At 50.3% G+C, this 115343-nt stretch carries 104 protein-coding genes (2 of these 104 cut by a window edge); 56 read left to right on the top strand and 48 right to left on the bottom strand.

Translation table 11 applies throughout. The annotated features are described in order from the left end of the window. A protein-coding gene (locus KK083_RS10510; RefSeq protein ID WP_254163180.1) for an ATP-binding protein crosses the window boundary here: on the bottom strand, positions 1-1238 show its 5' end (the start). It extends 2776 nt beyond the left edge of the window; 1238 of the gene's 4014 nt are visible here — the first part of the coding sequence; the start codon lies at positions 1236-1238; its stop codon lies beyond the left edge, outside the window. 205 nt (positions 1239-1443) lie between these two features. On the opposite strand from KK083_RS10510, the gene KK083_RS10505 reads away from it, so the two are divergent. Then, positions 1444-2031, top strand: a complete 588-nt coding sequence (locus tag KK083_RS10505; RefSeq protein WP_254163179.1) for an RNA polymerase sigma factor — start codon at positions 1444-1446, stop codon at positions 2029-2031. Between the two features lies 1 nt (position 2032). Then, on the top strand, positions 2033-2761 hold the full coding sequence (locus KK083_RS10500) for a tetratricopeptide repeat protein (RefSeq protein WP_254163178.1): 729 nt from the start codon (positions 2033-2035) through the stop codon (positions 2759-2761). 72 nt (positions 2762-2833) lie between these two features. Here KK083_RS10500 and KK083_RS10495 read toward each other — a convergent pair whose 3' ends face one another. The 5 genes from KK083_RS10495 to KK083_RS10475 all read right to left on the bottom strand — a co-directional run bounded on the left by KK083_RS10495 (position 2834) and on the right by KK083_RS10475 (position 11160). Then, a complete protein-coding gene (locus KK083_RS10495) occupies positions 2834-5599 on the bottom strand; it encodes a CHAT domain-containing protein (protein ID WP_254163177.1) in 2766 nt (921 codons plus the stop codon). Beyond that, entirely contained in the window at positions 5569-7566 is a 1998-nt protein-coding gene (locus KK083_RS10490; protein WP_254163176.1) for a DUF7849 domain-containing protein, read from the bottom strand. The genes KK083_RS10495 and KK083_RS10490 overlap by 31 nt, the downstream gene beginning before the upstream one ends. Positions 7567-7666: 100 nt before the next feature. Next, complete coding sequence (locus KK083_RS10485; RefSeq protein ID WP_254163175.1) at positions 7667-8659, bottom strand: hypothetical protein; 993 nt, start codon at positions 8657-8659, stop codon at positions 7667-7669. Positions 8660-8887: 228 nt separating this feature from the next. Continuing rightward, positions 8888-10348, bottom strand: coding sequence for a sensor histidine kinase (locus KK083_RS10480; RefSeq protein ID WP_254163174.1), 1461 nt, complete (start codon positions 10346-10348; stop codon positions 8888-8890). A 164-nt stretch (positions 10349-10512) separates the two neighbouring features. Beyond that, positions 10513-11160: a DUF998 domain-containing protein gene (locus KK083_RS10475; protein WP_254163173.1), complete on the bottom strand. Its 648-nt coding sequence runs from the start codon at positions 11158-11160 to the stop codon at positions 10513-10515. 257 nt (positions 11161-11417) lie between these two features. Between KK083_RS10475 and KK083_RS10470 the strand changes: the two genes are divergently transcribed. The 3 genes from KK083_RS10470 (at position 11418) to KK083_RS10460 (ending at position 15425) form a co-directional block, all read left to right on the top strand. Continuing rightward, positions 11418-14003, top strand: a complete 2586-nt coding sequence (locus KK083_RS10470) for a phosphatidylglycerol lysyltransferase domain-containing protein (RefSeq protein ID WP_254163172.1) — start codon at positions 11418-11420, stop codon at positions 14001-14003. Between the two features lie 234 nt (positions 14004-14237). After that, a complete protein-coding gene (locus KK083_RS10465) occupies positions 14238-14774 on the top strand; it encodes a hypothetical protein (RefSeq protein WP_254163171.1) in 537 nt (178 codons plus the stop codon). A 114-nt stretch (positions 14775-14888) separates the two neighbouring features. Further along, positions 14889-15425, top strand: a complete 537-nt coding sequence (locus tag KK083_RS10460) for a hypothetical protein (RefSeq protein WP_254163170.1) — start codon at positions 14889-14891, stop codon at positions 15423-15425. Positions 15426-15485: 60 nt separating this feature from the next. Here the strand turns inward: KK083_RS10460 and KK083_RS10455 are convergent, their stop codons facing one another. Both KK083_RS10455 and KK083_RS10450 read right to left on the bottom strand, forming a co-directional pair. After that, on the bottom strand, positions 15486-16079 hold the full coding sequence (locus tag KK083_RS10455) for an RNA polymerase sigma factor (protein ID WP_254163169.1): 594 nt from the start codon (positions 16077-16079) through the stop codon (positions 15486-15488). Between the two features lie 134 nt (positions 16080-16213). Then, positions 16214-16864 carry a response regulator gene (locus KK083_RS10450; protein WP_254163168.1) on the bottom strand — a complete coding sequence of 217 codons (651 nt, stop codon included), beginning with the start codon at positions 16862-16864 and terminating at the stop codon, positions 16214-16216. A gap of 93 nt (positions 16865-16957) precedes the next feature. Here KK083_RS10450 and KK083_RS10445 point away from each other — a divergent pair, with 93 nt between their 5' ends. From KK083_RS10445 to KK083_RS10435, 3 genes are read left to right on the top strand one after another with little or no spacing between them, the layout of a single operon-like run. Further along, positions 16958-17623, top strand: coding sequence for a hypothetical protein (locus KK083_RS10445; protein ID WP_254163167.1), 666 nt, complete (start codon positions 16958-16960; stop codon positions 17621-17623). A 4-nt stretch (positions 17624-17627) separates the two neighbouring features. After that, the gene (locus tag KK083_RS10440; protein ID WP_254163166.1) at positions 17628-18182 is read left to right on the top strand and encodes a hypothetical protein; all 555 of its coding nucleotides are present in this window, start codon (positions 17628-17630) and stop codon (positions 18180-18182) included. 23 nt (positions 18183-18205) lie between these two features. Next, positions 18206-18763, top strand: coding sequence for a DUF4136 domain-containing protein (locus tag KK083_RS10435; RefSeq protein ID WP_254163165.1), 558 nt, complete (start codon positions 18206-18208; stop codon positions 18761-18763). Positions 18764-18985: 222 nt separating this feature from the next. On the opposite strand, the gene KK083_RS10430 is transcribed toward KK083_RS10435, so the two are convergent. Beyond that, positions 18986-20170, bottom strand: a complete 1185-nt coding sequence (locus tag KK083_RS10430) for an OmpA family protein (RefSeq protein WP_254163164.1) — start codon at positions 20168-20170, stop codon at positions 18986-18988. Positions 20171-20360: 190 nt separating this feature from the next. Here KK083_RS10430 and KK083_RS10425 point away from each other — a divergent pair, with 190 nt between their 5' ends. From KK083_RS10425 to KK083_RS10415, 3 genes are read left to right on the top strand one after another with little or no spacing between them, the layout of a single operon-like run. Continuing rightward, complete coding sequence (locus tag KK083_RS10425; RefSeq protein ID WP_254163163.1) at positions 20361-20918, top strand: RNA polymerase sigma factor; 558 nt, start codon at positions 20361-20363, stop codon at positions 20916-20918. Beyond that, positions 20899-21171, top strand: a complete 273-nt coding sequence (locus KK083_RS10420; protein ID WP_254163162.1) for a hypothetical protein — start codon at positions 20899-20901, stop codon at positions 21169-21171. Before KK083_RS10425 ends, KK083_RS10420 begins: the two co-directional genes overlap by 20 nt. 6 nt (positions 21172-21177) lie before the next feature. Then, positions 21178-21912 (top strand): ClpP family protease, encoded by a 735-nt coding sequence (locus tag KK083_RS10415; protein WP_254163161.1) that lies wholly within the window; start codon positions 21178-21180, stop codon positions 21910-21912. An 18-nt stretch (positions 21913-21930) separates the two neighbouring features. On the opposite strand, the gene KK083_RS10410 is transcribed toward KK083_RS10415, so the two are convergent. Beyond that, positions 21931-24768 (bottom strand): sensor histidine kinase, encoded by a 2838-nt coding sequence (locus tag KK083_RS10410; RefSeq protein WP_254163160.1) that lies wholly within the window; start codon positions 24766-24768, stop codon positions 21931-21933. Positions 24769-24911: 143 nt separating this feature from the next. Between KK083_RS10410 and KK083_RS10405 the strand changes: the two genes are divergently transcribed. Continuing rightward, the gene (locus tag KK083_RS10405) at positions 24912-26915 is read left to right on the top strand and encodes a glucosidase family protein (RefSeq protein WP_254163159.1); all 2004 of its coding nucleotides are present in this window, start codon (positions 24912-24914) and stop codon (positions 26913-26915) included. Between the two features lie 65 nt (positions 26916-26980). Here KK083_RS10405 and KK083_RS10400 read toward each other — a convergent pair whose 3' ends face one another. Continuing rightward, positions 26981-27388: a tetratricopeptide repeat protein gene (locus tag KK083_RS10400; protein ID WP_254163158.1), complete on the bottom strand. Its 408-nt coding sequence runs from the start codon at positions 27386-27388 to the stop codon at positions 26981-26983. Positions 27389-27906: 518 nt separating this feature from the next. On the opposite strand from KK083_RS10400, the gene KK083_RS10395 reads away from it, so the two are divergent. Further along, positions 27907-29040: an MBL fold metallo-hydrolase gene (locus tag KK083_RS10395; protein WP_254163157.1), complete on the top strand. Its 1134-nt coding sequence runs from the start codon at positions 27907-27909 to the stop codon at positions 29038-29040. 181 nt (positions 29041-29221) lie between these two features. On the opposite strand, the gene KK083_RS10390 is transcribed toward KK083_RS10395, so the two are convergent. Further along, positions 29222-29800 (bottom strand): DNA-3-methyladenine glycosylase I, encoded by a 579-nt coding sequence (locus KK083_RS10390; RefSeq protein WP_254163156.1) that lies wholly within the window; start codon positions 29798-29800, stop codon positions 29222-29224. A gap of 238 nt (positions 29801-30038) precedes the next feature. Here KK083_RS10390 and KK083_RS10385 point away from each other — a divergent pair, with 238 nt between their 5' ends. Beyond that, positions 30039-30257, top strand: a complete 219-nt coding sequence (locus KK083_RS10385; RefSeq protein ID WP_254163155.1) for a hypothetical protein — start codon at positions 30039-30041, stop codon at positions 30255-30257. 99 nt (positions 30258-30356) lie between these two features. Here the strand turns inward: KK083_RS10385 and KK083_RS10380 are convergent, their stop codons facing one another. After that, the gene (locus KK083_RS10380) at positions 30357-30806 is read right to left on the bottom strand and encodes a GNAT family N-acetyltransferase (RefSeq protein ID WP_254163154.1); all 450 of its coding nucleotides are present in this window, start codon (positions 30804-30806) and stop codon (positions 30357-30359) included. Next, the gene (locus tag KK083_RS10375) at positions 30806-31948 is read right to left on the bottom strand and encodes a trans-sulfuration enzyme family protein (protein WP_254163153.1); all 1143 of its coding nucleotides are present in this window, start codon (positions 31946-31948) and stop codon (positions 30806-30808) included. The genes KK083_RS10380 and KK083_RS10375 overlap by 1 nt, the downstream gene beginning before the upstream one ends. A 205-nt stretch (positions 31949-32153) precedes the next feature. Between KK083_RS10375 and KK083_RS10370 the strand changes: the two genes are divergently transcribed. The 6 genes from KK083_RS10370 (at position 32154) to KK083_RS10345 (ending at position 35936) form a co-directional block, all read left to right on the top strand. Beyond that, the gene (locus KK083_RS10370; RefSeq protein ID WP_254163152.1) at positions 32154-32537 is read left to right on the top strand and encodes a hypothetical protein; all 384 of its coding nucleotides are present in this window, start codon (positions 32154-32156) and stop codon (positions 32535-32537) included. 296 nt (positions 32538-32833) lie between these two features. Next, positions 32834-33241 (top strand): hypothetical protein, encoded by a 408-nt coding sequence (locus KK083_RS10365; RefSeq protein WP_254163151.1) that lies wholly within the window; start codon positions 32834-32836, stop codon positions 33239-33241. A 134-nt stretch (positions 33242-33375) separates the two neighbouring features. Continuing rightward, on the top strand, positions 33376-34185 hold the full coding sequence (locus KK083_RS10360) for a sensor histidine kinase (RefSeq protein ID WP_254163150.1): 810 nt from the start codon (positions 33376-33378) through the stop codon (positions 34183-34185). Beyond that, on the top strand, positions 34169-34822 hold the full coding sequence (locus tag KK083_RS10355; protein WP_254163149.1) for a response regulator transcription factor: 654 nt from the start codon (positions 34169-34171) through the stop codon (positions 34820-34822). The genes KK083_RS10360 and KK083_RS10355 overlap by 17 nt, the downstream gene beginning before the upstream one ends. Before the next feature lie 242 nt (positions 34823-35064). Then, on the top strand, positions 35065-35475 hold the full coding sequence (locus KK083_RS10350; RefSeq protein ID WP_254163148.1) for a response regulator: 411 nt from the start codon (positions 35065-35067) through the stop codon (positions 35473-35475). Between the two features lie 254 nt (positions 35476-35729). Next, positions 35730-35936, top strand: coding sequence for a hypothetical protein (locus KK083_RS10345; protein WP_254163147.1), 207 nt, complete (start codon positions 35730-35732; stop codon positions 35934-35936). A gap of 97 nt (positions 35937-36033) precedes the next feature. Here KK083_RS10345 and KK083_RS10340 read toward each other — a convergent pair whose 3' ends face one another. Then, entirely contained in the window at positions 36034-37065 is a 1032-nt protein-coding gene (locus tag KK083_RS10340) for an RluA family pseudouridine synthase (protein ID WP_254163146.1), read from the bottom strand. A 173-nt stretch (positions 37066-37238) separates the two neighbouring features. On the opposite strand from KK083_RS10340, the gene KK083_RS10335 reads away from it, so the two are divergent. Next, positions 37239-38099 (top strand): hypothetical protein, encoded by an 861-nt coding sequence (locus KK083_RS10335; protein WP_254163145.1) that lies wholly within the window; start codon positions 37239-37241, stop codon positions 38097-38099. 172 nt (positions 38100-38271) lie between these two features. Here KK083_RS10335 and KK083_RS10330 read toward each other — a convergent pair whose 3' ends face one another. The 4 genes from KK083_RS10330 to KK083_RS10315 form a co-directional block, all read right to left on the bottom strand. Next, complete coding sequence (locus KK083_RS10330) at positions 38272-39612, bottom strand: MATE family efflux transporter (protein WP_254163144.1); 1341 nt, start codon at positions 39610-39612, stop codon at positions 38272-38274. A 213-nt stretch (positions 39613-39825) separates the two neighbouring features. Continuing rightward, entirely contained in the window at positions 39826-41181 is a 1356-nt protein-coding gene (gene gdhA / locus KK083_RS10325) for an NADP-specific glutamate dehydrogenase (protein ID WP_254163143.1), read from the bottom strand. 216 nt (positions 41182-41397) lie between these two features. After that, complete coding sequence (locus KK083_RS10320) at positions 41398-41808, bottom strand: DUF6691 family protein (protein ID WP_254163142.1); 411 nt, start codon at positions 41806-41808, stop codon at positions 41398-41400. Next, complete coding sequence (locus KK083_RS10315) at positions 41805-42365, bottom strand: YeeE/YedE family protein (protein WP_254163141.1); 561 nt, start codon at positions 42363-42365, stop codon at positions 41805-41807. Before KK083_RS10315 ends, KK083_RS10320 begins: the two co-directional genes overlap by 4 nt. 82 nt (positions 42366-42447) lie before the next feature. Here KK083_RS10315 and proC point away from each other — a divergent pair, with 82 nt between their 5' ends. Next, on the top strand, positions 42448-43245 hold the full coding sequence (proC, locus tag KK083_RS10310) for a pyrroline-5-carboxylate reductase (protein ID WP_254163140.1): 798 nt from the start codon (positions 42448-42450) through the stop codon (positions 43243-43245). A 91-nt stretch (positions 43246-43336) separates the two neighbouring features. Here the strand turns inward: proC and uvrA are convergent, their stop codons facing one another. Together uvrA and KK083_RS10300 are read right to left on the bottom strand one after the other, a co-directional pair. Next, positions 43337-46174, bottom strand: a complete 2838-nt coding sequence (uvrA, locus tag KK083_RS10305) for an excinuclease ABC subunit UvrA (protein WP_438834719.1) — start codon at positions 46172-46174, stop codon at positions 43337-43339. A gap of 109 nt (positions 46175-46283) precedes the next feature. Continuing rightward, positions 46284-46676 carry a hypothetical protein gene (locus KK083_RS10300; protein WP_254163138.1) on the bottom strand — a complete coding sequence of 131 codons (393 nt, stop codon included), beginning with the start codon at positions 46674-46676 and terminating at the stop codon, positions 46284-46286. A 175-nt stretch (positions 46677-46851) separates the two neighbouring features. Between KK083_RS10300 and KK083_RS10295 the strand changes: the two genes are divergently transcribed. Together KK083_RS10295 and KK083_RS10290 are read left to right on the top strand one after the other, a co-directional pair. Further along, complete coding sequence (locus tag KK083_RS10295) at positions 46852-47502, top strand: RNA polymerase sigma factor (protein WP_254163137.1); 651 nt, start codon at positions 46852-46854, stop codon at positions 47500-47502. A gap of 7 nt (positions 47503-47509) precedes the next feature. Further along, positions 47510-47656 (top strand): hypothetical protein, encoded by a 147-nt coding sequence (locus tag KK083_RS10290; RefSeq protein WP_254163136.1) that lies wholly within the window; start codon positions 47510-47512, stop codon positions 47654-47656. Positions 47657-47659: 3 nt separating this feature from the next. On the opposite strand, the gene KK083_RS10285 is transcribed toward KK083_RS10290, so the two are convergent. Further along, positions 47660-48220, bottom strand: coding sequence for a 3-keto-disaccharide hydrolase (locus KK083_RS10285; RefSeq protein WP_438834720.1), 561 nt, complete (start codon positions 48218-48220; stop codon positions 47660-47662). 238 nt (positions 48221-48458) lie between these two features. On the opposite strand from KK083_RS10285, the gene KK083_RS10280 reads away from it, so the two are divergent. Continuing rightward, complete coding sequence (locus tag KK083_RS10280; protein WP_254163132.1) at positions 48459-49640, top strand: glycosyltransferase family 4 protein; 1182 nt, start codon at positions 48459-48461, stop codon at positions 49638-49640. On the opposite strand, the gene KK083_RS10275 is transcribed toward KK083_RS10280, so the two are convergent. Together KK083_RS10275 and KK083_RS10270 are read right to left on the bottom strand one after the other, a co-directional pair. Further along, positions 49641-50369, bottom strand: coding sequence for a LytR/AlgR family response regulator transcription factor (locus tag KK083_RS10275; protein ID WP_254163130.1), 729 nt, complete (start codon positions 50367-50369; stop codon positions 49641-49643). Continuing rightward, positions 50366-51400: a sensor histidine kinase gene (locus KK083_RS10270; RefSeq protein ID WP_254163128.1), complete on the bottom strand. Its 1035-nt coding sequence runs from the start codon at positions 51398-51400 to the stop codon at positions 50366-50368. Before KK083_RS10270 ends, KK083_RS10275 begins: the two co-directional genes overlap by 4 nt. 200 nt (positions 51401-51600) lie before the next feature. Between KK083_RS10270 and KK083_RS10265 the strand changes: the two genes are divergently transcribed. Further along, positions 51601-52368, top strand: coding sequence for a DUF3108 domain-containing protein (locus KK083_RS10265; RefSeq protein ID WP_254163126.1), 768 nt, complete (start codon positions 51601-51603; stop codon positions 52366-52368). Positions 52369-52496: 128 nt separating this feature from the next. Here the strand turns inward: KK083_RS10265 and KK083_RS10260 are convergent, their stop codons facing one another. The 11 genes from KK083_RS10260 to KK083_RS10210 all read right to left on the bottom strand — a co-directional run bounded on the left by KK083_RS10260 (position 52497) and on the right by KK083_RS10210 (position 63217). Next, positions 52497-53690 carry a Gfo/Idh/MocA family protein gene (locus tag KK083_RS10260; protein WP_254163251.1) on the bottom strand — a complete coding sequence of 398 codons (1194 nt, stop codon included), beginning with the start codon at positions 53688-53690 and terminating at the stop codon, positions 52497-52499. Between the two features lie 43 nt (positions 53691-53733). Beyond that, on the bottom strand, positions 53734-54969 hold the full coding sequence (locus tag KK083_RS10255; RefSeq protein ID WP_254163124.1) for an MFS transporter: 1236 nt from the start codon (positions 54967-54969) through the stop codon (positions 53734-53736). A 128-nt stretch (positions 54970-55097) separates the two neighbouring features. Next, a complete protein-coding gene (locus tag KK083_RS10250) occupies positions 55098-55946 on the bottom strand; it encodes a phytanoyl-CoA dioxygenase family protein (protein ID WP_254163122.1) in 849 nt (282 codons plus the stop codon). Between the two features lie 136 nt (positions 55947-56082). Beyond that, positions 56083-57057 carry a polyprenyl synthetase family protein gene (locus KK083_RS10245; RefSeq protein ID WP_254163120.1) on the bottom strand — a complete coding sequence of 325 codons (975 nt, stop codon included), beginning with the start codon at positions 57055-57057 and terminating at the stop codon, positions 56083-56085. A 5-nt stretch (positions 57058-57062) separates the two neighbouring features. Further along, positions 57063-59243 (bottom strand): ribonuclease R, encoded by a 2181-nt coding sequence (rnr, locus tag KK083_RS10240; protein WP_254163118.1) that lies wholly within the window; start codon positions 59241-59243, stop codon positions 57063-57065. A gap of 8 nt (positions 59244-59251) precedes the next feature. After that, a complete protein-coding gene (locus KK083_RS10235; RefSeq protein WP_254163116.1) occupies positions 59252-59968 on the bottom strand; it encodes a 3'-5' exonuclease in 717 nt (238 codons plus the stop codon). Positions 59969-60071: 103 nt separating this feature from the next. Further along, a complete protein-coding gene (locus KK083_RS10230) occupies positions 60072-60476 on the bottom strand; it encodes a hypothetical protein (RefSeq protein ID WP_254163114.1) in 405 nt (134 codons plus the stop codon). Continuing rightward, complete coding sequence (lipB, locus tag KK083_RS10225; RefSeq protein ID WP_254163112.1) at positions 60473-61186, bottom strand: lipoyl(octanoyl) transferase LipB; 714 nt, start codon at positions 61184-61186, stop codon at positions 60473-60475. Before lipB ends, KK083_RS10230 begins: the two co-directional genes overlap by 4 nt. After that, positions 61167-61958, bottom strand: coding sequence for a hypothetical protein (locus KK083_RS10220; protein WP_254163110.1), 792 nt, complete (start codon positions 61956-61958; stop codon positions 61167-61169). Before KK083_RS10220 ends, lipB begins: the two co-directional genes overlap by 20 nt. 18 nt (positions 61959-61976) lie before the next feature. Next, positions 61977-62153: a hypothetical protein gene (locus tag KK083_RS10215; protein ID WP_254163108.1), complete on the bottom strand. Its 177-nt coding sequence runs from the start codon at positions 62151-62153 to the stop codon at positions 61977-61979. Positions 62154-62209: 56 nt separating this feature from the next. Next, the gene (locus KK083_RS10210; RefSeq protein WP_254163106.1) at positions 62210-63217 is read right to left on the bottom strand and encodes a bifunctional phosphoglucose/phosphomannose isomerase; all 1008 of its coding nucleotides are present in this window, start codon (positions 63215-63217) and stop codon (positions 62210-62212) included. Positions 63218-63254: 37 nt separating this feature from the next. Here KK083_RS10210 and KK083_RS10205 point away from each other — a divergent pair, with 37 nt between their 5' ends. Further along, on the top strand, positions 63255-63608 hold the full coding sequence (locus KK083_RS10205; RefSeq protein ID WP_254163104.1) for a YraN family protein: 354 nt from the start codon (positions 63255-63257) through the stop codon (positions 63606-63608). A gap of 220 nt (positions 63609-63828) precedes the next feature. Here the strand turns inward: KK083_RS10205 and KK083_RS10200 are convergent, their stop codons facing one another. Both KK083_RS10200 and htpG read right to left on the bottom strand, forming a co-directional pair. Next, a complete protein-coding gene (locus KK083_RS10200) occupies positions 63829-64656 on the bottom strand; it encodes a toxin-antitoxin system YwqK family antitoxin (RefSeq protein ID WP_254163102.1) in 828 nt (275 codons plus the stop codon). Positions 64657-64882: 226 nt separating this feature from the next. Next, entirely contained in the window at positions 64883-66787 is a 1905-nt protein-coding gene (htpG, locus tag KK083_RS10195; RefSeq protein ID WP_254163100.1) for a molecular chaperone HtpG, read from the bottom strand. Between the two features lie 199 nt (positions 66788-66986). Here htpG and KK083_RS10190 point away from each other — a divergent pair, with 199 nt between their 5' ends. Both KK083_RS10190 and KK083_RS10185 read left to right on the top strand, forming a co-directional pair. Further along, entirely contained in the window at positions 66987-68123 is a 1137-nt protein-coding gene (locus KK083_RS10190) for a cytochrome-c peroxidase (protein WP_254163098.1), read from the top strand. Between the two features lie 3 nt (positions 68124-68126). Continuing rightward, entirely contained in the window at positions 68127-68783 is a 657-nt protein-coding gene (locus KK083_RS10185) for a hypothetical protein (RefSeq protein ID WP_254163096.1), read from the top strand. 220 nt (positions 68784-69003) lie between these two features. Here KK083_RS10185 and KK083_RS10180 read toward each other — a convergent pair whose 3' ends face one another. Then, positions 69004-70200: an acetyl-CoA C-acyltransferase gene (locus KK083_RS10180; protein WP_254163094.1), complete on the bottom strand. Its 1197-nt coding sequence runs from the start codon at positions 70198-70200 to the stop codon at positions 69004-69006. 150 nt (positions 70201-70350) lie between these two features. Between KK083_RS10180 and KK083_RS10175 the strand changes: the two genes are divergently transcribed. The 6 genes from KK083_RS10175 (at position 70351) to KK083_RS10150 (ending at position 75494) form a co-directional block, all read left to right on the top strand. Then, positions 70351-70815 (top strand): DUF4293 domain-containing protein, encoded by a 465-nt coding sequence (locus KK083_RS10175; protein ID WP_254163092.1) that lies wholly within the window; start codon positions 70351-70353, stop codon positions 70813-70815. 116 nt (positions 70816-70931) lie between these two features. Further along, the gene (locus KK083_RS10170; RefSeq protein WP_254163090.1) at positions 70932-71297 is read left to right on the top strand and encodes a four helix bundle protein; all 366 of its coding nucleotides are present in this window, start codon (positions 70932-70934) and stop codon (positions 71295-71297) included. Between the two features lie 67 nt (positions 71298-71364). Next, on the top strand, positions 71365-72111 hold the full coding sequence (gene truA / locus KK083_RS10165) for a tRNA pseudouridine(38-40) synthase TruA (protein ID WP_254163088.1): 747 nt from the start codon (positions 71365-71367) through the stop codon (positions 72109-72111). A 67-nt stretch (positions 72112-72178) separates the two neighbouring features. Beyond that, positions 72179-73894: an ABC transporter ATP-binding protein gene (locus KK083_RS10160; RefSeq protein ID WP_254163250.1), complete on the top strand. Its 1716-nt coding sequence runs from the start codon at positions 72179-72181 to the stop codon at positions 73892-73894. A 173-nt stretch (positions 73895-74067) separates the two neighbouring features. Further along, positions 74068-74688, top strand: a complete 621-nt coding sequence (locus KK083_RS10155; protein WP_254163087.1) for a hypothetical protein — start codon at positions 74068-74070, stop codon at positions 74686-74688. A 233-nt stretch (positions 74689-74921) separates the two neighbouring features. Further along, positions 74922-75494, top strand: coding sequence for a hypothetical protein (locus KK083_RS10150; protein ID WP_254163085.1), 573 nt, complete (start codon positions 74922-74924; stop codon positions 75492-75494). 176 nt (positions 75495-75670) lie between these two features. Here the strand turns inward: KK083_RS10150 and KK083_RS10145 are convergent, their stop codons facing one another. After that, positions 75671-77467, bottom strand: a complete 1797-nt coding sequence (locus tag KK083_RS10145) for an ABC transporter ATP-binding protein (RefSeq protein ID WP_254163083.1) — start codon at positions 77465-77467, stop codon at positions 75671-75673. A 243-nt stretch (positions 77468-77710) separates the two neighbouring features. On the opposite strand from KK083_RS10145, the gene KK083_RS10140 reads away from it, so the two are divergent. The 13 genes from KK083_RS10140 to KK083_RS10080 all read left to right on the top strand — a co-directional run bounded on the left by KK083_RS10140 (position 77711) and on the right by KK083_RS10080 (position 93985). After that, entirely contained in the window at positions 77711-78811 is a 1101-nt protein-coding gene (locus tag KK083_RS10140; RefSeq protein ID WP_254163081.1) for a Glu/Leu/Phe/Val dehydrogenase dimerization domain-containing protein, read from the top strand. 307 nt (positions 78812-79118) lie between these two features. Beyond that, positions 79119-80225, top strand: coding sequence for a transcription antitermination factor NusB (nusB, locus tag KK083_RS10135; RefSeq protein WP_254163080.1), 1107 nt, complete (start codon positions 79119-79121; stop codon positions 80223-80225). A 91-nt stretch (positions 80226-80316) separates the two neighbouring features. Further along, on the top strand, positions 80317-80628 hold the full coding sequence (locus tag KK083_RS10130; RefSeq protein WP_254163078.1) for a YtxH domain-containing protein: 312 nt from the start codon (positions 80317-80319) through the stop codon (positions 80626-80628). 16 nt (positions 80629-80644) lie between these two features. Then, on the top strand, positions 80645-81187 hold the full coding sequence (locus tag KK083_RS10125; protein WP_254163076.1) for a DUF1573 domain-containing protein: 543 nt from the start codon (positions 80645-80647) through the stop codon (positions 81185-81187). 115 nt (positions 81188-81302) lie between these two features. Continuing rightward, a complete protein-coding gene (yajC, locus tag KK083_RS10120) occupies positions 81303-81614 on the top strand; it encodes a preprotein translocase subunit YajC (RefSeq protein ID WP_254163074.1) in 312 nt (103 codons plus the stop codon). A gap of 88 nt (positions 81615-81702) precedes the next feature. Then, positions 81703-82644 (top strand): YbbR-like domain-containing protein, encoded by a 942-nt coding sequence (locus KK083_RS10115; RefSeq protein ID WP_254163072.1) that lies wholly within the window; start codon positions 81703-81705, stop codon positions 82642-82644. Next, the gene (coaE, locus tag KK083_RS10110) at positions 82641-83246 is read left to right on the top strand and encodes a dephospho-CoA kinase (RefSeq protein WP_254163070.1); all 606 of its coding nucleotides are present in this window, start codon (positions 82641-82643) and stop codon (positions 83244-83246) included. The genes KK083_RS10115 and coaE overlap by 4 nt, the downstream gene beginning before the upstream one ends. Positions 83247-83297: 51 nt before the next feature. Further along, positions 83298-84359 carry an efflux RND transporter periplasmic adaptor subunit gene (locus tag KK083_RS10105; RefSeq protein ID WP_254163068.1) on the top strand — a complete coding sequence of 354 codons (1062 nt, stop codon included), beginning with the start codon at positions 83298-83300 and terminating at the stop codon, positions 84357-84359. Positions 84360-84392: 33 nt separating this feature from the next. Continuing rightward, the gene (locus KK083_RS10100) at positions 84393-87503 is read left to right on the top strand and encodes an efflux RND transporter permease subunit (protein ID WP_254163066.1); all 3111 of its coding nucleotides are present in this window, start codon (positions 84393-84395) and stop codon (positions 87501-87503) included. Continuing rightward, positions 87493-88812, top strand: a complete 1320-nt coding sequence (locus KK083_RS10095; protein WP_254163065.1) for a TolC family protein — start codon at positions 87493-87495, stop codon at positions 88810-88812. The genes KK083_RS10100 and KK083_RS10095 overlap by 11 nt, the downstream gene beginning before the upstream one ends. Before the next feature lie 225 nt (positions 88813-89037). Continuing rightward, positions 89038-89853, top strand: a complete 816-nt coding sequence (locus KK083_RS10090) for a purine-nucleoside phosphorylase (RefSeq protein ID WP_254163063.1) — start codon at positions 89038-89040, stop codon at positions 89851-89853. A gap of 196 nt (positions 89854-90049) precedes the next feature. Then, a complete protein-coding gene (locus KK083_RS10085; RefSeq protein ID WP_254163061.1) occupies positions 90050-91204 on the top strand; it encodes a glycoside hydrolase family 172 protein in 1155 nt (384 codons plus the stop codon). Positions 91205-91258: 54 nt separating this feature from the next. After that, complete coding sequence (locus KK083_RS10080; protein ID WP_254163059.1) at positions 91259-93985, top strand: family 78 glycoside hydrolase catalytic domain; 2727 nt, start codon at positions 91259-91261, stop codon at positions 93983-93985. Positions 93986-93987: 2 nt separating this feature from the next. Here KK083_RS10080 and KK083_RS10075 read toward each other — a convergent pair whose 3' ends face one another. The 9 genes from KK083_RS10075 to mltG all read right to left on the bottom strand — a co-directional run bounded on the left by KK083_RS10075 (position 93988) and on the right by mltG (position 104230). Beyond that, complete coding sequence (locus tag KK083_RS10075) at positions 93988-95211, bottom strand: cation:proton antiporter domain-containing protein (RefSeq protein ID WP_254163057.1); 1224 nt, start codon at positions 95209-95211, stop codon at positions 93988-93990. Between the two features lie 62 nt (positions 95212-95273). Then, a complete protein-coding gene (locus KK083_RS10070) occupies positions 95274-95732 on the bottom strand; it encodes an Hsp20/alpha crystallin family protein (protein WP_254163055.1) in 459 nt (152 codons plus the stop codon). Between the two features lie 82 nt (positions 95733-95814). Continuing rightward, complete coding sequence (locus tag KK083_RS10065; RefSeq protein WP_254163053.1) at positions 95815-96405, bottom strand: hypothetical protein; 591 nt, start codon at positions 96403-96405, stop codon at positions 95815-95817. Positions 96406-96960: 555 nt separating this feature from the next. Continuing rightward, positions 96961-98802, bottom strand: a complete 1842-nt coding sequence (locus tag KK083_RS10060; RefSeq protein ID WP_254163051.1) for a glycoside hydrolase family 2 protein — start codon at positions 98800-98802, stop codon at positions 96961-96963. Between the two features lie 480 nt (positions 98803-99282). Next, on the bottom strand, positions 99283-100458 hold the full coding sequence (locus KK083_RS10055) for an aldose epimerase family protein (protein ID WP_254163049.1): 1176 nt from the start codon (positions 100456-100458) through the stop codon (positions 99283-99285). Between the two features lie 18 nt (positions 100459-100476). Continuing rightward, a complete protein-coding gene (gene galK / locus KK083_RS10050) occupies positions 100477-101658 on the bottom strand; it encodes a galactokinase (protein ID WP_254163047.1) in 1182 nt (393 codons plus the stop codon). Between the two features lie 104 nt (positions 101659-101762). Then, positions 101763-102704, bottom strand: a complete 942-nt coding sequence (locus tag KK083_RS10045) for a YihY/virulence factor BrkB family protein (protein WP_254163045.1) — start codon at positions 102702-102704, stop codon at positions 101763-101765. A 59-nt stretch (positions 102705-102763) separates the two neighbouring features. Further along, on the bottom strand, positions 102764-103171 hold the full coding sequence (locus tag KK083_RS10040) for an acyl-CoA thioesterase (RefSeq protein WP_254163043.1): 408 nt from the start codon (positions 103169-103171) through the stop codon (positions 102764-102766). 9 nt (positions 103172-103180) lie between these two features. After that, entirely contained in the window at positions 103181-104230 is a 1050-nt protein-coding gene (mltG, locus tag KK083_RS10035; protein ID WP_254163041.1) for an endolytic transglycosylase MltG, read from the bottom strand. 174 nt (positions 104231-104404) lie between these two features. Between mltG and KK083_RS10030 the strand changes: the two genes are divergently transcribed. The 8 genes from KK083_RS10030 to KK083_RS09995 all read left to right on the top strand — a co-directional run. Further along, positions 104405-105034: an L-threonylcarbamoyladenylate synthase gene (locus KK083_RS10030; protein WP_254163039.1), complete on the top strand. Its 630-nt coding sequence runs from the start codon at positions 104405-104407 to the stop codon at positions 105032-105034. Between the two features lie 78 nt (positions 105035-105112). Then, on the top strand, positions 105113-105742 hold the full coding sequence (locus KK083_RS10025) for a WbqC family protein (RefSeq protein ID WP_254163037.1): 630 nt from the start codon (positions 105113-105115) through the stop codon (positions 105740-105742). A gap of 108 nt (positions 105743-105850) precedes the next feature. Beyond that, a complete protein-coding gene (locus KK083_RS10020) occupies positions 105851-108397 on the top strand; it encodes an ATP-dependent Clp protease ATP-binding subunit (RefSeq protein WP_254163035.1) in 2547 nt (848 codons plus the stop codon). A 395-nt stretch (positions 108398-108792) separates the two neighbouring features. Next, on the top strand, positions 108793-109635 hold the full coding sequence (locus tag KK083_RS10015; RefSeq protein ID WP_254163033.1) for a hypothetical protein: 843 nt from the start codon (positions 108793-108795) through the stop codon (positions 109633-109635). A 440-nt stretch (positions 109636-110075) separates the two neighbouring features. Next, positions 110076-111686 carry an Ig-like domain-containing protein gene (locus KK083_RS10010; RefSeq protein ID WP_254163031.1) on the top strand — a complete coding sequence of 537 codons (1611 nt, stop codon included), beginning with the start codon at positions 110076-110078 and terminating at the stop codon, positions 111684-111686. Between the two features lie 365 nt (positions 111687-112051). Further along, complete coding sequence (locus tag KK083_RS10005) at positions 112052-113563, top strand: Gfo/Idh/MocA family protein (RefSeq protein WP_254163029.1); 1512 nt, start codon at positions 112052-112054, stop codon at positions 113561-113563. 239 nt (positions 113564-113802) lie between these two features. Further along, the gene (locus KK083_RS10000; RefSeq protein ID WP_254163027.1) at positions 113803-114660 is read left to right on the top strand and encodes a sugar phosphate isomerase/epimerase family protein; all 858 of its coding nucleotides are present in this window, start codon (positions 113803-113805) and stop codon (positions 114658-114660) included. 346 nt (positions 114661-115006) lie between these two features. Continuing rightward, on the top strand, positions 115007-115343 hold the start of the coding sequence (locus KK083_RS09995; protein WP_254163025.1) for an alpha/beta hydrolase. 476 nt of this gene lie beyond the right edge of the window; the window shows 337 of its 813 coding nt (coding positions 1-337); it begins with the start codon at positions 115007-115009; its stop codon lies beyond the right edge, outside the window.

Genomic DNA, 115343 nt, shown 5'->3' with positions numbered 1-115343 from the left:
GTGAAATAAAAGGCGGGATCATTGCCTTCCAGTAATGGCAACTCCGTAAATGTTTTTGTGCGAAGGTCAGCTACGGCCGCGTGTGCACCGGAAACCATCCACAGCGCACCCTTGCTGTTGTAATCGCAGCGGGTTTGTATATCGCGTGCGTATTGTTGTGTGTGCGGATGCGGGACCCACCTGGCCTTGTCGAACTTTAAGTCGAGCTGTTGGAGCAGGTCAACAAAAAAACCGGATGTGTAAGTGTACGACTGGAACGGCAACGATCTCAGGTTGAGCATCTGCAGGCCACTGGCGCTGTTGCCAAACCACGCCACACCGGAGCGATCGATGAGGAACGATTGTGCCTGCTCCAGCACTCCGCCCCAGACCTTGGTGGCCTTTTTTTCTTTTGGATCGTACTGATAAAGATCACTCATGACTTCAACATACAGGTTGCCGCCAGGCTCCCGTTGTGGCTGCGTGGTGGGCGGGATCTCGGCAGGTGATTTTTCATCAACCGGTATTTCACGAACCGAAAATTGTTTTGTGTCGAATAAAAAAAGCCCGTTCATCTCACGGATCAGGATAGTGTTGTCATCGACCATGGCAAGCCCCTCGGCAAAGTTCCGGTTGATGTTGACATCTTTCGCCACAGGAAAACCGAACGGTATCGAATGGACCACTTGATTTTGCCGATCGAGCCGTTGCACACCTTTCTGCATGAAGACCCAGTAATTTTTGTCGGGCGCTTCGATGATGCCCCTCACCGTATCGCACAACAAACCGGCTTCGCGTTTCGAGAGGTGATAAACCCGGTGCGCGCTCAGGTCGATCTTCCAAAGTCCGTTTCCCGGATCAATAAGCCAGACGTTGTCTTGCGAATCGACACTGATAAAGTTGGGACTGAAATGTTTGTATACCGCCTGGTAGACGGAGTCGCCGGTGAAAGCTTCGAACCGTTCCTCGCGTGGATACAGCACATCGATGGCTTTCGACTCGTGCAGGATCCAGATCCGGTTTTTGCGATCGCGGTAGAGGCTGGTGATGATGTTGGAAGAAATGTTGGTGGCACGCCTGTCGTTGGAATAAAAGACCTTGAACTCATGGCCGTCATACCGGGCGAGTCCGTCGCGGGTACCCAGCCAGATGAAGCCATCATCATCTTGAACGATGCCCGAAACGAAACCCTGGGGGAGGCCATCATTGACAGTGATGTGTTTTGAAATAAATGTTTTCTGCGCCGGCGATGACAACACCAGCAGGTGTAAAAAGGCGATTGTTACCGCAAGTTTAATGGCGGACCGATCAATGCAGTGAAATAACGAACACGGTAAGCGCTTCGTGGGGGCATCTTTCGTCATAACGTATTCTGCGCCAGGGTTGGGGGTTTATGGCAGAGGCTTAAATATTCTAATTTATTGGAATGAAAAAAAGGCGTGGCTGAAGTAAATTAAGACCTGAATGAAAATCAATAAGGAACCAGCACCCCATGCCGACCAACGCTACATTCAGGCGCTGCTCACCAACGATGGGGCCGTGCTGACGGAGATCTACCGGAAATTTTCGGGCAAAGTGGTCTCGTACATTAAAAAGAACAACGGCGATCACGAAGATGCCCGCGACGTGATCCAGGAGACCCTGATCACCCTGTATCAGCAGGCGCGTGATAAAAAACTGGTGCTCACCTGCCCTTTTGACGCGTATTTTTTCCTGTTATGCAAACGCAGGTGGCTCAATAAATTAAAAACGAAAAAAGGGGTAACAATAGACGAAACCGCCTCATCTATACCTGACGAAAGCACCAACCTGGTACTGGAAACCGAATTGTTCGAATCCAAAAACAGGCTTTTTGAATCAAAGCTCCGGGAGCTCGGCGACAAATGCCAGGAAGTGCTGCGATGGTCGTTCAAGTTGCCCTCCATGGAAGAAGTGGCTGCCAAGCTGAACGTCACCTATGCCTACGTCAGGAAGAAGAAGTCGCTCTGCCTCGGGCAACTTACCGAGCTGATCAGGCAATCTTCCGAATACAAGAAGTTAAAGGACCAATAAGATGGATGAAGATATCTACATACTCATAGACCGGTACCTGGCGGGTGAGCTCAGCGCGGAAGAAACACAGGATTTTGAGGGCAGGATCAGCACCGATACAGCGTTTGCCGAAAAGGTTCTGCTCTATCGTTCCGTGACCGAAAACCTGCGCTCGAAATTTTCAGGTGAAGAAGAGGAGGCCCGCCTGCGCGCGCGCCTTGCAGCAATAGCACAGGCAGAATTGCGGGAGGAAAAGCAGGCAAAAGTGGTCTCGCTGCGATGGTATCACTGGGCGGCGGCCGCCAGTATTCTGCTGATCGCGGTCGTGTGGTTCTACACCGGCAAGTCAGCGCTGCCCGAGTATACTGAATACGCTTCGCACGGACCGTTGGCGCTGGCGGAACGTGGAACAGATTCATTGCTGCAACAGGCAGAAGAAGCATTCAACACGAAGCAGTATACGCAGGCGATCCGTTACCTCAACCAGTTGCTGGAGACCGATCCTGACAACCGCGAGCTGCAGCTGTACAAAGGTGTAGCGCTGCTGGAAACGGACCGCATCAGCGAGGCTGAAGCCATTTTCAGCGCCATCAGAAACTCAGACACCGCCTATAAGCATAAAGCAACCTGGTACCTGGCACTAAGCGCGCTCAAACAAAAAGACTACGATAAATGTCGCGCACTCCTTGAGCAAATACCCAAAGAGTCGGAGGATTATGCTAAGGCCAGGGAAATCCTGCGCAGGTTATAGTAATCAGTGATCAGTAATCGGTAATCAGTGTACGCTCCACCGATTACCGAATACCCGAATACCGATTACCGTTTACTCACTAAGCGAGGCGTGCCGGTCGCGTCTTCTCAAAAACAGGTACAGCACGAACAGGAACGTCAGCAGCAACAGGCCCATCTCGAACCAGGTGATCTTTGAATGTTGTGGCAGGTGATCGCTGTTGACGTTGATATCGCCATAGTAAATAAAAGATGCCCAGAAATAAGGTGACTTCTGGAAATTGCCGATGCCTTCGTTCGCAAGATAGTCGAGCTTGGCAAGGCGCAGCGCTCCTGGTTTGGACTCGCCATCGAAGTAATGCTCATAAAACGAAGCCATCAGCCGGGCCGTGGAGAGATCGTTCACCTTCCAGAGCGAAAAGACGATGTTATGCGCTCCGGCATATTGAAAACCCCGCGCCAGGCTTAGCGCTCCTTCACCCTTCAGCAGTTTTCCGACACCCGTTTCGCAGGCGCTCAGCACCATGAGGTCCGGATCGATCCGCAGCCCGTATACCTCGGGCAAATACAATGTGCTGTCTACGAACTCGATGGAGGGTGGAGTCAGCCATGATCCCGCATCGGCATGCGTTGAAAGGTGGATGATGTTGTAATGGTGAAGGTTTTCTCCGAAAGCTTTTTTCGTTGCCTGGTTATCGAACAGGAATTTGCCATCCACATACAGTTGCATGCTTTGAGCTTCTGTCTCCGAATGTTTCAGCACGCGGTTGGTGTTCCTGAAAACAGGGAACATGGCCAGGGCGCGACTGCCGTTCAATGAAGTGGCCGGTGTTCTGCTGGTGCCGGCATAGCTCGCGGTAGACGATGCGTAGCTGACCCTGAACTTTTTGATCAGGTACGGCAGCGACGCATAGTCCAGGGCGTTGCTTGCCTGAAATAAAAGCGCCTCGAACGGAACGTAGTTCAGCAAACCATCCGGAACGATCACCAGGTTTTTGGTTACGGCTTCCGTTGGGATCTGAAGGAGATTGTTGAGCTCGAAAGCGATTTTTTTGTAACGCCCGGTTTCATTGTTAATGCCCGCGGGTGAAGCGAACAGGTCGTTCAGGGCGCGGATGTGGTCATAGATGGCCTGTGTCTGCGGCAGCTTATGGAATGAAAGGGAGCCCTTGTCAATTATAAACGCATACAGCACATCCTGCCCGGCTACATAGCTCATCAGCGTGGCATCTTCGCGGCCAAGTTTTTGCTGCAACAACGCCAGGTCAATGGGTACAATGCTTTCGGTGGCGCTGTACTGCGGATATTTTTCGGCGATAGACCTTTGCAGCGACTTGATCTCGATAGACATTTCGGTCTGCCGCGCCGTGAGCGTATTGATGTGGGCAACATCCGCGGCTTCACCTTTCATTTGTTCCATCACCAGCTCACTGGCGAGCTTTGCATTTTTATATGTGAGGTCATGTTCACGTTTCAGCAGGCTGTCGTGCCTGATCCATTGGCTGCGCGCATTCACTTCAACGGCTTCGCGCAGCACCACGGCTTTTGTTCGCTCTGCCAGCTGGAACGCCCGGATCACGAACGTGTGATCTTTTGTTCGTTCGTAAAGGTCATGCAAAATGGTCAGGCATTGCATCGTACGGTTCCTGATCTCCACCTGTTGCTGCAGCCGGTCTGCCTGGTAGTGATAGGTCTGGCGCAGCAGGTCTTCAGTCTCAAAGCTGAGCTCGAAACATTGCAGCGCTTTCGCGGGATCACGTTTCATGTAAAGTCCGGCCAGCCCGTCGAGAATTTCCTTGATCGTATTCTCAGGATAGAGCATCGCCTTGTCCGGAAGATCGGTTTCATTTTCAGGTTTGTAACCCGGCAGCAAGAGCTTCAGTGCCTGCTGATAGTGTTTCAATGCAACGTCATGCTGTTGCTGCAGCGCGCGGATGCTTGCGTATTCGGAGATCAGCTTCGCCAGCTCACGTTTCTGGAACACGGCCGGATTTTCGGTTACGATCTTCCGCGATCTTTCAATGCAACGCAGCGCTTCATCTGTATCTCCTTTCTTCAGGTTGAGCAACGATAATATTTTCCAGGTGTTCACCACTTGCGGCAGCACTTCATTGCCCCTCACATTTTTAAAATGGTTCAAAGCCTGCAATGCGTAACGGGAAGCTTCTGCCTGTTGCCCCAGGTCGAAAAAATTCCGGGCGAGATTGGAGCAGATCGCACCTTTTTTCGATGCGGCAATATCCCTGGTGCCCAGTGCATTTTTTAAAAGCCCGATAGCATCTTCCTGCTTGCCCGTGTCGTGATACACAATGGAGAGGTTGATGATAGCCGACACCAGGTGCTGCGTATTTTTCTCTTGCTCGGCCTTGAACAAGTAGTGTTTAATGATATTGGCGGCGCTCTGGTAATCGCCTAGCATGCTGTAGCTGTTGCCCAGTGGCTTCAGGCAATATTCCGTGATGTCGAACCCGGTAAGGTTGTGCTGGCTGTAGATCTTCCAGGCGTTTTCGTAGGCATCCACTGCCTGATGTATGTCACCGAAGCGTGCGGCGTAATAACCATAATTGCATTGCATGATCACATAGGCTATACGCTCATCGTCTGTTCGCAGCGGCCGCCAGCACATGCGCTCGCAGTTCTTCAGCAGTGAAAGCCGTTCTTCTGTCGGGTTCATTAGAAAAGCATCCACGTAAGTGTAAATAAAATTCGCAAGGTCGTCATGCAGTCTCCGCTGTCGTGCAAGGCTGTCAGGCAACGATCGGGCTTGCTGCGAAAACCCGCTCAGCACAACACAGAAGAAAAGCACTATGGTGGACAGGCATTTCATCATCAGAATTTCCAGGCAGCATAGAACTGCCATTGCGTGTTCGGTTCATTAAAACAATAGTGGTAACGTACGCCCAGTGAAGGCCCTATACGCGACGATCCGAGCACAACATCTGCAAACAGCGCGGTGTTCCACTCCGTGAAGGTGGTTTTGTCTGATGTTGCGGTGGTATAATCCTGGCTTGCGATCCGTTCCTTAAAAGGTTTTTGCCCGTTAGCAGTCTGGCCACCTTGCAGGTAATATTCATGCGTGGCATTTTTCTTCACCGTTTCCGATGCTGCCGTGCTGAGCTGAACACCGGCACCAAGCCCGATGAAGGCGTTGAGGTTGTAACGGTACGATGCTGGCACAATGTAAAGCATGGTGTTGGTGTACCGGCTGCGCTCGTGGATGTCATAAAGGTCATAGTTGCGGTCGGCCCTGAGGTTCATCTGCTCGTAGCTCACCGTATCAGCGTAAGTATGCCGCCCCACCATGATCTCCGCCTGCCAGTATCCCCTGTACGATTTGTAAGGTGAAAGCGTCACACCTGCGAAATAATTTTCGGAGTTCATAAGATCAGCGATCACGTTCGAGCCAACTTTCGCACCGAGTGATAAACCGGGCTTAAAACGTGTGGACGAATAGTTGGTGAGCACGGGCTCATTCTTGTCGAAAATGATAGCCGTGCGACTCACAGAATTGCGCTTCGGTACCTTGTTGTTGAACCGCAGCGCATATTTGACGAAGCCACGGGTTGAATCTTTCTCTCCCACATTTTTCTGATTGCTGCCGGGCAGGTAGATGTTCTTGAAATGAAAGACTATCTTCTGATCCATGAACAGGGTATCCAGGCAACTGTACGTTACTTCTGTGCTGTCAGGACAGATCGGACACTTTGGATACATATCGAGCACCTCGAGGGTTTGCTTATCAAACATGGGCGACGTGTCAACATTCAGCTTGATGGAGCGTGCGGGGCCTTCGCCGTTGTTCTGGAAGCGCACCTTGAACTGCAGCTTTTTATTCTTCACAAACCGGTAATTCAATCGCGCATCCGAAACCGACATTTTGTTCGGGTCGTGCGACGTAACGATCTCCATCTCCAGGTCTTTTACCTTATGCGCATCCTTGCCACGATCGGGTACATACACACCCCGGATGGTGATGATGGCGTTGGTATCTTTCAGCATCTCGGGTGTTGTCTTCAATGAATAGAACACATTGCGCGCCTGCCCTGCTTCCAGGTCGTTGAACTCGAGGATGAGCGAGCTCCGGTATTTGGCCCGCGACTCTTCCAGGTCCTGTTGCAAGGTGTGCCCGTCATTATCATCGTTATACATCGGGAACCAGGTGGGCTTCGGTGAGGCCGATGCCAGCAACCCGTAGGCGTGATGCGGAGGTGTATGCATTGCCACGGTCAGGTTTTCCTGGACCTCCTTCTCACCATAATGGGTCCTTGTTTCGGTGAGCACAAAATTTTCGTTTTTGAACCGGTTCTCATTGTAGAAAAGATACAGCTTGCCGTTGCAGGGGAGCTCGGCAGAATTTCCATAGCTGGCAACCACCACGATCTCTTCATCGGGAACTGGTGCCCGGTTGATCTGCAGGCGCAATCCGTCATGATCTTGAAGGCCTTTTAAATCCCCTTGTGTATCCTCATAGGTGATCTTCTTTACAGGAATTTTTTGTGGCCTGCTGGGCGGAGGTTTGCCGTTGTCATAATTATTGGTGGTCCAGAGCTGCACTTTGTGCTCGCCGGTTTTTTTGTAAACATGCTTCGGCTTCGGATCAACACTGTAGTGGCCATCACCAAACTCCCAATAGAAAGTGTAGAAGGCAGCCGGTGCGCCCTGGATCTGCTGCAAAGGTGGCGTAATGGCAGAGAACTCCGCTTCGTTATCGTTGAGCGAGTAGGTGATCTTCGTCTCCCTGGCCGTAGTATCGCTTTTCAGCGCCTGCGCGATGGCGTGGTGCTGAAGATAACAGCAGATAATCGCTATGAAATAGGGTCGTATCATAGAATGTTGGGCTGGTCAGCAAAAAAAGATCAACTGCAATCCGGAGTTAAATTACCGAATTGCAGTTAAATACTTCAATTAATTATTCGGTCACCGGGCATCAGGGCAGATCGTTGACAAGGGTCTCCAGCAGCGCCTCGGTTACAGGCTGCACATTGCTGATCACCTGCACATGGTTCTGCGTGATGGTGGCTTGCTGGATAGCGTAATTCCACTGGCCATCTACAATAGAGACGAAGATGAAATGTACCTGCAGGCCGATGGGGATCAAACCATAGTGTTCAGTGAATAACCCGGTAGCATCATCGTACACATCGAAAGAAGCAAGGGCTGCGGGCTCACCATCGTACGACAGGTATACGGCACAGTTCGTTTTGTTATAACCTTCGGGCACATCAACATGGATGGTGGTCTTCGGCCTCGGATCGCTGTACCACTTGTCGATGTTGGTCCAGCCGAATTTTGATTGAAACGCCATGTATTCAGTTTGCTGAACTCCACCGGTACCATTGCCCTTCTGGCCAACCTCCACGCGGTTCTGTCCCTGTACCCACTCGAGCTTACAATCGTTGCCGTCACACTTCTCGACACCATTGAAGATGAACATACCTTCGTTGGCTCCGCCGGTGTTATCAACTGGTGCCGTCAGCAGAAATCCGTTGGCCGGTTTCAGCTGTTGTCCGTTCTGCGTGGCGTTGACGAAGAACTCTCCGCCTGAGATGAGGGTGCTCATGGCGCCATCGGCCGTTCTTCCGTTGGTAGGTTTTCTGCCCAACAGCATGTCTGACTTTTTGTAGATCTCCACCAGCTCGATTTTTACATCACCTGTCACGGGCGCACCATCCAGCGTCAAAAAGGAATTTGAATAGAAAGTCACCTTGGTTCCCTGCTCACCGGTTACAATGCCTCCGTCAGCAGCCTTGATCGTAAATTCCTGCTTAAGGTCATCGATATGGTTGCTGAAATTCTCGAGCAATGCTTCGCCATCGATCTTCGGAGATGGTTTCACACCTTTCTCATCGTCACAGCCGGAAGCCGAAAAAAGAATGGCACCAGCCAGCACCATTTTAAAAAATACGCGCATGTTTTTCATAAGTCTGAATTTTTTGGTTTTGTCAGCCTTATATCAACACGTCGCCGGGTTTGTTACCCATCCTCAAAAAGATACTGGGATTGTTTTGATTTTTATGATGTAAGTGATTGATTTTTAGCGTATTAAAAATGATAAAATAGTTTTGTTTCCCGCAGTTCCGATAGCTATCGGGGACCGCGGATGTGCGCAAATAATGAGTAATTGAAAGTTCTGCGTTGATCTGCGTGATCAGCGGGAACTGGATTTCTGCTTCTCTTTTATCGGCGCTGCTTCTTTGACAACGCTACCGATGGTGATAGAAAAAGTAGTTCCCTTTCCAACTTCACTTGTCACACGGATCTCGCCGCCCAGCAGGTCTGCAAGATCTTTCACGATGGAGAGGCCGAGGCCTGTTGAGCCTTCTCCTCCGGTAGGTTTGTTGGTCAGCCTTTGGAATCTTCCAAACAAGAGGGGCAGGTCTTCGTCGGGGATGCCCGGCCCATGGTCTATCACGTCGAACCTGACCTGGTCTTCCATCTCACTTACACGCAAGTAAACTTTTGTTCCGGCAGATGAAAACTTGATCGCATTCGATAACAGGTTTTCGAGGATCCTGGTGAGCGCATCCGCATCGGTATCCAACACCACGTCGGGAGATTCAACCGTTAACGTTATACCTTTGCTTTGCGCGCGATTGACAAAATCCACCCTGAGCTTTTCCAGCATGCTGCCGATGTTTGTATTGCCCGTGCTGATAAAAAATCCTCCCCTGCCGAGTCGATTCACATCCAGGAGATTGGAGATCAACCGCTGCATGTTTATGCACGACTCTTTAATGTAATCCAGGTATTCCTTTTCCTGGGCTGACCGGTTAGCGGGTTGCAGGCTCAATAATTCGATCAGCCCATAGATGCCTGAAATGGGAACTTTCAGATCGTGTGAGGCAATGCTCAGGAAGTGATCTTTTGCACGGTTTGCTTCGATGAGCTCGCGGGTGCGCTCCTGCACTTTGGCTTCGAGGGCTTCGTTGGCATTTTGCAGGTTTTCGATCAGCTGGCGGATGGCGCGTTGTTTCCGGATCAGCGTTACCATGGCGGCCACAGAAGTTAAGCCGATCAGCATAAAGGCCAGGAACCTCACATTATCTTCGATGTTGGTGTTGCGCTCCAGCTTTTCTTCCTGGTCGGCCAGTAATGCCCGTTCACGTTGCACGAGGTCCTGTACAAGAATGCGGAGTGTATCCATGTGCGCCAGGCCGATCTTGGTGGTCACCCTTCTCGAAGCGCTGTCTTTGCCGTAAGCGTTATAGATGTCGATGCCGTTCTCGAGCTCTTCCGATTTATTTTGGAGCACGTCGATGATCTGTCCCGTGAGCAGGTTCGACTGGCGTTCGTTGTCGAGGATCAATTGTTTCAGGGTATCCACCTCGTGATCCATGGCGGTTTTGTTGCCTTCGTAGGGGATCAGAAAATCGCGGTCTCCGGAGATGATGTAACCCCGCTGTCCTGACTCCATATCCTTGACAAGCGAAAGAAGTTTTACAGCTGATTCGATGGACTGATACCGCCGCACGATCATTTCTGTCGATTCTTTTTTTTCGCGGGTGTTGTAATTGGTGATGTAGGCGCTGGCGATGGAGAGAAGAACGGAGAGAACCAATAAAAAATAGAGGCCGGCCAGCTGCAATCTACTTGCCTGAGTTATTTTCATACGTACCGGAACAAGATGTTGAAGAGCTTTGTATCCGCCATTCAATATACAAATGAAGCGCCGGTGTTTTTCAAAAACGGGTAAAAGATATCGTGATGCGCTGATTTCATAAAGCGGCCCTAGAGAAACAGAGGATGGAGCTCCGTAGGAGCCTCCTGACATTGCTACGTACCGGGACTACGCGCTCTTTCAGGTAGATTCCGGCTTATCAACAACGCCATCATCATGATAAAAACATGATAGTTAAAAATGAAGATCCGCTGCAAAAGCCCTTTGTAGGGAATAATTCCCCTGTGCGCAAGCAGAAACAGGATAATGAAGAACAAGCCGTTGAAGAAGGTGAACATACAATAAGCACCGAAGCCCGGATAATTTTTTCGGGGAAAGATCTTCAGGCAGACCAACGGAATGAACACCACCGCCGTGCCCCCAATAGCGCCGGAGATACTATGCAGTGTTCCAGAAGTAGTAAGTGCCCCATTCACGTGATCATAGGGAAAAAGACCGGAGCCGAGACCTTCACCCGCGCCATAAGCAGCAATGAGCCAAACCAGCACACCTTCCCAGAAACCCTGTCGCAGCTTCGTCAACCCCAGGCCTACCGCAAAGAGCAACAGGAACAAGAAGAAAAAGACGCTCCACAGATTCATGAGGTGCGCCACGGGACTGCCCGACGTACCAAGGTAACTCTCCGAATCCCTGATGAGATCATAACCCGGATACATCGCCCCAAGAATAAAGGTCACTACAAAATCGCCGGCGCAAGCAACAATGCAGCAAATAACGGCGAGGCGCAACATCAAATTCCTCATGTCTATTACGGCAATAACCTGTGAGACTTCAGCTCACGGAATTTGGCTTTAGATGCGATTTCTCTCTGAAGTCACATCGGGATTTATAGGATTTATGAGATTTTACTGGATGAATGGAGAATTCTCAGCTCCAATCCTGTAAATCCCATAATCCTATAAATCCTGGTTTTAGATGTGACCTCGCGCTGAAGTCACATCTATAAGATTTAGAATTCTCAACTCCAATCCTGTAAATCCAATAAATCGTGATATCGTTTATGAACCGAACGATCAAGTTTCCACACCGCGGGCTCAACAGCTCGTTCATCCGTGTTGTTATGGCAGGGCTGGGCCTGTCGTTGTTTATCTGTTTTTTAAAAGCGCAGCACCTCGATCTGGTTGCTATTAAAACGATCCTGACCCGGGCCAATCCCTTTGCGCTGATGGTGGGCGTTGTGATCACGGGTCTTTATATAGTACTGCAAGGTATGCTCTACCAGTATTCGTTCAGGAGCATCGGTGCCCGCATTTCCATCAAAGAGGCTGTGAACCTCTTCCTGAAAAGAAATTTTGTGGGCACTTTTCTGCCGGCGGGAACATTTACCTCGCTTGCTTTTTTTGAAGGTGAGCTGCACAGCAAGGTTTCAAAAGCGGAGATCCGGTACGGTTCGTTCCTGTTTGCCCTGGCGTCGCTGGGCTCGGTGCTGCTGGTGAGCATTCCTTCATTGCTGATCCTGCTCACGCGCCACCAGGTGAGGACCGTAGACCTTGTGGCAGCCGTGCTGATGCTGGCATTGACGGGAACAATAGCGTTGTGCGGCTACATCCTTCTGAGGCGGAAGGGTGTGTTGTATCACTGGGTCTGTCAGAAGTTTCCCCGTCTCACGGCGCACCTTCATGAGGTGGGAAGCAAAAGTTTCAGCGCCACCACTTTTGCCAAAGCCTGCCTCATCTCTTGTGTATTGGAGGTCACAGGTGTCGCGCACCTTTACATCGCGCTGGCCGCCATTGGTCTGCAACCCTCGGTTGAAACTTCTGTGATCGGATATGCCATCATGGTGGTGGTGCTGAGCATCTCACCCTTTCTAAAAGGCCTGGGTGCCATCGAGATCTCGCTCAGCTATGTGCAGACATTGTATGGATATCCAGCCATTGGTGCTGCAACGGCGGCGCTGCTGTTCCGGTTCTTCGAGTTCTGGCTGCCGTTACTGGCCAGCGTGGGCGCGTTTGTATTCAAAAAGGGAAGCCTGGTGCTCCGGCTCTTTCCTGCGGCGCTGTTGTTTTCCATGGGTATCGTCAACATTGTTTCAGGCCTCACGCCGGCATTGCCTGAGCGACTTTATTTTCTACGCAACTTTATACCCTTGCCGGTCTCACAACTTTCGACACTGGCGGTGATTCTGGCGGGTGTGCTCATGCTGCTTTCTTCTGCTTTTCTGATGAACGGCGCCAGAAATGCGTGGTGGATGGCACTCGTCATCAGCATCGTTTCTTTTATCGCACACCTCACCAAGGCGCTCGACTACGAAGAAAGTTTGCTGGCGCTGCTCATGTGCGGTATCCTGGTGTATACGCGCAAGGCATACTTTGTGCGGCACGACCGGGTTTTTCAACTGCGATCGTTTCAAAAAGCAGTGATCCTGTATGCGCTCCTGTTCTTCCTTTCCACGGCTGGCTTTTACATAGTGCAGGGTGGAGGCTCGTTGGAACGACACAAAATTTCACACGTCGCGGTCACTGCCGTGGAGAACATGGCATTCATCAATCATGACCTTGCCGGCAAAAATGGTGAGTACTTCCTGATCTGCGTTATCCAGCTCTGCTCGGCTTCCATCATGGTGTACATGCTCGTATCGCTTTATTTTAAATCGATCGAAAAGACCGGCATCACCGCTGATTTTGATGAAGCGAGGCTCCTGGTGCAAAAATATGGAACATCGTCCATGGATTATTTCAAGACCTACCCTGATAAAGAGCTTTTTTTCGATCCGTCGAACGATTCGTTTCTTGCTTACACAGCTTCTGCCCGTTATGCTGTTGTGCTGGAGAATCCGGTGGCGCCGGATATGAAGGCAGGCTCGGCGATCCTTCGTGCATTTGAAGATCACTGCAAAACCATTGGGCGAAGGACCTTCTATTACCGCGTGTCAGAAGAAGACCTGCCGCTCTATACAAGCCTGGAGAAACAATTCATTTTGATCGGGCAGGAGGCCATTGTAGACCTGCGTGGATTTTCGCTTGAGGGCAATGAGAAAAAATCGCTGCGGCACGCCGTTCACAAGCTTGAGAGCACGGGCTACCGGTTCAACGCTTACAGTCCGCCGCTCAGGGAATCATTGATCCAGCAGCTTAGAACGGTTTCAGACGACTGGCTGCACCAGAACGGTCACCACGAAGCCGGGTTTTCGCAAGGCGTCTTTGATGAGGCTATGTTGAAAAACTGTACCATCCTGACCGTAGAAAATCACGATCAAAAAATTTTTGCGTTCCTGAATGTGATCCCGAGCTACCGGTCGGGAGAGTGCACCTACGACCTCATCCGGCACACCGCTGATTCTCCCAATGGTGTGCTGGACTATTTGTTGGTGAAGACGATTGAATTTTTCGGGGACAATGATTTCAAAACCCTTAACCTGGGGCTTGTGCCGATGGCTGCCGGTGCTGCCGCAAAGATCAACGGCCTGATGAAGTTTTACCGCGATCACTTCCGGCAGGCCTCGCGGTTCAACAAGTCATTTGTTTATAAAAATAAATTCGGCCCGGTGTGGGAGAACAGGTACCTCGTTTACCATGACACGCTCGACCTGCTCCGGTTCCCATCGGTGCTGAACGCCATCTCGAAAGCCAGGGTCGGTTCAAAATAGGACCTGGTTGTGGCGGAGCGGTTCAAACGATAAATGCATTTCCCGCAGATAGAATTTTGGAAGTTTAATCTGCGTAAATCAGCGATCCCGATAGCTATCGGGACTGCCGGAACCAAAAAATCTACGCTCTGCTTCGAAGCAAATCCCTGATGATTGACCACTTTCTGAAAAATATTTTGCACATGGTATGTGACTTTGATCCAGGTTGGCCATCTCAACAACAAATCATCGGTTATGAAAAAGTTTGCTGTTATTACCGGATTAGCTTTTGCTTTGTGTGTTTCGGGCTACGGGCAGAGCGCTAAAATACGCATCAAGGTAAAGGAGGCCGAGATCCCGGCAGCCGTTGCACAGTCTTTCAAAAAAGATTTTACCAACGGCCAGGCTGAAGAGTGGACCATTGTGCCGGCAACGCTTGTGGCTGAAGAATATACCATCTCTGGATATGACAATCTGACCGGCGAGAAGCCAACAGCCTACGAAGTAAAAGTGAAAGGATCTAACATGCGGGGAGAAGCCGTGTACAGCCAGGATGGCAAGCTGCTGTTCTCCAAAGAAGTGATCAAAGACACCGCGCTTCCGGCAACGGTGGTTAAGGCCGTGAGCACGAAATATCCCGGCTACAACTTTACGAAGGATGAAGAAACGATACGCCAGGGCAAATCACATTTTATCCACTACCGTGTGATCATCAAAAAAGAAAAAGAGAGCAGGGTGCTGGCGGTGGATTCAGATGGAAAAATACTGAGAGATAAAAGGATTGTTTTGTAGAGGTTAGTTTACGGGGGTTCAAGCCACTCCGCGAGGGGTGGCTTTTTTTATTTTCAGTCCGGTGACTTTTTCCGGAAAGGCCGTCTCAAGATCGAGTTAAAAAAACAGATCGTTATGAAAAAGTTAATGGTATTTGTGATGATGCTGATGACCGCAGTGCTGGCCATGGCACAGACAACCGAGACGCTTACACTGAGACCTGTTAAAAAAGGTGAAGAGCCCAAACAGGTGATGGATGCGATCCGCGCAGATTTTCCGCAGGCCATTGTGAAAGATCTGAGCTTTCTGCCCGGCAAGCTCTACGGCGAAATGTGGTCTGTAACCCTGACAGGCGATCGGGAATCAGATCTGCCCGACGTTTATCAGGTGACCTTGAAAGACGGCCATGAGACCTATCGCGCTGTTTACAACAATCAGGGTAAGCTGGTCTCTTCAAAAACGGTGATCACCAGCGCGCAGCTTCCGGAAGCGGTGGTGAAATCAATTTCTACTGCGTACCCCGGTTGGAAGATCGTGCAAGACCGCGAGAAGATCCAATACAAAAATGGAAACCTGAAAGAAGCGTTTCGTGTGATGCTGCAGGAGAACAAGAAAGTTAAACACGTGTTTGTGGACGGTGGTGGCAACATCCTGAAGGAGAGAGCTGGCTGAGGATGCCAGGTTTAGGTAGACCGTGCCATTCCCGGAGCTGAGGGAATGGCACTTTTGTTTTTAACCGAGCTGTGACAATGCTTCAGCCAAACCCAGCGCGGTGGCGATCATGTAGAGATGATTCAATTTTTCCTTCGTGCGTTTCAGCCGCATTTTTATCGCACTTTGTGAAAGGTTGAACTTTTCCTGCAAGGCTTCTATAGACTCTCCCTGGCTGTATTTCAGCAGCAGCAGTTGTTTTTCATTGCCGGGCAAAACATCGATCAATGTGAGCATCAATGCTTTCGGATCACCTTCGCTGAACGATGCTTCGTTCGTGGGATCCGCCAGCGACCTGACCTCTTCTTCAAGATCATGACTCTCACTCAACCGCTTGTTGTTCTTTCTCAGGGCTTCGAGGCAGTGACGATGTGTGATGGTGAACAGCCACGTAGAAAACGAGGCATCGCCCCGGAAACCGTTCAGGTGACTGAAGGCTTTCAGCAATGCTTCTTCGGCAAGGTCAAAGGCCTCATCGTGGTTATGCACAAACGACAGGCATTTGTGAAATACTTTATTGTAATACCGGTTATACAGTTCTCCCCATGCTTCGCGGTCGTTTTTACGGCAAGCGGCAACAAGGGCCTCGTCCGTGATCATTTCCAGTTTTTTCATGGCTTTGTGCTTTGGTTATGGGCTAAAACTGCAAAACGCCGCGATGCCATGAAACGGTAGAAAAGCGTAATTCTGAAAATCGGAAATTTGCGTAGCCACTGCTGGATTTTCTTAGGCGCTACGAGTTTCTCGTATCAGATCAGGCCCTTGCTGATGGCATATTTTACAAGCCCGGCGGTGTTTTTGATGTCGAGCTTTTCGAGAATGTTTCTGCGGTGGGTGTCAACCGTCCTGATGCTGATAAAAAGTTTGTCTGCGATCTCGCGGTTCGAGTATTCCTGTGCAATGAGCTTCAATACTTCGATCTCCCGTTCGGAAAGAGGAATGTCTTCGCTGGTTTTTGTAACAGATTTATTTTTCTGATGCATCAACGCTTTGAGCAACGCACCGGATACTGAGTGACTGAAATAAGTGTCTCCGTTAAACACCGTTTCGATAGCCCTCACCAGCTCTTCGCGCCCGGCGTTTTTAAGAAGATAGCCCCTGGCGCCTGCCTCCAGCATTTTAATGATATGGGTCTCTTCTTCGTGCATGGTCAGGGCCAGCACATGCGTTTGCGGATAGAGGCCTTTCACTTTTTCTGTTGCTTCGATGCCGCTGCTCTTGCCCATGTCAATGTCCATCAGCACAACATCTGCCGCGGTTGCCTGTAACACTGCCACAACTTCTTTTCCATCTTCTGCTTCACCCACCACTTCCATATTGCTTTCCAACGCCAGCATGCCCCGGAGGCCAACCCGGATGATCTTATGATCGTCTGCAATGAGGATCCTGATTTTATCCATGACGGAAAAAGAAATGAGTTCGAAATAAAAACCGCGGAATCGATGTGACTACACCCTGAAAGTTACATCAAAAAGGGCAAAAATGTGATTGTCATGAAACCAAAAATCGCCCTGGTGCTCACCGCGATCGTTATGATCGGGTGGAGTTGTGAAAGCAGGTATGATCAGAAAGGCCCTGAAACGGAAAAACAACCAGCCTTAAAAGAAGCATCCGTTACCGAGATCGAACCCGACAACGATCTGCTGCAGGCAGAGAACAAATTTATCCAGGGCGATTACACCACCAGCGCCAGCCATCTCGAAGCTGCCGCCGAAGCCATGAGGCAGATCGCGGAATCGCTGAAAGGAAAACATAAGAACCGGATCGAAAGCTCGGCTTCAGACATCGATGCGCTGGCAGATGAAGTTGCGCACAACAAGATCAAGGACCTTGGCAGCCTCAACCCTGTGATCGCAAAAGCCGGGCAGGCCCTTGCAGGCTACCGACTCGAACTGACGGAAAACGAATTCTTTACCGTGTCTGAAGCACAGGCCGGCGCCACCCTTAAAAAAACGATCGAGCAACTTGAAAAATCAGTGGTGTCTCATCACAGAGCGCTTGACCCGGTGGAGAAGACCGTGCTGGATCATGCCACAGACATCGCAAGCCGGCTGCGCAAGGGCGACAAGCTTACAACGGAAGACCTGAAGGCCACGCTGCAAAGTGTTGACCATGAAATTGAAAAATGGCAGCATGAGCTTGACAACGCTAACCGGTGATCTGATGAAAACCGTCACCGCTATAATGCTGATGTGCGTCTGTGTCAGCGCCACTGCCCAGACCGGTCATACCGGTAGCAATGCCTGCCTCATCGAGATCGTGACCACACGCGCAGACTACCGCTTCACAGTTGAGAACATGAGCGCAAGACTCAACAATGCCCTGGGCCGGTTTGAGTTCAGCATCCCTTTGAGTACCGTGCGATCAACACAAGACTCTACCGCTCTGCAATTCCTGAACATTTTAACCACACCGGGCGACGCCATCAGCATCAACGCTGTGCTGCCCGACAGCAAAGACGAAGAATTGAACCTGGCCCTGTTCAAAGGAAACAATTCGGTGTTGCTGCCGGGTGAGATCAGGATGGGGCGATACACTTTTGACAACGGGATCACCTTCAAGGGTATGCTCATGGGCGGAGATCAGAAGATGGCGTTCGACTTCAGGGTGTTCCTCACCACGCCCGCGTCTTTTCTGCCGAAGTACGGAAACGAAGCGATCAGCGAAATAAAGATCTCCGCGCTGGGCGACAAGATCATAGGACTCACATCCAATTGATACAGTACCAAATGTGTGTATATATGAAAAACAGACTAACGATCATCGTTCTCATGCTGGTGGCGTGGGGCGCGCATGCACAGGTCCATGTAGATTTCGACAAAAGCGTGGATTTCAAAAAATATAAAACATTCAAGTTCGAAGCCGGCAAGGTGATCCGGCAGCTGGGCGTCAAGGATACGGCCAATGTTTTTTTGAATCAGTACATCAGTGAAGCGATCACCAAAGACCTTGTCTCAAAAGGATTGTCTCCGTCAGATTCAAATCCTGATCTTATCATCACGTATCTGGCAGGCGCCAAAGAAAAGCAGGAAGTTCAGAATTACCTGGCGAGCCCGGGCTTCTTTTATCCATATTATCGCTTCTACGGACTGAACGGTTGGTGGGGGCCTCAATGGAACAACTTCTGGGTAAGGAATTACGAGGAAGGCACCGTCATCATCGATATCTACGATGCCAAAACAGATCACCTGGTGTGGAGGGCCTACGGCGTTTCTTCGATCAATAATTTCAACGAGCAAAAATTTGTATCGAAAGAGATCGCCAAATCGTTCAGGCATTATCCTCCGGAAAAGGGTTAGAGCACAGTCTTCTTTATAAGCCGATATCCTGAGCGGTGTTACGTGTGTGGGCAAGAGTGAGCGAAGGATCCCCGGATCGACAGTGCGTGCTTAATTGATGTGAATGCACTTTGAATATGCACGTCTTTATCAGGGGATTCTTCGCTTCCCGCATGCCGGTGCACATGCCTGCTCAGAATATCGGTTCGAACGGTGGACGGTGGTCTGTGGACCGTGGACTAATTACTCCTTCACGATCTCCACTTCCACCCTGATGTTCTTCTTCGCGTTGGCGCTGTTCTTATCGTAAAGCGGTCGTTTGCCACCCCAGGCCTTCACTTCAATGCGCGAGCCATCGATGCCCCTGGAAATGAGATAATCGCGGATCACTTCCGCGCGGCTTTCAGAAAGCTCTTTTGCCGAGCCTACGGTGGTTCTGGCATCCTGGGCAACAGAGAAAAAGTCTCCGTCAGGATTTCTGCGGATGATCTTGCCGTGATAGTTGCCGTTGGTATGGCCATGCAGGCGGATGTGAAGTGTAGGGTTGTCTTTCATCATCGTCTCGAGGCCATTCAGCTCGAACCGTGACTCCGGCATCATCACCGCGGCGTCATTATAGAAATAGATGTTATACAACACGCGGATGTCGCCGCGCTGGTAAGGAACAAGCTCGAAGTGCGCGATGATCGAAGTACCCATTTGCTCGATGAATGAGGTATCGGCAAGCGGCTGGTTGAAGTTGATCTCCTTCTGGATCTTCCTGTAGCCAACCACATCGCAGATAAGGCTGATGTTGCCCGTTTTGCTTTTCGGATCGGGCAGAATGAGATAGGTGTTGCCCTTCACTTCGGAGATCAGCCGGCCACGGTCTGTGTCGATGACCTGGATATTACCTTCCGCCACCCGGTCGTTACGGGCGTTGTAAAGGCTTAGAAAGATCTCGGTGTTGCCAAGGGTGACCTTGTCGGGAATGATGATCTGCTGCTCCGGGCCTTCGGGCTCTTCTGCTATCGCGATGGTGGTGGGAGCAACGCTTGCCGTTAACACCGGTGTTGTTTCCGGTGCCGGCGTTGAAGGCTCTTCCACGATCCGGATCTCGGTGGTGTTGGTGGCGTTGACGTCGATGTACTTTACCCAGGTATCCCAGAACTCAGACTTTTTCCGCAGCTCGCGCATCTCCTTCAGGCATACCGAAACATTGGCGTCCTTCAGCGTATACACATAATAGATGTTACGCGAAGTGAGATAACCGCACGCCGAATGAATGCCGCTCTTCTGAAGCGAGGCATTGTATTTTACTGCGTTTTCTTTGATTGCAAAAGCGCCTACGATGGTGTAATAACCCTTTGAGGCTGATGTAAAGGCGGACTGCGAATAGCTGCAGAAAGATACTCCGATCAGGATGACCAGAGAGCAAATGGGTCTCATAGTGGGATACAAGAGTTAAGTTTCAACTATAGCCGCCTAAAGATACAATAAACAATCCGAAAAATCCTTGATTATAAGCGCTTTAGGGACCACTGACAAAAAATTGAGGACGAAGGTGATATTTGATGCGGAATCTGCACTTGATATAGAAGCTACTACGTTAAACTACTGATCAAAATCACTGAAAACCATGATGACACTGACAGCAATGGAACATGACATCAGCACACCGGCAGCGCGGGAGAAGTTCTTCATGTGCCTATATGAGAGCGCGTTTCCTGTTGTGGGAAAATTTGTGAGCAGCCGCGGCGGTACTTTTCAGGATGCCAAAGACATCTTCCAGGATGCCCTGGTGATCTTTTACGAAAAAACACGGGAAGGCAATCTCTCGGTCGAGGTATCAGACGAAGCCTATGTGCTGGGCATCGCCAAACACCTGTGGATTAGAAAATTCAACCACGATAAAAGCACCGTGCCGTTAGATGAACGCGAGGCCGTCACCCTGCCCGACCACTACTTTCCAACGGTTGAGTCCGGCAAGCTGGTGAGCTTCCTGGCCCGTGCCGGCAAGCGGTGTATGGAGCTGCTGCAGGCCTTCTATTATGAAAAACGATCTGCCGATCAGATCAGGAATGCGTTCGGTTATGGCAGCGCACACTCGGCTACCGTTCAAAAGTTCAAGTGCCTTGAAAAGGTCAGGGATATGGTAAGATCAAAATCCGTTACGTATGAGGACTTCACTGAATGAGATAAAAAAGACGGAAGATTTCCTCACCGGCAAACTGTCGGCCCCGGAAGCCGTGCTGATGCAAGCCAGGTTGCTCATCGACCCCGTGCTCAAAATGAATCTTGAGCTCCAGCGGAAGGTGTATGCGCTGGTAACACTGTATGGCCGCAGAAAGCTGAAGGCCGAGATCGAAGATGTTCACGATCGCATCTTCCACGACCCTGCCCGCGCGGCATACCGTGAAGAGATCGCTCAATTGTTTTCAAAACCTTAATCCATCATGCAAAAACACGCCAGTATAATTCCCATGGTCATCGATAGCGACGGCCGTGGCGAAAGAGCCTATGATATTTACAGCCTGCTGCTGAAAGAACGTATCGTTTTTCTGGGCACCCAGGTAAATGATGTGTCGGCAAACCTCATTGTGGCGCAATTGCTCTACCTGAACAGCGTAGACCCGAAACGCGAGATCAACCTGTACATCAACAGTCCCGGCGGAAGTGTCTACGCAGGCCTTGCCATCTATGACGCCATGCAAATGATCCAGGCTCCAGTATCAACGGTAGCGGTAGGTGTTACAGCCAGCATGGGCACGGCACTGCTGTCGTCCGGCCGTAAGGGCAGACGGTATGCATTACCCCACGCTACCATTCACATGCATCCCACAGGCGGAGGCGCGCAAGGTTATACGGAAGACGTGCGCATCGCCACCCGTGAGCAGGAACGGTTGCAGACCCAGCTGTTTCACCTGATGGGCAAACACTGCGGCCGCGGCTGGAAAGAAATAGAGGAACACTTTCTGCGCGACCGCTACATGAATGCCGTGGAAGCCAAAGCATTCGGCCTCATCGACGAAGTGCTCGGCGACGTAAGCGACATCGTGGTGCTGGGCAGTCCCGACTTCCAGGTAAATTTTTTGGGAGCGCAGCCCGCGTTGATTGGCAATGAGAGTCCACAGTCGACGGTCCACAGTCCACAGCCGGGTAGTGTGGCGTCGCCAAATCGTACCTCGTAAATCGTACTTCGTTCTTCCCTACGACCTATGCATCGTACTATTTCCCGTTAACGGGATGTCAATAGTGTACGAGATCCCGAAAGCTCCCGAATCGAAGCGGAGCTGGCCATTGACGGATTGAATGCGTGATTCGATGTTGAAGAGGCCCAGTCCCTTGTTATGCGCTTCGGATGCAAATCCTCTTCCGTTGTCTTCGTAGACGATGTTGAGCAGATCCGCAAAGGCGTTGATGTGGATGGAGATGGTCTTGGCATCGGAGTGTTTCAGTGAGTTGGAGATCAGCTCCTGAAGCACCCTGAATATGGCGATGCTCAGCTTCGGGTCTTTTACCTCGGGGCCGAACGAGTTTACTTCTATTGTCAACGGCACCTTGCCATTCAGCTTCGCCACGTAGTTTTGAACGCCGGCCATAAGACCATACCGTTCCAGGCCCGGGGGCGCGAGACCGTAAATGATACTTTTAACATCCTGTAAGGTATTCTGAAACTGTACTTCCACATCGTCTGTCTGCGGTTCGTTGTGTTTTTTCAGAAGCTGGGTCACCATCATCTTGATCGCCGTGAAGTCAGTGCCCACACTGTCGTGCAGATCTTTGGCGATGCGGCTGCGCTCTTTTTCAATGGCCTCGAGCTCGGATTGTATGAGCTTCTGCTGGTGGCGCCGGTAAGTTTTGACCTGGTCGCGGAAATACCAGTAGATGATACCCATCACCAGCAGCGCCACAACGGTTTGAAAATACCAGGTTTCCCACAACGGAGGGTTTATGATGAATGCCGGCAGATCTGGCGCGTTTGCCCAATGGATGTTGTCAGTGGAGTATTGAAGCTCGAAATCATAGATGCCCGGCGCCAGGGAAGTGAACTGCAGGTTGTTGTACGCCACGGGAGTCCATGCTGGCTGCCCTTTGATCTTATAACGTGTGAAAATATTCTGGTTATTGAACGATTTGTACCCGAAAGCGATGCGGATGTTATTCTCATCGTGGTCGAGTTTTTTATTACCGGTGAGCACCACAGGCTGGCCGTTCACAGTGACGTCCTTGAAATAGAACTGCGGGTTTTCATTGGCATACCGGGAGAGCGATTTCGGTATCCGTGAAAAGCCTTCGTCTGAAAATGCCCATACGGCGTTGTTCCAGAAAATGAGAAAGCTCACCTTGTCGCTGGTGAGTCCGCTTTTCCGGGTGAGGCGGTCAAAAGCCGGATCGCCGCTCAGCAATGATTGCACATCGGTTCGGGCAACGCCTTTGTCAGTAGCGAACCAGAGCACATCATCGTGTTTCAGCGCCGCATACACATCGTCTGCAATAAAATTGTTGCTGGTGTTGAAGTGTCGGTGGCTCCAGTTCCTGGTGTTCAGCAGGATAAAACCGCTGCCAAACGTGGTCACCAGCAGCGTGGAGTCATTGACCTTTAAGAACTCTGAGATCTTCACATTCGAAAAGATCGCAGGTACGTCCATCATTTCCATGCGCCTGTTGCGGATGTGGAGACCCACACGTGTGCCGAGAAAGATCAGCGAATCATCCACATAAATGGAACGGTATCGCTGTCCCAGGTCTATGTTGGATAATTTGTTAAAATCGCCGTCGAATTTTTTGATGGTATTGCTCCCATATGCCCAAATAAACCCCTCATTATCCTGTGAAAAATCGCTGGCATTGGTATGCATGGCTTCGCGTTTTTCCTTCAGCGATTGGTCCATAAAATACAGCCACTCCGTAGACGAGAGCCAGATGGTATTGTTCCGGTCGGTGAACATGGCTAGCACCGCATTTGGAAAGATCTTTTTTTCCGAAAGCGTGCCCCGTGTACTGTCAAAGGCATAAAGAACGCCAGCCTCGTCAGCCACCAGGAAAGAATTTCCGGCCGTCATGATCGCCCGTACTTTTGCTTCTGTTTGCAGCGGCCAGTTCTGTATCTGCTGGTTGGGAACATAAAATGCGCCCTGCTCCAGCGTTGTGAACCACAAGCCTTGTTCATTGTCTTGCAATACCTTTGTAACCGATTTTTTGGCAAGGAACTGGGGAGACCATGGGTCTTTAAAATCAGGTGAACGAAACCGCTGAACACTTTTGTGAAAATATCCAACCCACAGATTGTTGTCCTTATCTTTCGAAAAACCAATGATCTCGCCAGGCCCGGTGAAAACTTTTTTCATCGATACACCATCGAATTCAAAAATGCTTTTGCTGATGGAGATGTAAACCTTGTCATTCCATTGAATCACGTAAGGGGCACGATACACAAAGTGCTCCGGATCCGCTATCGGGAAGGGTTTTCGATTTACCCTGATGTGTTTTGCTGGCAACGCGCCCCGTATCGCCGCCCCTGTGATATAACTGCCCTTGATCTCTTCGTAAAAAACACTGCTGGTGGTTATCTCTGTCTGCGTAACAATACCGCGGGCATCGATCTTACCCGTGATGTTCGAGATAGTGAACCAAAGATCGCCCGTGTCAGCATCGAAAAAAAAATCGGGATACCCCATCGATTTGATGCTGGTAAGTCTGTCATTATACGCGTATTTTTTTATCTCGCCTTTTTCATAGTAACAAAGTTTTCCGCTGAAGGTCCGGAACCAGATTCTACCCTTGCTGTCTTCACGAAAGCCGAAAACAACAGGGTCTGTCAATCCTTGTGTAACACCAAACTTCTGCATCTCAAAACCATCGAACCGCACAACACCATTGTCAGTGGCAAACCACAGAAAGCCTTCGCGGTCTTGATAGACCTGGTATACTTCAGAGCTGGGCAACCCCTCGGGAACCGAATAGTTGATCGTGGTAAAGGATTGCGACAGGCAAGAACCTGTGATCATGCAAGCGAAAAAACCGGCGACTATCTTGAGACCCATGCGGTTTTAAAAGAGATGAACTTCAAAATTACTCCGTTTTCGGCAGCATAAAAAATAAACGTTGCGCATGAAATAATATTCTAACGGAGCATTGGGGGACAATCAAAAATTTGCCGTCATGTCAATGGTATCTATTTTATTTTATGACCTCATTCAAGACTCGTTTCCTTTTCATGATCATTTTGCTGGTCGGAGGCGTTGCCAGGGCGCAACAAGCCGATTCACTCACCCGGTGGCAGATGAATGCTGATGGTTCCATCACCTGGAACATTGACAAGCGGCTGCCGCACAGCGATCACATTGAAATGAGCGGCGAAAAAATTTCCACGGTGCTGCGATACGGCGTAACGGCATCAGGCGCATTCACCCTGGAGCGCACCCTCGTGTGGCCTATGCTCAGAAGCGCTCCCAACAAGACAAGGAATCACCTCTCCCGCATCGTTGACTGGGACATCATCAAAACCATCCATGTCAATGACAAACCGATGACCGATGAGAAAGTGAAAGAGATCAACCTCAATGGTACCATGACGGTGAAGAGTACCCTGAAGCCCGGCCTCGAATGCACCCGCACCTTCTTCCCATCGCACACCCTGCCCGCCTTCCTCGAAACCTACGCGCTTAAAAATACTTCGAACAAGCTGATGTATGTGGAGATCCCGGAGTATCAGAATACTTACTACACAGATTCCGCCAAAGGCATCTACGGGAAATATACGGTTGTTATCAAGTCGCAGGGTGGTGGCTCGTTCAGGCTCGATACGGGCAAAACAGTTTCATTCAGTGCGCTGCTATACGCTTTCAAACAGGGTGAGGATTTTTCGGCGATCGATATTGAGAACGAGCGGAAGACGCGGCTCGGCCATGTGCAGCAGTGGTGGAACAACCTTGTGCTCGAAACCCCTGACCCCATGCTCAACCGCGCCTTTGCCTTCGCCAAGCTGCGCGCGTCTGAAAGTATTTACCGCACCAAGGGAGGACTGATGCACGGGCCGGGCGGAACGGCGTACTATGCGGCCATATGGGCCAACGACCAGGCTGAATACATCGGACCGTTTTTCCCGTTTCTCGGATATGCCACGGGCAACGAGGCGTCACTGAATGCCTACATGCATTTTGCACGTTTCATGAATGCGGACTATAAACCTATTCCAAGCTCCATCATCGCTGAAGGTGACGGCATCTGGCATGGCGCCAAAGACAGGGGTGACGGAGCCATGATCGCCTACGGAGCGGGCCGTTTTGCATTGGCTATGGGAGATAAAAAGATCGCGGAGCAGCTTTGGCCACTGATTGAATGGACGCTTGAATACTGCCGAAGAAAGATCAACAGCAAAGGTGTGGTGGCTTCGGATTCAGACGAGCTCGAGAACAGGTTCCCCGCCGGCGATGCCAACCTCTGCACCTCATCGCTGTATTACGATGCATTGCGCTCTGCGGTTTATCTCGGCAAGGAGCTTGGCAAGCCACGCACGCAGCTCGACACTTATAATAGCCAGGCCGAAAAAATGAAAGCGGCGATCGAGAAACATTTCGGCGCTACCGTGGAGGGATTTCCTACTTATAGATATTATGAAGGCAATGACGTGCTCCGGGCCTGGATCTGCATGCCACTCACCGTAGACATCTTCGATCGCAAAGCCGGCACCATCCGGGCGCTGTTCTCGCCACGACTGTGGACCGCCGATGGACTCGCCACACAGGCAGGTGACAAAACGTTTTGGGATCGTGCCACACTCTATGCGCTGCGTGGTGTATTTGCCGCAGACGAAAAAGAGAAAGCGCTGAAGTTTTTACAGTATTATTCCAACCGGAGATTGCTCGGTCCCCATGTGCCTTATCCCGTAGAGGCTTACCCCGAAGGAGGGCAGCGTCACCTCTCTGCCGAAAGCGGATTATACTGTCGCATTTACACAGAAGGTTTGTTCGGGATGCGCCCCACAGGCCTGCGATCTTTCCGCATCACGCCACACCTGCCCGTGGAGTGGAGCACCATGGCCCTGAACAAAGTGCACGCCTTCGGAAAAAATTTCGACGTGAAAGTAACCCGCGAAAAAGCGAAGATCAGGATCAGCGTGACGGCAGAAGGGAGATCTGTCTACAATAAGATTGTTGGAGAAGGGGAGACTGCAGAAGTGAAACTATGATTGTAAAGGTACGAGGTACGAAATACGAGGTACGATCCCCGTACTTCGTACCTCGTATCTCGTACTTAATTGAGGTATTTCTTTGCTTTCCGCTCTTTCCCTGCCAGGCGATAAGCGAGCCCGAGGTTGATCATGATCTCGTCTGCAGGCTCTTTCGATTTGTATCTGCGGTGCGCACGAAGCGCTTTTTTATGATAACGGATGGATTCGGGATAGTGACCGTTCAGTGCCAGGGAGAGCGCCATGCCCAGATAATTTTCCGGCAACTCTTTTAGCCGGCCCTCGTGCTCGTAAAAATCGATCACCTTTTCAAAAATGTTGAGGGCGAGCTTCGTGTTTCCGATGGTGAGGGATTCGTTTACTTTTTGGTATAGATGGGTGGGCTCGTTGCCCGAATTGTCTGCTACAATCACTTCCTGGCTAATGGCCGCGAATGAAAGGAACAGCAATGCGAAGGTGATCAAAAATTTCATGGAAGACGGAATGATTTATTCATGGTGATCTTTTAACGCCGCACCCTGTCAAATAGTTTTCAGATCGCGTTAAATTGATATTTACTTTTCAAAACTCGCTGTAAAAGCTTGCTGAAATCCTGCGCCTTTCAATTTTATGCTAACCGTTAAATTAGTGTCAACTGCACGTTTACATCCGATCACATTTTTTGAAAGCAACAGAAACCCTGTGCACACTATCAACGATAAAAACCATTCCTTTCGCTCCCTGAAAAAAAGTGTGAAAAAATCTCGACGAAGCATGAACTTTTTGATCGATTACTGAACTCAGATCATGTACGGTTTAACCTACTGCGTCGACTTTCTTTGAAATAAGGATATCGTTGTGTTTTAAACTCCGGCAGGAGTTCCCTGTCTCTACCCTTGAGAAGATGATTTGAAAAAAATGGCTCCGTTAGGGAGCCACCCAAGGCTCGCGGTTCGGCTTCGAATGAGTGTTTTAACTTTTCTCTGACAATGCCTCCGACAATTTTAGTACTTTGAGTACCAGTTACCGTTTTATGTTTCGCATCAGCATCTTATTGAGCTTTCTCATCATACTTTTGCTTGCGTCGTGCTCGCGAAAAAGTATTTCGTCGCTGCAACGCAGGGGAGTTGTGGTCACGCAGAGGCAGGTTACACTCCGCGGTGAGGGTTCATCACTCAACAATGTGCAGATCCAGTATCTTGGCTGCGGCGGTCTTTACATCAGGCACGCGGGCCAGGCCATCATGATCGATCCTTTCTTTTCACACCAGCCCTTCATGACCATTGGCAGGTCTATGATGCTTGGCGGCCGCATCCGCTCTAAACCGAAGCACATCGCGTGGGCGCGGAAACGCCTGTACGACTCGCTTGGTATTTCAGCGGAGGATCTAAGCAAAGAAACGAAGGCCATCTTTGCGGCGCACGGTCACTATGATCATCTCATGGATGTGCCCTACATTCACCGTTACTGGCTGCAGGGCCAGGCGCATGTTTACGCTAACGAATCAGCTGTTAACACCTGTGCTGGCGTAATTTCCAGTGACAAGCTTCATAGTGCAGAGCAACTGGCCGCCATACGCGAGCAGCCCGGCAAAAGTGTCGATCTGCCGGGCGCTGACGGATCGGTGATCAAAGTTTACCCGTTGCTGGCCGCACACAATCCGCATATGCGCAACATCAAGCTGTTCAGCGGAAGCGTGATGAGACCACCAGCGCATTTCAATGATCCACTAGACAAAACCCGGGTCAACGACTGGCTGGAAGGCAGAACCCTGTCGTTTCTCATCGATATCGAGCAGAACAATTCGGTTGTGTTCAGGATCTTTGTGCAGTCATCGAGTTGTGAATTCCCGGATGGTTTGCCTCCGCAAGAACTATTGTCGGCACGACCGGTAGACCTCGCGATACTGGGTGTGGCGTCATATCAATTTTCCGAGACGTCTTACCCCTGTCAGTATCTTGATCGCCTGCAACCCCGGCACCTCATGTTCATTCACTGGGAAGATTTTTTCAGACCCTACACCCGCAAGCCAAAGTCAGTCATGAAAAATGACATCCCCCGTTTCTTCAACGAAGTGCTTGAAAAATGCAAACCCGCAGGCTACATTCTCCCCGTACCGGGTGTAGTGATCAACGCTGAGTTTTAGAAGGTACGAAATACGAGGTACGAAGTACGCACCAACCGCTGTCGGGATAAGAGGTACGATTTGGTAGGGCTTGCCCTTGCCTATTGTTTTGCCTGCTGCTTCGTCCGCCGTGAACTTGGCGAATGAGAGAAGTTATGAGGTTCGATTTGTAGCTGGCAACTTTTGCCTACTGCTCATTTGCCTACTGCCTACTTTTCGAATATCTCCAGCAATCCACCAAATGATCATTGACCAGTCCACACGCTTGCATGTGGGCATAGATCACGGTGCTGCCAACGAACTTGAATCCACGTTTGATCAGGTCTTTGCTGAGGGCATCCGATTCCGGTGTGGTAGGCGGTATCTCTGATAGTGTTTTCCTACGGTTGACAATGGGTTTGTTTCCCACAAACTGCCAGATGTATTTGTCGAAGCTTCCGAACTCTTTCTGCACTTCGAGGAAACGTTTGGCGTTGTTCACGGCCCCGTACACCTTCAGGCGGTTTCTCACAATACCGGGATCCAGCAGGATCTTTTCGATCTTCGCTTCCGTGAACCGCGCCACCTTCACCGGATCAAAATCAGCAAAAGCCTTCCGGTAACCCTCGCGTTTTTTCAGGATGGTAGACCAGCTCAACCCCGCCTGCGCACCTTCCAGCACCAGGAACTCGAAGTGCACGCGGTCGTCATGCACCGGCACGCCCCATTCCTCATCATGGTACCGAACATACTCGTCGAACTTCAGACACCACCCGCAACGTACTTTTTCATGACCTGCCATAGCAATCGCTATAATATTAATATGTTTTGAAATGATCCTGATCTCAGGCACATAAATGTAGAGTTAATTTCACAACAACCGGACAGCTGTAACGTAAAAAGCGGCCAGCCTGCATCAAAAAGCAAACTGGCAGCGGGGAATATTTTACCCGAAAACGGCACAGAATTTTTACCTGGTTAAACGTTTAATGTGCAGTGCGGAGTGTGTGGAGAACGAGTAATCAAAGCCTTCATCCACTATGGAGCAAACAACTTTTCCGGCCACCAAAGCTATACAAGCCTTCACCCATCGGAAGCTGATCCGCATCAAAAAGATCAACGGCAAGCTTCTTGAACCCGGGTATATTATTATCATGTATGGAGACATCGCCTTCAGAATGCAACCGCGACACAGTGGTCACGAGTCACTGTTCATCCGCATGGCAGAAATAAAAGATATCTTATTTGAAGAGAACTGAAGAGTCTACAGTCCACGGTCTACAGTCCACAGCAGATAGTCTGAAAATCGCTAATCGTACCTCGTATCCCGATAGCTATCGGGACGTACCTCGTACCTTCTATTTCATCTTCTCAAATACGGTATAGTGCTCACCGTTCATTCCAAGCGACGCATACACCTGTTGTGCTCTTGCGTTGGTTTTGTCTACATACAACCGCAGGCCCAGAATGGCGGGGTCGTTTTGGATGAGGTTGATAAGGTTATCGTACATGGCGCGGAACACGCCGTTTTTCCGGTGCGACTCTTTTACATAAACAGATTGCAGCCACCACACCATGCCGTTGCGCCACTCACTCCACTCGAAGGTGATCAGGTGGCAGCCCGCAGTCTCGCCGTTGTATTCGGCAACGTAGTAAGTTCCTTTTGAAGGATCGTCGAACAGAGCTTTCAACCCTTTCTCGACGATGGCCCGGTCTAGTTTTACGTTTTCCGTTTCGTGCGCGAGCCGCAGTTGGAAGTCGGCGATCACAGCGATGTCGGCAGCAACAGCTTTTCGGATCGAGATCATCAGTTCAATGCCTGTTTAATATCGCTGATCAGGTCGTCGGCCTCTTCAATGCCCACCGAGAGGCGCACAAGCTGGTCGGTAACACCAATGGCCAGCCTTTCTGCCGGGCTCATTTTAACGTGTGATGTTTTGGCTGGTGAAGTGATGGTTGACTCAACGCCGCCCAGGCTGATGGCCCTGTGGATAAGCTTCAGGTTGCCCATGAATCGTGCAGCGTCATTCTTTACTTCAAACGACAACATGCCGCCGAACCCTCCGGGCATCTGTGCTTTGGCAATCGCATGCCCGGGATGATCCGTCAAGCCGGGATAATATACCTTGCCGATGCGCGAGTCCGATTTCAGGTATTGTGCCAGCGCGAGGGCATTCTGGTTTTGCTGACGTACACGCAGCACCATGGTTTTAAGGCTTCGCTCCACCAGCCAGCAGGTGTGGGCATCGAGCGAGCCGCCGAAGTGGATGGCGCTTTCCCAGATGCGGGTGATCAGCTCGCGTGAAGCCAGGGCCGCCCCGCAGCAGATGTCGCTATGACCGCCGATGTACTTGGTGCCGCTGTGTGTAACGATATCGATGCCCAGGTCTATCGGGTTCTGGTTCACCGGCGATGCAAAGGTGTTGTCGATGATAGAGATCAGGCCATGTTTTTTGGCGATCGCGGCCACGGCGCCGATATCGGTGATCTTCAGCGTGGGGTTGGAAGGAGTCTCGATGTAGATCACCCGGGTCTCCTTGCGGATGGCTTTCTCAAAATTGGCCGGGTCGGCACCATCCACAAAAGTATGGTCGATACCATAACGCGGCATCTCTTTCACAATAGCGTGGTGGGTTCCGCCATACAGGTCGTTCTGGAAGATGGCGTGATCACCCTTTTTCAGCATGGCGAAAATGGAAGTGAGGATGGCAGCCATGCCCGAGCTGAAAACGATTCCGTCTTCGGCATTCTCCAGGGCGGCAAGCTTCTCCGTTACGAATTTGTTGTTGGGCGTGTTGAAGTAACGCGGATACAATGAAACCGAAGTTCCTTCATAGTCATAAGCCGAAGAAGGAAAAACGGGCGACGTGGTGCCTTTGTACTGAGGGTCGCCGTGAGAACCTGCATGGACGCTTTGCGTCAGCTTTGAAAAACCGTTTGAGCTGCTCATCTTTTGCCAAAAGGGCAAAGATAGTTAAAGTCAACAGTCCATCGCCAATTGTCCACAGGTGGAAGCTGGCCGGGATGGAAGGAACCGGGCCTGATCAATGCCGACCCATTGCGTAGACGAAACCCCCGATTCGGAAAGGGCCGCCATTTACAGTTAAAAAAAATGAATATTTTGCCGCCATGTTTAACTAAAACCCCACAAGTATATGGCAGAGCATTTCAAACCCACGGTCGGTGGTCGAATCACAAAAGCACAAGCCCTCGAATGGATCGGTAAGTTCGAGAAGGAACGTAAAAAAGACACTAAGTCGGTCTTCTACGGAAAGGATACACTTCTCAGGATCCTGAAAGATGACAAGATCTCCGGGATCAGCTTTTTCTTCTGCAGAAAGACGGACAAGAATGGCAAGGACTTCGATGATCTCATCCTTGTGCCCACGAAAGAAGACGGCACACTGGTATGGGGCAAAGACCCTGATGAAAAAAAGCAGGCCTCTGCTTTTAGCATCGCCAGCGCCGAGCCCACTTCGGCAGAAGATGATGGGCCTTATGAGAATGGTACCGGATGCCCACCTTATTGCACCCGTTAAAATAGAAAATGGATAGGGACTTCGTAATTCTTGACTCAGTCTTCTATTTGGGATTGATAGTACTGGCTTACCCATTGCTATGGCTGTTGATCTCTGGCTTTAATCGCCAACCATTAGTTTATAAATGGTTGGCGATTGCTCTCGCATTTGGGTTTGCAATCGATGTCGTAGCAAGGCTCTTATGGTATGTCAGGAATTTCGTTCATATTAACCCGAACAGTATAGGTCACTTATACCAGCTGTTTGGTACAGCATTCATTTCCGTTTTCTTTTATCATGCAATTCAGTGGCCCACCTTGAAGCGCACATTTATTTTCATCAATATCCTGTACTTCATATTCAGCCTTGTCAATCTTCTGTTCCTTCAAAAATCGAGTCTGCATTCTTACAGCCAGACCTTGCAATCCATCATCATACTTTTTTTGTGCATTATCTTCTACTTCAAGCTTTTAAAGGAGCTTCCCACGCAACAGATCCAAAAGCTTCCGCTGTTCTGGATCGTCTCAGGCTTCTTCTTCTCTTACGCCGGTAAACTGGTGATCTACGCTATCACGCACTACATGATCGCCATTGGAGATGATTTTATCCTGATCTCCATTTTTCACGTCTCCCTGACCCTCATAGCTTACCTGATCATGGCCGTTGGTGTCTGGCTCAACGATAAGCAAACATCACCCGGGGAGGTACATAAAAGCATCGGCTGACCATCCAACAAAGAACCTTGGTTGACTCCCGTGACGGAGGAACAGCTCACGAACTTTATTTTTTACAAAAGCTGTCGTGATTGTGTTTCTTTTTTCTCATTTCCTTGCCATAATTGCCGATCTTTAAAGATTCCATGGCCGATTCACAGGAAACTCAGATCTATCTCATGATTGCCGTGGCTATCGTGGCCATGCTGCTGATGGCCGGAGCCATCGTTGTGTTTGTGGTCTTTTACCAGAAAAGGATGATCAAAGAACAGCTGAAACGCCAGGCCCTGGAGTTCGATTATCAGCAGAAGATGATGCAGGCAGAGCTGCAGTCGCAGGAAAGCGAGCGAAGAAGACTGGCCGCAGACCTGCACGACAGCATTGGCGGGATGCTCTCTACCATCAGGGTTGGGCTCACTACCATGGCGCGGCAGTTGCCAGACCCGCAGAGCATGGAAGAGACCAAGCTGATGCTGGATGATACCATCACGTCGGTGCGCAGGATCAGCCGCGACCTGATGCCGTCTACCCTTGAAAAATTCGGATTTATCCAGGCTATTAAAGAGCTTTGTGAACGTTTTCAGGCCACCTCAAAAATTTCAATTCTATTCCTGGAGGAAGCGGACATCCAGTCCCTGGAAGCGCAGCGCGAGCTCATGGTATTCCGCATCGTGCAGGAGCTGCTCAATAATGCCGTTAAACATGCACAAGCTACCGAAATCAAGGTAACCATTGGCATTCAGGGGCAGCAGCTCTACCTTTCGGTTGAAGACAACGGTGTTGGCTTTAATGCCGAAGAACAGAAGAACGACAGGCAGACTGGCAAAGGACTCGGATTGTTCAACATCGAGAACCGGGCACGACTGCTGGGCGGCACCCTTGAATTTGAAAAAGACAGACCCAACGGAAGCAAAACAACATTGACATTACCCCCGGTACATGAAAAAGCAACTTAAGGTTTACATGGCAGATGATCATACCCTCTTCAGGAAAGCCATGGTCAATCTGTTGAGGGGCTTTGAGGATGTGGCAGAGGTGAAAGATGCGGAGAACGGAAAAGAGCTGCTCACCCTCATGAAATACCAGGCGCCGGATGTGGCCATTGTAGACCTTCAGATGCCCGTGATGGATGGTGTTGAAACCTGCGAGAACATCCTGTCCAAATATCCTGACGTAAAGATCATCATCCTTACCATGCACGACAGTGAGCGCTATATCCTTCACATGATGGAGATGGGCGTTCATGCCTTCCTGCTCAAGAACACCGAGCCCGAAGAGCTCGAAGAAGCCATTCACGCTGTGATCGAAAAGGATTTTTACCATAACCACCTGGTTGCATCTGTGCTGCGCAAGAATGTAAAAGATCGCCGTGCGGGGCAACGCCCGGTTTTTTCAGCAGCCGAGCTCACAGAACGTGAAAAAGAGATCGTTATCCTGGTATGCCAGGAGCTCACCATCAAAGAGATCGGGCAAAAACTCTCCCTGAGCGAGAACACCGTCAGGAACCATCGCGTCAACATTATGGAAAAAGTTGGCGTCAACAACATGGTAGGATTGGTGAAATATGCCTACGATTCTGGCCTCGTGAAATAAATTCTCCTTTATAGCGGATAGTATTTTTGTACTAATTTGATAGTACTTTTTTACTACTGCGAAGCGGCTTTACCTGCTTCAGAAACCGTCAGGCATTGCTTTTTAGGCTATTTTCTTTCTCACCATACCCCGAGCCGGGTAGGGCCTGTGTTGCGGCCCGCGAAATCATGTTCCGGATTTGAGCGACATTCATATCAGGTTTAGGTTAAGTTATTGTTCAAGGCAAGCGCTTGGCAAATTTTATGAAGATACTTGTGGTTCACAGGCAGAAAATGGTCATTGACCAGGTAAAGTCAGTACTGCAGGACAACTCTCCGGTTGTCATACACACCGACTCGGGTTTGGATGGGCTCCTAACCTCTAGAATCGAATCCTTCGACTTAATTATCTGCGGTACTGACCTGCCTGTAATCACGGGTTTCGAGCTTGTGCGTTCTATCCGCACAAACTCTGTTAACAAAAACGTTCCGGTCATCTTTATTGCCGACCATGTCGATGCCAAAACAGAGCACCTTGGCAATGCGCTCGGCGTAGCAGGCATGATGGCTGTTCAGGATGTAAATATCCGGCTGGCCGACCTCGTGCAGGAACGTGTGAAACCCGAGCCCGATAGAAACTGGGACGACATTGTGCTCAAGTCCCGTTTGAATTAGCATTACGAGAGCAGGTACCTGATCGTAACAGATCATGTGTCTGGAAGGAAGACCCCCTCTCCCTCTCTCTTCTTTTCTTTCCTAACTCATAAAAAAATGGCAGGTCAACTGCCTTTTTTTATTGGTGTACGCCAGGAAATTTTCCCTTCGGCCAGGAAATATTACCTGCGTGTTGTATTTCTGTTAACACCCTTCTTACCCCTTGAACCTCAAGCCTTTAATTTCCGATATTTGTATTGTCAACCACTACGACAATGACAACAACGATCAACCAGAAACACCAGATCCTTGAGTCGCTGGATGCGCTGGATCAGGCTCAGGCGGAAAAAGTAATGGACTACATCAAAGGTCTGTTATACACGCCCCGCGAAGATGCCCGCTACCAGAAGCTGAAACGCGAAGGGATGAAGGAGATCCGCAAGGCGTTGGGCAAAGACAAAAAACTGAACCCGGCCTTCTAAAACGGTCTTTCTTTCATCCGGTCACATGCAAAATGATGCGATCACCGCATCAGAAGGGACCTGTCACCCTGAAATTTTCCCCTCATCCCCCAGGCCCCTAGTTATACTTTACGTAGTGCTCCCACTTCTCGATCACATTTTCAAAATCTTCGGGCAACGCTGACTCGAATCGTAAGAACTTTTTCGTTTCCGGATGAACGAACCCCAGGGTTTTGGCATGAAGCGCCTGGCGGGGAATGATCTTGAAACAATTCTCAACAAACTGTTTGTACTTGGAGAACACAGTGCCCTTCAGCACCTGGTCGCCGCCATACATTGCATCGTTGAACAACGTATGGCCGATGTGTTTCATGTGGGCTCTGATCTGGTGCGTGCGGCCGGTTTCAAGCCTGCACTCCACTACCGATACGTACCGGAGGTCCTGCAGCAGTTTATAATGTGTGATGGCATGCCTGCCAAAGTCGCCTTCCGGGAAAGCTGTTGTAACCCGCCTGTCTTTCAGGCTCCGGCCTACGTGCACATCGATGGTGCCTTCCGGCGGATTGGGTACACCCCACACCAGCGCCCAATAAGTACGCTCGATGCTGTGGTCGAAGAACTGTTTGGCGAGATGCGTCAGCGCACTTTCAGTTTTGGCGATCACCAGCAGACCCGACGTGTCTTTATCGATGCGGTGAACCAGTCCGGGCCTTCCATCGTTGCCGGGCATCTGCGGAAGGTTCTGAAAGTGATAAGCCAGCGCATTCACCAGCGTACCGCTCCAGTTCTGGTAGGCCGGGTGCACCACCATGCCGGCCGGTTTATTGATCACCAGCAGGTGGTTGTCTTCAAACACGATGTTGAGGGGAATGTTCTCAGGCACAACCTCGGTGTCGCGTGGCGGCTGCGGCAGCGAAACCGTGATCACATCGGCAGGATGCACCTTGTAATTGGGTTTTATGGCCTTTTCGTTCACCCGTACAAACCCCAGGTGAATACCGTCCTGGATCTTGGTGCGGGTTACATTAGGTAAACGATCCATCAGGAACTTGTCGATCCGAAGCAGCGTCTGACCCGGGTCGGCGACGATCCTGTGGTGTTCAAACAACTCATCGTCCTGGTCGTCGGGAATAATCTCACTTTCACTCATGGCGCAAAGGTATGAACAACCCACAACATAATTGCCGCTCTCCCCTTCAAACCTCCTTCTGCCGATGATGAAAATCCTGGTATTGGATTTTACTTCCGATTGGTGAAAATAAATTGTTTATTCACCGCCTCAACGATCGTGTTTTGAAAATGCGCTGTATTTTTTTAATGCTCATGCTTGGTGCCACCCTGGCGTGCTCCCAGAAAAAAGCGGAGAAAGCAGATTCCGATATTTTTCTCAATGGCCAATCACTGGCAGAGGTCACCAGCAAGAAGCTCCATGAAGCTTCGGGACTTGCTGCCAGCGTCAACAACCCCGGCATGCTCTGGACTCACAACGACAGCGGAAATGGCGCCGATGTTTTTTTGATCGATCAGAAAATGAACATCAAACTCACCTGCACACTGGCGAAGGTAAAGAACCGGGACTGGGAAGATATCGCTGTCGGCCCAGGACCAGAGCCCGGCAAGAACTATGTGTATGTTGCCGATATCGGCGATAACATGGCGCGGCATCAATATAAAATGGTCTACCGCTTCGAAGAGCCGGTGCTCGATCCGGCACAACAAAAGGTCACCATCACGCAATTCGATACCATCACCTTTCAGCTCGAAGGTGAGGTGAAAGACACCGAAGCCCTCATGGTCAATCCGCGGAACAAGAATATATACATTATCTCCAAGCGTGAGAAACCTGTGTACCTGTACGAGCTGAAATATCCGTATTCCACCAAAGACACTTTGACGGCGACTCAGATCACCGCGCTGCCGTATAGTTACATCGTGGCAGCCGATTTTTCTGCCGATGGCAAAGAGGTGATCATGAAAAATTACAAGAACGTCTATTACTGGAAAGTGGACGACCGCCCCATTGCCGACGTGCTGAAAGGAAAGCCTTACATTCTCATCTACAAAGAAGAGCCCCAGGGCGAAGCCGTCACCTTTGCACACGATGGATCGGGGTACTACACACTCAGCGAAAAAGTGACGGGAGAGAAAAGCTATTTGTATTTCTATCCGAGGAAGAGTAAATAGTCCACGGTCCACAGTCGACTGTCCACAGCAGCGTGGTGTAAAAATGACGATTGTCTATCTAATGCCGATGGGCTACTAACCTCCGGCTATTGACCACTGACCATGGACTGTAGACCAAATCCTGGACGTCACACTGCATTGCTGTGGACTGTGGACCGTCGTCTGTGGACTCTTACATCATCTTCTTACCCTTCCACCTTCCCGACCTCATATAAAAGAACGCCATCGTGAACATCGATAGCCAGTACACCCATTCCGAAGCCCAGCCCCAGACGATGGACATGTTGAAGTACTCGAGCGTGAGGTAAACGTAGAGACAATAGATCACGATGGTGACCAGCTCGATGCCCAGGTTCACAGACGTGTTACCCGTTCCTGTTACGGAGTTGAGCCATATCGTTCCGAAAGACATCATGAGCAGCGCCAGCGATACGATGCGGATCACGGGAATGGCATCGCGGATAAAATCATCGCCCTGCCCGTAAAACGACAGGAACCATTCCGGCCGGTAATTCAGCATCAGGAACAGGATGAGCGAGATCGAAAAGCTGACCGTCACAATCCGCCTGATCAAAGGCAACACCTCGTCTTCTTTTCCCTGGCCGATGATATTGCTCACCATGGTGTTGGCCGCGGAGGCAAACGCCCATGAAAAAATACCGAACAGGCCGAAAATATTCCGCATGGTGTTAGAGATGGCCAGCGCCCTTTCGCCATGATGCTCGATGAGAATGTAAAAATATTCCCAGCTCATGATGCTGATGCCATACTGCACGATCAGCGGCGAAGACTTGACGAGAATGAGCTTCGAAACAGCGGCATCCCATTTAACATCTTCGAAGAATGCGAACGACTTGTGAATACCCTTGAAGTGGATCACAGCGTAGATCACCAGCAGCCCTGTTCCTTCGGCGATAATGGAAGCGTAGGCCGCGCCGTTGAAGCCAAGCTCAGGCAATCCGAGCTTTCCGTAGATCAGCCCGTAATCCAGCACAATGTTGGTCACAGCCTCTGAAAGTGTTCCCCAAACCAGGAACCGGGTTTGATTGGTTCCTACCAGCAGTGCATTGCGCATCGCATACAGGTAGAGCAACGGAAGCCCCCAGATGCGGATCATCAGGAAGTCGATCACCTGCTCGGCAATTCCCTTGTCGTGGATGGTGGCGCGCAAGACACCCGGAGCGGCCGTATAGGTGATCAGGATGCCAAGACCGGCAATGGCAAGGGCGATCCATACGCCGTGAAAGAAAAGTTTACCGATCTCTTTCGGCAGATTCTGACCTGCTCTGCGGGCGATCAGCGCCTGCAGTCCGTTGTTGAGTCCGTTGCCAACAACGGCAAAGATCAGGTAGTAAACACCGGTAATACCCGCGCTGGCCAGCTCCTGCTGCCCGAGACCGCTGAGAAAGATGTTGTTGGTGATAAAGTTGATCTGTGGCACCAGCATCGCCAGCGAAATAGGCAATGCAAGTCCCAAGATCTGACGGTAACCTGTTCCAATCCTGAGCTCCATAAAATCTTTGCGGGAGCAAAGCTAAGAATAGTTACAGGTTGCCGGTTACCAGTTGCCAGTTTAATGAGGTGTAAACTGGTACTTTTCTGCTCCGACTCAAATTAAGACATAAGACTCTGAACGCGATCTTTCATTGCCGTATGTCTCTCGAGTATTGAACTTAAGAAGTAAAAAATTGAAACCCAACCTGAACTGGCAACCGGTAACTGGCAACTAGATCACCCCCTGCGCCTGCATCGCCCTGGCTACCTTCAAAAATCCTGCGATGTTGGCACCCACCATGTAGTTGCCCGGTTTGCCGTATTCTTTGGCGGCGGCGAGACTGGTATCGTGAATGTTTTTCATGATGCCCTGCAGCTTGGCGTCAACAGCCTCGCGTGTCCAGTGGTCGCCCATGAAGTTCTGGGTCATCTCCAGCCCTGACGTTGCAACGCCTCCCGCATTGGCAGCCTTGCCGGGAGAATACATCACACCATTGTCGATCAGGATGTTGATACCCTCGATTGTAGTGGGCATGTTGGCGCCTTCGCCCAGCAGGGTGACACCGTTCTTCACAAGGTTGTTGGCGTCTTTGCCGTTCACTTCGTTTTGGGTTGCGCAAGGGAATGCGCAGTTAGCTTTGATAGCCCACAACGGGTTGTGATCGGCTTTTTCGTCCAGGTCTTTGTAGACAACATTTTTGAAACGTTCGGCGTATTCCTTGATCCTTCCCCTGCGGTTGTTCTTGAGATCTTTCAGGAACTCGAGCTTCTCCATCGAGAAACCGCTTTCGTCATAGATGAATCCCGAAGAGTCGGATGCCGTTACAGCTTTTCCACCGAGCTGAATGATCTTTTCAATGGCATATTGCGCCACGTTACCAGAGCCTGAAACAAGGCAGGTCTTTCCCTTGATCGAATCGTTTTTGGTTTGCAGCATGTTCTCGGCAAAATACACGAGACCATAACCTGTTGCTTCTGTGCGGATGAGGCTTCCTCCCCAGCCAATACCCTTCCCGGTAAGCACGCCGGTGAACTCGTTCTTGATCTTTTTATAAGCACCGAACAGGTAGCCGATCTCCCTTCCGCCCACACCGATATCGCCGGCAGGCACATCAAGGCGATGGTTGATGTGACGCGCAAGCTCGCCCATGAATGCCTGGCAGAATTTCATGATCTCATTTTCTGATTTGCCTTTCGGATCGAAATCGCTTCCGCCCTTACCACCGCCCATGGGTATACCGGTGAGCGCATTTTTGAAGATCTGCTCAAACGCGAGGAACTTCAGAACACTGGGAGTCACTGACGGATGGAACCGCAGCCCTCCCTTGTAAGGACCGATGGCGCTGTTCATCTGCACACGATAGCCGCGGTTCACCTGCACTTCACCTTTGTCGTCGAGCCACGTTACGCGGAACGAGATCATACGTTCCGGCTCGAGCATCCGCTCCAGTAACCTGAGCCGCACAAACTCAGGATTCTTCTCCAGCACGGGAGCAATGGAAAGGATCACTTCTTCTGCGGCCTGGACGAACTCGGGTTCATGCGGATTGCGCGCTTTTACAATGTTGATAATGTCTGCTGGGTTCATAGGGATGTTTAGTGTGGGTACAAGTTAGGAGAAAAAGTAGGCAGTAGGCAATTGACAGTAGGCAAAAAGTCCACGGTCGACGGTCTACAGACCACAGGCGACTGAGTTAAATCGATCTTTCGTTGAGCTACGTCCCGATAACTAATCTCGGTACGAGATACGATGTAGGGAACGATCCGGCCGTGGACCGTCGACTGTGGACCGTGGACTCTTCTCTCAATCAGGAAGGTGGTCTTTCAAATACCCGAACGTCCAGGTTCCGAGGGCGGCCGATAGGAAGACAACGATCACCACAAGATAACCTGAGCCGATCTGTGCATAGAGCGGGCCCGGACACGCGCCCGTGAGCGCCCAGCCAAAGCCGAAGATCAATCCGCCGAACACAACACCGTGATGGTATTTTTTGACAGGCTTTTCGATCAATTCGCCGCTGGTGGTGCGAAGCCTGAGGCGCTGGATGAGGAGGATCGAAAGGGCACCCACAGGTACAGCCGTCATAAAAATGCCATACATGTGAAAGTTCTGGAAGTAAAACATCTCCTGCATGCGATACCACGAGATAGCTTCTCCTTTTGTGAGCGCTAAACCAAAGACCACGCCTACCAGCAGGTATTTGATATTTTTCATAAGGCGAGGATGTAAGGAAGAACAAAGTGACTCACGATGATGCCGCCAATGAAAAAGCAGGCGGTGGCTACGAGCGATGGCCATTGCAGCGCCGACAACCCGAGGATGCCATGACCCGATGTGCAGCCTCCGGCGTAGCGCGTACCGAACCCTACGAGGAATCCGCCGACAACCATCAGCAGAAATCCTTTTGCCGTGATCAGGTTCTCCCAGTTGAACAATTCCTGCGGCAGCAATCCTTCCACATCGTCGAGTCCCCAGCTGAGAAAAAGATTTTTGGTTTCCGCTGTCACCGCTACTGGTTCAGGATTGGCAAACACATATCCACCGAGGAAACCACCCAGCAGGATGCCCGCAGCGAAAAAAAGATTCCAGCTGTCTTTCTTCCAGTCGTAATGGAAGAAGGGAATCTTCGCCGGGTAACAGGCTGCGCAGATCTGTCTGAGTGTAGAAGAGATGCCGAGTTTTTTGTTGCCTAACAAAAGTAAGGTAGGAACTGTGAGACCGATCACAACGCCCGCCACATACCAGGGCCACGGTGCATAGAAGAATTCCATCGTTTACGAAGTTTTAATTGGCACTACGTAAGGTGAAGTACGTGAAAGTATTTTAATTTTCGTATTCTCAATCAGACGCAACATGAAAAACTCGAAGATAGCGATCATTGGCGGCGGCAACCTGGGTGCTGCCATTGCCGAAGGCCTGATCAAAAGCCAGTTTGTAACGCCCGCGCAGATCACCGTAACGCGCAGAAATGTGGAGGTGATCCAGCATTTGAAAACGATGGGCGCGCAGGTCACGTCAGACAATAGTGCAGCCATCCAGGGAAGTGAAGTGATCATTGTGGCGCTGAAGCCTTACAATGTGAAAGAAGTGCTCGAAAGCCTGAAGCAGAACTTCGATCCGAAAAAACACATCGTGATCAGTGTGGTGACCGGTGTATATCTGAGAGAGCTTGCGGCCATTATAGATCAGGGCGTGCCGATCTTCCGCGCCATGCCTAACACTGCCATTGCCATCCAGGAGTCAGTAACGTGTCTTTGTCATCTTGGCGCTTCGGCCGAGCAGGTGAAATATGTTACAGACCTGTTCGATCAGCTCGGCATCACCATTGCCATCGATGAAAAATTGATGGATGCTGCAACGGTACTGGGCGCGTGTGGCATTGCCTATGCCCTGCGTTTTATCCGCGCGGCCACACAAGGTGGGATCGAGATCGGCTTCGATGCAAAAACAGCCAACCTTATTGCCGCTCAAACAGTGAAGGGTTCAGCAGAGCTGCTGCTGAAGCTCAACCGCCATCCGGAAGAAGAGATCGACAAGGTAACAACACCGAAAGGTTGCACCATCGTAGGCCTGAATGAAATGGAACATCAGGGCTTCAGCTCTTCGCTGATCAAAGGCATTTGCGCGTCGTTCGATAAAATAGTGAAGTAAATGCTTGTCTCCCGCAGATTCCGCAGATGAGCGCAGATAATGTATCATTAGAATTCTGCGTTAATCTGCGTGATCAGCGGGAAACTGAATTTTATTTCAGCTTGTCCTTTAGGAATTCAGCTGTATACCCTTTCGCTTTTTTCACCATCTCTTCAGGAGTGCCGGCAAAAAGCAGGTTGCCGCCTTTTTTCTCGCCGCCTTCAGGGCCGAGGTCGATGATCCAGTCGGCGCACTTGATCACTTCAAGGTTGTGCTCGATCACGATCACGGTATGGCCTTCGTCAACCAAGGCATTGATGGCTTTCAGCAGCTTGGAGATATCGTGAAAATGCAGACCGGTAGTAGGCTCGTCGAAGATGAAAAGAATGTTGCCTTCGGCGGAGTTCTTTCCCAGGAAGGAAGCAAGCTTCACACGCTGCGCTTCGCCACCACTCAATGAGTTCGAAGATTGTCCCAGCTTCACGTAGCTCAATCCCACGTCGTTCAGCGGCAGGATCTTGTCGTAGATGCCTTTCTTGTCCTTAAAGAAATCCAGCGCATCTTCCACCGTAAGGTCGAGTATGTCGGCAATGTTCTTGCCGTTCACTTCCACTTCGAGGATCTCCTGCTTGAAACGTTTGCCATTGCAGCTTTCGCAGCGCAGGTAAATGTCGGCCATGAACTGCATCTCTACTTTGATCTCACCTTCACCCTGGCAGGTCTCACAACGGCCGCCCTCTACGTTGAACGAGAAGTGCGACGGTTTGTAACCACGCTGTTGTGACAACGGCTGGTCGGCAAACAGCTGGCGGATAATATCGTATGCTTTTACGTAGCTGATGGGATTGGAACGAGATGATTTACCGATGGGGTTCTGGTCAACGAACTCCACCTGTGTAATGCGCGATACGTCGCCTTCAAGCTTGTCGTATCTTCCCGGTGTCTCGGCCACGGTGCCGTTGATCCTTCCCACGGCAGGGTAGAGGATCTTTTTAATGAGGGTAGATTTGCCCGAGCCGCTCACGCCCGTAACAACGGTGAGCGCACCCAGCGGAAATTTGACAGTAAGATTTTTCAGGTTGTTTTCCCTGGCGCCAACCACGGTAATGGAATCGCTCCATTTTCTTCTCATGGTGGGCACGTCTATCTTTTCACGGCCGCTGAGATAATCGGTGGTGTGTGATTTCACTTTGCCGTTCAGCTCCTTGAGCGTTCCCTGGAAAACCAGGTGGCCGCCGTGGCTTCCGGCATCCGGACCGATGTCGATGATCTGGTCTGCCGCCCGCATGATCTCCTCTTCGTGCTCAACAACAATCACGGTATTGCCCAGGTCACGCAGCGACTTCAATACTTCCACCATGCGCGCGGTATCTTTCGGATGCAACCCGATGCTGGGCTCGTCAAGCACATACATTGAGCCCACCAGCGCACTTCCCAGTGAAGTTGCCAGTTTGATCCGCTGATACTCTCCACCCGACAGAGTTGACGTAATGCGGTTCAGCGTGAGATAACCGAGCCCCACCTTTGCCATATACGCCAGGCGGCTTTTGATCTCCGTGAGGATCCGCTCCGAAACCTTTTGCTCGTACTGCGGCAGCTTCAGTTTTTCAAAGAAAGCCAGCACGTCTTCGATGGGCATCAGCACCAGGTCGGTGATCGAAGTGTCTGCGATCTTCACATACTGCGCATCTTTCCGCAACCGGGTACCCCTGCAATCAGGACAGTTGGTTCTTCCGCGGTAACGCGACAGCATCACACGGTACTGGATCTTGTATGTTTTCGATTCGAGGTGTTTGAAAAAATCGTTGATGCCATCAAAATATTCATTGCCGGTCCAGAGCAGGTTGCGCTGTGCCGGCGTGAGCTCATGATAGGCGCGGTGAATGGGAAAATCGAACTTGATACCGTTCTTCAGCAGCGGCTTCTGCCACTCGCTCATGGCCTCGCTGCGCCAGGGTGCGATGGCTCCTTCGTAAACAGAAAGTGTTTTATCGGGGATGACCAGGTCTTCGTCGATGCCTAACACCTTTCCGAAACCCTCGCAGGTCTGGCAGGCACCATAAGGATTATTGAAGCTGAAGAAGTTTACCGAAGGTTCTGTGAACTTCATGCCATCGAGCTCAAAGCGGTCGGAGAACCGTTGGGTTGCCTGGCCTTCGGCATATACGATACAATCGCCCTCACCTTCAAAGAATGCCGTCTGAACAGAATCTGAAAGGCGGAAGGCGGTATCTTCGTCATCAGGGTTTACCGAAGCCCTGTCGATCAGGATCTCGATGGTGCCCTCGATCTTGGGGGCTTTTTTCTTTTTGCCGTTCTCTTCCGGGTTGATGAGCTCTTCAATGAACTTCATCTCGCCGTCTACCAGGATGCGGGCAAACCCCTTGCTGAGCAACAGGTTGAGCTCGTCGGCTATTTTCCTGCCTTTTTTAAGATGAAGGGGGCAGGCCACCATTACCCGGGTGCCGGCAGGGAGCTTGTTGATGGTGTTCACCACATCGGTCACAGAATCGCGACGTACTTCTTTGCCGCTTATAGGCGAATAGGTTTTACCAACGCGGGCAAAGAGCAGTTTGAGATAATCGTAGATCTCGGTGGTTGTGCCCACGGTAGAGCGCGGGTTGCGGGTATTCACCTTCTGCTCGATGGCAATGGCCGGTGATACGCCCTTGATATAATCGACGTCGGGTTTCTCCATTCTGCCGAGGAACTGGCGGGCATAGGCACTGAGGCTTTCCACATACATGCGCTGGCCTTCGGCAAAGAGGGTGTCAAAAGCCAGTGAAGATTTTCCCGAGCCTGATAACCCTGTGATTACCACCAGCTTATTACGCGGGATGGCCACGCTCAGGTTCTTCAGGTTATTGACCCTTGCTCTCTTGATGATGATGTATTCCCGGGGGTCGAGTTCGTCCAGATGGGTATCGTTCAAAGTAATTGTTTCGCTCACTTGGGTTGTTCTTGATTTTAAAGCCCTTTCGGGGCATACGGTACGGGTAAAACGAGAACACCACCCGGGTGGATGGTGTTCATTTTATTAAAATTTTTTCCAGTCGGTTTTAATTGTCAAAGTCTGGGTCATAGCTGGCTTCCCGGCTTTTGCGCGATCCGCCTTCTTCGTCATAGTCGTCTTCGCCGCCGCTGCTGTAATTGTCGCCAGCGCCAAAGTCATCATCATCCCCCCCTGCTGCGTCAGGTCCGCCGTCAAATTCCTTTTCAGGATTTGATTCCACATCGTATTCTCCTTCACTGTTTTTGGTTGCCGGCACCTTAATAAGGTAGGTGGCATCTTCTGTTTCCAGGGGGAATACGAAAATAGGCTCCTTCTTCGCGTTGGTGATGCGCGTAATGCTGCTTTCGTAGCCGTTTGGATATTGATCCCTCAGCAATTCTTTTAAATCGTCCGACAGGTTCTCAAGGCTTTTAATTACTTTCTTTTTGCTGACTGGCATAGGGTATTTTCACAAAAAATCAGGTGACAAATACCTAAAGAAATTGTATAGAAGGCAAGAATTTTTAAAAATTTTTTTGCACTGTTCCGGAATATTTCTATCTTTTCAATCTCAATTGTAACCAAACCCACGCAATATCGAAGGAAACCTCTACGTTACCTAAATGTGAAGCAGAATGATTGACAAAGGATTCAGCGACAGCCAGCTCGTGTCGCTCTATCAAAACGGTAACGAAGAAGCTTTCGAAATGCTCTTGCACCGACACAAATCCAAAGTCTATACCGCTATATACCTGATTGTAAAAGATCGGTATACAGCTGAAGATTTGTTGCAGGAAACATTCGTCAAAGCAATTAATACCATCCGCGGCGGACGGTATAATGAGGAGGGGAAATTCCTGCCCTGGATCAGCAGAATAGCGCATAACCTCGCTATTGATCACTTCAGAAAAGACAAACGTTACCCCGAGGTAGTATTGGAAGACGGGAGCCGGCTTTTCAACTCTATGGATTTTTCCGAAGATTCAATAGAGGCGAAACAAATGCTGCGCGAAACGCGGACCAAGCTGAGAGATTGTATCAAAGAACTGCCCATAGAACAGAAGCAGGTGCTCATCATGCGGCATTACCTGGATATGAGCTTCCAGGAAATTGCAACCCGCACCGGTGTCAGCATCAACACAGCGTTGGGAAGGATGCGTTATGCCCTCATCAACCTGCGTAAGAAGATGACGAAAAACAGAGCCTATGATAAAAACTTTTACCCAAACGGATTTGATTCGGTATTTATACCGAGAGACTACGGAGGAGGAGAGGACGGAGATTGACAAAGCGTTGATCTGCGACAATGACCTGATGGCGTTATACAACGACCTGTGCTCGATGATGAAGGAGATGGATGAAGCACAGTTGCAGCCTTCCGCTGCCACCGTGCTCAATATCCTCAGCTATTCACGCAATACGCAGCCGAAACGCCAGTAATCATTATAATTTCTGAACCCGGATGTTGCGCCAGCGTACCCTGACGCCACCTCCATCGTGGATCTGCAGGGCAATTTTGCCATTGCTTGAACCGATTTTTTCATCTTTCAGGGTAATCATCTCCTGTCCGTTAAGCCAGGTTGTAACATTATCTCCCTTTACACGGACGGTCATCTTATTCCATTCGCCTTCTTTCAGGTATTTCTCCTTTTCAGCATCGGGTTTGATCAGCCAACCCCGGCCATACGACTCATAAATACCCCCAGTGCTGCGGTTCAGCGGCGCCACCTCTGCCTGCCAGCCGGTGATCTTTGTTCCATCAATAGAGCTGTGGAAAAACACACCGCTGTTGCCGTTCGATTCCTGCTTAAACTCAAGCGTGATCTCAAAGTCTTTGAACTCGGCATCAGTGGCCAGGTAGCCATACTGTTTGTCAGGACCGCTTTCACAAACCAGGTCACCATTCTCCACAAACCACTTTTCAGTTCCGTAAACCTTCCAGCCGGTGAGGTCTTTGCCGTTGAACAATTTTTTTTGTGAAAACCCCACCAACGAGGTCAGCATGAGCGCCAGTGCGCATACGAAGATCCGGATCATATGAGTTAGTTTAAAGTTTAAGATTTAAAGTTTCAAGTTAGAAGTTTAAAGTTCAAAGTTGTGGAGGTGCAATGTCTCCAGGCTTGGAAGTTGTTTACTAGCTATTATAAGAAAAACCTTTATGGTTAAGAAACCCTTTGTCAAAAGTTTCAAATGGCGCCCGCCAGAAAGCTGATTCCTTCCCCTGATTTCTTTTATTTACATCATGAAAGTCCTGCTCCTGCACCAGCATTTTAACACGCCCGCAGAGGGTGGTGCCATCAGGTCGTATTACCTGGCCAAAGCCCTTGTAAGCCAGGGCATGCAGGTGGTGGTGATCACCGGCTATAACGGTCAGGGCTACCGGGTCAGAAACGTTGAAGGTATTGAGGTGCACTATCTGGCGGTGGCTTATGAGAACCGTTATGGATTTTACCGGCGCAGCGTTTCTTTTATCAGGTATCTGCTGGGCGCAGTAAAGCTGGCGGCAAAATTCAGGGACGCAGATGTTTGCTACGCCATGTCTGTTCCGCTCACGATAGGGCTGGCTGCGAAACGCATTCAAAAGCGATTTGGCATCCCGTTCATTTTTGAAGTGGGCGATCTGTGGCCCGACGCGCCGGTGCAGATGGGTTTTATCAGGAACAGGTGGTTCTGTAATATGTTATACCGGCTTGAAAAAAACATCTACCGCTCGGCTGACTCCATCGTGGCTTTATCTCCGGCCATTCAATCGGCCATCGCGCAAAAAGTACCGGGCAAAAAAATCCACCTCATCCCCAACATGGGCGATACGGATTTTTTTAAACCTGTGGATAAAGACCCTTCGCTACAGCGGAAGTTTGGCGTGGAAGGAAAATTTGTAGTGTCTTACACAGGAGCCTTGGGTATCGCTAATGGCCTCGATCGTTTTTTGCAATGCGCGGCGGCAAGCCAGGAGACGAAGCTATCCATTCATTTTCTCTTATGCGGTGCCGGCGCCATGTTGGGTCACCTGCAGCAGGAAGCGGAGCGGCGGAAGCTCAGGAACCTCACCATTTTGCCCTTTACCCATCGTGACGGCGTGCGCGAGATCCTGAGCGTTACCGATGCTTCGTTCATCAGCTATCAGCCCGTGCCGGTGTTGGAGACTGGTTCGCCCAATAAATATTTCGATGGCCTCGCTGCTGGTAAGCTCATCGTTGTGAATTTCGGGGGATGGATCAGAGACGAGATCGAAAACAACTGCGGTATTTACGCGCCAACCCCGCAGGCTTTTGTAACAGGCATTTCGCCGTTCGTGGAATCGCCCGAGCTGCTAAAGGCCTACCAGCAAGCTTCACGAAATCTCGCTGAAAAAAAATACTCACGTGAGCAGCTGAGCAAAGCTTTCGCCACCATTTTTCAGGCGTATGAACGTAAACGGTAACTACTCGCCAAAATCCTTTCCGGGGAAATAAGTTCTGATGCGGTCCAGGAAATTCTTTTTGTAGGTGATGCCGATGGGAATGATCTCGCCTTCGATCTCGAGCTCGTTTTTGCTGATGGTGCCCACGGAAGGAATGAAGACGATGTAAGAGTTATGCACCCGGATGAATTCCGGAGGCAGCTCGGTCTCGAGGTTTTTCAAGGTCTGCAGGCTCATGATCTTTTTGTCGCGGGTATAGATGGTAACATACTCGCGGGTGCCTTTGATGAACAAAATGTTTTTCAGCTCCACCTTCACCAGCTTGCTGCCATCCTTTACGAAAATAAAATCCGGACGGCCCTGCGTTTTTTCCGCGGGATAGACCGGACCACTTTTTTCCAGGCGCAGCGTAAGTTTGTTCACAGCTTTCAGAAAGCGGTTGAAGTCGAAAGGTTTCAGCAGGTAATCCACCACGTCGAGCTCAAAACCTTCGAGGGCGTATTCTGAAAACGCTGTGGTGAAGATCACACACGGTCTTTTATCAAGGGTTTTCAGAAAGTCGATGCCGGAGATATCGGGCATCTGGATGTCCAGGAAAATAACATCCACGGTTTTTTTGCTCAGCGACGGCAACGCACCGAGCGCGCTAGAGTAGGCTCCTTCGAGCTTCAGGTTGGGAAGCTTGGCGATGAACTCGCTCAGGAGCTCGCGCGCATAAGGCTCATCATCTATTACCAGGCAGCGGATCATGCGCGGTTCAGGGTCAAAGAGATGCTGAACAGGTCGTCCTGGTCAGTGATCACCAGCCGGTGTTTTGCCGGGTAGCTCAGCTGCAATCTTTTCTTCACATTGTCGAGGCCGAATCCTGACCTGAGGTTCTTGTTGGCCATCTTCAGCTTTTTGTTTGATACATCATACCGTATGGTGTCGTCAGTGATCACGATCCTTACATCGATCCAGCATTTCTCCTCCTGGTCGCTCACGCCGTGTTTAAAAGCATTCTCCAGGAACGTGAGCATGATCAGCGGGGCCACCTCCACCTGTTGTGGATCGCCTTCCGTATAAAAATTGATCTTGAAGGCCTGGTTCAGCCGGATGCTCTCCAGGTGAATGTAATCATTCATGTATTCTATTTCTTTTTTCAACAGCACTTTTTCTTTGTTGGCATCATAGATCATGTAGCGCATGATGTTCGAGAGCCTGATGATCACATCCGTTGCCCGTGCCGAGCCTGAATACACAAGGTAGTTCAGGTTGTGCAGGGTGTTGAACAGAAAGTGCGGGTTGATCTGTGCCTTCAGGTAATTGAGCTCCGCCACCAGCTTTTCATTTTCAAGCTGATTGCGTTTGTTCTCCAGGTCGAACCAGTTGACGGTGAACCGGATCATGCCGGTAAACAACAGGAACGAGAGCGTATCCCACAACGTGCTCACCACCCGCTCGGGTTTAATGGTCTTGTAGTAGGCTTCATTACGGAAAAGGTCGGCAAACACCAGGTTCTCGGCATGCAACCGCAGCGTGATCACAATGGCGATCAGCGGCAGCAACTTCAGGAAATAAGGCGCGGGCCTTTTGTCTTTCAACCAGTTTGGAAGGATAAAGAAATAATGAAGGTAACAGGCCATGATGTTGAACGCCATCGGAAGGCTCACATAGAGGATGGCCTTCCGATAGCCCAGGTAAGCTTCCATGTCATACACCCTGTAAGAGAAATACAACAGCCAGAAGGAAAGGTGAAGCAGGAGGATCTTCTTTTCGCTCAGGAAGCTTTTAACGCGCATAGTGTTATAAAGTACGGGCTTGCCACGGCAATCGCCGGAATTATTCTACCGATCTGTAAAAATATTCAACGGATCACACAAAATACATCATGGATTAAAATGCTTGACCGGCGGGCCAATTACGCAAGCTGGCTGATGCATTGTATGGATTTTTCAGATCCCAGGTCATGGCATTGCCGTTCTTGCCAAAAACTTAAAACATGAAACGACTTTTATTACAAACACTTCTGCTGATAGTAGCATGCGCTGAAGTATCGGCACAGGCGGACACCATCCGTCTTGCGGATAACGATCTCGACATGTCTTACCTGAAAGAAGGCCTGCACCAGTATCTGGTCTATTTTGAAAATCCTAAAAAACAAAAGATCACCGGCCAATCCCTTTGGAACCGGCAGGTGCGCTTCAAACAACACCAGGGAAACGATGTGATCGAGATCGAGCAGCGATGGTACAGCAGCGATACCACATTTAACCGGTATGTTTACTCGATCAGTCAAAAGCGCAACTTTCAGCCATTGTATCACTACACCAAAAGCACACGGGGTACGGGGGCCTTTAATTTCACCACGAAACAGATCACCGGTGCCGATTCCGTAGAAGTCAATGACAAGAAAGACCTGCGTGTGGAGACGCCCGTTGCCACGTTGAACTGGGAGCTCGACCTGGAGGTATTCAGCACGTTGCCCATCAAAAAAGAAGGACAGCGCTTCCTGATCAATTTCTACCACCCCGGAGGACCCGCACCGAAGTATTACGAGTATAAGATCGTTGGTTCGGAGAAGATCCACGGCTCCGACAATCAGGAGATCGCCTGCTGGAAAATGAAGATCGATTACGGCGAAGGCAACTGGGCCATCTTCTGGATCAGCAAACGCTCAAGAGAGGTGTTAAAGATGCAGGAGTACTTTAAGGGGAACTACCGGTACAAGGTCAGGTTATCGACACCTGTCCCTCTAACGAAACTGTAGGGATAAAAAGGAGCCAGGAGTAAGAAGCAAGGAGTAAGGAGCGCTTGATGTAGCGACTCATGTCCGGGGTACCATCTTGAGTTGTATACATCCTCCCCCTCCTTACTACTTACTTCTTACTCCTTTTCTCATGACAAGACTTTCTCCGAAATCTTGCCCGATTTCTTATTCTTCAAGATCACCTTCTTCGCACCATAATGCGTTACCTCTTCTTTCACCAGGTAATGGTCTTTGTCGTATTCCTGCAGGTGGCTGTCTTTGCTGACGCCGGTCCTTCCACGCCACACTTCGAGCTGCACAGGCTCCCACTGTTTTGTTTTGGCCGATTTATAGGCGGCATCCAGTACCGCGTTTACTACATAACCATCGTAAAAAGTTTCTTTGGGCTGTGTTCCATTCTCCATCGCATTGAACATATCGGCAAACATGTGGTTATAACCGAGCTCGTTCAGCTCATCGCCCACGGGAAACAGCCAGCCCGAATTGCTCTCTGCTTTTTCGGCGATGTAGTCGCCACCTTTGCCGGTGGTAAACATTTCGAAGCCTGTTCTTAAAAAGCTGTTCAACCAGATGGTTCCTTCGGTGCCCATCACTTCATCGCGAAGGTCGAGCCCGCCGCGGAAGGTCCAGCTTACTTCGAACTGACCGATGGCACCGTTCTCATATTTCACAAGGCCGATGGCGTGGTCTTCAGCGTCGATGGGTTTCACCTGTGTATCGGCCCAGCACATCACCTCCACGGGTTTAATGTCTTTGCCGATGTAGCTGCGGGCTATCTCCACGCAATGGCAGCCGAGGTCCAGGATACATCCGCCTCCTGCCTGCTCCAGGTCCCAGAACCAGTCGCTGTGTGGGCCAGGATGTGTCTCGCGCGATTTTGCCCAGAGGATCCTGCCGAGCGCGCCATTCTTCACACTATCGAGCGCCTTCAGGAACTTCGGGGTGTACACAAGGTCTTCCAGGTAGCCGTTGAAGATGCCGGCTTTCTCCACCGCTTCCAGCATCCGTTTGGCTTCGGCTCCGTTTCTTCCCAGCGGCTTGGTGGTGATCACGGCCTTTTTGTGTTTACAGCAAAGCATCACAGCCTCTTCGTGCAGGTTGTTGGGCAGGGAGATACAAACCACCTCCACTTCAGGGCGGTTGATGGCTTCTTCCATGTTGGTGGTGGCGAAGGGCACTTTGTAATCTGTCGCAAATTTCTTCGCGCTTTCTTCTCTGCGGGAGTAAATGGTAACGATCTTGTCTTTGCTTCTGTAACCCTGAAGCGAGTCGGCGTAAAATCTTCCGATGAAGCCGGAACCAAGCATGGCTATTTTCATGATCTGGTAATTATTTAAGTGGTAGAAAGTATCTGGATTCTGGGTTCTAGGTTTTTGAGGTTGAGGTTTTTCCGTTTTCGCGGAAGAACAGGAAGAACAGGATCAGCACAACGGCGGCGATACCGGCAGGAACAAGCCACACGTTGGTCCAGTTGGTGACAACCGGCTTGCCAACGGAATAAAGGTCCTTCACCTTGCCCGCGATCACCGAGCCTATGAACATACCAATGCCATACGTTGCAATGGAGATCAGACCCTGTGCCTGCGACTTGATCTTGTCGCCTGCTTTTAGATCGGTGTAGATCATTCCGGTAACGAAGAAGAAGTCGTAACACACGCCATGCAGCAGAATGGCTGCGTACAACATCCACGCGGAAGTATCGGCCGTTCCATAACCAAAAAAGAGGAAACGGATGATCCAGGCTATCAGGCCGATAATGAGGATCTTCTTCACGCCCAGTTTTCTGAAGGCAAGGGGAAGCAGCAGCATGAAGATCACTTCAGAGGCCTGCCCCAGCGACATCTTGTTCTCGATGTTAAAGCTGTTGGGATCGGCCGCAGGGAACGCCCTGATGTACCCATCCGTCAATGACGAGTTGGCCCATGCGTAATAGAATGACAGCGGAATGCAGATGAGAATAGACGAGAAAAAGAAAACGGTAAACGACCTGTCTTTAAAGAGCACAAACGCATCCTTGCCCACGATCTGCCCGAACGTAACAGGCCCCGTTGACAAGGGCGGTGTATTGGGCAGGGAAAATGCCAGGATGCCTAACAGCGCTGCCGCGATCATGGAGATTTGGAAGATGGTGACCTGATCGCCCACGCCCATAAAGCCAACAATGTTTACCACAACAATCCATGATATGGTACCAAAAACGCGGATGGCCGGAAACTCCTTTTCAGGATTGGTCATTTGCCGCATGGAGATGGAGCTGGTCAGCGCGATGGTAGGCGCAAACGTGAGACAGTAAAGAAGCATTACCACGATGAACACATCCGGATCCTGGATCTGTGTGAGGAAGAAGAGCAGCGCTGCGCCGGAAAGATTCAATATGCCCAGCACTTTCTGTGCGGCAAAGTATCGGTCGGCCAGCATGCCCACAAAGAACGGAGCGGCGATCATGGCAACGGAGAACGCAGCGTACGCAAAGCCCACCTGGTCGCCTGAAGCAGCGAGCTGGTTGGTCAGGTACTTGCCCATCTGTCCGTACCAGGCGCCCCAGACAAAAAATTGTAAAAACATCATGAGTGAGAGCTGAACACGGATCGGTAGTTTCATCGGTATAGGTTATATATTATTGGAGTAATATACAGGGATCGCATTTACAGGAAAAGTCCTCCCGTATAAAATTTGACCCTCCCTACGCAGTAGGGAGGGCGGGGTGGGTCAAGTCGGGTGGGTTGGACTCAATTGACTTGTTTTTCCCAACCGGTCTCCTTCAGCGCAGGATCATTTTCTTTTTTGAGGAAGTCTGCGTTGGAGAGCGACTCGGCTTCCCACTCCAGGATGGCTTCATCGGGTACAATATCAACGGGCACTTTCCATGCGGTGGAAGTCTCGTTGTAAGCAAGGTTGGATTGAGATGTGTAACATGAGATGACAGACCAGCGGGGCCGGTCAGAAAGATTGGCTTCCGAACGGTGCAGCAGATTGCTGTGAAAGATCAGCGCATCGCCAGGTTTGAGCTCACTATATACCAGGGGCATGGTCTTCAGCGCATTGTTCACCATCACCATGTCTGCACCCACCTGTTCTCCGGCAAATCCGTGGTTTACCCTGCCTAGCTTGTGCGAACCTTTGATCACCTGGAGGCAACCATTCTGTTTTGTTGCTTCCGTGAGCGCCACCATCACGCTGATGAGCTGGTCAGGGAACATGAACTGGTTCTTATACCAATAGCCGTAATCCTGGTGCCACTCCCAGGCGCCACCCACCCGTGGCTCTTTCTGCATAAGCTTGGAGTGAAAATGACAGACAGGTGAATCGCTGTCGAGCAGTGGTTTGATGACGCTGATCATCCTTCTGCTCCGGGTCATGTAGCCGAATACGTCGTTGCCGGGTGTGAACCACAACGAAAGTTTTGTCTTCTTGCCCGTCTGATCGTTGAGATCGAGGGCGTTCTTTTTCATGGCATCGTCTTCAAGGGCGGTGCGGTATAACTTGTCAACTTCAGCCTTGAGGAAAAAGCCCTCAAGAATCAGATAGCCATCGCGGTGGTAAGCAGCGATCTGCTGGGTGGTCAAAGACGAGATCATAATTTCCGGCTTGTTTTTATACGGAAATTACAAAAATTGCCCCACAGCTTTCTTCCTCTTTTCCGTCAAAATGCTATACTTTTTTACACCCTCCCTACGTAGTAGGGAGGGTGACGAGCGCAGCGAGTCGGGTGGGTTAAGATTGCCTTTCGATGAGCGCTTGTGTGAAATTCTTCAACAGGTCCTTCGCAGCTTCATTGCCACGCACACCCTCAAGGCTTTTGAATCCTTTCGTGAAAAAATGATCGATCTTTTTTTCGGCGCTTGCTGCAACGCCCAGCTGATCATAGATGGCTTTGACAGCATTTACTTTTTCCTGTTTCCTGAACTTTTGAGCAGCCAGCCAGCGCGTGAGCTCGGCTTTTGTTTTTCCTTTTGCTTTTTGAAGGGCCTGGATGAGCAGAAATGTTTTTTTATTGGCGATGATGTCGCCACCCACCTGCTTGCCGAATTTTTTCGGATCGGCATAGGCGTCGAGCACATCGTCTTTCAGCTGAAACCCGATGCCGATGTTGGTGCCGAACTCGCGCAAGGCCTTGCGGTCTTCTTCGCCAGCGCCAGCAAGAATGGCACCCAGCTCGAGGCTGAAACCGAGCAGCACTGCCGTTTTGAGCCTGATCATGTTAATATATTGCGCCTCAGTTACACGGCTGGTGGTTTCAAAATCCATATCCCACTGTTGCCCTTCGCATACTTCCGCCGCGCACTGATTAAAAGGACCGAGCACGGTCTTCAGGGTTTCGGGCTCCAGCTGCAGGAACATATCGTACACTTTCACGAGCATCACATCGCCCGAAAGGATGGCAGTGTTCACGTTCCATTTTTCGTGTACCGTGGGTTTGCCCCTCCGCAAGGGAGCTTTGTCCATGATGTCGTCATGCATGAGCGTGAAGTTGTGGAAGGCTTCAACGGCTACGGCTACGGGAACGGCCCGTCGCACATCATCTCTGAAAAGTGAATAAGAAAGCAGGGTGAGCATCGGCCTGAGGCGTTTGCCGCCCAGGTGCATCAGGTAACGGATAGGTTCATACAAGGAGGGCGGCTGTTTGCCGTACCGTTGTTTTTTTATTTCAAGCTCGATCCATTGCTGATAGTTCTTCAGTGGGGGCATGGGTTCTAATCTTCGTCAGGTTCCGGGGTGTCATTTTTCGCGAACACGAGGTCGATCAACCTCCTGTCGATATCGGTCTTCTTCACGCGCACCGTTATTTTGTCGCCCAGCGTGTAAACTTTTTTGGCTCTGCGGCCAACAATGCGGTATCGCTTCTCATCGAATTCATAGAAGTCGTCGTTCATGTCAGACATCCTGATCATACCTTCACACTTGGTGTCGATGATCTCCACATAAATGCCCCACTCGGTAACGCCGGAGATCAGCCCTTCATAAACTTTGTTCTCGGCATACGTCATGAACTCCACCTGCTTGTATTTGATGGATGCCCGCTCGGCATCGGCGGCGCGTTTCTCCCGTTCAGACGAGTGTACAGAGCGTTCTTCGTACTCGGTTTTGTTCGCGGGTTTACCGTCGTCCAGGTAATGTTGAAGCAGGCGGTGAACCATCATGTCGGGGTATCGCCTGATGGGTGACGTGAAGTGCGAGTAGTGATTGAAGGCAAGGCCGAAGTGTCCTTTGGCGTCGGTGGAGTATTTCGCTTTCGCCATGGTGCGGATGGCCAGCTGCTCCAGCACGTTCTGCTCGGGTTTGCCTTCGATCTCTTCCATGAGCTTGTTCAGCGAACGGCTGATGCTGGTCTCTTCCACATTCATTCTGTGGCCGAACTGTTTCGCGAACAGCGCAAAGTCTTTCACTTTATCAGGATCGGGGAAATCGTGGATCCGGTAAACGAAGGTATTCTTCTCTTTTCCTTTTTTGTAGTTGTACACAAAGGTGGCCACCTGCTTGTTGGCCAGCAGCATGAACTCTTCGATGAGCTTGTGCGCATCTTTTCTCACCTTGGGGATCACCGCCAGGGGTTTGCCTTTCGGGTCGAGCTTGAACTTCACCTCGGTGGTCTCGAAGTTCACGGCTCCTTTGGAGAACCTTTCCTTGCGCAGCTTTTTGGCAAGATCGTTCAGAATGATCAGCTCTTCCACGAAGGGACCTAAACCGGTTTCGATCACCTGCTGTGCTTCTTCGTAGGTGAACCGTTTGTCGGAGTGGATGATGGTGCGTCCGAACCACTCGTCGTATATCTTTCCTCTTTCGTCCATTTCGAACACGGCGGCGAACGTGAGCTTGTCTTCGTTCGGCCTGAGTGAGCAGAGCTCGTTAGACAATTTTTCAGGCAGCATGGGAATGGTGCGGTCTACGAGGTAAACCGATGTGGCGCGGTCATACGCTTCCCGCTCCAGCGCAGAGTTGGGCTGCACGTAGTGAGTGACATCGGCAATGTGTACGCCGATCTCATAGTGTCCATTGTCAAGCCTGCGGAATGACAGGGCATCGTCAAAATCCTTGGCATCTTCGGGGTCAATGGTGAAGGTGCTGACGTCTCTGAAGTCCCGGCGTTTTTTGATCTCTTCGCGGGTGATGCCTTCTTCGATCTTCTGCGACTCGCGTTCAACGGTTTCCGGGAAACGGAAGGGCAGGTCGAACTCGGCCATGATGGAGTGGATCTCGGCTTCGTTCTCGCCGGCTTTGCCCAGGATCTCCACCACCTTGGCTTCGGGCTTGCGGTCATCTTCAGCCCAGGAGATCACTTCAACGATCACCTTGTCACCGGTCTTCGCGTTGTTGATATGCTCCGGGTAGATGAAAAAGTCCTGGTGGATCTTGCGCGAGTCGGCCACCACGAAGGCGTAGTTTTTCGAGACCTCGATCTTGCCTACGAAACGAGTTCTGTTGCGCTTGACGATCTCTGTCACTTTACCTTCAGGATGCTCGCCGTGACGCGTGGCGAAGATGGCAACTTTTACAGTGTCGCCATCTACGGCAGAGCCGAGGTCGCCCGACTTGATGAATATATCTTCTTCGCTGCCGATGTTCACATAGGCAAAGCGCGAGCTCACATGGTCAACCACGCCGGTATGTTCTTCGGCTGCGCGGGTGCTCACATAATAGCCATTGCTGAGCTGTTTGATCTTTTCTTTTTCGAGCAGGTCGTCTATAAAACTTCCTGCCTTTTTGATATCTTCTTTTTTCTTGATACCGGTCTTCTTAATGATGTGCTTCAGGCTCAGACCGCGGCCTGCGGTTTCTTCTAATAAAGCCAGGATAGCCGAGCGGAGTTTTCCAGCCTGGTCTTTGGTTTTTTTCTTTTTGCTTTTCGAGCGTTGTTCTTTTTTCTTTTTGCTCATACGGTAGGTTAAGCGGTTACAATATGGGTGTCGGCAATGAGCGGGTAACCTTTTAGTTTCAAAAATAATTGTGCCAGTACAACAACATCGCCACGGCAGTATTCGCTGATCCTGTCAAGGCCCTGCTCTTGGTGATAGACGTGGTTTACCTGACTTCCGTCGATGTTGTTCTTGCTGGAGGGGATGTCGAAAATAGCAGCCAGCAGGTCGAGCGAAGTGTAGTTCTTGTGGTCGCCAAACTTCCAGAGCTCGAGCGTATCGAGGTGCTGCACTTCCCACGCTTTTTTTCCGGAGAGGTTCAGCACCGGAGGCAAGGGAATGCCGTTGATGAGCATTCTCCTGCAGAGGTACGGATAATCGAACTCTTTTCCGTTGTGGGCACAGAAGCGTAGTGTGGAAGAATCCATTTTTTCGAGCATGGATTTGAATGTTGTCAGCAACGCCTTTTCGTCGTGCCCGGCATAAATTTTCGTTTTTAGTCCGAGCTCGCCCGATTCATGGTCGAAGAATTTTCCAACAGCAATGCAGATCACTTTGCCGAACTCTGCATAGATGCCTGCTCTCTCGTGAAAGAGCGCTTCATCCGTCTGGCCGGAGTCCCGTTTGAAGAATCCTGCTTTGCGTGCCCACTGCGTTTTGATCCTTTCAGTAAGCGTTCCGTAATCAGGCGTGGAGGCTACAGTTTCAATGTCTACAAAAAGTATATCGCGAAGTTCCTGGATCATCTCTCAATTCAAGAGTTAAAGTACGGATTTGTAAGGCCACATGCCAGCGCCACTAAAGAATTACGTTCGAGACGGGTGGCATCTTTTGAACAAACGTGTGAGTTCATGAATGGAGCACGCCCTCCATTTCAAGCTCCTTGATGAACGAAATGTTCTCTTCGCAGATCGTATCCGGAACAAAGACAAAACGTTTGTCGAAGATCTGACTGCCGATGTAATAGCTCACCCAGTATTCATTGTTAAGGTGGAACACTGCCGGGTCTATGGGCTCGATCAACGCGATGCTGTTGGCGGGCACAGTTTCAAGAAAATGCCTGAGAATAGAAGTCCTTTGTTGCTCGCCGTCTTTCTCCCCGTATCCCTTGCTGGAGACCAGCGTGTTTTCAATGGGGTGGTCGTTGTTGTTGATCAGGTACACCTTCCACTCGTCGCTCTCACCGATATTCTTTTTCCGGGCTACGGCTAGCGTCACATTCTTAACTTCCGGTATTTCGATGTCTTTGATCATATCAGCGCCATTCCAAATAGTTCTGCAATTTTTTGTTTCAGGATGATCTTCACTGCTTCCAGGTCCTGTTTCTGGCCCAGCTCTTTTTCCAACGACGTTACAGCCTTGTCGTTAATGCCGCAGGGAACAATGTAGTCGAAATATCGCAGGTCTGTGTTGATATTAAAAGCGAAACCGTGCATGGTTACCCACCGGCTGGTCTTCACACCCAACGCGCAGATCTTGCGTGCTTTTTTCTCGTCACCGGCATCGATCCAGACGCCGGTAAGGCCTGCAATACGACCGGCATCCACACCGTACTCCCGCAACGTGAGGATCACTGCTTCTTCGAGCAGCCGCAGGTACTTGTGAATGTCCGTGAAGAAATTCTCCAGGTCGATCACGGGGTATCCAACGATCTGCCCAGGGCCGTGATACGTGATATCGCCACCGCGGTTGATGTGATAATAAGACGCCTGAATGGTGTGCAGGTCATCTTTCTGAACGAGCAGGTTGTTCTCATCGCCACTTTTCCCAAGCGTGAACACATGCGGATGCTCGCAGAACAACAGGTAATTATCGGTAGCTTTTTCCTGCCCGGGTGAATTCCGGTTGTATGTTTTTACGGCCAGGATCTTGTCGAAGAGTGCCGCCTGGTAATCCCACCCGGCTTTATAATCGATAGGTCCGAGGTCTATAAAATTCGTTTCTTTATTCAGCACCTGATTCATCCCAATCAAATTTACGCACGGTCTCCTCCAGCGTGATGTAGGTCACGTTGATGTTCACGATCTTGTCGTACGTGACCACGAACAGATCGCCCGGCATGGCATAATAACGTTCATCCTCATAACGCTTCAGGTACCCGACATTGGGTTGGCCAAGGTCGAGGTCGTCTTTCAGGTTCCTTCGGTATACGTTCCTGAGGTAGATCCGGTCCAGGCCATTATCCTTCGACAGGTAGAAATCTTCCAGCGTTCCGCAGTAGATGATATCGCCTTCGCTTGAATTTACCACCACATCGATCTGGATCATGAAGATGGATTCAGGTGCGGTCTTTCTGCCAGGGTAAAGGATCTCGCCGCTGAACAGGTAATGCCATTCGTTGCCCAGTCGCAGGAACCTGAAACGCAGGTCGAGCTTATATTTTCTGACAGCCTCGCGAACCATCACACCCAGCGCAATAGCCACCAGGTTGATCACGATCATGTAGGCCATGAACGCCACCAGGTTCTGTTCTACCAACCTGAAATCGACATCCCCGTTGCCGTTGATCAGCTGATAAACAATATCAAGCCTGATGTGATACGACGTGAGCAGCACGATCAGCTCGATGCCCAGCAGCTGCAGAAAGAAGGCCGGCACCAGCGCCCAAAAGATCTCTTCTACGGCCGATACTTTGAAGGTAAGCTTGGCATACGTGCCCTGGAGATACGAAAAACGGAACAGAAGCCCGGGAGAGATGAGAATAAACAGGAGGAGAGAACCGAAGACCAGACTCATCGGGACCGGAAATGCACTTTACTTGTAAATGGCGGTTGCACGCGTGAGCGTCAGCCTTTTGCCGTCAACGACGATGGTCCTTCCTTCAACGTCATCGGGGTTGCGCCTTTCAGACTGGATGGCGATCATCAGTTTTTTGGACAACTCCCGATCGGCCAGTATCCTGCGCGCCAGTTCACTCATCGGAGCTTTCATAGGCTACAATTTTGTTTTCTTCTTAAAGTTACAACGAAAGAGACCAAAAACAAGTTCTACTTGACCTTCTCGAGCTCTGATTTCAGGTACTGGATAGATTCCACAGGGTCTGGTTCCACGCCGTTCTCTTTGGCGAGGTAGTACGAGATCCAATCGGTGAGGTGTATCAGGTAATAGTACTGCTCGAGCAGGGATGCACCTTCGCCGATCACGTCGATGATGGGGTTAGACCGCTTTTCAAAGATATCGCGGCAGATCTCCATGCGTTTTTCAACCCGTTCGTGGTCGTGGTCGGAGTACAGGTAGATGACCTGCAGCATCGGCATCAGGTTTTCAGGGAATCGCCAGCCCACCAGCTCGTTGTGGTTCATCTCGGGGAACGTGTTCACGTGGGCGATCTGTTTGGCGTTCTCGTTCAGCTGCTGCTGAAAACGCAGCGCCATGGCAAACAACCGGTTATCGCAGTAGATCACGGGCAGCTTTCCCTTCAGTTTTTTGGCGATGAGCTCCGCTTCAGACTGGATGCCCTTTTCACCACGGTCGAGGTATTCGATGGCGTTTTCCGTTTCCTTGATAAAGGCGGCGCCGATCAGGTTGGTATGGTACAGCAACGACATGAGGGCTACCATGTTGTAACCCAGCATGGCCCGTGGACTTTCAGAGCCTGCGGGAAGCTGGATATAGAACAGGTTATACTCGCGGGCGATGTCGAGGATCTTGCCGCCCGAGGCGATCACGATGCATTGGGCACGTTTGAGCAGGGCCTTGTTCAGCGCGGCGATGGTCTCTTCGGTGTTCCCGCTGTACGAGCTGGCTACAAAAAGCGTATGCGGGCTCACAAACTGGGGGATGTTGTAACTTTTGCAGACGGTGATGGGGAAAGGTATTCTTCCGAAGGTGAGCGATTCAACCAGGTTGGCGCCGATGCCCGAGCCACCCATGCCGGCGATCACAACGTTGCGGATGTCGCTGCCAGGTCGCACCAGGTCGAGCGATTGACCTATCTTTAACGCATCCGCCAGTTGCCGGGTAAACCCCTCGATATATTTTTTGGTCGTTGACATAAATTGTAAATTCAATTTCAAAGGTAATCACTTTTGCATGAGCGATACAATTGAAACCGGCAGCAAAGGCGAGAATATGGCCGCAGAATATCTCCTGAAGAAGGGATTCGACATCGTTGCCCGCAACTACCGGCATAAACATGCCGAGATCGACCTGATCGTGAAGCGCGATGACTGGCTCCTGTTCGTGGAGGTGAAAACACGAAGCTCAGCCCACTACGGCGAACCCGAAGACTTCGTGGACGATCTCAAGGTACGCAAGATGTACGAAGCAGCCGGAGAATTCATCTTCAGCACCGATTGGCAGGGCCATGTGCGGTTTGACATCATTTCTATAAAGCTGGGAGTGGAAGTGGAGATAGTCCACTTCGAAGACGCCATCTTTTACTAGGTACGAGCTGTTAGCTTTGCGCTGTGAGGAGGTCCATAGTCAATAGTCCATAGACCATGGCCCTGTAGTGCAATTTGAAATAGTAAACTCCGATTGTGATGTTTTATTCCTCGCTGCCATGGACCATCGACGATGGGCTATGGACCTTTTAAATCGACAGCCAGACAGTGAATTTCAGTCCAAACGTTGTCAACTGCCCATTGTCTACTGCCTACTGATTTCAGTTTGCCATCTTATTATTCCTATAGATCTCCTTGCCTTTGTCGTTCCATTCGGCCCTGATGAAGGGTTTGGCGTCGCTTTCGAATGGCTTTTTAGGGTAGGCGATGATCTTCTTGCGCCTTTTGTTGGGGTAGTACTCCGTCCAGTCGCCGATGCGTTGGTCCCACTGGTATTCGCCTGACACTGCCATCTGGCCATTTTCATAGAAGCGGTAGTAGTAGCCTTCCTTTTCACCGTACTCTATCGGCGTGATCTCCTTCATCTTTTTGCGTTCAGACGGATCGTAATAGCTTACCAGCGATTCTTTGGGCCAGCCCCTGAAGTATTTTTCCTTGTTGGTGAGCACGCTGTCGCGCGAGTAGCTGAGCCAGCGGCCATGTTTAGTGCCCTTGTAATAAATGCCTTCCTGCAGCACCACGTTGCCCTGGGTTTTTTTGTACGGCCCATGCAGCAGCACGCCGTATTTGCTATCGAAAGATTGCGGGCTGGTGACCCTGATCTCTTTGGTCCTGAAGTCGAACCAGTACAGGTCGCGCACAAACGTCTGAGGCATTTCGGGTTTTTTCAGGAAAAAGAAGATCTCGTAGGTAACACGGTCGCCATAACCCTTCCGGGTGAATCCCTTCTTGGTTTTGATGCCGTAGAAAACTTTCTTCTTGGGTTTCTTTTTTTTCTTTTCCGGGGCTTCTTCTTTTTCTTCGAAGTCGAGCACCACGGGCGTGTCAATGGTAAAACGTTCGTCCTGTTGCTCCTCGCCCTGCTCCTGGGCCAGCAGGTGACCCGACCAGACGATCATACCAGCCAGAAAAACTAATTTGAGACGCATAAAAATCCTTCGATGATTCTCCAGAACGAAAATAAATAAAAAAAAGTATAGCCCGCAGGGTTCACGTAAATGCAGGTCCACGCAAAGGAATGCAGGTTCACGCAAAGACCGCCAAGAAGCGCCAAGGCCGCAAAGCTTAGTAGTTAGTGCGAAACGTTACTGCCGCTGGTTCTGGTAGACTGCTTCACAACTTTGCGATTTCTTTGCGTGAACGGTATTCCGTCGTTTACGACACCAGGTCTACGCTGCGTTTGATAAAGTTAGTAAGATCTTGCCCGGTGAGCATGTTCTGCGACAGCAGTGCCAGGTCATAGGCCTGTTTTGCCAGCCTGCTCTTCTGATCTTCATCAGCAGCGCTCAGGATCTTCTGGATGATCGGGTGGTTGCCGTTGATGGAGACGTTGTAAGCGTCAGGCATGTTGCCCATGAATCCATAAGCTCCGCCGCCACCTACTTTTGCCATATCTTTCATCCGGCGCATAAATTCGCTCATGGTGATGAACACCGGCAGGTCTTGCGGCGCCATCGCTTCGATGGAAACGGTCATGCTCTTGTTGTTGATGGCCTTTTCGAAGATAGACTTAACCGCCTGCTCGTCATCCTTGCTCAGCACACTTTCAACCTTCTCGTCCTTTACAATGAGCTTATCTGCTGTGTCGCTGTCAACCCGTTTGAACTGAGTCTTTTCGAGCTTCTGCTCCAGCGTGTTGATGAAATGACTGTCCAGCACACCGTCGAAGAGCAGCACATCATAACTTTTATTTTTAGCGGCCTCGATAAACGCATGCTGCTTGCCTTTGTCCGAGGCGTAGAGATACGTCAGGTTCTCATCCTTGTCGGTCTGGGTGGGTTTTACCTTCTCCTTGTATTCTTCGAAGGTGAAGTGCTGATCGTCTACGTTCCTGAACATCGCAAACTCTTTGGCGCGGTCGTAGAACTTCTCGTCGCTGATCATTCCGTACTTCACGAAGATGCTGATGTCGTTCCACTTCTTCTCGAAGTCTTTGCGGTCTTTTTTGAAAAGCTCCTGCAGCTTGTCGCCTACCTTTTTGGTGATGTGCTGGCTGATCTTTTTCACGTTGGCGTCTGATTGCAGATAACTGCGCGAAACGTTCAGCGGAATGTCAGGAGAATCGAGCACGCCGTGCAGCAGCATGAGGAAATCGGGCACAACATCCTTCACTTCGTCGGTAATGAACACCTGGCGTGAGTAAAGCTGGATCTTGTTCTTATTTACTTCGAAGTCGTTCTTCACTTTCGGGAAGTACAGCACGCCTGTCAAAGTGAAAGGATAGTCCACATTCAGGTGGATCCAGAACAGCGGATCTTCCGAAAAAGGATACAGCTCTTTATAGAATTTGAGGTAATCTTCGTCCTTGAGCTCGTTCGGCGATTTGGTCCAGAGCGGCTCGGGGTTGTTGATGATCCGGTCTTTCTTTTCGGTCTTGAATTTCGGCTTGCCTTCGGCGTCGGTACCATCTTCTACACTTTCGTCTTTTGTTCCGAACTTGATCGGTACCGGCAGGAACTTGCAGTATTTCTCCAGAATACCTTTGATGCGCCACTCGTCCAGAAATTCTTCTGACTCCTGGTTGATATAGAGGATCACGTCTGTGCCACGCGCGGCTTTGGAGGCGGCTGACAATGAAAATTCTGTTGAGCCGTCGCATTCCCAGCGGGCGGCTTCATGTTCTGCCGCTTTGAACGAGCGGGAGATGATCTCTACTTTATCGGCAACCATGAACGAGGAATAGAAGCCCAGTCCAAACTTGCCGATGATATCTTTTCCGTCTGCCTTGTCTTTGAATTTTTCAACAAATTCGGCAGCGCCGGAGAAAGCGATCTGGTTGATGTATTTTTTTACCTCGTCGGCGGTCATGCCGATACCCTTGTCGCTGACGGTGATGGTTTTTTTGTCTTTATCGAAACTCACCTCGATGGTCAGGTCGCCCAGCTCGCCGTTGAACTCGCCCAGGGAAGCCAGCTTTTTGAGCTTCTGTGTGGCATCAACCGCATTGGAGACCAGCTCCCGCAAAAAGATCTCGTGATCGGAATAGAGGAACTTCTTGATGATGGGAAATATGTTCTCGGTGTGGATGGAAATGGTGCCTTTTTCGAGTGTTTCTGCCATAGTTGTCCGGTTTTTTTGATAATAATTCGCCACGGCCGGGTTTCAAATAATATTCCAACAGCAAAAAAATGACAGGTTGACAGATTCTCTCTCCTCCTTTCTTATCGTATCTTTAAAAAACCAACGGTCGCTTCACAACGGTTCCAGCGATTGGAGTGTCTAAAACCTTGAACAGGTCCTAAACCAAGAACCCTCGGATATGAAAATCAGACTTCTTACCCTCCTTTCCGCAGCTGCGCTTGTCATTTTGTGCTATGCCTGCGCCACAGACGATTCACAGCTCAAGACCACTGCTTATCTCGACCTCCCGGAAACTCCTTACACGTACAAGGCCAGCACAAACAATCATATCGCTACACTGGGGCGTGTGCTTTTTTATGACCGGCAGCTGTCGGTGAACAACTCCATGTCATGCAACACCTGTCACAAACAGTCTTTGGCTTTCGCCGATAATGCTGCCTTCAGCAAGGGATTTGAGAACGTGCTTACCAGCCGCAACGCCATGCCTATTCAGAATCTCCAGTCCAATATCTTTACCATCGGTGGCGGGATCATGGAGGGCGATATTTCGCTGCCCAAGATCAACGATAACTCCTTTATAGGTGGTCAGTCCGTTCTGTTCTGGGACGGCCGCGAGAACAACCTGCGCTCCATGGTATTGAAGCCTGTGGTAAACCATGTGGAGATGGGCATTCGTGACATGAACAAGCTCTCACAAAAGTTATCTGACATTCCATACTATAAAGACCTCTTTCAGAAAGCCTATGGAAGTGAAGAGGTCACCACAGAAAAAATCGCAGAAGCGCTCACTAGTTTTCTGATCAACATCACAGCCACCGATACTAAGCTGGACCGGCTTATCAAGGGTAAGGACCGACTTTCAGCACTGGAGCTACAGGGGCAAAACCTGTTTCAAAGTGTTTATGACTGCAATGCCTGTCACCAGGTTCAGAGCACGCATGGGTATGTGTTTGCCGGAACATTTTCAAACATCGGGCTGGATGCCCAATACGCCGACCCGGGCCTTGAAAATGTAACGAGGCGTGCCGCCGATGCCGGTAAGTTCAGGATCCCTTCACTGCGGAATGTTGCGCTCACGGCACCCTACATGCACGATGGAAGATTTGCAACGCTGGATGAGGTGATCAACCACTACAGCCACGGCATAGAGGACCATCCCAACCTCGATCCGCGCCTACGCCAGCAAAATGGTCAGCCGATGCAGATGAATATTCCGGACCAGGATAAAAAAGCTATTATCGCGTTCCTGCATACCCTGACCGACCATGAGATGATCAACGATGTCAGGTTCTCCAATCCATTTAAAGCGCACTAAAGAATGCTCAAAAAGACCTTCGTTAGTTTACTGTTTATCGGTTTTGTTGTTTCTGCTTCCGCCCAGGATACCATTCCAAAGAACTACCACTACGTTGGCGTTCAGATCAACCAGCTGATCAGGCAGATCCTGAATTTCAGCAGCACTTCTACCGCTGTCAACAACCCTTACCTCATCACCTATGCCGTCAACTCCCGAGTCACCGGGTGGGGTGCTAATTTCGGACTGGGCTACACCTACAACGAGTTTAACGATGGCGATGTATTCGTGGAGCGTAACACCAAGATCAACGACTTGTTCTTCAGGGTTGGTTTTGAAAAGAAATCCACCTTCGGAAAGCGATGGATCCTGAGCTCGGGTATCGATGCTGTGATAGACCTGCAGAACAACACCACCAAAACGGTACAGGGAAATGACCCCAATACCACCGTTGAAACCAAGAACAAGAACAACGGCTGGGGCCTGGGTCCACGGGCTTCCTTGAATTATGCTGCCACTGACAGGATCTGGGTGGGCACGGAGATCACGTATTATTTTAAGTCGTTAAAGAATACCATTGAAACTGATTCCAGGAACGGCGTGGATGACAAGACCACTGATAAGACCAAACGGTTTCAATTCGCGGTTCCGGCGGTGATATTTATGGTTCTGAGGTTTTAGATGATCGGTTGCCGGTTGCCAGTTTCCGGTTGCCGGCGTGCGGAGAGACTACCGCGTATGCATTTCAAATCAGCGATAAAGCCGAAGCCATGATGCCTCGGTCCTTTTGATCCTAATCTCGTGTCTCATATCTCACATCTCAAGTCTGTCCTCGACTTGAAACCAAGAAGTATAGTTGCACCCATCCTAAACCGGTAACTGGCAACCGGCAACTGGCAACTTAAAGCCCCTCGTAAATCACCGCCGCTCCCTGTCCCACACCGATGCACATCGTAGCAAGACCAAACTTCACTTTTCGTCTCTTCATTTCATGCAGCAGGGTGGTACTGATGCGTACACCACTGCAGCCGAGTGGATGGCCGATGGCAATAGCGCCGCCGTTGACATTGACAATGGCAGGATCGATGCCCAGATCGCGTATGCAGGCCAGCGACTGCGAAGCGAAGGCTTCATTCAGCTCGGCGAGTCCGATGTCGTTTATTTTAAGACCGGCGCGCTTCAGTACTTTTTGTGTGGCGGGAACGGGGCCAACACCCATGTATGCAGGGTCGACACCAGCAATGGCCACGGACACAACCCTGGCGATAGGCTTTACATTCAGGCGCTTCACCACTTCTTCACTGACGATGAGCGCGGCAGCGGCACCGTCGTTGATGCCCGATGAGTTGCCCGCTGTTACACTTCCACCTTCCTTGAAAGCAGGTTTTAGTGTGGCGAGCTTGTCGGGCGATGTAGCCCTGGGCTGCTCATCTTTGCCGAATGCAATGGGGTCGCCTTTTGACTGGGGCACACTGACAGCAACAATTTCATCGCTGAATCTGCCCTGCTCAAAGGCCTGCTGATATTTTACCTGCGACTGAAACGCAAACTGGTCCTGCTGCTCGCGGCTCACCTTCCATTTTTCCGCCACGTTTTCCGCGGTTTCACCCATGGAATAAGGGTGATACAATTTCGACAGCTTGGAGTTGATGAACCGCCAGCCCAGTGTGGTGTCGTACAGCTCTGTCTTGCGTGAAAAAGCATCTTCGGCTTTGCCCATCACAAAGGGTGCGCGGCTCATGCTCTCCACACCGCCTGCGATGTAAACGTCGCCTTCGCCGCACATTACTGCCCGCGAAGCATCCATGATAGCCTGCAGTCCGGAGGCGCATAACCGGTTCACCGTAACGCCACCCACTTCCACGGGCAGCCCGGCCAGCAGCAGTGCCATGCGGGCCACGTTACGGTTGTCTTCTCCCGCCTGATTGGCAGCGCCGAAAACCACATCTTCAACAGTGTTAGGATCGATGGCCGGATTCCGCTCCATTAATTTTTTGATCACGTGGGCCGCGAGGTCATCGGGCCGTACCGTGGCCAGTGTGCCGCCGTATTTGCCGATGGGTGTTCGCAGGAGATCGAGTATGTATGCTGGTTTCATGTTCGGAAAATTACTACCTGATTTGACCGTTGACCGCGAATTAACGGATAAATGCTTCAACCTATCTCCAAATCGTTTACTTTTGCCAACCTTAAACTTTGAACCTCAAACTTTAAACTTCAAGGAGCAGCAAGTTAAACCAACACCAACATGTGGCAAAGAATTCAAACCGTATTTCTGGCCGTGGCTGTTATCAGCTTAGTGGTCACCATTTTTCTTCCGATCTGGGTTTACCAGGATGCTTCAGGTCAATCGCATCAGCTGTATGCGCTGCACTACACCATTGTACAGAATGGTGAGCGTACCACGCAGTATTTTCCTTATGCGCTTACAGCGATCCTGGCCATTGCATCCATAACACTTGCCGTGATCAGCATCAGGAGCTTTAAGAACAGGTTGCTGCAGATGAAGCTCGGAGCCCTGAACTCGTTGTTCATGGCAGGCACCATTGCTTCTGCTGTTATCTTCTCCAACCAGTTTATTAAAAACTTCCAGGGAGGCCAGTACGGATTGGGTCTCTGGCTTCCTGGCATTGCCGTGATCTGCAATTTGTTGGCGAACCGATTTATTCGGAGGGATGAGAAGTTGGTGAGGGACTCAGACAGATTGCGTTAAAGGCAAGGAGCCAGAAGTCAGGAGCCAGGAGTCAGGAGGAGGTGTGAGGTCGACGATTGGGTTGAGGATTGGATGGGAGCATAAAATTAGTTTTCAACACTTAACCTATAATATTTATGAGACCCTCTAAAAGTTTTAAAGATTTAATTGTGTGGCAGAAAGCCCATCAGTTTGTACTTGGTGTTTATAAGTATACGCGGCGATTTCCGAAGGAAGAGAAGTATGGCCTTACGGCGCAGTTCAGGGATGCGGCAGTATCGGTTGCTGCAAACATTACGGAAGGTTACGCTAAAAGGTCAAAGCTGGACAAGATCCGTCTTATGAACATCGCACAAGGCTCCCTGGAGGAATGCAAGTACTATGTGATTCTCTCAAAGGACTTGGAATACGGCGAAAATCGCACCCTCGAAGACCTCTCCGAAGAAGTGAGCCGCCTCCTAAGCGCCTACATCAGATCCATCGAGGACAATATTCGGAATTGAAACATAACACTTGACCCTACACTAACCCTTCTGACTCCTGACTCCTGGCTCCTGACTTCTAGCACCTATGAGGTACTTCTTCGAAATAGCCTACAACGGCAAAAACTACAACGGCTGGCAATCGCAGAATAATGCTACTGGCGTTCAAGCTGTAGTAGAGCATGCTATGAGCAAACTTTTGCAGGTGGAGGTGAAGATCGTGGGGAGTGGCCGTACTGACACTGGGGTGCATTGTGAGCAGCAATTTTTTCATACCGATATCGATCAAGAGCTGAACAGCGATCAGCTGCTGCTGAAGCTCAATTCATTTTTACCACGTGATATTGCCATCCGTTCGATCCGCCGGGTGAAAGAAACCGCCAGCGCACGGTACGACGCCGTGGAGCGCACTTACCGGTATGAGATCACCCGAAAAAAAAATCCTTTTCTGGAAGGACTGGCCTGGCATTTTTTTAAAGAAACAGATGTTCAAACCATGAACCGGGCGGCTGCGTTATTATTGGGCGAGCATGATTTTGAATGCTTCAGCAAAGTGAAAACCGACGTAAATCATTTTCTTTGCGAGGTTAAGCGGGCGGAATGGAAGGAGGAAGGCGACCGGTTGATCTTTTATATCACCGCCAACCGCTTCCTTCGTGGCATGGTGCGCGCTGTTGTAGGCACATTGCTCGATGTTGGTACCGGGAAGATCTCCGTGCGGGATTTTCAGGCCATCATTCAAAGTAAAGACAGAAAAAAAGCCGGGGCCAACGTACCGGCGCAGGGTTTGTATCTCATGAAGGTGAAATATCCTTCAAACGTATTTTTAAAGTAACTTTTTTGTGGACAAGGAACAGGTAAGCAGTGGTAATATCATCGATTGGTCGGTGCTGAGAAGGCTGATGAGGTTTGTGACCCCGTACCGCGGCAGATTTTATTTGCTGATCTTCCTCACCCTCTCCCTGGGCATTCTCTCGCCGCTCCGGCCCTTGTTGGTACAATGGACCCTCGATGGCGATGTGGCCGAAGGAGATTACAAAGGTATGGTATGGATGATGGTGGTGCTGCTGATCCTGCTGGTGTTGCAATCAGTGGTGCAGTATGCCCATACTTACATTTCAGGGTGGATGGGCCAGCAGGTGATCCGCGATATCCGCACAAAGTTATACCAGCACCTGGTCAATCTTCGCCTGCGCTTCTTCGATAAAACACCCATTGGCAGGCTGGTGACCCGTACCATCTCTGATGTGGAAACACTCTCCGACGTCTTCAGCGAAGGGCTCGCCGCCATGATCAGCGACCTGCTTCAGCTCATCTTCATCCTGGCGCTCATGTTCTATACAGACTGGCGCATGTCGCTGCTTAGCATGTCTACCATTCCGCTGCTGCTCATCAGCACGTACATCTTCAAAGAAAAGATCAAGGTTGCCTTCAACGACGTTCGCAATGCCGTGGCCAACCTCAACACCTTTGTGCAGGAGCACATCACCGGTATGAACATCGTGCAGATCTTTGGCAGCGAGAAGCGTGAATTTGAAAAGTTCACAGCTATCAACGAAGAGCACAAGCAGGCCAACCTCAGGTCAGTACTTTATTATTCGGTTTACTTTCCTGTGGCGGAGATCATCGCGGCAGCGGGCATCGGGTTGCTCGTGTGGTATGGCGCCAAGGGCATTATCCATTATGAAGATACCGGCATCACCATCGGCAAGCTCATTGCGTTCATCATGTACATCAACATGTTCTTCCGGCCCATACGCATGATCGCCGATCGTTACAACACATTGCAGATGGGTATTGTGAGCTCCTCGCGAATCCTCAACCTGCTCGACAATACCGAGCATGTGCAGCAGCAGGGAACATTGAAGCCTGCGCATATCCGAGGTGACGTTGATTTCCAGAATGTGTGGTTTGCCTATAACGAAGAGGAGTATGTGCTGAAAGATGTCAACCTCCACATCAGGCAGGGCGAGACTGCAGCGCTGGTGGGTGCTACAGGTGCGGGTAAGTCGTCGATCATTAATTTACTCAACCGCTTCTACGAGATCAACAAGGGCTCCATCAAAGTAGATGGTATCGACATCCATGAATATGAGCTCGGCACCTTGCGCAGAAATATCGGGGTGGTGCTGCAGGATGTGTTTCTCTTCTCCGATACCATCATGAATAATATTACGCTGGGCAATCCTGATGTTACCGAAGAAATGGTGTGGCATGCGGCAGACCTGGTGGGCGCCCGCAAATTTATTGAAAGGTTGCCTGGTGGCTTGTCATACAATGTGATGGAACGTGGCTCGACTCTTTCTGTGGGGCAGCGCCAGCTGATCTCCTTCATCCGGGCCATGGTGTACGATCCGCGCATCCTTGTGCTCGATGAGGCTACTTCTTCGGTAGACAGCGAAACGGAGGAAATGATCCAGACCGCCATCGGTAAAATGATGCAGGGAAGAACCGCGATCGTGATCGCACACAGGCTCTCAACCATCCAGAAAGCCGATAAGATCATAGTGCTCGACCACGGCCAGGTCAAGGAAATTGGCACGCACGACGACCTCCTGCTGAAGGAGGGATTCTATGCCCAACTCCACAAAATGCAGTATAAAGAGTTTGTCGGATAGATACTCCGCTTAAAAGCGCCTGGGTATCAGTTTGCTAAATGGCAAAACGCTTATATTTGCCACCAATGCGCTTTTTAAAAACGGCTATACTGCTTTCCATTTGCCTTCTTCTCGTTTGTGAATGCGCTATGGCACAGCGGGCGAAGCGGAACAATCGCCGTCATTACAAATCGTTGAAAGTAAAATCTTCGACGAAGAAGATCGATTGCCCTGTTTTTGAAAGCAGTGGATATCCCTACAGTGGATTGGGTTTTAAGCTTGGCGACCCTTTTGCGCTCACCTATAAGTTCTATCCCAACAAACATTTTTCATTTGCTGCCGATATCGGGAAGGGATCCAGCGGACTTTATAACCGCTATTTCCGCGAGAAATTTGCCATGTACACGGCGGAGGCCGACACCCTTTCGCCCGACGCATCGGTGAAGTATTCTTCTCACCAGGTGCGGGCCGACTTCATTGGCGAATTGAAAGTGCTTTACCACGTGGAGGCTTACAAGGTATCGCCAGGGCTTCAGTTCTACCTCGGCGCGGGTTGGGAGTGGAAGAGCACATCACTCAAGTATGGGTATTTCTATAACCGCACGTCTACCGACGGAAGCATTAATATCAACGAGTTCCGTTCGTTTTCCCGCAATCGCACTACCATGGGTCCGCAGGTAGTAGCGGGCATCGAGTACGCCTATTTCCAGATCCCCATCTCCGCTTTTATGGAAGTGGAATATTTCACCGACATCCAGGCCGATCCAGGGTGGAGGAGGTTTGAGGGGGGTGTTGGTCTTAGATTTATCTTTTGAAACCGTTGCCAGTTACCAGTTGCCAGTCCCCAGTTCAGTGAAGGGTACTTTTGCATTTGTGTTTCAGTTAAGTAATAGCAAGATTCGGAGCTTTTCATTAATGCTTTACACCTACCTAACCGGTAACAGGCAACTGGCAACCAGCAACATTGCTCGTTAGCCGGGTACTTCGCCACTCCACAGAAACGGGGTACAAAAATTTTCCCCCCACTCGTTTACTCCAAAACATGATTATGAAAAAAGTGGCGAGCATCGTATTCCTTTCACTACTCTTCATCACGGCCCATGCACAAGACAGGGGTATTGGACTCAGGCTTGGAAACCCAATGGGCATTACATACAAGAAGTACCTGCCGAAGAACAAGGCTGTTGAGCTGGGCGTCGGCACAGGTTACACTTCGTGGTATCATAACTACTACGAGAACTCCTTCCACGATTTCGACAGGTATGAAGGATTCGATTATGTCTCTCACACGGTAAGGACACCGTTGTACCTGCAGGCGCGTTATCAGCTGCACAACGATATCTACATCGAAGGATTGATCGGTAAGCTCGAATGGTATTGGGGCATTGGCGCGCTGATGAAAGTAGCCAACGTCGACTACCGCTACCGCGATAACGGTGTGCTCATCACAGACCGCCGCACCGATTTTGATTTTGGTCCCGAAGGTATGCTCGGCATGGAATACACCTTCGAAGATATCCCCCTCACCATCTTCGGCGAATTCAGCTTAGTGATCGAGTTCGCTGACAGGCCCGGAGCGCTTCGTGGATATAGTGGTGTAGGCGCCCGTTACAATTTTTGACCAGGATTAAACCAGGATTAAAGGATTTACAGGATCAGCAGGATTTAAAACCCCAACACGCCATTCGTAAAAAATGGATCGTTGACCCTACTCCTATCCTTCTGACTCCTGGCTCCTAACTCCTGACTTCTTTTCGCCCCTCCTTACTACTTACTCCTTACTTCTTACTCCTTTTTTTATTCCTGGCTCCTCACTTCTTCTTTCTCCAACATCTGCTTCTCATAAAGATCCCGATAACTGCTCTCCCTTGAAAGCAACTCTTCGTGGGTTCCGGCTTCGGTGATCTTTCCGTCAGTAAGCACAACGATCTTTTGCGCCAGCTTGGCCGATGACACGCGGTGCGAGATGATGATGGTGGTGCGGCCTGACATGATGCGTTTAAGGCTGTTCAGGATGTTGTTCTCGGTTTTGGTATCGACCGCGGAGAGCGCGTCGTCAAGCATGAGTATTTTCGGTTCGCGCACTACGGCCCGTGCAATGGAAACACGTTGTTTTTGTCCACCCGAAAGCGTGATACCTCTTTCGCCCACGCGGGTGTTGAAGCCTTGCGGAAACGCGATGATGTTCTCATATACATCGGCATCTTTGGCGGCCTGAAAGATCTTGTTCTCGTCAGGCGATTTGATGCCGAAGCCGATGTTGTTGAAGATCGTATCGCTGAACAGGAAAACATCCTGCGGCACATAACCGATCTGGCTCCGGAGGCTGGTGAGGTTATAGTGGGTAATGGGAATATCGTCGATGAGGATCTCGCCTTCGCGCACATCGTAGAGTCGTGACACCAGGTTCGAAATGGTGCTTTTGCCTGAACCGGTGGTGCCGATGATGGCCAACGATTCACCCGGGTTCACGGTAAAAGAAATATTCCTCAGTGCCTTGATGCCGGTATCAGGATAAATGAAGCTCACGTTGCGGAATTCGATCTTGCCGCTGATCTCCCGCACAAGCTCCTTTTCTGAGACGATGTTGGTTTTTGTTTTCAGGAACTCGTTGATGCGCTTCTGCGATGCTTCCGCCCGCTGAACAAGACTGCTGGTCCAGCCCAGCGATGTCACGGGCCAGGTAAGCATGTTCACATAAATAATGAATTCGGCGATGTTGCCGAGCGTGAGGTTGCCGTTGATCACTTCCGTGCTGCCGGCGTAAACTGTGAGAATGGTGCTCAGCCCGATCAGTCCCATGATAAGGGGAAAGAACAACGACTGCACTTTGGTAAGCTTCATGGACTGCTTCTTGTAACGGTCGCTCTCTTGCTCGAATTTGGCAATGGACTCATGCTCGCGGTTGAAAGACTTGAGCACGCGGATGCCGCTGAATGCCTCCTGTACAAAAGTTGAAAGCTTCGACTGGCTTTTCTGGATCTCTTCTGACCGCCGCTCCATTTTGTTGTTCACCAGAAAGATGCTGAGCGAGAGCAGGGGAAGCGGGCTTAGCGCATACCAGGTGAGCTTGGCATTGATGGCGAACATAAAGGGGATGAGCATCATGAAGAGTGTGATCAGCGTGAGCCCGTACATGATGGCGGGCCCGAGGTACATGCGCACGCGGCTTACGTCTTCGGAGATGCGGTTCATCAGGTCGCCGGTGTTGTTTCGCCGGTAGAAGCTGAGCGGGAGCGTCTGGTAGTGCTCGAATACTTCATTCTTGAGGTCGAACTCGATCAGCCTCGACATCACGATCAGTGTTTGCCGCACAAAATACAGGAACACACCGCGCAACAGGGCCATGAGCAGGATGAGGCCGGCGTACAGAAGGATGCCGAATGCGAAGACCTTGAAGAAGCTGTTTTGCAGATCGAGACCTTTGAACACCTGGTAAGTGCGGAAGTTGTCAACCACCAGGTCGATGGCGTAACGCACCAGCTGTGCGGGGATGATCTGAAAGATGTTGGAGATGATCACGAAGATCGTTCCGAGAATTAGATGCCACTTGTATTTGAGCAGATACTTGTTGAGGTAGCGCAGTTCTTTCATCTTTCTTTTATCAATGTAAATCGGCTTCCGGTGTCATTTCAGCGCGGGCATGAAGTGCGAAAAATACACCTGATGTTTTTGCTTTCATGTGCACAAAATTTTGCCAACCCCAATTAAAACGAAATATACTTTCAAAGGTTCATGCAAACGTTTGAAAGTACCTAATTTTGCCGTGTTCCTTGAATGGAAAGCCGGCTTTTCTGGGGCGGCTAAACTACAAAATCAAACGTAAATCACATTCGGATGGAAGTTAAAGAAGTAGAAAAAGTAAAGGAGAGCGGCATCTTCGGCACGCTTGCCAGGCTGGGTCATGAACAAGTGGTCTTCTGCCATGATGAGGCCACGGGACTGAAAGCTATCATCGCCATTCACAACACGGTGCTAGGACCGGCCCTGGGTGGTACACGCATGTGGAGCTACGCTACGGAGCAGGAAGCGCTCACCGATGTGCTGCGCCTGTCACGCGGCATGACATTCAAAGCTGCTATCAGCGGCATCAACCTTGGTGGAGGAAAAGCCGTGATCATCGGCGACGCCAAAACCATGAAGACCGAGGCCTTCCTCAGAAGGTTCGGCAAATTTGTGAACAGCCTCAACGGAAAATACATTACCGCGGAAGACGTGAACATGAAAACGTCTGACATGGAATACATCAACATGGAGACGCGCTACGTCACCGGCCTTCCTGAATCCATGGGTGGCGGCGGAGACCCGTCACCGGTAACAGCTTACGGCGTATACCTCGGCATGAAAGCAACCGCTAAAAAAGTGTTTGGTACTGACAGCCTGGCCGGAAAGCGTGTAGCCGTGCAGGGAGTAGGCCAGGTAGGCATGCACCTGGTAGAGCACCTGGTGAAGGAAGAAGCCAAAGTGTGGATCACTGACCTGTTCGAAGACAAGGTGAAGGCCGTGGCCGCCCAGTATGGGGTAAAAGCTGTTGGCCAGGACGAGATCTATGACCTCGATGTTGATATCTACGCTCCCTGCGCACTGGGTGCCACGGTCAACGATGACACTATCCCCAGGCTGAAATGCAGCATTATTGCCGGTGCAGCCAACAATCAGCTGAAAGACGAGCTGAAGCATGGTTATATGCTTATGGATCGCAGCATCACCTACGCCCCTGACTTTCTTATCAATGCCGGCGGACTGATCAACGTCTACAACGAGTACCTGGGCAACTATAGCCGCAACCGCGTGTTTACGCAGGCTGAAAAGATCTACAATACCTGCCTCAGCATTCTCACGCTGGCAGACCAGGAAAAGATCTCCAGCCAGGAAGCTGCCATCAAGCTCGCGGAAAAAAGGATCGCGGATATTGGCCTGGTGAAAGTCAGGCACTAGAGTTTTGTTGCCAGTTGCCAGTTACCGGTTACCGGTTCGTTCGATGTTGAAAATATCTTTTGGGCAATGCACCTTGGAATTTGAAACGGACACCATGTACGCCAGGGTACTTCCTGACCGGCTACCCGGCAACTGGCAACCGGTAACTGACTTGAAACTTTAAACTTTCTAACCTGAAACTAATTAACATCCTGTTAGGTAAAAACCTGGCAGGATGTTTATTTTTGTGGCCGATAATCAATTATTCGTATCAATTTTCCGTTAGTTCTTTAACATGCTGAACAGAAGGAGTCTCAGAATAAAGGTCATGCAAAGTCTTTTCGCTTTGCAGCAGTGTAAGGAAGCCAGCTACGAGTTGTCGCTGGAGAACATTGCCGAGGCGTTTGCACCCGACCTCAATTCCATGGAGGTGCAGGACAAAGCTTTGCTTACCCAGCAGAAGAAAGAAGCGGTGAAAACCTTCGAAGAAGCATTTGCCGCAGCCGAAACAAAAGTTAACCACGAAGACGCGCGCATTAAAAAAGCGGTGAACACTGCCTTCCAGTTCTACGGGGTGCAGGTAAAAAAAGACACCGACTTTTTCCGCAAGAACCTTATTGCCGAAGTAGAGAAGATCTACGACCATTACATTGGCGCGCTTAGCCTCATTGTTGTATTTGCCGATCTGGCCGAAGCCGACAAAAAAGTAAGCCATAAGAACTTCCTGGCAAATTCATGGATCAAGGCCCTGCGCAGCAGCGAGCTCCTGAAAAAGGAAGCGTTGAAGCTCGACCGCCACTGGCAGAACAAGACAGACCAGGTGAGGCTCTGGTTCCGCGACGTTGTGCGCCAGGACAATGAATACCTCGATTACCTCGACAGGAAGAGCCCATCGGTGGAAGACCAGCGCAAGTTCATCAGCCATATTTTTAAGAAGGTCGTATTCGGCAAAACCGTGATCAACGATTTTTATGAGGAGGAAGTGCTTCGCTGGACCGAAGACAAGGAGATCGTAAAGGCGCTGGTGGAGAAGACCATCAAGTCGTACGACCCCGAAAGCGGGCAGCCGATCGCCCTGCACACGTTGTCGCTCAACTGGGATGAGGACAAAGACTTTATCGAAACCTTATTTAATACCGCTACCGATCTCAGCGACAAGCATAAGGAGCTTATTGCCAACAATACCCGCAACTGGGAAGTGGAGCGGTTGCCGCTGACCGACCGTATCATCCTTGAAATGGCCATCTCCGAGCTTATCAGCTTCCCCAATATCCCCGTAAAGGTCACTATTAACGAATATATCGAGCTGGCCAAAAATTACAGCACACCAAAGAGCCGGCAGTTCATCAACGGCATTTTAGACGTAATTGCCAAGGAATTGAAGGATTCCGGCGACATCAAGAAAAGCGGAAGAGGGCTGATCGATAATAAATAAGGCGCTTTCATTGCTCCGGATTTGTTAAAAAATGTTAAAATTTTGAATTTGCGTTTCAACGCAGACTAACGGAGACTAATTTTGAAAGCTTATGAGCAAAAAAGGAGGAAACACACTGCTGGCATTTTTGGTAGGAGCGGCAACCGGCGCCATTCTGGGTATTCTTTATGCGCCTGATAAAGGCTCAAATACCCGTGAAAAGCTGTCATTTCAGCTGGATAAGTACCGGAAAATGCTTCAGGACCTGGTCAATGATTTTGTATCAGGAAGGGAAACGCCGCTGACGTCAGAGGCCAAATCGCAGGGTCAGAAAGTGGTAGATGAAGCCAAAAACAAGGCGGAAAAGCTTTTGGAGGACGTGGATGAACTTTTGGAGCAGATCCGCGGTAAAAAGAGTAACTAGGCAAAAGGGATTGAATATGAAAATTAACGCATTAGCACCATTTGTATTTTTTGCGATGCTTCTGGTGGCAACAGCTTGCAACGACCGCAATGCTGAAAAGAAAATTGCGGAGCTTGAAAGCCGGCTGAAGGAGCTTGAAGGCAAAAAAACCGCCGGAGCCCAGGCACCGACATCTCCGGTTGCACAACCTTTACAGGATCAGAAGCCCGAAGGACCGCTTCCTGTTTTCGAGTTTGCAAACACAGACCATGATTTTGGCACCATCAACGAAGGCCAGGTGGTTGAATACACCTACGCTTTCAAGAACACCGGTGACGCTCCGCTGATAATCCAGAGTGCGCAGGGATCTTGCGGCTGTACCGTGCCCGAGTGGTCTAAAGAGCCTATCCCCGCAGGTGGAACAGGCTTCGTGAAAGCAAAATTCGACAGCAACGGCAAGCCCAACATCCAGAACAAGACAGTAACGGTGACAGCCAACACCTGGCCCAAGCAGACCGTGTTGCGCTTTAAGGCGATGGTTACTCCCAAGGCAAGCGGAGCAGCAGGCCCTGTCAGGTAAGCACATTGTATTACAGGTATATCACGACCCGGGTCTGTTGGCCCGGGTTTTTTATTTTAATTGCGATAGTGTTGGGAAATGCTATAACTTTGAAGGCTTAATTCAATAAAAAAATATGTTAACTATTCTACTTCAGGCCCAGCCACAGCAAAGCAGTTGGTTTTCTTTCGTTTTCTTCGGCGCCATCATTCTGATCTTCTATTTCTTCATGATCCGCCCCCAGCAAAAGAAGGCAAAAGACCAGCGGAAGTTCATCGATGATATCAAGAAAGGCGATTACGTAGTGACCATCGGCGGTGCCCATGGCCATGTTGCTGAGATGGAAGGTGACACGTTCATTCTGGAAGTGGAGAAAGGCGGACGCATCCGTTTCAACAAGTCGGCTATTTCACTCGACGCCACCAAGGCAGCCAACAGCAAGAAATAAAATTGATTGTGCTGATGTGTTAAATGTGCTCATGTGCTGGTGAATCATCCGCATCAGCACATTTACACAACGGCATCGCGGCACATACATGAGTCCATTCAATTCCATACTGAACATTCTGCGTTTTAACAGAAGGAACTGGAAAGCGGTGGTGTTATGTGTTTTTGCTGCCACGGTTTTCTGGTTCTTCAACGCGCTCAACAAGACCTACACCACCAACATCAACTTCCCCCTGCGCTTTGACTACGATCACGAGGAGTTTGTACCGGTCAGGGCGCTTCCGGCGCAGGTACGCATCAACGTAACAGGCAATGGATGGGAACTTTTCAAACGCAGCACCGGGGTCAAAATAGCGCCGCTCGAGATCCCGCTGGAGCGCCCCTCCGAAGTAAAAAAGATCGTCGGCAGCAACCTGCCCATGTTCTTTTCCAACCAGGTTGAAGGCCTCGAGATCAACTTCGTGCTGACAGATACTATTTACATCGACCTTGAACCGAAGGCTGGCCGGTGGGTGAAGCTGGCAATGGATTCGCTGCAGTTCAACCTGAAAGACGGTTACGGTGTTGCCAGCGAAATTTCCATCACACCTGACTCTGTTTACCTCGAAGGTCCCGAGCGCATCGTGTCACGGTTCGATAACCCGGTGCTGCTGAAGCTTCGTCACCGTAACATCGATGAAAATTTTAGCGACGAAGTAGAGCTCGATATTCCATCGTCTGATGTGATCAAACGCGATCCGCCTACCGTTTCCGTCAAGTTCAATGTTGAGCGCATGGTGCAGCTGAAAGATTCATTGCTCATCACCGCAGAGAATGTGCCGTCAACCGTGTCCATCGTTGAGAAACGTCTTATTCCCGTGACGGTTTCTGTGCCCGAAAGCATGGCAGATAAATTCACGCTGGACTCCGCGCGTGCCGTGATCGACCTCCGGGGTTTCAGGCGTGGAGAAGCAAAGCTGCTGCCGAGGGTTGACGGACTTCCGCCCTTTAGTCATGTTGTTAAGATAGACTCCGTACGCATCAGGCTTTGAGCTCAAATCACACTCTTCAGATAGGCATTACCGGTGGCATCGGTTCAGGCAAAAGCCTGGTCTGCCGCATTTTTGCGCAGCTCGGCGTGCCCGTTTATGATGCCGACAGCCATGCGAAAAAACTTATGACCACCGATGGAATACTCATATCGGGGATCAAAAAAGAATTCGGTGATTTGGCGTATCATCCGGATGGTGCCCTTAACCGAAAATACCTGGCCGACCACGTTTTTAACAACGAAAAGAAACTGGCGCTGTTGAATAACCTGGTACATCCGCGTGTAGGAGCTGATTATGAGCAGTGGGTACGGAAGCACAGCACACACCGATACGTGATCAAAGAAGCCGCTTTGTTATTCGAAGCGGGAAGCGCGAAGGTCCTCGACCAGATCATCGTGGTGTATGCACCCGAATCGATGAGGATCAAGCGGGTGCTGAGTCGCGATGCGCACCGAACGGTCGAACAGGTCAGAGAGATCGTCGGAAAACAGATGCCGGAGGATGAAAAGCTGAAACGCGCTGACCATATTATCGTAAACGATGAGACACAGATGATCATTCCTCAGGTTCTGAAATTACATCAGCAGTTTCTGAAAGCGTAGAACCGGATTGCAGCAAGGCTTGTTACTAAATTGTTATTTTGAAAATTGAATATGCATTCTACCACCCGTCTTTACTTTTTTATTGTCCTTTCAACACTTCTCATTTTCTCTTCCTGTAAATCCAAAAAAGCGGATTCAGCGGGAGGCGGAAGACAGCGGCAGCAGGGACCGCTCTCGGTTGATGCGTTCGTCATCAAACCCAGCGCCATCAGCGAAGATGTGGAAGTGCCCGGCTCGCTCATGCCCTTTGAAGAAACGGCGATCCGTGCAGAAGTGGGCGGCAGGATCGTGCAGCTGAACATCCAGGAAGGTACCGTGGTGGCAGAAGGTACACTGCTGGTGAAGATCTTCGACAAAGACCTTCAGGCACAGCTTAAGAAACTGCAGGTTCAGCTTCAGATCAACGAAAAAACAGAAGAGCGCAACCGCGAGCTGCTCAAGATCAACGCCATCAGTCAACAGGATTACGACCTCAGCACACTGAACGTTGAAAATCTCCGGGCTGATATCGAATCGACACAGATCGCCATTTCAAAAACAGAGATCCGCGCGCCTTACAGAGGCACCATCGGCCTTCGCAACGTGAGTCTCGGCTCCTACATCTCTCCCACCGACATTGTCACCACCATCCGCCAGGTAGACAGGCTCAAGCTTGATTTTGCCATTCCAGAAAAATATGCGAAAGAGATCGGCAAAGGTTACACTGTAAGATTTCGTGTAGACGGCGGTGCCCAGGATCATTCAGCAAAAGTGATTGCTACCGAGAACAGTGTCGATCAGAATACGCGCACCTTGAAAGTGAAAGCTGTTGTAACCGAAAATCATAAAGAGCTCGTGCCAGGTGTGTTCGCCAAGATCAACCTGCAGCTCGGCAGGAACAACCGCGCCCTGCTTGTGCCCACGCAGGCAGTGATCCCCAACATCCGTAACAAGCAGGTGATCCTGCTGAGAAAAGACAGTGCCCTGTTTACTGTAGTGGAGACCGGTATCCGCGATTCGGCTTATGTTCAGATCCTTCATGGTGTGAACCCCGGCGATACCGTGATCACTTCAGGTTTAATGGCCATCCGGCCCAACGCAAAAGTTAAAGTCACCAAGGTGAAGACACTGTAACAGTGTCGGGTTGAAAAACAGAAAGGAGTATTTATGAACATTTCGGAATTAAGCTTAAGGCGACCGGTATTGGCCTTCGTGATGAATATTATCATCGTGCTGTTCGGCGTGATCGGCTTCAATTTTCTCGGTGTGCGCGATTATCCGGCCATCGATCCGCCCAACGTGAACGTACGTACCGGCTATCCCGGTGCCAATGCTGACATTATCGAGTCGCAGATCACGGAGCCCCTCGAAAAATCCATCAACGGGATCGCGGGTATCAAGAACATCACATCATCTTCCAGCGTCGGCACCAGCAATATCAACATCGAGTTCGAGCTGAGTGTAGACCTCGAAGCGGCAGCCAACGATGTGCGCGATAAAGTGTCGCAAGCCAGCCGCTCGCTGCCTGACGATCTTCCTAGTCCTCCCGTGGTATCGAAAGCCGATGCCAACTCTGACGCCATCATCTCCATGACCGTGCAGAGCAGTACCAAAAACCCGCTCGAGCTTACCGAATATTGTAACAACGTACTGGTTGAGCGCTTGCAAACCATTCCCGGCGTGAGCAGCGTGCAGGTGTGGGGCGAAAAACGATTCGCCATGCGCATCTGGCTGGACCCTGCCAAGCTGAGCGCCTACAGCCTGACACCGCTCGATGTTCAAACAGCACTGAATCGCGAAAATGTGGAGCTTCCTTCCGGAAAGATCTCCGGAACAGCAACGGAGCTTACCGTGCGCACCTTCGGGAAACTTTACACCGAAGATGATTTCGAGAACGTGATCATCAAGTCTTCACCCACGGGTGACATCCGTCTGAAAGATGTAGGCCAGGCACAGCTGGGACCTGAGAACGAAGAGTCGGTGCTCCGCGAAAGCAACATCACCATGGTAGGCCTCGCCATCGTTCCGCTACCCGGCTCCAATTACGTGGAGATCTCCGACGAGTTCTACAAACGTATGGACCAGATCAAAAAGGAAGTGCCGGACGATATCAAGCTGAGCATTGCCATGGACCAGACCGTGTTCATCAAACGTTCGATCTCAGAAGTGGAAGAGACCCTGATCATCTCGTTCCTGCTGGTGGTGCTGATCATCTACCTGTTCTTCCGCGACTTTATCATCGCCATGCGCCCGCTCATTGATATACCGGTGTCGCTGATCGCAACTTTCTTTATTATGTACCTCTGTGGGTTCTCCGTGAACGTGCTCACCATGCTGGGCATTGTGCTGGCCACCGGTCTGGTGGTAGATGATGGTATTGTGGTGACGGAGAACATTTATAAAAAGCTCGAGCAGGGCATGAATAAATACCAGGCAGCAAAAGAGGGATCGAAAGAGATCTTTTTTGCCGTGATCTCCACGTCTATCACGCTGGCGGTGGTGTTTCTGCCCATTCTTTTCCTCCAGGGGTTTGTGGGAAGATTGTTCCAGGAATTCGGTATCGTGGTGGCGGGTGCTGTGCTCATCTCCTGTTTTGTATCGCTTACGCTGACACCGGTGCTGAGTGTGAAGCTTACCCGCAGCAACCACAAACACTCGCGGTTCTATGAGATGACCGAGCCATTCTTCAATGGGATGGAGAATGGATATCACAGGGTGTTGGCCGCATTCATGCGGGTGCGATGGGTTTCGCTGGTGATCGTTTTCTTCTGTCTGGTGGCGGCTTATTTCATTGGCACCAACATTCAATCGGAGCTTGCGCCCATGGAAGACCGTAACCAGTTCCGCCTGCAGATGACCGCGGCAGAAGGCACGTCATATGATTTTATGGATGACTATGTGCAGCGCATGGTGCAGTTCATACAGGACTCGGTTCCCGAATATGAAACAGCACTGTCGGTAACTGCGCCCGGCTTCACCGGCTCGGGCTCTGTGAACAGCGGTTTCGTACGCGTTACATTGGTGGATCCGGATAAGCGTGACCGGTCACAACAAGAGATCGTAGACATGGTAAGCAAGAACCTTGGGCGTTTTCCCGAAGGCCGCGCATTCCCCATACAGGAGCAAACCATCTCTGTGAACAGAAGGGGTGGCCTGCCTGTGCAGTTCGTGATCCAGAACAATAACTTTGAAAAGCTTCAGCAGGCGGTGCCCAAATTCCTGGAAGCTGCCAGCAAGAATCCGGCGCTGATGGGCGTTGACACGGATCTGAAATTCAACAAGCCCGAGCTGAAGGTTGAGATCAACAGGCTCAAGGCCTCGCAGCTTGGCATCAGCGTTCAAGACATTGCCCAAACACTGCAGCTCGCCTACAGCAACCTGCGCTTCGGTTATTTCACACGCGAAGGCAAACAATACCAGGTAATGGGACAGGTGACCAAGATCAACCGCGACGACCCCGACGACCTGAAGAACCTGTATGTGAGAACCAACTCGGGCCAGCTGATTTCCATCGACAACGTAGTATCCGTAAAAGAATCTACCACACCGCCTTCGTTGTATCACTTCAACCGTTACAAATCTGCTACCATTTCAGCGGGCCTGGCGCCAGGCAAGACTATTGGCGATGGTATCGACGCCATGGAAGAGATCGCCAGCAATGTGCTTGATGAGACCTTTACCACTTCGCTGGCAGGCTCGTCACGCGATTATGCTGAAAGTGCCAGCAACACTTCTTTCGCATTTGTGCTGGCGCTGTTGCTCATTTACCTGATCCTGGCGGCGCAGTTCGAAAGTTTTGTCGATCCGCTCACCATCATGTTCACCGTACCGCTGGCGATCTGTGGTGCTTATATCTCGTTGTATGTGTTTGGCCAGACCATCAACATCTTTTCGCAGATCGGCATGATCATGCTCATAGGGTTGGTGACCAAGAACGGTATCCTCATCGTTGAGTTTGCCAACCAGAAGCGTGAAGAAGGAATGTCGAGGATCGATGCCGTGCTGGAAGCCTCACGCCTCCGCCTTCGTCCCATTCTGATGACAAGTTTGGCCATGGCCCTGGGATCGCTTCCACTGGCGCTTTCGCTGGGTGATGCTTCTACCAGCCGCCAGCCGTTGGGCATTGTGATCGTGGGTGGGATCATGTTCTCCCTCGTGCTTACATTGTTCGTGATCCCGGCCATGTATACGTATCTGTCGAGAAAAAGAAAACATGTTGAATTCGGTGACCAGGTAACTACGCCGCAACCCCAGAAGGAATTGATTTATGAAGCTTAGATTTTTTGCTGTACTCTTTTTATTTTTTGTTGCTTTCAATATTGCATTCGGCCAGGAAGAAGTTTCGCTGGAGCAGGTGATCTCGCTTGCGCTGGAGAAGGGTTACGATGTGCGGATCGCCCGCACAGCTTCTGAGGCAGCTGAAACAGATAAAGCCTATGCCTGGGGTGCTTTCGTACCGCAGATCAACGCTACTGCCTCTACTGTACGCAACAACAACGAGCAGGAGCTTCGCTTCCAGGAAACCTCGCGTAACAACAGCGGTAAGGCTGAGTCGAAAAACGTTTCCGCGGCCGTTCAGCTTCAGTGGATCCTGTTCGACGGCACCCGCATGTTTGCCACCCGCGAGCGGATCAGCTCCATCGCTGAACAGGGCGAGCTGTTGGTGAAAGATCAGATGGTAAATACGATCGCCACTATCATCACTGGCTACTATGACATTGTGCGTCAGAAACAGCAGCTGAAAGCCATTCAGGAACAGATGTCTGTAAGCGAAGAACGTGTAAAGCTTGCAGAACGAAAACTACAGGTAGGTACCGGCATCAAGCCCGAGCTGTTGCAGGCTCGCGTAGACTTCAATGCGCAGCGCATGCAGGTGTTGCAGCAGGAGTCGATCATTGCACAGCTGAAACAACAGCTCAATGCGCTTGTAGGGCTTCAGTTGCCCACCGTATTCGATGTGGCAGATACTATTATTATCGATCTTAATCTGAAGCCCGAAGAGCTGTCGCAGAATGTAGAGAATACCAATTTCGGGTTGATGGCCGCAAGAGAGAATATGCACATCGCCAGTCTCTCATTGCGTGAGCGTCGCGCTGAATACCTTCCCTTCCTGAGCTTTAACGCGGCTTATAATTATTCCAAAACTGACAACATCAGGTTGATCAACCCCTTCTCGGCGCTGTACAGCCAGCAGAACGGTTACAACTACGGTCTTACGGTCAACGTTCCCATCATCACCAACTTCAATACGCGGAGGCTCAGTCAGCAGGCGAAGATCGAAGTGAACAGGCAAACGCTGCTGTACGAGCAGGCCCGGAACAATATTAACGTAGGACTGAAGAATGCGTATGTCAACTACGATAATGCCAAGAAGATCCTGATCATTGAAGAGGAAACCATTGGCCTTGCCAAGGAAAACGTTTTCATCGCGCTCGAAGGATTCAAACGCGGCGTCACCACCTACATCGAGCTTCGCACCGCTCAGCAGAGCCTTGCCGATGCCTACAATCGTTTAATATTGGCCCGCTACAACGCCAAGTTTGCCGAAACCGAGCTTCTGCGGTTGAGTGGAGGACTCTTGAAATAGTTTCAGGTTTGAAGTTTCAGATTTAAAGTTGCCACGAAACAAGCTGGGACTCAACTTAATTGTTGCCAGTTGCCGGTCTCCGGGTGGCCGGTTGAGGGAAGTGTGCTATCTTCACGTTGACGGTTTCAATTCGTGAGAAACATAACTCCGGATAAGTTTTAACACCGAATGGACTGGTAACTGGTAACCGGCAACTTAACCCAACCTTCAAACTGTCCCCACGCAATGATTGAGCATTTTCAAGCAGCCTCCTCTTATCTCCAAAGCAAAGGTGTGACGGCCCCGGAAGTGGGCATCATTCTCGGCACCGGGCTCGGTGAGCTTTTTGTAAAGCAGATCACGGAGGCTGTGAGCTTCGATTATGGCAGCATTCCGCATTTCCCCGTCTCTACAGTTGAGTCGCATCACGGCAAGCTGATCTATGGAAAAGTGAAGGGCAAGACCGTGCTGGCCATGCAGGGGCGATTTCATTTTTATGAGGGCTATTCCATGCAGCAGATCACGCTGCCGGTTCGGGTAATGAAGATGCTCGGCGTAAAATATTTGCTGATCTCCAATGCTTCTGGTAACCTTAACAGGCAATGGAAGAAGGGCGAGCTTATGCTCATTGACGATCACATCAATTTGCAGACAGAGAATCCGTTGCGCGGAAAGAATGATGATGCATTGGGTCTGCGTTTCCCGGATATGAGCCAGCCCTATTCGCAGCTGCTCAATGAGAAGCTCATGACGATCGCCAGGGAGAAGAACATTACCATGAACAAGGGAGTTTACGCCGCGGTTACAGGGCCCAACCTGGAGACCCGCGCCGAATACAGGTTTTTGCGGATCATCGGTGCCGATGCGGTGGGCATGTCCACAGTGCCCGAGGTCATCGTTGCCAACCACGCCGGCCTTCCCTGCTGTGCCGTGTCTGTACTCACCGACGACTGCGATCCGGATAACCTGAAGCCTGTCAACATCAGCGAGATCATCGCCGTAGCCAAAGAAGCGGAGCCGAAACTTACCGATCTTTTTGTTGCGCTTATCGAGCGCATCTGAGTCTATTACTTGTTGCCAGTTGCCGGGTAGCCGGTTAGTGTGGTGCCCTGGCGTTCAAGGTATCGCTTCGAACCCATAGAAGCGAAGCACTGAACGTTGTCGTAACACCCAAACGAACCGGAAACTGGCAACCGGCAACTTCTTTTTTTTCTAAATTCTAACGCCTAAATTCTGCCTCCTAAACAATCGCTCTCTTATGAAAAAAATCATCATCATCATTTCTATGCTTCTGCCATCGGTGCTGGTGGCGCAGAAATTCAACGGCATCGACAGCAATATGGGTAATCTGTACAGGCTCTCAGACGCCAGATCGCGTTCCATCTCGCCGGAGAATTTTACAGGTGAAAAAGGAAAAGGCGGAATGGCTACCGAAGGCACGGGGCTCAATGCCTCGCGCGACCTGGGCCAGGGCTGGAAGGTGAGTCCCAGTGTGAAGATCAAACCCCACACAACCTTTACCCTGGGCGAGATCACAGGCCCCGGCTCGATCCAGCACATCTGGATGACACCCACCGGCAACTGGCGTTACTCCATCCTTCGCTTTTATTGGGATGATGAAAAAGAACCTTCTGTGGAAACACCCGTAGGAGATTTTTTTGCCATGGGCTGGGGACAATATGCGCAGCTCTCGTCGCTGGCAGTGACGGTGAATCCCGGCAGCGCCTTCAACTGTTACTGGCCAATGCCCTTCAGAAAGAAATGCCGGATCACCCTCGAGAACATCGCCGATGAAGAAATGACCCTCTACTATCAGATTGATTACATTCTCACGGAAGTGCCCGCCGATGCAGCGTATTTTCATGCGCAGTTCCGGCGCACCAACCCGCTTCCTTACAAAACAGATTATGTGCTGACGGAAGGGATCAAGGGAAAAGGTCATTATGTGGGCACTTTCATTGCCTGGGGTGTGAACAACAACGGCTGGTGGGGCGAAGGTGAGATCAAATTCTTCATGGATGGCGACGACAAATTTCCCACCATCTGCGGCACGGGTACAGAAGATTATTTTTGCGGCTCGTATAACTTCGACACCAAAACAAAAAATGCTGCCGGCGTGGAGGTGGCTGGTTACACAGAATTCAACACACCTTACGCGGGCTTGCACCAGGTGATCAAAGGCGATGGCCTTTACAAATCAAACCAGCGCTTCGGTTTGTACCGGTGGCACATTACGGATCCCATACGGTTTGACAAAGACCTGCGGGTGACCATTCAGGCCTTGGGCTGGCGCAGCGGTGGCCGTTATCTGCCCCTGAAAGACGATATCGCCTCCGTTGTGTTCTGGTACCAGACAGAGCCACACGCGCCGTTTCCCAAGCTGCCTTCGCGTGACGAGCTCGAAGTGAATTAAATCTGATCATCGAACCATTCCCTTGAACAAATGACAAAGCCGGCCTTATGGTGGATGCTATCCGCATTCATGTTTTGTATGACGGGTGACGCCCTGGCACAAGCAGGATCGCTGAAACCCGATAAGCTCACCTGTGAATACCTGGTGGACCCCTTGGGCATCGATACCAAAAGTCCGCGCCTGGGCTGGACGTTGTCTTCCGCGGAACGGGACCAGGTACAGTCGGCCTACGAGATCCTGGTAAGCGATAACCCGGAAGATCTGCAACGGCAAAAAGGAAATGTGTGGGCCACCGGCAAAGTCAGCTCCGCGCGGCAGAACCATATTGAATACGAGGGTAAAGCGCTTGTTCCCTTCACGCGTTATTATTGGAGTGTAAAAGTATATGATCGTACAGGTGTGCCTTCCGCCTGGAGTGCACCGGCGTGGTTTGAGACTGCCATGCTCGATGCCACAGACTGGAAGGCACAATGGATCGGTGACGGAAGCCTGCAGCCGGAGAAAGATGAGGATCGATATCAGAACGATCGCATGCCCTTGTTCGCAAAGGAATTCACTTCGGCTAAACAAGTGGCGTCGGCGCGTTTATACATCAGCGGCCTCGGCTATTATGAAGCTTACCTCAACGGTGAGAAGGTTGGCGATCATGTGCTCGATCCCGGCTGGACCACCTGCCGGAAGCAGGTGCTGTACGCGGTGTATGATGTTACAAAAATGGTAACAAAAGGAGCTAATGTGGCAGGCATCATGCTCGGCAACGGATGGTGGAATCCGCTTCCTTTCAAATTCTTCGGGCGCTGGGACCTTCGTGACTATCAGCAGACCGGAAGACCTTGTGTAAAAGCCGAGCTCCACATCCGGTATGCGGATGGATCGTCACAAAAAATAATCACGGATGAAACCTGGCTTACGGCGCCCGGGCCAATCATCAGGAACAACGTTTACCTCGGCGAACACTATGATGCCCGGTTAGAGCAGCCACACTGGAACACAACAAGGGCCAATAAAAAGCGCTGGAAGAATGCGGTGAACACAGAAGGTCCTGCGGGAATGCTCACCGCGCAGATGCAGCCGCCGATAAAAGTCACAAAGGTGATCAGGCCTGTAAAGATCACAGAACACAAGCCTGGGATATTCATCGCCGACCTTGGGCAGAACTTCGCCGGTGTTGCCAGGTTAAAAGTAAAGGGACCCGCCGGCACGAAGATCACCCTCCGTTACGGCGAAGCGCTGTTCGAAGACGGATCGCTCAACATGATGACTACTGTGGCGACGCAGATCAAAAAAGGAGGTATCAAAGGTGGACCCGGTGCGCCGGAAACCGCATGGCAGGAAGACAGTTATACCCTGAAAGGCGAAGGCACTGAAACATGGTCGCCACGATTTACCTTTCACGGCTTTCGCTACGTTGAGATCAGTGGCTGGCCCGGAAAACCTTCTGTTAACGATATCGAAGGACTGCGTATGAACAGCGCCCTGCCCCGTAATGGCGACTTCGCATGCTCCAATGAAATGTTCAACAAGCTGCACGACGTTATACAGTGGACCTTTCTGAGCAACGTATTCAGTGTACAATCAGACTGTCCGGGCCGTGAGAAGATGGGTTATGGTGCCGATATGGTGGTAAGTGCCAACGCGTTCATGTATAACTACGATATGGCAAATTTCTATCGCAAGGCTGTACGGGATTTCGCCAACGAGCAACGCCCCCTCGGAGGCATTACGGAGATCGCTCCTTTCACGGGCATTGATGACAGAGGTTATGGCGATCTTTCGGGTCCCCTGGGCTGGCAACTGGCTTTTCCGTACCTGCAAAAGCAATTGTATCTTTTCTATGGCGACAGGCGCGTGATCGAAGAGAATTATCAGGCGGTGCAGCAACAGATCACGTTCTTACAATCGCAGGCAAAAAATAATCTCTTCTATTGGGATATCAGCGATCACGAGTCCATCGACCCAAAGCCGGAGTCGTTGTCTGCATCGGCGTTTTATTATCATCATGTGATGCTGGCCGCGGAGTTTGCAGCGCTGCTGGGAAAAGAAGAAGACCATACGAAGTACAGCAAACTGCAGGAGCAGATCAGGCGGCGCATTGTGCAGCAGTTCCACGTTCCGGGTACCGGAAGGTTCGACATTGCCACCCAGGCAGCGCAGCTCTTTGCACTCTGGTATGGACTGTCGCCTGAAAAAGAAAGTTCACTCAACGTGCTTATCCAGGAATTGGAACGCCATAAGCAGCATGTTTCAACCGGCATCTTCGGCACACAAATGCTCTTCGATGTGCTGCGTGAAAACGACAGGAACGATATTGCCTTTCGCGTAGCCAACCAGCGCGACTTTCCCGGATGGGGCAGCATGCTCGGGAAGGGCGCTACTACCTTATGGGAGACATGGCGTTTGCCAGGAACGGTTTATTCACTAAATCACCCGATGTTCGGCTCCCTTGATGAATGGTTCTACCGCTCACTGTTGGGCATTAACCCCGCGGCTCCCGGCTTCGAAAAAGTGATCGTCAAACCGCAGCCGGCCGGAGATCTCACCTGGGCAAAGGGAAGTTATGAATCCGTGCGTGGCAAGATCACCAGCGACTGGAAGATCGAAGACGGGAAGTTTACACTGAACGTAATCATCCCAGCTAACAGCACGGCCGAGGTCTGGCTCCCTGCGAAAGAAAATGCTTCTGTCTCGGAGCGTGGTAAAGCTATCGCCGTGCAGCGTTATGAGAAAGGTTATGCCGTAGTGAATGTAGGATCGGGTAGTTATGTTTTTGTCATACGATGAACTTAAAGTTTGGCGTGCAGGTTTTCCTCGGCTACATCCGTGGCTGTCGCTTCGCCGGGTCCGCGGAACAGAAATGCACGGATGATCCCTATCCATGCGGATGTCAGCAGCATGGTAATGGAGATAACCGCCAGCGTGAGCTGGAACGAAAAGTCATCCACCAGCTTGAGCTCTTTTGCTACAATGCAAAGTATCAGACTGAATTCACCGATCTGTGAAAGCAGGGCACCCGCATAGACGCTGTTCTTCCAGGTCTCTCGCAGCAAACGGAATACAAGTGTGTTAATGCCGCTGTTGATCAGCAGTATCGACAATACCAATGTCATGATCAGTGAAAAATTGTCACTCACAAAATGAACGTCAATCTGAAGCCCTACCGAGAAAAAGAAAAGGGAAAGGAAAAAGATCCTGAAGGGTACCAGGCTTCTGTCCAACCACCGGGTGGATCTTGTTTGCGAGATGGTCATGCCGGCAAACATGGCTCCCAGGGCCGCGGACAGGTGGAGCAGGCTGGTTATCCAGGCAAAGCCGAAACACAATGAAAGTCCTATGAAGACCTGCAGCTCATGATCTGGTTGAAAATCGGCGGCGAAAGGAAGACGGATACTTTTCTTTAGAACGACGTTACGTAAGAAGAGCACGAAGAGGATCGTTACGATCGATCCGATGATGAGCGCTGACGGATCTGACTCGCCTTTCCCGAGGAAATTCAATACCATGATCATGGGTACGATCAGAAAGTCCTGCAGGATCAATATGCCTGTGGTGATGGTACCCAGCCGGGTATGGATCTCTTTGTTCTTGTGAAGATACTCCAGGATGATAGCCGAGCTGCTGAGGCTGACGATAAAACCGAACAGTACAATTTTGGCGGAAGACCACTCCAGCTGGCTGCCCACCAGTAATATGAATGCCATGCTCAGCAGAAGCTGCACGGCTGTTCCGATCGTCAGTGTTTTTATATTCTTTATCAATGAAGGCACTTCAATCTCTGCGCCGATAAAGAACATCTGAATGATGAGGCCTAACGAGCCGATCTGCGCTATGGTATGCACATCTGTAAAGAGCTTCAGGCAATGGGGCCCCAGCAGAATGCCGGCAAGAATATAGGCAACAAAGTATGGCTGCCGGAACCGTTTTAATAACCAGCTTAGCAAGAGGATGCTGAGCAGCATTCCTGCGATGCTTTGTAATAATGTTTGAGAATCGAAATATGCAAGTATCAAAAAGTGCTTCGATTATCCGGTAAAAAATGATATTAGCGAAAGGCGGGTAACCCCGCCTCTCCTTAAGACACTGCGATCTGCTTGGCGGGCTTGACCTTGGCCTCTTCTTTCTTTGGCACTGTGATGTACAGGATGCCATCCACATACCTGGCCGCGATCTTTTCACCTTCTACCTTGCCTTCGGGTAAAGTGAAACTACGCTGGAACGACTGGTAGCTGAACTCGCGGCGGGTATAGTCGACATGCTCGTCTTTTTCTTCGCGCTGGTCTTCACGTTGCGATGAAATGGTAAGAATGTGGTTGTCCAATTCAACTTTGAAGTCATCGCGCTTCATGCCCGGCGCTGCTACTTCGATCCGGAAATCATCGTTGGTCTCCTTCACGTTCACTGCCGGAAGCGTGGCCCCTGACGACTTCCAGTTGGCCAGCGATGAATTAAACCAGTCGTCTGTGAAAAAATCGTTCAACAAAGACGGCATGGATGGGAATAAGCTTCCGTTTGTTCTGACTAACGTTTTCATAGATCCTCCTTTTCTGAATTTGTTAAACATTATTTTAGGTCTCAATATTTTCATAACGTGAATTCTTTGTCCCCGACGACCATTAAAGCTCTTTTGAGTTATCTGGCTTCTTGTGAAGATCCTGGTAGAAGCGGTTTTTGATGGAATCCATTCTGTGCATCATTCCCTTTAAATAATCGTCGTTCATTTCATATCGTTTCATAAAAAAATCGTGATGAAAGAAATCCGGGTACCGAAGTGAGTCGGTGAAAAACAAAGAGTTGAACTGGCGGTCAAAGAGTGACGAGTGGTTGCTGTTAAAATAACGGTCAAAACGGCCCATCAGGCTGTCCATTTTTGAGGTATCGCCTTTCACATTGGAGTAGAACGAAGAGTAAGTGGAATCGAAGCCTATGAGATTGCCTTTATCGTCGTAACGCCTGTTCACCTTGATATTGACCTTCGGTTTGTTCAGGCTATCCTGTGCAACCGACGCCTGATCTTTTTGAAGATTGCGGTTATCCTGTCCGTTGGTTTTCTCATGACACGAAGAGATCATGAGGGATGTTGTTGCTAAAAGCACCAGCAGTGAGCGCCACTTTGCAAGATTGCTGATACTGGAAATGATCTTTTTGATTTTGTCAATAGTCCTCCGCCTGGCAGAAAGACCATTGCTTTTCAATTGTAAGTTCATGGCCTTAGTGATTGTAAGAGAAAAATGTCAGCTGCCGCCGACGCAAGAACTATGCAAAACGCCCCCGAGGTTGCGGCCAGCGCAGGGCGACGATAAATTTGTCCGATCAGTCCTGCCAGGCTGTCGGCGGTTTATGAAAAAATTTCAGTTCTGACAGACAAATAGAACGTTTTTTACCGGACATGATGCAAGTTTCCTCCGGTTCAAAGACACCAGACGAACAGTGGTACCTATTAGAAATGTACCCATATTGTTGAGTCATATAATTCCTGGACTATGGGCCATGGGTTTCACAGCTGCTCTACATTTTTTGAGAAAACATATCCCCGTTGTGAAACAAAACAGGCATTGAGACGCCTTCCGCACCATAGAAAACTCAGCGCGCAAGGTTGGCACAGCGTTTTATATTAATACTTCAGTCTTCTTTCTCTGAGTATTTAATTTCTAACGGAATTGAACATTCAAAGCTTCTTCCGGGTCATACCGGCGAAAGCGTCAAAGGAGATCAAAGAGAAGCTTCTTAACGGAAGCTTCTTCTTTTTTTATGCCTGCCCGTTATTTTAATTTTACAAGCGACGGGTCATACAATTGCTTATGTGCGGTAGCAAGTTCTGCTTCCGGCATTTTCACCACCTTGCGGTCATACGTCATCAAGCCGTTCACTTCTATCTCAACATCGGTTGTCTGCGTATATACGGCGGCCGAAAGTCCAACCTTGATCAGGTCAGGCATCTTATCGATGAACGACTTGTATTTACTTAACAGCTCTGTTTTGTTAGGGAAGCTCTGGTAGCCCCAGTTGTTCTTTTCCTGCCAGGTGTGACCTTCCAGTGGTAATCCTAATCCACCAAATTCGCCAAGTACGATGATCTGCTGCTTCCCGAAAAGTTTAGGATCGGGCATGCAGGGCGCGGGATAGTTGTGCAAGTCCATGATATGCCCGGTCGTCACAAAGTTTCCTCCGCTTGCCGGGTTCACTAACCGGGAGGGGTCATAGTCCATCGTCCATTGTGTGATCTCTTCCGTTTTGAACTGGCCCCAGCCTTCGTTGAAAGGAACCCACACTACGATGCATGGGAAGTTGATCTTTGAGTCGATAATGGCTTTCCATTCGGTTCTGAAGATCTTCTCCGATTCTGCTGTGCGCGCTTTGTCGGTAGCAAGACCGATGATGGCGGGCCGGGGCTCCCAATGATTGCCCATGTCGCCGCTGGGCATATCCTGCCATACCAGCATGCCGAGTTTGTCGCAATGAAAATACCACCGTGCGGGCTCAACCTTTACATGCTTGCGGATCATGTTGAAACCCATCTCTTTGGTTTTTTCGATGTCGAATTTCAACGCTTCGTCTGTGGGCGCTGTGTACAATCCGTCGGGCCACCAGCCCTGGTCGAGCGGACCGTACTGGAAGACGAATTTGTTGTTCAGCAACATACGCTGTACACCCTGCTGGTCTGTCACCATGGAGATCTTACGCATGCCGAAGTAGCTCTTCACTTCATCGATGCGTTTGCCCTTGCGCACCACGGCAACGGTGAGGTCATAGAGGAACGGATTGGCAGGCGACCATAATTTCGCATCCTTGATCTGAAGCACGGCCTCATCTCCGCTTACTTCTTGTTCGGCAATTTTCCGGGTACCGTCCCATGCGCTCACATGAAGTTTGTCGCCGGGCTGAAACTCTTTCACCACAGCTTTCACCGTAAGTGTTTGCTTGTCGATGTCGGGTGTATGCCGGGTCGACTCAATGTAGGTCTTGGGAACGGCCTCTGCCCATACTGTTTGCCAGATGCCGGTAACGGGTGTATACCAGATGCTGCGTGGATTTTTGATCTGTTTACCTCTCGGCTGCGGGCCGTCGTCAGAAGGGTCCCAGACGCTGACAACGATCTCCTGCGCGCCAGACTTTTTCAGCAATGCAGTGATATCGAAAGAAAAAGGATCGTAGCCACCTTGGTGAGAACCCGCCGCTTTTCCATTCACAAACACATCGCACTTCCAGTCTACCGCGCCGAAATGCAGCAGCACATTTTTGTTTTTAAAATCGGAAGAAAGTGTGAAAGACCTTTTATACCACAGGCGGTTGTCTTTTCCAACGGTCTTGCCTGCGCCTGACAAAGCCGATTCAACAGCGAAGGGCACCAGGATCTTCGCTTCAAAAGCCGAAGGTATATTCTCCGCTTCGGGCCTGATGGCAAAGTCCCACAGCCCATTCAGGTTCATCCATACCGAACGCACCAGCTGAGGCCGCGGATATTCAGGCAAGGGATTGGCGGCGTTCACCTGCGCAGCCCAGGGGGTGGTGATCTTTCCTTCAACAACCTTCCAGCCCTGGGGTTGTGCATCAGTAAAACAAACAAGGCAGCATAACGCTCCCAGCAGTGTCAGTCTCTTCATGTGGTTATTCAGTTTAGATTGATCTTCACGCTCCGGCTGTTGAGTAAGTCCGTAGCGCAGCGGAAGTTAGAAACCACTGATGATTTTTTCACACGTCTTTCAAAAAGTTTTACCGACGGTGAATAATCCCCATGACCTCACGTCTCGAAGCCCGAACCTCGAACGAAGCACCTTCAGTCATACGGCGTGAGGACATAAGCCAACCTTCGGCCTGGCAAGGGCATGCGCGGGTTGGGTTGAGTCCGCATGACGTATGACGAGGCCCCCGCCGCGGCCTCGGAGCGGCACCGGAAACTTTATCCCAATACAAAACTATATCGCATCAGAACATTTTGTCACCAAACGTCTGTCTGGCAGCAGAACGAGGTGAGTCATAGACCTCTGAAAAAGGCATAAAAAAAAAGAACGCAGGTGAGTTCCCTGCGTTCTACACCCTCTTTACGAAGTAGAGAGGGTGACGAGCGAAGCGAGTCGGGTGAGTTACTTGACCGAGAACGTATACACCGTCTGTGTCTGATACACCTCACCAGGATTCAGCACCACGCTCGGAAAATTCTTCTGGTTGGGAGAATCAGGAAAATGTTCTGTTTCGAGACAAAGCCCGTAACGTTTATTATAAATAGTGTTGAACTTGCCGGTGATGGATCCGTCGAGGAAATTTCCGGAGTAAAACTGAACGCCGGGTTCCGTGGTATGCACGCTCATCACCCTGCCGGTAGCAGGATCGTGCAGTGTTCCCGCCAGCTTCAGGCTGTCATCAGGGCCGTTCAGTACCCAGCAGTGATCATACCCACCACCGGCCTTCAGCTGCGCATCGTCCTTGTCGATACGTGCGCCGATCGCGGTTGGTGTTTTAAAATCGAAAGGTGTTCCGGATACATCTTTCAGTTCGCCGGTAGGGATCAACGTTTTATCCACAGGCACAAACTTATCGGCATTGAGCATGAGCTCGTGCTGCAGGATATCGGTCTTCGTGTTGCCGCTCAGGTTGAAATAAGTGTGCTGAGTCAGGTTAACGATGGTTTTTTTATCGGTAGTAGCCTTGTAGCTGATCTTGAGCTCGTTCTTGTCGGTGAGGTGATAGATGACCTCTGCCTGCAGGTTGCCGGGGAAACCTTCTTCCATGTCTTTGCTCAGGTAAGTAAGCTTGATCGCCGTGCCGTTGTCAACCGGATACGCTTCAATGGTCCACACGCGTTTGTCAAAACCGGCAGGGCCACCATGAAGGCTGTTGCCGTTGTTGTTTTGTGCAAGCGTATAGGTTTTTCCATCCAGTGTAAATTTCCCTTTGCCAATACGGTTGCCATACCGGCCCACGATCGCACCGAAGTACGGACTTTTTGCTACATAACCTTCCAGTGAATCATAGCCGAGCACAACATCTTCGAGCTTTCCATTCTTGTCGGGCGCCGTGAGTGAGGTGATGATGCCGCCGTAGCCGATCACCTTCATGGTCATGCCCTGGTTGTTGGTGAGGGTGTATTGCGGGATGGAGGTGCCATCGGGCAACTTTCCAAAGGTTGTTACGGTAATGGTCCCTTTGGGCTGAACTTGCACAGATTCGGTCATGGTTCTCTGGTCTGTTTTAGGGTTGCAGTTGATCATCAATAATCCGAGCGCCCCGCTGAACAGGGCAAGCAATAGATGTTTTTTCATAGAGGCCTGGGTTTGTCATTAAATGATAGAAGCTGGAGATTTAGACAGCACGCTGGTGCCTTCCCTGATCGACACCTTGTAGGCGCGCATATCTATGGAGAAGGCTTCACGGTAAGCTTTTGTAAGGTGGCTGATGAAACGGTCAGCCGCATCTTTTTTGATGATGTTGATGGTGCAACCCCCGAAGCCACCGCCCATCATGCGGGCACCCAACACTTTGTCGAACTTTTTCGACTCCTCTACCAGGAAATCCAGTTCCTTGCAGCTCACTTCATAAAGTTTTGAAAGCCCCTCGTGGGTTTCATACATCTTCTTCCCGAAGGCAACTAAGTCGCCGGCATCGAGGTCGCGGCTGGCTTGTTGTACACGCCTGATCTCACTCACCACGTAGGTGCAGCGGTTATAAACTTTTCCGGGCAGCTCTGCTTTGTGTTTCTCCAGCATCTCAGGCTTCACATCGCGCAGGCTGGTGATCTCAGGATAATATTTTTTCAGGATGGCCACGCCCGTCTCGCATTCGTTCCTGCGCGTATTGTATTCAGAATCCACCAGCTTGTGCTTCACCTTGGTGTCGCAGAGCACGATGATAAAATCTTTCAGGTCCATGGGCGAGTACCGGTACTCCAGCGAGCGGCAATCCAGCAATATCACGTGCCCTTCTTTTCCCATCACGCTGGCAAACTGGTCCATGATGCCGCATTTCACACCGGCGTAATGATGCTCTGCCCACTGCGCCATTTTCACGAGCCTGATCTTGGGGATCTTCAATGCAAACAACTCATTTAGCGCGAACGCAAAACCACACTCCAGCGCTGCCGAAGATGAAAGCCCGGCTCCGAGCGGTACCTCGCCGCCGAACACGCAGTTGAAAGGTTTCACCGGCATGCCTTCTTCAACCATTTGGTGCAGCACACCCAGCAGGTAGTTTGCCCACGCCGGATCTTCTACTTTCTCAGGCGACTTCAGGTCTACCTTGATGCGCTCGTCATACTTGACAGAATAAATGTACGACTCACCATTATCAGAAGGTGCAATGGCAAAGATGATGTCTTTATCGATGGCGGCCGGCATCACAAAGCCGTCGTTGTAATCGGTATGTTCGCCGATGAGGTTGATCCTGCCCGGAGAGCGGACCAGCAAAGGCTCTTTGTTGAATAGTTGGGTGAAACGCGCGTGTATTTCTTGCTCCAGGTTCTGCATGATGGATTGTATGCTTGCTGTTATTAAGTTGTGATAAAAAAATCGAAGCCCCCAATTTCCAAAAAGTGAGCGTCAAAATGAATTTTTAAAAAGATTAATTCGCCCTAAACCTGCCGAACCTGTTGCTTCATCCGGTATTTTCTTGCCTTCCAGAGGGCCTCAGACCGGATCGCCTCGTGAATGGAGGCATTGATCTCATAACCGAACAGCAATACCATGGTGATGAGCTGGATCCAAACCATGAGCGCTATGAGCACACCAATAGACCCATACACCTTATTGTAGGCGCCGAAATTGGTAATGTAATAGGAGAAGCCGTAAGAAACGCCGAGGCATAGCAGCGTGGCGATGAGCGAGCCGATGGAAAAGAACCGCCAGTTGTAATGAATGGCCGGCCCGAAATAATAGATGGTGGAAATGGCCAGGAAAAAAACGATGAAGATGATCAGGAAGCGCAAGGGCAGGATCAGGTAAACCGTGTAATCGTCAAAGTTCACCAGATCGAACTCGCGCATGTGGTTCAGAAAATAATCCAGCACAAACTGACCGATGATGAGCAGCAGAATGGCGAGGAACAGCACAAAGGTCATGTTGAGGGTAAGCAACGTGGCGATCATCCTCGTTTTCCATCCCTTCCGGTTCTCAACCGTCTTGTAGCAGGCATTGAACGCGCGCATGAGGGCCATCATACCGTTGGTGGAGAGATACATGGCGAAGAGAAAGCCGAACGTGAGCAGTCCGCCGCGCTGGTTGCTCACGATGTCGAGAATGGTGGTCGACACCGCTTCATACATGCTTTCGGGCATCATGAGGTCGTCTCTGAAAAAGCCCATGATGCTGTCGCGGTTGATCTCCGGAAAATAGGCCGTCACATAGGGGATCAGTGTGAACAGGAAGATGATGGCGGGAAAAATGGCCAGGATAAAGTTGAACGCCACCCCGTTGGCCCGGTCGGTGATCTCATCGTCTCTCAGGTTGTTGAGGAAGAGCTTGGCGATCCGGTACAACGATACATCTTCATGTTTTTTGAAACGCGTTTTTTTCATTCTGCTGATGAGCAGCCGTATAGGACTCAGCCGGAGAAGGAATTTTCTGCGCTTATAATTCATTTGAAATACGGGGCTAGTACATCGAGCATCGGCTGGGGTGGCCGCCGTGGCCGGTTCGTAAGCTTGTCAACAAAAACGAGCAACGTTTCACCCCGGTGGAGCAGCGTGTTGCTTTCGTTGAAGATCTCATATTCGAACCGGATCTTTACGCCGGGTTTCTCTCTTAACGTAGTGACTATCCGGAGCAGGTCGTCATAACGCGCGGGTGCCAGGTACGTTGAATGGTTTTCGAGCACCGGCATCATCACGCCCATCGCTTCCAGCTCCTTGTAGCTGAGGCCCAGCTGCCGCAGACTTTCCACCCGGGCCACCTCGTAATACATGGCATAAAAACCGTAATAGACATAGCCCATCTGGTCGGTCTCGCCATAACGAACGCGCACGGAAGTTTCAGACACGTACATTCTCCGGCCTTATTTTTTTTTGTTTTGTCTGCCCTTCTGTATCTCGATGGTCAGCGCCCGCTGATACCGTTTCGCATTGTTGATATGCTGATCATAGTCGCCCGTGAAGTTGTGGCGCCCCGAAAAATCCTCTTTCGCGCACATATAAAGATAGTCGGTCTGCGCGTGGTTGAGCACCGCGTCGATAGACCGTATCTCGGGCATATTCACAGGGCCCGGGGGCAACCCGGCATACTTATAGGTGTTGTAGGGCGAATCCACTTCTTTATGTTCGTTCAGTACACGTTTCAAAGTAAAATCACCGACGGCAAAAACAAGCGTGGGATCCGCCTGCAGGGGTATTCCTTCCTTTAAACGGTTGATGTAGAGGCCGGCAATGATGGGTGCCTCGTCTTTTTGCACCGATTCGGCCTGCACAATGGAGGCGAGGATGGAAACTTCGATCGGTGTAAACCCTTCTTTTTGTGCTTTGGCCTTGCGATCGGCGGTCCAGAATTTTTCATATTCCTGGTGCATGCGTTCGATCACTTCCTCCGCCGATGACTGGTAATACACCTCATAGGTATTGGGAATGAACATGGTGAGCACATTGTCTTTGTTGAAGCCATAGCGGTTGGTCATGGCAAACTGCACGAGGGCGGCTTCGAACTCTTCTTTCTTAATGAACAGGTTGCGGGTGATCTTTTCGCTCAGCTCACTGATAAGCCTTACATTATTGAAAGTTATCTTCACAGGCTCCTGCTGGCCGGAGCGAAGCAGGCGGATGGCCTGGAGGTTGGTCATGTTGGCGCGCAGCAGATAACGGCCTGCCTTCACGTTTTCGTCATAGTCCATCAGCTTGGAGAGAAAGCTGAAAGAGATCAGGTCCTGTGTAATGTCGCCCTCATGGAAGATCTTCTGCACATCTTTGAAAGTAGCGCCTTTGGGGATGGTGATCTCTCGGTCTTGCTTCTCTACCAGCACGTTAGGTGTATAACATATCTGAAAACCGTAATAAGTGAACGATATGAGCAGGATCGAGAGCAAAAGAAAGAAGATCAGTTTTTTCGATGGTTTCATGTAAATAAAATAACGCCAAAAATATATTAAGATTTCAGATTAACAGGCCGGTTTTACCTTTTAGCAGGCCGTTAACCATTTGTTAAAACCGATAATTGCTGCCAAAATAGCTAACAAATAAGCGGTGCATTCTATTTTTGCAGGCTGAAAAAAAATAGCACGGCACACGGCAAAATGGCAGCAGAACTACTTAAAATACATCCCCTGAATCCGGAAGGGCGCAAAATAGACCGGGTGGTAACTATTCTCAAACAGGGCGGCATTGTGATCTACCCCACAGACACCATCTATGGTATAGGTTGCGACCTGCTGAACCGGAAAGCTGTTGAGCAGCTATGCCGCATCCTGGACATCAAGCCGCAGAAGCTCGACCTGTCATTCATCTGCCACGACCTCAGCCAGATCTCGGAGTATGTGCGAAGAATGGATACGCCTGTTTTTAAACTTTTGAAAAAAAGTCTACCCGGACCATTCACGTACATCTTCGAATCGAGCAGCAAGGTGCCGCGGGTGCTGGATGTGAATAAGAAGACTGTGGGCGTGCGGATCCCAGACCATGCTATACCTGCTGCCATTGTGGAGCTGCTAGGCAATCCGGTCATCACTTCTTCCATCAAAGACGACGACACTATTAAAGAATACACCACGGATCCGGAAGAGATCTATGAAGACTTCAAGCACCAGGTAGATCTGGTGATCGACGGCGGCGCTGGCGGCAATGTTCCTTCCACTGTAGTGGATTGTACTACAACAGAGCTTCGCATTATCCGGCAGGGACTGGGTGATCTCCAGCAGTATCTATGAACTTGAAAACTATCTTATTAATTAGTCACCCGCTGCTCGCGGCCCGAAGCTAGGGGCTCAAGCTTACACCACACAGGAATGGCTCACACCGCATTAATAGAAACGCAATACCTACCACCCATCGCTTACTTCAGCGCGCTGCTAAACTGCAGTGAGGTCATTGTAGAGAAATATGAACACTACGAAAAGCAGACGTTCCGCAATCGTTGCTACATCAAAACGGCGCAGGGAACGGAGATGCTGATCGTCCCGCTCACGTCCAAACATGGGAAAACCGTGATCAGCGAGGTGAAGATCGATTATGGTCAGAAATGGCTGAACAATCACTGGCGAACCATGCGTTCGGCGTATGGCAAGGCACCATTTTTTGAGCACTACGCTGATGAATTGCATGATATTTTGTTTCAGCGATCCGAATTTTTATACGACCTGAACCTGGCTTTGCTGACAATGTGTCTCAAATGGTTGAGATGGAGTCTACCAATACGGGAAAGTTTGGCTTATGAAGTTGTGCCGGCGGATGACGTGACAGACCTTCGATCGGCCATTAACCCCAAAAAAACGGGTAACCTCGCAGGATTTTACAAACCGGCGGTATACAGTCAGGTATTTGGCAATAAGTTTGATGAAAATCTTAGCCTCATTGACCTGATCTTTTGCGAAGGTCCTGGAGCAATGGGTATCGTACGGGCTTCCACTCCAAAATGAACATTTGAAGGGCGGGTTGCGTTTCTAAGGATAAAACTTAGTTTCTCTATAGCGTTGTACGGTAGAAAAACTTTACATTTACACTAATCAAAAATCATCAGTTTTTACATGGAAGCCAAATTCTCCAACCGCGTTAAAGAGGTGATCTCACTGAGCAGGGAAGAAGCTTTACGCCTCGGCCATGATTACATTGGAACCGAGCACTTGTTACTTGGAATGATTCGCGAAGGTGAGGGAGTGGCAGTAGGCGTTTTGAAAAAGCTGGGCGTGCCACTCGATGATCTCCGCGGCGAGATTGAAAAAATTTCGAAAGGCACAGCAACCCACGAAATAAAAAACCTCGCTAACATTCCGCTGACGAAAGCCTCCGAAAAAGTTCTCAAGATCACGTACCTCGAAGCCAAGATCTTCAAAGCCCAGCTGATAGGTACTGAGCATCTGTTACTTTCTATCCTGCGCGATGCCGATAACCTTGCAACGCAGATCCTGAACAAGTTTGACGTTAACTACGAGACCGTAAAAGAAATGCTCGAATACCAGAACGAAAGTCCGATGGCATCTTCCGATACAGACGATCCGGATGATGACTCTTCAAAAATTTTCGGCAGCGCCGGCAGTGGTGCCGGAGCCGGAAAAGAAAAGAAAGGAACCGAGAAATCAAGGACCCCTGTGCTCGATAATTTCGGCCGGGACCTCACCCGCCTGGCTGAAGACAATAAGCTGGACCCCATCGTTGGCCGCGAAAAAGAAATTGAACGCGTTGCCCAGATCCTGTCGCGCAGAAAGAAAAACAACCCGATCCTGATCGGTGAACCCGGCGTGGGTAAAACAGCTATCGCCGAAGGTCTTGCCCTGCGCATCATTCAGAAAAAAGTTTCACGCGTGCTGTTCGGTAAACGGGTGGTGACGCTTGACCTCGCTTCACTGGTGGCCGGTACCAAATACCGCGGCCAGTTCGAAGAAAGGATGAAAGCCGTGATGAACGAGCTTGAAAAATCACCCGATGTGATCCTGTTCATCGACGAGCTTCACACCATCGTTGGTGCCGGCGGTGCCTCAGGCTCGCTCGATGCCTCCAACATGTTCAAACCGGCCCTTGCCCGCGGAGAGATCCAATGCATTGGCGCCACTACACTCGACGAGTACAGGCAGTACATCGAAAAAGACGGTGCGCTGGCCAGAAGGTTCCAGATGGTAATGGTTGATTCAACATCACCGGAAGAAACCATCCAGATCCTCGACAACATCAAGGAAAAATACGAAGATCACCACCATGTGATCTACACCAAAGAAGCGATCGAAGCTTGCGTGAAGCTGTCTGACCGTTACATCAGTGACCGCTACCTGCCCGATAAAGCCATCGACGTGCTCGATGAAGCCGGCGCACGCGTTCACATCAACAACATCCACGTACCTGAAGACATCGTGAAGCTTGAAGAAGCCATCGAGGATGTGAAGAAAGAGAAGAACCGTGTAGTGAAGAGCCAGAAGTACGAGGAAGCAGCACAGCTTCGCGACCGCGAGAAGAAACTGATCGAGCAGCTCGACATTGCCAAAACCAAGTGGGAAGAAAAAACCCGCACGGAAAAATATACCGTGAACGAAGATAACGTGGCGGATGTCATCGCGATGATGACGGGTATTCCGACCAAACGTATCGCGCAGAAGGAAAGCAACAAGCTGCTGAACATGGGCGAAGAGCTCAGCGGCAAAGTGATCGGCCAGGAAGAAGCCATCAAGAAGCTTGTGAAAGCGATCCAGCGTACACGCGTGGGTCTGAAAGATCCGAAGAAACCCATCGGCTCCTTTATTTTCCTCGGACCTACCGGTGTCGGTAAGACCGAGCTTGCCAAAGTGCTGGCCACTTACCTGTTCGATAAAGAAGACGCCCTGGTGCGCATAGACATGAGCGAGTATATGGAGAAGTTCTCCGTGTCACGCCTGGTGGGTGCGCCTCCCGGATACGTAGGATACGAAGAAGGCGGACAGCTTACAGAAAAAGTAAGACGCAAGCCATACTCGGTGGTGTTGCTGGATGAAATTGAAAAAGCACACCCTGATGTGTTCAACATCCTGTTGCAGGTGCTTGACGACGGTATCCTTACTGACGGCCTGGGAAGAAGGGTCGACTTCAGGAATACCATCATCATCATGACCTCCAACATCGGTGTTCGTGACCTGAAAGACTTCGGAACCGGAATCGGTTTTGCCAGTGCTGCCAAACGCGAAAGCGAAGAAGAGCAGATGAAGGCTACCATCCAGAATGCCCTGAAGCGTGCTTTCAGCCCCGAGTTCCTGAACCGTCTTGACGATGTGATCGTGTTCAACTCACTGCAACGTGAGCATATCCACAAGATCATCGACATCACCCTCAGGAAACTTTTTGACCGCATCATCCAGATCGGTTATCACGTGGAGCTGACAGAGAAGGCAAAAGACTTCCTGGCAGAAAAAGGCTACGACCATCAGTTTGGAGCCCGTCCGCTGAACAGGGCCATCCAGAAATACCTGGAAGACCCGGTAGCGGAAGAGATCCTGAAAGGAGAGGTCGAAGAAGGTGGAACCATCATGGCCGACTACGAAGGAAAAGGCGATACCCTCACCATCAAGGTGAAAAAGGCCAAAGCCTCTTCAAAAGAGAAGAAAAGCGAATAAATGAGATCTTGATAACTTAAAAAAAGCCGGTGAAAGCCGGCTTTTTTTATTACATGCCATGGTGATCACCGCTGGAGAAGAGACATCCCCGATAATTTGTTTCCAGACGCGATCCTTCCCGGATGTTTCCAATGGGATGAACTGCTTTGGAGATAACCTGTTTTTATTACATGCCTGGTCCTTTTAAGCCTGCTATCGGTATCAAAGGTTGAGAGTTTCGCTCTACACAATTGCGAAGGTGTTCTTGAGTTTTCTTAAATTCGTCTAGGTGCCGCCGCCATGGCATTAGTTTTTACAAACAGATCATCACAATAGCCTTCCACTCTATGTAAAGATTCTACACACAGTTCACATTCCCGGCTGTAAGTCTTAATTAAAAATTTAAACGTTTTGATATGGAACGCATCGGCATTATTGCATCGTTGATGGTAGTGGTGGCTTTTTCGGCGTACAGTCAGCATGCGCAGGGCACACTGGTAGCAGCTTCAGTGTCGGGGGCTGACAGGCTTTCAATCGTGAAGAACAGCATCAGCATACCTGCCTGGCACGAAAAATCTTTCTGGTCGGTGTACGAAGACTACCTGGGAAATGTCAACGAAGTTTCTACACAGGGATACAGGTCGCTTGAAACGCTGGCCGAAGCCGATAAAAATACGAATGGAGCTGAGGCCTATGAGCTGGGGCAGCAGATGATCAAAGACCGGCGCAACCTGCTCGCGCTCAGGGAACGTTACTACACGCAGATCGGCGCCGGGTTCAACGGCATCATTGCATTGCAGTTCCTCCAGGCCGAGGCGCTCCTCGACATGATGGAAAGCTGCCGCATCTATGAGCAGACCCACTGGAGCGATTTCCGCTTCCATCCCAAGGCATTGAATCCATCACAGTTCAAAAAAGCAAAACACAATACCATCCACGCAGCGCTCACCCCTTCAGTGGAAGAAGCCAGCGCGTTCTGGGAAGTATATAACCGTTACGAAGAGGAATGTGACGCGCTGCTGGGTGAAGACTACAGCCTGATCTCATTGTATGCCGGCGATCCTTCAGACTTTACCCCCGCCATCGCCAAACGCCTGGGCAATGATTTTCTTAGCGTGATGCAGCGGGAGCTGAAGCTCAAAGAAAAATATTTCGTGGAAATGAACCAGGTTGTCGGACCATCGCTTGCCACACGTTTCCTGGCCTGGGAAGACTACTACTCGCTGGTAAGTAAAATGTACGCCTGGGCGGAGCAATAAAAGGAGTAAGAAGCAAGGAGTAAGTAGTAAGGAGGTGTTGTACACGACTTTGCCTGGTTGTTTGGTGAGGGTTGTTGGTGAAGAACACCAACAACGGCGCACGGCACACCAACAATGGTACACTGTCAACGGTATACCTGCAGGTAACCACCCTTGTTTGATATTCCGCACAATTTGAGAATTTACAACCTGCCTACTGCCCTCTAACGAAGCAATGTACTTGAATCACCACTCAGTCCCTGATCCGAAGGCCCTCCTTACTCCTTACTTCTTACTCCTTACTTCTTTTTTGACTCCTGAAAACGTTTGCAATAAAATCCAACACACAAGCACGCTAGTAAAAAAGGAGTAGTCGCCTGAAAGTAAGGAAACCCTCACATTCCCACCAGGCGGCATTGGCGAAAGCGTTAGTTTTGGGGTTCTAAATCCTCAAAAAAATCATGAAATTTTCTTCTTTTTTCAGTTCGGCGCTTCGGACTAGTGCCCTGGCCGTTGCACTGTCTTCTGTTTTGTGGCTCACGTCATGTGATGATGATCCGGAGCCTGACAAAGTATTGCCCGAGCTTACCGTTACCAACCTGGCTGACAATGCCACCGTATGGGATGTGGTAAGCGTCGCCCTCGATGTGAAGGACGACCGTGGTATCGACAAGGTTGAATTGTTCGTAGACGGCTCGCTTGTAACAACGCTCATAGCTTCACCCTACAGCACAGACTGGGATACCAACAGCCTGACTGACGGCTCACACGTTGTAAAAGTGGTGGCTACCGATAAGTCAGGGAATTTTGTAGAAAAAGAAATCCCTGTAACCGTTAAAAACGTGCTGGTGAGTTTCAAAGTGCCCGCAAACCACCTTTGGTCAGGCAGCGGCGAAAGCACCCGTGGTTTCGTATTCCTTTCTGATAATGAAGGAAAGCTGATCAAGGCGGTGGAGATCCAGAACGGACAAAACGTTGAGATCAAAGCTCCGGGCTTCAAAGGTGAAACATTCTACCTGACGCAGGCCATCGTTGGCATTGAAGGCGCCAGTAATTTCCCTTCTCTGTGGACTTTCGCGCAGGTTGAACGTGGTAAATGGACAATATTGTCTGACGGAGAAGAAGACGAGGTGACTGTCGGTCAGGCCAATCTTACGTTCACCAATGTCACCGCCAATGCCGCATACTTATTGAACGGTCCTGGCAGCTACGAAACGTATACGGAAGGTAGCGCTGCAACCCTTACCCTGAAGAAAAGCCCCGCCACGATCTATGCAGCACGTTACCCGGTCATGGAAGGCTCTCTGGTAACGCCAGCTTACCGCCTGATCCAGAATGTTGTAACGGGTAACAATACCATTAGCCTGTCACAGGTAAACATTCCCCTGACAAAGATCACACCGGCAGCACCGGCCAATATTCCGAATGTTCATGTGGAACTGATGGGCAGCCTTGTGGCCAATGACTATACCGATGTGTACGAGGTGAGCAGCGCATATAAGCTGAACTCTACCGACAACTTTGTTACCCTCTATAAGCCGGGTACAGCCTTCGCTTCTTACTATGCGGATATTGATATGTATGATGAGAAATTCGAGCTGAGCCGCAGCACACGAAACATAGATCAGCTTAACCTGGCATTGCCGCAATACCAGGGCGACGTTACCTTTTCCAATGGCAAGGTAAACTCGTCAGTGACCGGCTCGTTTGATTTTATCAGCACTTCGTTTGAGCATCCGCAGAATGACGATTCAGAGTGGTCGTTCATCTTCCCTGCCGGAGCAAATGTGAGCCTGGTGGTTCCTGTGGTGCCCGACATACTGAAGAGCTTCGATATCCCTGCTGTCAATGCAAATCCCGACCATTTTTGGTTATATGATTTTGAAGGTGCAGATGGTTATACAGGTTTTAAAAACGCGATCCGCAATACTACTTACGGCCCTGATGAATTGTATCAGAACGGTAAGGAGTATACAGAGATGTTCGTATCCAGGGCTGTTACGCAAGGCAGAACAAAGCAAAATGCTGCCGGACGCCTGACGTCTTCTGATAGGAAATTTGCACAACGATAATTATTCGTTAAGCGCTTTATATGTAATAAGAGGATGGTGCTCACAGCGCCATCCTTTTTTTTATTTTGAACATTTACTCCCTTGCCCACCATAGCCCGCGTTGATCTCGGCTACTTCTTACTTTTTACTCTTTCTCGACTTCTAGTCATTACTCCTCACTTCTTCCCACATCACATCCGTGTGTCTGAGTACACACTAAACAGACCACTTCACAACAGCAGATCGAACCAACAAATCCACCGTTCGCCACTTAAGTGTTGTCTTCAGAAGGTACAGCTGTTAAATTAAATGATGCGGTTGAGTCACTCGACAAATGTTTGAGACAGCCTCATGTTTTTTAAACCAGACCTGTAAACCTTCTAATTATGTCATCCACCAAAAAGATCAACAGGAGACAATTTATCGGCTCGGCCACCACGGCATCGCTGGCGTTCACCATTGTACCCCGGCACGTGATCGGCGGCCCTGACTTTGTTGCACCCAGCGATAAGCTCACCCTCGGTTATATCGGCTGCGGCACCCAGGGCATGCGCGAGATGACCAGCCTCATTGCCAACCCCAAGATCAGGATCGTGGCCGTATGTGATCCCAATAAAAAAAGCACGGACTATGTCGACTGGTCGCCTACCGGCATCCGTGACGGCATCCGCAAGGCACTGGAAGATCCCACCTGGGGTGAGGCTTACAACGGTATACCCGGGGGCCGCGATATAGGACAGGAATTCGTGGAAAAATATTATGCGAAAGACAAAACCACCCAATACAAAGGTTGCGCCTCGTACGAAGATTACCGCGAGCTGCTGGAGAAAGAAAAAGATATCGATGCGCTGAAGATCATGACACCCGATCATCTGCACGCCACCATCTCGATCGCTGCCATGAAAAAAGGCAAACACGTTGTGATCCATAAGCCCATCGCCAACCGCATGTACGAAACAAAGCTCACCATAGACACGGCACGCAAGACCGGTGTGAGCACGCACCTGCTGGCCTGGAGCAAACGCAGTGGCAACGACGTGGTCAAAAAATGGATCAGCGATGGCGCCATTGGAACCCTGAAAGAAATTCACAACTGGTCGTACCGTCCCGTGTGGCCGCAGTGGACCACCAATCCGCAGGAGACCCCGGCCATACCCAAAGACTTCAACTGGGATCTGTGGCTTGGCCCGGTGCCCGATCGCCCCTACCACCCCAACTATACGCATTGTGTGTTCAGGGGTTGGTATGACTTCGGCGGTGGCAGCATTGCCGACATGGGGCACTACAGCCTCTGGCCACTTTTCCTCACACTGGGCATCAATACACCTGCCATCAGTGCCGAAGCTTACGGTACCACTACACGCCAGGTAATAGACCATGTGAGTCGCAATGTTGTAAACGATGTGGCATTCCCGTATTCGAGCATCATTCGTTTCAAGTTTGCCAAACAGGAGACACTTCCCGCATTTGATCTCTTCTGGTATGACGGTGGTATGAAGCCGCACACCCCCGAAGAGCTCGAGGTGGATGGCAAAGACCTGCCCCAGGAAGGAATGATGTTCGTGGGCGACAAAGGTAAGATCCTGGCAGGCTTCCGGTGCGATGACCCCGTGCTCATCCCCGAAGCGAGGATGAAACAATATACCGAAGGGAAGGAAAAGACTGGAGATACGAACGAGCGCGGTGACGATGTTTGGATCGATGCATTCAAGAACAAAAAACAATCGCCGGGAAGTTTTCTCTATGCCAGTGCCATCTCCGAGACCATCAACCTGGGCGCGGTGGCCCTCCGGGCGCGCAAGAAAGTGCTTTACGACTCCGCGAAAATGGAGATCACCAATGTGCCTGAGGCAAACAAGTTCCTGCGGAGAGAGTATAGGAAGGGATGGGAGCTTTGAGGTTGGGAGTTTAAAGTTTAAAGTTTAAAGTTTAAAGTTTCAAGTTTGAAGTTGCCGGGTTCGTTTCGGTGTCACGAAAACTTGTGTTCTACGATTCCAAAGAATTGAAACTGTGCAGTGAACGCCAGGGCACTACACTCAACCGGCTATCCGGCAACTGGCAACCGGCAACTTTACTATAACCGGCAACTGGAATCCGGACGCCATATTTTAGAATTAAAAAAATCAAGTCTGAAAACATGAAAATCAATCGCAGGGGTTTTATGGAAAAAACGGTATCGCTTGCGGCCTCAGGGCTGATCGCGCCTTCTGTGCTGAAGGCATCTGAAAGTTTTGCAAAAGATGATATCTCACTGGCGCAGTGGGCACTGGTGGATGAGATCAAGGCCGGCAAATGGAAGACGCTTGACTTTCCCAGGGTGGCAAGGGAAGACTTCGGTCTCAACGGCATCGAGTTTGTGAACACCCTGTTTGAAGTGCCCACAGAAAGTTATCTCAAGCAGTTGAAGAAAAATGCTGAAGACCAGGGCGTGACCATGATCCTCATCATGGTGGATGCCGAAGGCGACGGATGCATGCCTACGAAGGAAGGTCGCCGGCAATTCGATATCAATCACCGTAAGTGGATCGACGCGGCACAATATCTTGGATGCCACGCCATCAGAACCAATTGCCGCGGCCCGGAAAATGTAGACAAGAAAGAAGCGCTGAAATATGCCACCGAATCGTACAACATGCTGCTGCAGTATGCCGTGCCCGCAAAGATCAAAGTGCTCATTGAAAATCACGGCGGTGTCTCCAACGATGGCGATTTCATGGTGTCGCTGATGAAATCGGTGAACAATCCGTTTTTTGGAACCTATCCTGACTGGCGCAAGCCCGCCCCTGATTTCGATAACTATGTCTACCTGCAGAAAACCCTTCCTTACGCAGCGGGCATGTCGTACAGGAATCAGCCTACCGAAGAGCTTACCGCCAAAATGATCAAGCTGTGCCAGGACTCCGGCTACCACGGATGGTACGGCATCGAGTCGAGTGGGCGTGATGAGATCAAGAAGGGCAAGGAATTGCTAAACAAATATTTGCTGGGAAAATAACTTCCGGACCGATTCCCGAAGAGACTCTCTGGGAGGCTGCCTTATTTCGGACAGCCTCTTTTTTTGATCATACTGGTAAAATTCTACCATCCTGAATAGTAAAAAACTACCATGGACAGGAATGATGCAAATGTTAGCTTTGTATATATGGCAAGTCTCAGAAAGATCAAAAGCGAAATACAGCTTCAGGCCAAAGTGGTGCTGGTCTTTATCGCCATCGTGCTCATTATCCTGGCCATCCAGGAGCTGGTTCTGAAATGAGCTAAACCCATCCTGCCCGGAAGTGAACTTCCCGGCAATTCAAATTCTTCCTGATTTCTGTTAATTTTCCGGAAATTTATTCCGGGTGCAATCTCTGAAAATACTCGCGCTTGTGATCATTGTGCTTTACGTCGTAGCGCTTGTGATCCTTTATGTGTTGCAAACAAGGCTGATCTTTTATCCTGGTAAGTTACCTCCGGCCTTCAGGTTTAGCAGCCGTGTTTTTGGCGAGGAGGTTGTGCTCACTACGGCGGATGATGAACGCATCAGCGCATTGTATTTTCAGGGTACAAGAGCGGAGGTGATCCTCTATTTTCATGGCAATGCCGGAGACCTGAGCGGGTGGCAGTTTGTAGCGGAAGATTTTGTTACGTCAGGCTACGGAGTGCTGATCATCGACTACCGCGGCTATGGAAAAAGCT

Origin of the sequence: Chryseosolibacter histidinae (assembly GCF_018598225.1) — a bacterium.
GTDB lineage: Bacteria > Bacteroidota > Bacteroidia > Cytophagales > Cyclobacteriaceae > Chryseosolibacter > Chryseosolibacter histidini.
Note: the sequence above shows the minus strand (reverse complement) of the source record. Positions and strands in the feature narration are given on the sequence as shown.

Coding starts and splice junctions, on each gene's coding strand:
- KK083_RS10505 (WP_254163179.1), top strand. CDS start 1,444: ATGAAAATCAATAAGGAACCAGCACCCCATGCCGACCAACGCTACATT.
- KK083_RS10500 (WP_254163178.1), top strand. CDS start 2,033: ATGGATGAAGATATCTACATACTCATAGACCGGTACCTGGCGGGTGAG.
- KK083_RS10495 (WP_254163177.1), bottom strand. CDS start 5,599: ATGGCAGTTCTATGCTGCCTGGAAATTCTGATGATGAAATGCCTGTCC.
- KK083_RS10490 (WP_254163176.1), bottom strand. CDS start 7,566: ATGATACGACCCTATTTCATAGCGATTATCTGCTGTTATCTTCAGCAC.
- KK083_RS10485 (WP_254163175.1), bottom strand. CDS start 8,659: ATGAAAAACATGCGCGTATTTTTTAAAATGGTGCTGGCTGGTGCCATT.
- KK083_RS10480 (WP_254163174.1), bottom strand. CDS start 10,348: ATGAAAATAACTCAGGCAAGTAGATTGCAGCTGGCCGGCCTCTATTTT.
- KK083_RS10475 (WP_254163173.1), bottom strand. CDS start 11,160: ATGAGGAATTTGATGTTGCGCCTCGCCGTTATTTGCTGCATTGTTGCT.
- KK083_RS10470 (WP_254163172.1), top strand. CDS start 11,418: ATGAACCGAACGATCAAGTTTCCACACCGCGGGCTCAACAGCTCGTTC.
- KK083_RS10465 (WP_254163171.1), top strand. CDS start 14,238: ATGAAAAAGTTTGCTGTTATTACCGGATTAGCTTTTGCTTTGTGTGTT.
- KK083_RS10460 (WP_254163170.1), top strand. CDS start 14,889: ATGAAAAAGTTAATGGTATTTGTGATGATGCTGATGACCGCAGTGCTG.
- KK083_RS10455 (WP_254163169.1), bottom strand. CDS start 16,079: ATGAAAAAACTGGAAATGATCACGGACGAGGCCCTTGTTGCCGCTTGC.
- KK083_RS10450 (WP_254163168.1), bottom strand. CDS start 16,864: ATGGATAAAATCAGGATCCTCATTGCAGACGATCATAAGATCATCCGG.
- KK083_RS10445 (WP_254163167.1), top strand. CDS start 16,958: ATGAAACCAAAAATCGCCCTGGTGCTCACCGCGATCGTTATGATCGGG.
- KK083_RS10440 (WP_254163166.1), top strand. CDS start 17,628: ATGAAAACCGTCACCGCTATAATGCTGATGTGCGTCTGTGTCAGCGCC.
- KK083_RS10435 (WP_254163165.1), top strand. CDS start 18,206: ATGAAAAACAGACTAACGATCATCGTTCTCATGCTGGTGGCGTGGGGC.
- KK083_RS10430 (WP_254163164.1), bottom strand. CDS start 20,170: ATGAGACCCATTTGCTCTCTGGTCATCCTGATCGGAGTATCTTTCTGC.
- KK083_RS10425 (WP_254163163.1), top strand. CDS start 20,361: ATGATGACACTGACAGCAATGGAACATGACATCAGCACACCGGCAGCG.
- KK083_RS10420 (WP_254163162.1), top strand. CDS start 20,899: ATGAGGACTTCACTGAATGAGATAAAAAAGACGGAAGATTTCCTCACC.
- KK083_RS10415 (WP_254163161.1), top strand. CDS start 21,178: ATGCAAAAACACGCCAGTATAATTCCCATGGTCATCGATAGCGACGGC.
- KK083_RS10410 (WP_254163160.1), bottom strand. CDS start 24,768: ATGGGTCTCAAGATAGTCGCCGGTTTTTTCGCTTGCATGATCACAGGT.
- KK083_RS10405 (WP_254163159.1), top strand. CDS start 24,912: ATGACCTCATTCAAGACTCGTTTCCTTTTCATGATCATTTTGCTGGTC.
- KK083_RS10400 (WP_254163158.1), bottom strand. CDS start 27,388: ATGAAATTTTTGATCACCTTCGCATTGCTGTTCCTTTCATTCGCGGCC.
- KK083_RS10390 (WP_254163156.1), bottom strand. CDS start 29,800: ATGGCAGGTCATGAAAAAGTACGTTGCGGGTGGTGTCTGAAGTTCGAC.
- KK083_RS10385 (WP_254163155.1), top strand. CDS start 30,039: ATGGAGCAAACAACTTTTCCGGCCACCAAAGCTATACAAGCCTTCACC.
- KK083_RS10380 (WP_254163154.1), bottom strand. CDS start 30,806: ATGATCTCGATCCGAAAAGCTGTTGCTGCCGACATCGCTGTGATCGCC.
- KK083_RS10375 (WP_254163153.1), bottom strand. CDS start 31,948: ATGAGCAGCTCAAACGGTTTTTCAAAGCTGACGCAAAGCGTCCATGCA.
- KK083_RS10370 (WP_254163152.1), top strand. CDS start 32,154: ATGGCAGAGCATTTCAAACCCACGGTCGGTGGTCGAATCACAAAAGCA.
- KK083_RS10360 (WP_254163150.1), top strand. CDS start 33,376: ATGGCCGATTCACAGGAAACTCAGATCTATCTCATGATTGCCGTGGCT.
- KK083_RS10355 (WP_254163149.1), top strand. CDS start 34,169: ATGAAAAAGCAACTTAAGGTTTACATGGCAGATGATCATACCCTCTTC.
- KK083_RS10350 (WP_254163148.1), top strand. CDS start 35,065: ATGAAGATACTTGTGGTTCACAGGCAGAAAATGGTCATTGACCAGGTA.
- KK083_RS10345 (WP_254163147.1), top strand. CDS start 35,730: ATGACAACAACGATCAACCAGAAACACCAGATCCTTGAGTCGCTGGAT.
- KK083_RS10340 (WP_254163146.1), bottom strand. CDS start 37,065: ATGAGTGAAAGTGAGATTATTCCCGACGACCAGGACGATGAGTTGTTT.
- KK083_RS10335 (WP_254163145.1), top strand. CDS start 37,239: ATGCTTGGTGCCACCCTGGCGTGCTCCCAGAAAAAAGCGGAGAAAGCA.
- KK083_RS10330 (WP_254163144.1), bottom strand. CDS start 39,612: ATGGAGCTCAGGATTGGAACAGGTTACCGTCAGATCTTGGGACTTGCA.
- gdhA (WP_254163143.1), bottom strand. CDS start 41,181: ATGAACCCAGCAGACATTATCAACATTGTAAAAGCGCGCAATCCGCAT.
- KK083_RS10320 (WP_254163142.1), bottom strand. CDS start 41,808: ATGAAAAATATCAAATACCTGCTGGTAGGCGTGGTCTTTGGTTTAGCG.
- KK083_RS10315 (WP_254163141.1), bottom strand. CDS start 42,365: ATGGAATTCTTCTATGCACCGTGGCCCTGGTATGTGGCGGGCGTTGTG.
- proC (WP_254163140.1), top strand. CDS start 42,448: ATGAAAAACTCGAAGATAGCGATCATTGGCGGCGGCAACCTGGGTGCT.
- KK083_RS10300 (WP_254163138.1), bottom strand. CDS start 46,676: ATGCCAGTCAGCAAAAAGAAAGTAATTAAAAGCCTTGAGAACCTGTCG.
- KK083_RS10295 (WP_254163137.1), top strand. CDS start 46,852: ATGATTGACAAAGGATTCAGCGACAGCCAGCTCGTGTCGCTCTATCAA.
- KK083_RS10285 (WP_438834720.1), bottom strand. CDS start 48,220: ATGCTGACCTCGTTGGTGGGGTTTTCACAAAAAAAATTGTTCAACGGC.
- KK083_RS10280 (WP_254163132.1), top strand. CDS start 48,459: ATGAAAGTCCTGCTCCTGCACCAGCATTTTAACACGCCCGCAGAGGGT.
- KK083_RS10275 (WP_254163130.1), bottom strand. CDS start 50,369: ATGATCCGCTGCCTGGTAATAGATGATGAGCCTTATGCGCGCGAGCTC.
- KK083_RS10270 (WP_254163128.1), bottom strand. CDS start 51,400: ATGCGCGTTAAAAGCTTCCTGAGCGAAAAGAAGATCCTCCTGCTTCAC.
- KK083_RS10265 (WP_254163126.1), top strand. CDS start 51,601: ATGAAACGACTTTTATTACAAACACTTCTGCTGATAGTAGCATGCGCT.
- KK083_RS10255 (WP_254163124.1), bottom strand. CDS start 54,969: ATGAAACTACCGATCCGTGTTCAGCTCTCACTCATGATGTTTTTACAA.
- KK083_RS10250 (WP_254163122.1), bottom strand. CDS start 55,946: ATGATCTCGTCTTTGACCACCCAGCAGATCGCTGCTTACCACCGCGAT.
- KK083_RS10245 (WP_254163120.1), bottom strand. CDS start 57,057: ATGCCCCCACTGAAGAACTATCAGCAATGGATCGAGCTTGAAATAAAA.
- rnr (WP_254163118.1), bottom strand. CDS start 59,243: ATGAGCAAAAAGAAAAAAGAACAACGCTCGAAAAGCAAAAAGAAAAAA.
- KK083_RS10235 (WP_254163116.1), bottom strand. CDS start 59,968: ATGATCCAGGAACTTCGCGATATACTTTTTGTAGACATTGAAACTGTA.
- KK083_RS10230 (WP_254163114.1), bottom strand. CDS start 60,476: ATGATCAAAGACATCGAAATACCGGAAGTTAAGAATGTGACGCTAGCC.
- lipB (WP_254163112.1), bottom strand. CDS start 61,186: ATGAATCAGGTGCTGAATAAAGAAACGAATTTTATAGACCTCGGACCT.
- KK083_RS10220 (WP_254163110.1), bottom strand. CDS start 61,958: ATGAGTCTGGTCTTCGGTTCTCTCCTCCTGTTTATTCTCATCTCTCCC.
- KK083_RS10215 (WP_254163108.1), bottom strand. CDS start 62,153: ATGAAAGCTCCGATGAGTGAACTGGCGCGCAGGATACTGGCCGATCGG.
- KK083_RS10210 (WP_254163106.1), bottom strand. CDS start 63,217: ATGTCAACGACCAAAAAATATATCGAGGGGTTTACCCGGCAACTGGCG.
- KK083_RS10205 (WP_254163104.1), top strand. CDS start 63,255: ATGAGCGATACAATTGAAACCGGCAGCAAAGGCGAGAATATGGCCGCA.
- KK083_RS10200 (WP_254163102.1), bottom strand. CDS start 64,656: ATGCGTCTCAAATTAGTTTTTCTGGCTGGTATGATCGTCTGGTCGGGT.
- htpG (WP_254163100.1), bottom strand. CDS start 66,787: ATGGCAGAAACACTCGAAAAAGGCACCATTTCCATCCACACCGAGAAC.
- KK083_RS10190 (WP_254163098.1), top strand. CDS start 66,987: ATGAAAATCAGACTTCTTACCCTCCTTTCCGCAGCTGCGCTTGTCATT.
- KK083_RS10185 (WP_254163096.1), top strand. CDS start 68,127: ATGCTCAAAAAGACCTTCGTTAGTTTACTGTTTATCGGTTTTGTTGTT.
- KK083_RS10180 (WP_254163094.1), bottom strand. CDS start 70,200: ATGAAACCAGCATACATACTCGATCTCCTGCGAACACCCATCGGCAAA.
- KK083_RS10175 (WP_254163092.1), top strand. CDS start 70,351: ATGTGGCAAAGAATTCAAACCGTATTTCTGGCCGTGGCTGTTATCAGC.
- KK083_RS10170 (WP_254163090.1), top strand. CDS start 70,932: ATGAGACCCTCTAAAAGTTTTAAAGATTTAATTGTGTGGCAGAAAGCC.
- truA (WP_254163088.1), top strand. CDS start 71,365: ATGAGGTACTTCTTCGAAATAGCCTACAACGGCAAAAACTACAACGGC.
- KK083_RS10160 (WP_254163250.1), top strand. CDS start 72,179: ATGAGGTTTGTGACCCCGTACCGCGGCAGATTTTATTTGCTGATCTTC.
- KK083_RS10150 (WP_254163085.1), top strand. CDS start 74,922: ATGAAAAAAGTGGCGAGCATCGTATTCCTTTCACTACTCTTCATCACG.
- KK083_RS10145 (WP_254163083.1), bottom strand. CDS start 77,467: ATGAAAGAACTGCGCTACCTCAACAAGTATCTGCTCAAATACAAGTGG.
- KK083_RS10140 (WP_254163081.1), top strand. CDS start 77,711: ATGGAAGTTAAAGAAGTAGAAAAAGTAAAGGAGAGCGGCATCTTCGGC.
- nusB (WP_254163080.1), top strand. CDS start 79,119: ATGCAAAGTCTTTTCGCTTTGCAGCAGTGTAAGGAAGCCAGCTACGAG.
- KK083_RS10130 (WP_254163078.1), top strand. CDS start 80,317: ATGAGCAAAAAAGGAGGAAACACACTGCTGGCATTTTTGGTAGGAGCG.
- KK083_RS10125 (WP_254163076.1), top strand. CDS start 80,645: ATGAAAATTAACGCATTAGCACCATTTGTATTTTTTGCGATGCTTCTG.
- yajC (WP_254163074.1), top strand. CDS start 81,303: ATGTTAACTATTCTACTTCAGGCCCAGCCACAGCAAAGCAGTTGGTTT.
- KK083_RS10115 (WP_254163072.1), top strand. CDS start 81,703: ATGAGTCCATTCAATTCCATACTGAACATTCTGCGTTTTAACAGAAGG.
- KK083_RS10105 (WP_254163068.1), top strand. CDS start 83,298: ATGCATTCTACCACCCGTCTTTACTTTTTTATTGTCCTTTCAACACTT.
- KK083_RS10100 (WP_254163066.1), top strand. CDS start 84,393: ATGAACATTTCGGAATTAAGCTTAAGGCGACCGGTATTGGCCTTCGTG.
- KK083_RS10095 (WP_254163065.1), top strand. CDS start 87,493: ATGAAGCTTAGATTTTTTGCTGTACTCTTTTTATTTTTTGTTGCTTTC.
- KK083_RS10090 (WP_254163063.1), top strand. CDS start 89,038: ATGATTGAGCATTTTCAAGCAGCCTCCTCTTATCTCCAAAGCAAAGGT.
- KK083_RS10085 (WP_254163061.1), top strand. CDS start 90,050: ATGAAAAAAATCATCATCATCATTTCTATGCTTCTGCCATCGGTGCTG.
- KK083_RS10080 (WP_254163059.1), top strand. CDS start 91,259: ATGCTATCCGCATTCATGTTTTGTATGACGGGTGACGCCCTGGCACAA.
- KK083_RS10070 (WP_254163055.1), bottom strand. CDS start 95,732: ATGAAAACGTTAGTCAGAACAAACGGAAGCTTATTCCCATCCATGCCG.
- KK083_RS10065 (WP_254163053.1), bottom strand. CDS start 96,405: ATGAACTTACAATTGAAAAGCAATGGTCTTTCTGCCAGGCGGAGGACT.
- KK083_RS10060 (WP_254163051.1), bottom strand. CDS start 98,802: ATGAAGAGACTGACACTGCTGGGAGCGTTATGCTGCCTTGTTTGTTTT.
- KK083_RS10055 (WP_254163049.1), bottom strand. CDS start 100,458: ATGAAAAAACATCTATTGCTTGCCCTGTTCAGCGGGGCGCTCGGATTA.
- galK (WP_254163047.1), bottom strand. CDS start 101,658: ATGCAGAACCTGGAGCAAGAAATACACGCGCGTTTCACCCAACTATTC.
- KK083_RS10045 (WP_254163045.1), bottom strand. CDS start 102,704: ATGAAAAAAACGCGTTTCAAAAAACATGAAGATGTATCGTTGTACCGG.
- KK083_RS10040 (WP_254163043.1), bottom strand. CDS start 103,171: ATGTACGTGTCTGAAACTTCCGTGCGCGTTCGTTATGGCGAGACCGAC.
- mltG (WP_254163041.1), bottom strand. CDS start 104,230: ATGAAACCATCGAAAAAACTGATCTTCTTTCTTTTGCTCTCGATCCTG.
- KK083_RS10030 (WP_254163039.1), top strand. CDS start 104,405: ATGGCAGCAGAACTACTTAAAATACATCCCCTGAATCCGGAAGGGCGC.
- KK083_RS10025 (WP_254163037.1), top strand. CDS start 105,113: ATGGCTCACACCGCATTAATAGAAACGCAATACCTACCACCCATCGCT.
- KK083_RS10020 (WP_254163035.1), top strand. CDS start 105,851: ATGGAAGCCAAATTCTCCAACCGCGTTAAAGAGGTGATCTCACTGAGC.
- KK083_RS10015 (WP_254163033.1), top strand. CDS start 108,793: ATGGAACGCATCGGCATTATTGCATCGTTGATGGTAGTGGTGGCTTTT.
- KK083_RS10010 (WP_254163031.1), top strand. CDS start 110,076: ATGAAATTTTCTTCTTTTTTCAGTTCGGCGCTTCGGACTAGTGCCCTG.
- KK083_RS10005 (WP_254163029.1), top strand. CDS start 112,052: ATGTCATCCACCAAAAAGATCAACAGGAGACAATTTATCGGCTCGGCC.
- KK083_RS10000 (WP_254163027.1), top strand. CDS start 113,803: ATGAAAATCAATCGCAGGGGTTTTATGGAAAAAACGGTATCGCTTGCG.